This is a genomic window from Burkholderia catarinensis, from assembly GCF_001883705.2.
Lineage (GTDB): Bacteria > Pseudomonadota > Gammaproteobacteria > Burkholderiales > Burkholderiaceae > Burkholderia > Burkholderia catarinensis.
The window spans coordinates 1-114,366 of record NZ_MDEQ02000010.1; the positions used below are offsets into that span (position 1 = coordinate 1).

Below are 114,366 nucleotides of genomic sequence, written 5' to 3' on the forward strand. Positions count from 1 at the left end.
CCTTCTTCACACACGCGGCATTGCTGGATCAGGCTTTCGCCCATTGTCCAAAATTCCCCACTGCTGCCTCCCGTAGGAGTCTGGGCCGTGTCTCAGTCCCAGTGTGGCTGGTCGTCCTCTCAGACCAGCTACTGATCGTCGCCTTGGTAGGCCTTTACCCCACCAACTAGCTAATCAGCCATCGGCCAACCCTATAGCGCGAGGCCCGAAGGTCCCCCGCTTTCATCCATAGATCGTATGCGGTATTAATCCGGCTTTCGCCGGGCTATCCCCCACTACAGGACATGTTCCGATGTATTACTCACCCGTTCGCCACTCGCCACCAGGTGCAAGCACCCGTGCTGCCGTTCGACTTGCATGTGTAAGGCATGCCGCCAGCGTTCAATCTGAGCCAGGATCAAACTCTTCAGTTTAAACCTGTTACTGTTTTCGGTTCTTTCGAACCGGTCGCTCACTCAAAGCTGACAGGAATATGAATTGCTTCATAAACCTGACTTACTTTAGTGTGAGACTCTTGATACTTTCGCTATCTGATCCGAGGATCAGCTCGCTTCCATCAAGCGCCCACACTTATCGGCTGTTAATTTTTAAAGAACATTTCTGCGAGAAACTTCGTGTTTCCCAGCAGCGCTGCGTTTTCAGCAGCAGAGAAGCGAGATTATGAACCGTGTTTCGCAGCTCGTCAACAACTTTTTACACGACATCGTTGCGACTGCGGGGTCCATCTTCCTTTGCCAGTAGCGCGCTCCAGACTGCAGCACACCGCCAGCTCCGCTTCCCCTTCCGCGCCGCGTTTCCGTTAGCGCGAAAGAGGCGTGATTGTAGGCAGCGTCCTCGATCCGCGCAAGGGGTTTGAAGCAACTTTTTTACAAAAGCAGCAATTCGGCCGTCCGGCCATGCTTGGGCACGAGACCGCTTATGGTGCAAAGAACGGACTAGAATGTGAGGTTCTTCGCCTCTTTCTATATACGTGGTTAATATGCGCCAGCGAATCGCCAAACGCCCCCCCCCCGATGCCGACAAACTGGTCGGCCTGTCGCTTGCGCTCTTCGCCTCGGGCAGCCGCACCGAGGATCGCTTCTGGGAAGCGAAGCTCGATGCGCTGCTCGCCAAGATAGTCCGCAACGGCAACCAGACCACGCTCGACGCAGCGCTCGACCACCTTCAGCAGAATCATCCCGATGCCTATGGCGCGCTCGCCGACATGGCCGAGACGCACAGCGAGTCGATGGTGATCGAGCACGACGGCCAGCCGTACGATGCGCTGCTGGTCGCGATCCCGGTGCTCGCATGGACGCGCTACATGATTCCGTCGGGCCCGCTCAAGGGTGACGTTGCAGACGCGCTGCGAGCGCACCTGCAGGCCCATGTCCTTGCGAACGGCACACTCGTCGGGCTCGCGCCGTTCCTCTACAGCATCGACCAGTTGCCGCGACACCACGTCGAGACCTACCGGCTTGCCCAGCAACTCGCGCATGCGGCAATCAGCCAGCACACGCCCAAGCTCAGCTTCGGCGACCTGCCCGAAACCTCGCCGATCCTGGCCGACCCGCGCTTCCTGCTCGCCGTCGTCGCGGCGCCCGTCGGCGCGGCGCTGTTCCGCTGGCAGGAGGAAGAAAACGGCAGCCGGATCGAACGCGGCCAGTGCCTCGAACAATGGACAGCCCAGGGCGGCCCGAACCTGTCGATCGCACTGCCCGGATGCGAGTTCGAATGCCTGCTTCCGGACGCGTACTACTCGGCCTGCCGGGATGCGGACGAGCGCATTCGTCCACACACGGTACGAACGGCCATTCGTTATCTTTTCGACACACTTGGTGCGGCACCGCAAGAGCTGCGCGCGGTGGTCGCAGGCTTCGGCGAACGCCGTATCGACGAATATCGTGTCGGCTTCACGCGGCGTGCCAGCAACGACGTGATCTACGGCGTCGTGTGGCCGCTTTACGGCCGTGAAAACGGCGACGTGTCGATCGACAGCGCGACGCTCGAAGGCGAAGCACCGATCGATGGGCCGCTCGAGGAAATCGTGAGCCTGCTGAAGGAATGCGGTGTAACCGACGTCCGACGGCACGCGGGCCGCTTCGAACCCGAATACTGCGACGACTGCGGCGTGCCGCTCTACACAGATCCGCTCGGAGAAATCGTCCATGCGGAAATGCCGGAAGACGCGTCACCCGCGCAGCCGCACTTCCACTGATCCGCCCCGCAGGCCCGAACGGCCTGCCCGTCAGAAGCCGCTCCCGGTTCACGCCGGAGCGGCTTTTTTCTTGTCCGATATTCCGCCGCCCGAAATTTCAGACTTCTCCTAAGCCTTTCAGCCAAGCAGACATCGTGTAAGGTCTTTGTCATTATCAGACCCAAGGCATGCCCGACGGCAGATCAATGACTCACATTACGGAGGTTGAATATGCGGTTCCTAGTGCTCAATTCAGACGCCGAGCGGCGTGACGGACTGAAAGCCCTGTTGCGGCAGATCGACCGTCACGCCAGCATCAACGACGCGCCCGACGGTTTCCAGGCGCGCCGGCTGCTGCGCACCCAGCGTTTTGACCTCGTCGCGATCGACTGGCTGGACGTCGGACGGCTCAGCGAGCTTCAGGCGCTCTGCAGCGCGTGCTCGCCGACACCCGCCGCCGTCCTGGTCGACGAAGCGTCGCCGGAAGCCGTCCAGCGCTTCTTCAACTATGGTGTGGTCGGTGTGATCCCGCATTCCACGCGGCCGCACCTGATCGTGCGTGCGCTCGAGATCGTACTGCTGGGCGGACACTACATCCCGCCGATCGCCCTCAGCCTGCTGCCCTCCACGGCTGCAGCGCGCCACGATACCCATTTCCAGACGCTCGCCGGATCGCTTCCCCGTCGCCCGCCAAGCGGCCTCCTGTCGCCGCGGCAAGCGCAGATCATGCGCTTCGTCCACATGGGCAGCACGAACAAGATGATCGCCCGTACGCTCGGCATCAGCGAGGGCACCGTGAAGATCCACCTCGCCAGCATCTTCCAGCAGCTTGGCGCCGCGAACCGCGCCGCCGCGGTCGCAATCTACAACGGCTGGCTATCTCCCCACCTCGAGGTGCTGCTGGCGAACCGCAGTCGCGCAAACAAGCCGGCCATCGGCGAACACGGCCCGGTTCCGCTACGGACACAACGGAACGACCGTCCGTACCCGTTACCGGCCGCGAATACCGGTACGCAGGACCTGCCGCTCGCCGCCGAGCCGCCGGCACGGTTCCGGCGCGGACGCTAGGCAAACAGTCTCGATATTGCGACGGTCGGCATGTGCGGATTCCCACCTTTGATGCTCAACGAGTAATATGAACGCATGGGTTTTCTTTTCACACCGCTTCCGCTCTGGGTTGGCATCGGTGGCTGGATCGCCGCCGCGGCCCTGATCGCGCTCGCGATCTGGAATCGCCCCTTCGTGCGCCTGCAGGACGCCACGCTCCAGCACGTGTGGCTCGCGCTCGTCACCGCGATCGCAGTCCTCTGGGCCTCGAATGCGTGGCTCGAAGATGGCATCGTCATGCATCTGCTTGGCGCAACGCTGCTCGTCACGCTATTCGACTGGACACTCGCATTGATCGCGATGGGTGCCGTTACGGCGATTGCCGCGATCATCTTCGACGCGCCGTGGCAGGGCATCGGCCTGACCTACCTGATCTACGGCGCGCTGCCTGTCGCCGTGTCGGCATTGTTGCAGCGCGCTGCGCTCGCATGGCTGCCGCATAACCTCGCGTCGTTCATCACCGGCCAGGGATTCCTGTCGCCGGCCATCGCGATCGTCGCGGTCGCCGGTGCCGCGGCCGGTGTTCAACTCGCGCTCGCGGATGGCGTGCCCATCGTGATTCCGGCCGGCTATCTGCTGAACACTGCACTGCTCGCGCTCGGCGAAGCGTGGTTCACCGGCATGGCGACGGCACTCATCGCCGTCTATCGCCCCGCGTGGGTCACGACATTCGACGTCCGGCGCTACCGCCTCGGCGGCCCGCGCGCCTGAATTCCCTTCCGATCAGCGCACCGTCAACACGTACCGGCGGCACCTTCCGCGGCGCGGGAGAATGCGACATCTACTGCCGTACAACTTTTTTACGCTAAGATTGAACTCCTGTTCTTCATCGGGCATCTATACGTGCCCGATGTCTCCTTCGCTCCTCACCAATAACCAGATGGACAGCTCACCTGCGTCGCTCCGGATTTTCCGGGCGCTCGGCAAGCTGGCAGCCTGTATCGCGGGCCTGTCGCTTGCGCTTCCGACACCGGCATTCGCCGACCTGCTCGACCAGCGCTCCGAACTGATCAACAAATTCGTCAACGAAATGCATGCCGATCCGCTCGCAGCCGATTGTGCAGCGCACGGCAGCTTCATCGCCAGCACGTCGTCGGCCTTCGACCGCGTCGACTTCGCGCCGAACGCATTCGACAGCGGCAACGCGACGATCACGCCGTGGAACGACTCGTTCGACCAGGGCAAGCAGCGCGTGAAGGTCGACAACATCGTCACTGTCGACGGACTCGGCGTGCACAGCGACGGCAGCGACCCGACGCCGCTGAAATTCCGATGCGGCTATGTCGGCCAGCAAATGCTCGCGTTCAGCTGGAACGACCCCGTTCCTCCGCTGAAACCGCGCGTCGAGCGCTCCACGTCTTCGACGAAGAAGTTCAAGGGCAAGTCACACCGAGGCAAGGTCAAGGCGAAGGCATCGGGCCGCACCGGCAAGAAGGCCGTCTCCACGAAAAAATCGAGCAGCCAGAAGAAAGCCGTGAAGAAGAAAACCGCGAAGCAGTCCTGATACGACGGAGCGGCAACGATATAAGCAAAAAAGGCCGGGGCATCTCACGATGCCCCGGCCTTTTTTATACGGCGACGACTCGCTTACGCGAACGTGTCGACGTGCACCAGGATCGCAGCCAGCATCGCCGCGCCGAGCGCCGCGCTGCGCTCACCGTTCCAGCCGACACGCTCGTCGGGCAGGTTCGCGTTGTCCTTGAACGGCATCTCGAGCGTCAGCGACAGGCAGCCGAACTGGTGGCCGATGTACTTCGACGCGAGCTTGAGCGCGTCCTCCTTGTACTTGCTCGCCGCATAGCCATGCTCGGTCTGGAAGTCGGGGCTCGCGACCTTGAATGCATCGATGAACGCAGTCTGCTCCTTGCCCTGCTGCTCGGTAAAGCTCGGCAGCATCTCCGAACCGGCGACGAACACGTACGGCAGATCCTCGTCTCCATGAATATCGAAGAACATGTCGCAGCCGATCGCGTGGATCGCGTCGCGCACGGCCAGCACCTCGGGGCTGCGCTCGGCATCGGGCGCCATCCACTCGCGGTTCAGGTTCGCGCCTGCCGCATTGGTGCGCAGGTTGCCGTGCACGCTGCCGTCCGGGTTCATGTTCGGGACGATGTGGAACGTCACGCGATCGTAGAGCTTGCGCGCAACCGGATCGCCGGCCCAGTCGCCCCATCCGGCCAGCCGCTTGACGAGGCCTTCGACGAACCACTCGGCCATCGTCTCGCCGGGATGCTGGCGAGCGATGATCCACACCTTCTTCTTCGGCGCATCGTCAGTTTCCGGCGTACCGAGCGTCAGCAGCGACATCGGGCGGCCTTCGACCGTGCGGCCGAGCTCGACGACGCTCGCCTGCGGCAATTGCTGGACCGCGCCGAGAAACGCCGCGTGACGCTCTTCCGAGTACGGTTCGAAATACGCGTAGTAGATGCTGTCGAACTCCGGCGTGTGGTCGATGGTCATCGTCTTGCCGTCGAACGTCGTCGGCACGCGGAACCAGTCGACCCGGTCGTAGCTCGCCACCGCGCAGTAGTTGCGCCAGCCCGACGGATACGCGCATTCGGCCGCGTTCTCGAACGTCATCACGCAACGCTCGCCGCGCACGCCCGTGACGCGGTAGTAAAACCATTGCGCGAATTCCGAACGGCTGTCGCCGCGCACGCGCAGCCGAATCGCTTCGGGACTGTCGCACGACACGACGTCGATTGCGCCTGCGTCGAAATTGCTGGTGATCGAAAGGGTCATCTGTCTCTCCTGTGTCGACCGGAGTTAGTGCTTTAGCACTTACTCCGGTCCCATGCAAAGCAGTCGACCGTTGTTAGCGCTTCAGCACTTACTCCGGTCCCATGCAAAGCAGTCGACCGTTGTTAGCGCTTCAGCACTTACTCCGGTCCCATGCAAAGCGGGCGACCGGAGCAGGCGGTTTACCGCCTGCCCAGCCTCATGCATGCGCCGGCCGTCTCATGAACGACCGGCATCATGGTCACTCGCCGATTCGCCGGCGATATACGTAAGTCGAATCGTTCGATGCAGCCGCGTCGAACGCATAGCCTTCCGTCGCGAAATCCTTCAGCGCCTCCGGCTCGGTAATACGGTTCTCGACGATAAAGCGCGCCATCAAGCCGCGCGCGCGCTTCGCATGGAAGCTGATGATCTTGTAGCGGCCGCCCTTCCAGTCCTCGAACACCGGCGTGACGACGGGCGCGGCCAGCAGTTTCGGCTTGACCGACTTGAAGTATTCGGTCGACGCGCAGTTGACCAGCACGCGCGCCGCGCCGCTGCGCGTCTCGAGCTGTTCGTTCAACGCCCGCGTGATGCGGTCGCCCCAGAACGCGTACAGATCCTTGCCGCGCGCGTTCGCGAAGCGCGTGCCCATCTCGAGCCGATACGGCTGCAGCAGGTCGAGCGGACGCAGCAGCCCGTACAGGCCCGACAGCACGCGCACGTGCTGCTGCGCATAGTCGAGATCGGTGGACGACAGCGATTTCGCGTCGAATCCTTCGTATACGTCGCCGTTGAACGCGAGCACGGCCTGCTTCGCATTGGCGGGCGTAAAGGTCGGCGACCAATCCGCGTAGCGCTGGAAGTTCAGGCGCGCGAGCGGATCGGAGATATCCATCAGCGTCGCGATGTCCTGCGGCGAAAGCTTGCGCAGGCCGTCGATCAGCTCCGACGCGTCGTCGACGAATGCAGGCTTCGTGTAAGACTGGACGTGCGCGGGCGTATCGTAGTCGAGGGATTTTGCGGGAGAGAGAACGATTATCATAGAGGCTCGCTGGCACGCCGTGCCTTGCGGTCAGACGAAAACCACCGATTGTAACGAATGACCCGCTCTCTCGCCCCGCACGCCGCACACCGCGTCGTACTCGATTCGAACGTCTGGATCGATATCCTCGTATTCGACGACCCCGCTACGCGCCCGATCCGGGCCGCGCTGGAACGCGGCACGCTTGCCGCCGTGATCGACGGCCGCTGCCTGACCGAACTCGAGTACGTGCTCGATTATCCCCAGTTCCAGGCGCGCGCGATCGACAAGGCCGCCGCGCTCGCGATCGTCGCCCGCCTGGCAAGCCTCGTCGAGCCGCCGCCCGTCGACGCCGGCGCGCCGCCGCTGCCGAAGTGCAAGGACCGCGACGACCAGAAATTTCTCGAACTCGCGCGCGCCGCGCAGGCCGAGTGGCTCGTCTCCAAAGACCGCGCGCTGCTGAAGCTCGCGAAGCGCACCGCACGCGACTTCGGCTTCCGGATCGCGCAACCCGCACCGTTTGTCGACGCCTGCGCGCTCGACGCCGCGCCGGCCGCCAGTGCCACGCCGGCCTGACACACGCGGCACTATCCGATTTCGACCGTATCGATGAACGCTCCTTCAGACATGCCAACGACTCCCGCTTTCCCCTCGCGCCTGCCGAACGTCGGCACGACGATCTTCACGGTCATGAGCGCGCTTGCCGCCCAAAAAGGCGCCGTGAACCTCGGCCAGGGTTTCCCGGATTTCGATTGCGATCCACGGATCGTCGATGCGGTCGCGACCGCGATGCGCAACGGGCACAACCAGTATCCGCCGATGGCCGGTGTCGCGCCGCTGCGTGACGCGATCGCCGACAAGATCGCGCAGGTCTACGGCCGGCGTTACGATCCGGCCACCGAAATCACCGTAACGGCCGGCGCGACGCAGGCGCTGCTGACTGCGATCCTGTGTGCGGTGCATCCGGGCGACGAAGTGATCGTCGTCGAACCGACCTACGACAGCTACCTGCCGTCGATCGAACTCGCGGGCGGCAAGCCCGTGTTCGTCACGCTGGAGGCGCCGGACTACGCGATCCCGTTCGACCGTCTCGCGGCCGCGATCACGCCGAAAACGCGCATGATCCTGATCAACACGCCGCATAACCCGACGGGTACCGTGTGGCGCGAGGCGGACATGCGCAAGCTCGAGGAAATCGTGCGCGGCACCAACGTGCTGATCCTGTCCGATGAAGTGTACGAGCACATGGTCTACGACGGCGCCCGGCACGAGAGCGTCGCGCGCTACCCGGAATTGGCCGGGCGCAGTTTCATCGTGTCGAGCTTCGGAAAGACCTACCATGTGACGGGCTGGAAGATCGGCTATGTCGCGGCGCCTGCCGCGCTGACCGCGGAGTTCCGCAAGGTCCACCAGTTCAACGTATTCACGGTGAACACGCCGATGCAGATCGGGCTGGCCGACTACCTGCGCGACCCGGCGCCGTACCTGACGCTCGCCGGCTTCTACCAGAAGAAGCGCGACTTCTTCCGGGCCGGCCTCGAACGCACGCGCTTCAAGCTGCTGCCGTGCCCGGGCACGTACTTCCAGTGCGTCGACTATTCGGCGATCAGCGACCTGCCCGAAGCGGAATTCTCGAAGTGGCTCACGTCGGAGATCGGCGTGGCGGCGATTCCAGTGTCGGCGTTCTATCACGAGCCGCACGAATCGGGCGTCGTGCGCTTCTGCTTCGCGAAACAGGAAAGCACGCTCGCGTCCGCACTCGAACGGCTCGCGCGCCTGTAAGTCCGGCACGGGCGGCCAGACGCTGCCCGCGCCGTGCCCGGGTCGCGCTTACGAACGCGCGGTGCCCGTCGCCTCGACATAGGCCTTGCGATCGGCCGCCACGCGCTGCGCGGCCGGCCGCTCGCCGATCAGCTTCGCGTGCGCCTTCCAGTCGATGCCTGCGTCGAGCAGGAAATCGCGGCCGAAGATGGCCTTCGTCGCCATCCCGATCACCGGCAGATGGACCGATGCGGCGATGTCCGCGAGGCTGAACGACTCGCCGAGCACGTACGGCGAAAACTGCGTCATCTGCTTGAACGCATCGATCGCGCGCGGCAGGCGCTTCTCGACGTGCGCCTTCGTCCCGTCGCTGACCTTGCCGCCGAAAAACGCCTCCGTATAGACCTCGCGCGCCATCCATTCGAGATACAGCTCGAGCGTCTCGACCAGTTCGCGCACCTTCGCAGCCGCGAACGGACCCGCCGGGAAAATGGCCTTTTCGGGATAACGCGCTGCCAGATACTCGATGATCACCTGCGACTCGAACAGCGCACCCTCTTCGGTCTTCAGGAACGGAATCTTGCCGAGCGGCGAATCCGCGAGCAGTGCCGGATCGCCGATCGGCAAGCTGCATGTCGCTTCCTCGAACGGGATGTCATGTTCGAGCAGGACGAACTTCACCTTGTTGTAGTAGTTGGACAACGGAATACCGCACAGCTGTAGCATCGGAGTCTCCTTCCTTGCTGGAGCGCGGCCGCAGCGACGCCGGCCGCATCAGGATTCGTCGCGCTGAAAAGCACGTTCGTGCTAGTCTAAAGCAGTTTCGTGTCCGTCACGACAACAATGCATCCGCTGCGGCAGCGCCCTCACGGGTATGCGCACGAGCCCGCGCAACGCGCGGCGCCGCAGCCTCGCCATTCGATGGAGACACACTCGCATGAGTGCTGAACTGCTGGCCTCGCGTCCGCCCGAGAGCGAATCGACGCTCGTCCTCACGCTGTCCAATCCCGGCGCGCGCAATGCGCTGCATCCCGACATGTATGCGGCCGGCGTCGAAGCGCTCGCCACCGCCGAGCGTGATCCCGCGATTCGCGCGGTCGTGCTTACGGGGGCCGATCGTTTCTTTTGCGCAGGCGGCAACCTGAACCGGCTGCTCGACAACCGCTCGAAGGATCCGTCCTACCAGGCCGACAGCATCGATCAGCTCGGCGCGTGGATCACGGCGATCCGCGCATCGACCAAACCCGTGATCGCGGCGGTTGAAGGTGCGGCGGCCGGCGCGGGCTTCTCGCTCGCGCTCGCGTGCGACCTGATCGTCGCCGCACACGACGCGAAGTTCGTGATGTCGTACGCGCGCGTCGGCCTCACGCCCGACGGCGGCGGCTCGTGGTTCCTCGCCCGCGCGCTGCCGCGTGCGATCGCGGCCGAGATCCTGTTCGAAGGCAAGCCGATCGCAGCCGAACGTCTGCATGCGCTCGGCGTCGTCAATCGGCTCGCCGCGCCCGGCGCGGCGCTCGCCGACGCGCTGACCTGGACCGACGCACTCGCCGGCATCTCGCCGAACGCACTCACGCGCATCAAGTCGCTGCTCGACGACGCGACGATGCAGCCTCTCGAATCGCATCTCGGCACCGAGCGCGATCATTTCGTCGCATCGCTGCATCATGCGGACGGGCTCGAAGGCATCACCGCATTTCTCGAGAAACGCCAGCCCCGCTACAAACGCTGATCCGCCATGTCCTCTTTCGAATTGCCGCGACGCATCTGCTAGGAAACCCCACGCGCAACGTCGGCGACGATCCCCCGCGCGCCTGCCCATACGCATCGGCAGGCGCGTTTCCGTCGCCAGCAGCCCGCGTCGATCCATGCTCTAATGACCGCCTGTCGCGGCGCTGCCGGCGCCGTTTTCGCGCATGCAACAAAGGAGTTGACGATGATCGACGTCTATAGCTGGGCGACCCCGAACGGCCACAAGGTGCACATCATGCTCGAGGAAACGGGCCTCGCCTATCGTGCACATCCGGTCGATATCGGCGCGGGCGACCAGTTCAAGCCCGAATTCCTGACGATCAGCCCGAACAACAAGATCCCCGCGATCGTCGATCCGGACGGCCCCGGCGGCAAGCCGATCTCGCTGTTCGAATCGGGCGCGATCCTGATCTACCTCGCGGAGAAGACCGGCAAGTTCCTGTCGACCGATCCGGCCGCACGCTATGCGACGCTCGAGTGGTTGATGTTCCAGATGGGCGGTGTCGGCCCGATGCTCGGGCAGGCACACCATTTCCGCCTGTATGCGCCGGAGAAGATCGAGTACGCGGTCAACCGGTACACGAACGAGGCGAAGCGCCTGTACAACGTGATGGAAAAGCGCCTCGGCAAATCCGAATATCTCGCGGGCGACGCGTACTCGATCGCGGACATCGCGACGTTCCCGTGGACGCGCTCATGGGAGAACCAGGGCATCGTGCTCGACGCATTGCCGAACGTGAAGCGCTGGCACGAGGCGATCGCCGCGCGACCGGCCGTGCAACGCGGCGTCGAAGTGCTCGCATCGATGCGCAAGGCGCTGCAGGACGACAAGGCACGCGAGGTGCTGTTCGGCGCAACGCAATACGCGAAGCACTGACGCGCATGTGACGGGCGGAGCGGCATCCGTGCATGCCGCCCCGCGCTTCAGAAGTAATGCTGCGTGATGAATTCCGCCGCGCAGACAAGCAGCGGCGCGTCGGGACGCTCGACCTGCATCGATACCGACCACGTCACCTGCACACCGCCCTGCGCGGCCTCGACGGTTTCCTTCACCGCAAACAGCGCGCGCACGCGCGCACCGACCGGCACTGGCTTCAGAAACCGCACGCGGTTCAGTCCGTAGTTCACGCCCATCTTCTGCTCGAAGCGCATCGCGTCGGTCATCAACGCAGGAATCAGCGACAGCGTCAGGAACCCGTGCGCGATCGGACCGCCGAACGGCGACTCGCGCCGCGCGCGTTCGGGATCGACGTGAATCCATTGATGATCGCCGGTCGCGTCGGCAAAGCCGTCGACGCGATGCTGGTCGATCGCGACCCAACCGCTCGCGATCGGCTCCTCGCCGACACGTGCCTGCAGCGCCTGTGCCGATGCGATCAGCGGCAACGTGCCGTCGGTCACGCGTTCATGCCTCCCGGATGGCGCAGCCCGAAGATCACCTTGGTGTGCACGGTAATCACCGTCTCGCCGCCGCCGTTCACACCGACCCACTCCGTCGACACGATGCCGCGATCGGGCTTGCTCTCCGAAACACGCTTGTCGTGGACCTTCTGGTACATCGTGATCGTGTCGCCGGCGCGCACCGGCTTGAGCCAGCGGATCGAGTCGATGCCCGGCGAGCCCATGCTGGTCGAGTCCGGCCCGAGCTTTTGTATCAGCAGGCTCATGAACACCGAACACGTATGCCAGCCGCTCGCGACGAGCCCGCCGAAAGGCGACGCTTTCCCGGCTTCTTCGTCGAGGTGGAACGGCTGCGGATCATAGCGTTTCGCGAACGCCTTGATGTCGTCGGGCTCGAACGTGTAGCGGCCCACTTCGGTGGTGCTGCCGACCACCAGGTCTTCGTAACTGATGCCCACTATGCGTCTCCTTGTCTGGCGCGCTCGCGCGTCGCCGTCATGCCGCTTCGGCCTGCGCGAAATCGGGCAGCGCCGCGATACGGGCGAGATGATGATCGGTGTCGCCGAGCGTCGTCTCGATGATCGATAGCCGCTTGAACAGGTGCGCGGCGGCAACCTCGTTCGTCACGCCCATGCCGCCGTGCAGCTGGACGGCCTGCTGGCCGACGAATCGAGCGGCCGCGCCGACGCGCGCCTTGGCAGCCGACACGGCCTTGCGTCGCGCATCGGCGTCGCCGCTCGCGTAGCGCACCGCGGCCAGGTAGGTCAGCGAACGCGCCTGCTCCGCATGAATCAGCATGTCGACCATCCGGTGCTGCAGCGCCTGAAAACGCGCGATCGGCACGCCGAACTGCTCGCGCGTCTTCGTGTATTCGACCGTGGCACGATTCAGCTCGTCGAGCGCGCCGACCGCTTCCGCGCACAGCAGGAACGTCGCGTAATCGGCAATCTGCTCGAGGGCCGCCGCGTCGCGCGCACCTCCCGTCAACAGTCGGGCAGGTGTTTCATTGAACTCGATCGTCGCGGCACGCTGGCCGTCGATCGTCCGGTAGTCGATCACTTTCGCGTTCGTCGCATCGCGTTCGGCGACAAAGAGGCCGATGCCGCCGCCGTCGATACGCGCAGGCACGATCCACGCGTGCGCCTGTGCGCCGTGCTGTACGACCGACTTGGTGCCGGTCAGCCGGTACGCGTCGCCCTGCTCGCGCGCGTGCGTGTCGAGCTCGTACAGGTCGTAGCGCGCATGCGGTTCGTGGAACGCGACCGCCACGCGTTTCTGTCCCTGCGCGACCGCCTCCAGCAGCGCGGCATCCTCGCCTGCGCCGGAGCCGGCAATGCGCAATGCCTCGACGCCGACCGCCGTTGACCAGTACGGCTCGATCACGAGCGCGCGGCCGAGCTCCTGCATCACAACCAGCATGTCGACCGGGCCGCCGCCGAAGCCGCCCTGGGCGTCCGGCACGGGCAGTGCGGTCAAGCCGAGTTCGGCAAACGCGCTCCATTGCGTGTCCGACACGCCCGTGTCGCTGCGCACGATTGCCTGACGCGCGTCGAAGCCGTATTGCTCGCCGAGATAACGGCGCAGCGCGTCCGCGAACTGCTGCTGCTCATCGGTAAAGCTGAAATCCATGGTTGTCTCCGTTCCGTGATCACAGCCCCAGAATCATCTGCGCGATGATGTTCTTCTGGATCTCGTTCGAACCGCCGTAGATCGACGTCTTCCGGTAGTTGAAGTAGTACGCGGCGAGCGGCGCCGCATCGTCGTCGCCCGCGATGCTGTGCTCGCGCTGGCCATCGAGGAACGGTACGTCGAACGGTGCGGCGAGCGGGCCGATCGCGTCGAACATCAGCTCGGTGAGCGCTTGCTGCACTTCCGTGCCCTTGATCTTCAGCATCGACGCCTCGGGGCCCGGCCCCTTGCCGGTCGTCTCGCGGCTGACGACGCGCAGCACCGTCACCTCGAGCGCCATCAGCTCGACTTCGAGCGCCGCGACCTTCGCAGCGAACACGGGATCGGCAAGCAACGGTTTGCCGTTCTTGCGCTGGTTCGACGCCACGCGCTTCAGGAACGCGAGCTCGCGCTTCGACGCGCCGACCCGCGCGATGCCGGTGCGCTCATGGCCAAGCAGGTATTTCGCGTAGGTCCAGCCGCGGTTCTCGTCGCCGACGAGATTCTCGACCGGTACTTTCACGTCCTCCAGGAACACCTCGTTGACCTCGTGGTCCTCATCGAGCGTGACGATCGGGCGCACCGTGATGCCGGGCGTGTTCATGTCGATCAGCAGGAACGAGATGCCCTCCTGCTTCTTCGCAGCCGGATCGGTGCGCACGAGGCAGAACATCATGTCGGCGTACTGGCCGAGTGTCGTCCAGGTCTTCTGGCCATTGACGACGTAGTGGTCGCCGCGGCGCTCGGCGCGCGTACGCAACGACGCGAGATCGGATCCGGAACCCGGCTCCGAGTAGCCCTGGCACCACCAGTCCGAGCCGTCGAGAATGCGCGGCAGGTAGTGGCGTTTCTGCGCTTCGCTGCCGTATTTCATCAGCACCGGCGCGACCATCGACACACCGAACGGCAGTACCGTCGGCGCACCGATCCGCGCGCACTCTTCGTCCCAGATGTGCCGCTGCGTCGCGTTCCAGCCCGGGCCGCCGTATTCGGTCGGCCACGCAGGCGCGGACCAGCCGCGCTGGCCGAGAATCCGGTGCCAGCTCGCGAAATCCTCGCGGTCGAGCCGTTTGTGATCGAGTACTTTGGTGCGCAGTGCGTGAGGCAGGTTGGCCTCGAGCCAGGCGCGGACGTCAACGCGGAACGCGTCGTCGGCGGGGGAATAATCCAGATCCATGCGCAGTGTCTCCTGTCGACCTGAGTTAGCGCTTCAGCGCTTACTCAGGTCCCATGCTTCGCGGTCGACCAGAGTTAGTGCTTCAGCACTTACTCTGATCCCATGCTTCGCGGTCGATCAGAGTTAGCGCTTCAGCACTTACTCTGATCCCATGCTTCGCGGTCGACCAGAGTTGGCGCTTCAGCGCTTACTCAGGTCCCATGCAAGGCTTGCCGCGACCGTCCGGCCCGGCAAGGACCCACTGCGTATGTCATTGCAGCGGTTCTTTCAGCGCGGCAGGAATCGGCAACGGCATCACGTCGATGCCTTCTTCGGCCAAGGATTGCGCATCTTCCGGCGTCGTGACGCCACGAATGCTGCGTGCCGGCGCCTCGTTGTAATGGATGCGCCGCGCTTCCTCGGCGAAGCGCTCGCCCACGTTCTCGGTTTTCTCCAGCACCTCGCGCAGCGTGCGCATCACCTGCGCCTGCAGCGCACGCGGATCGACCGGCTGTGCCTGCGTCGCGCCCGACAGGTTCAGGCGCGGCGCCGACGGCAGACGGTTGACCTCGGTCACCCCGCACACCGGACATTCGACCAGCTTGCGGGACAACTGCGCTTCGAATTCATCGGCTGAAGCGAACCAGCCTTCGAACCGATGACCGTGCGGGCACTGTAAATCGAGGACCTTCATACTGAATCAGGGCGTGTGACGAGTGTAGCGCAAAAAAGCGCTTTGTGAACGATCGTGCTAAATTTCGATCGTGCGATGCGGAAGTGCTGCGTCATCAGATTGTAACGCGGCGCCCCACCCGCCGCTGACGCCGCGCTCAGGGCGTCAGGACCGGCCCGAGCGGCCACGTGCCGGACAGTACCTTGTCGAGCCACATCGTGCCGATGATCGTCTTCACGTCGGAAATCTGGCCCGTGCGCACCCATTCCTGCAGATCGGCCTGCGTCGCGGTAAAGGTTTCGAGGAATTCGCCTTCGTCGAGCTTGCGCTCGCCGGCCGTCAGCCCGCGCGCAAGGTACAGGTCGATGAATTCGGTCGAATAGGAAATGATCGGGTGAATCCGGGCCAGGAACACGTATTCGCGTGCCGTATAACCCGTTTCCTCGCGCAGTTCGCGCACCGCACACGCGAGCGCACCTTCGTTCGGATCGAGCTTGCCGGCCGGGAATTCGGCCATCACCTTGCCGATCGGGTAGCGAAACTGGCTTTCCATCAGCACGCGGCCGTCGTCGAACAGCGGGATCACCATCACCGCGCCCGGATGCTGGACGTATTCGCGCGTCGCCTTTTTGCCGTCCGGCAATCGGACGGTATCGCGCTTGAGCTTGAGGAACGCGCCGTCGAAGATCGCCTCGCTTTCGAGGCAGGTTTCGGTCAGTGCAGCGTCGTGATTGGGTAGTTCGGCCATCGGCGGCTCCTGGATGAGCACGACGGACGGCCGGAGCCGTCAGCGTCGTTTGACGAGATACTGGAACGTGAAGCCGGGAAACGCGAGCACGATGAAAAGACTGAATGTGATCGCGTAAAACTGCCAGCCCTGTTCGAAGCGGTTGCCGGCGCGCGACTCGAGCCAGAAGCCGAGCGCGCCGACCACGAAGTACAGCACGACCAGCTCGCCGATCCGCACCCACGCACTCTTCTTCGCCGCACCGAACGGCACGACGGCGAAGAGGCGTTGGTTCAGGAACGGCAGGTTGGCGCATACGAGCGCCAACAGCACGATAAACCAGCCGGCTGCCGACATTACAGCGGCAGCGTGTGACGGATCGCCTGCAGGCAGGCCGTCAGCAGCGGGCTCGGGATCAGGCCGAGCACGACGACCGCAAGGCCGTTCAGCACGAGGATCGTGCGCTTGCAGAAATCGCCCGAGATCGGCGTCGAATCCTGCGGTGCATCGAAATACATCAGCTTCACGATGCGCAGGTAGTAGAACGCGCCGAACAGCGACGTGATCACGGCCAGCACGGCCAGCCACGTCAGGCCCGCGTTGACGGTCGCCTCGAGCACGGCGAGCTTCGCATAGAAGCCGACGGTCGGCGGGATGCCTGCCAGCGAGAACATCATGACCATCATCACGAACGCGAACACCGGGCTGCGCTTGTTGAGGCCCTTGAAGTCGTCGATCGTTTCGGCTTCGAAATCGCGGCGCGCCAGCAGCATCACCACGCCGAACGAGCCGAGCGTCGTGATCAGGTAGACGATCGCGTAGAACATCGCCGAGCTGTATGCGTTCGCCGGTGCCGCCGCGTCGCCCTTGACAATGCCAGCGAGCAGGCCGAGCAGCACGAAGCCCATGTTCGAGATCGCCGAGTACGCGAGCATCCGCTTGATGTTGCGCTGGACGATACCCGTGATGTTGCCGACGATCAGCGACAGCGCGGCGAGGATCACGAGTGCGGTCTGCCAGTTCTGCGCGAGCGGCAGCAGCCCCATCACCAGGAAGCGCAGGCCCCACGCGAACGCGGCAACCTTCGGGCCGCCGCCGACGAACAGCGTCATCGCGGTCGGTGCGCCCTGGTAGACGTCCGGCACCCACATGTGGAACGGCACGGCGCCGAGCTTGAACGCGATACCGGCGACGATGAAGATCACGCCGAACATCAGCACGGCTGCATCGGTGTTGCCGCCGACCGCCTTGTACACCTCGCCCAGTTCGAGCGAGCCGGTCGCACCGTAAAGCATCGAGATGCCGTACAGCACGAAGCCCGACGCAAGCGCGCCCAGCACGTAGTACTTCATCGCGGCTTCGCTCGACTGCGCAGCGTCGCGGCGCAGCGCGATGACCGCGTACAGCGACAGCGACATCAGTTCGAGACCGAGGTACAGCGTCAGGAAGTTGTTGCCCGACACCATGACCAGCTGGCCAAGCAGCGAGAACATGCCGAGCAGGAATACGTCGCCGCGGAACATGTCGCGATCTTCGAGGTACTTGCGCGAATAAACGAGCGAGACCGCGAAACCGAACGACACGACAGCCTTCATCATGCTCGCGAACGAGTCGACGACGACCATCTTCGAGAAGAAGTAGTACTGCTGCGGGTCAAGCGCCTGCACGGCGAACCACACGCCGGCGACGACCGACGATACGACCGCGATCAGGTAGGTCAGGCGGCGGCCGGATGCACCGGCAAAGGTGTCGTTCAACCACGCGACGACGATGGCGGCCATCACCAGCGCGTCAGGCAACAGGACATTCATAGGAGCGTTCATGAGCTTGATTTCCTCCGCTCGCGATTACTGGGCCAGCGGCAGCTTGGACTGCGCGACATGGGAGAGGAGGTTTTCCACGGAAACGTGCATCACGTCGGTGAAAGGCTTCGGATACAGGCCCATCAGCATCGTGAACGCGGCAAGCACGGCCAGCATCACGAATTCGCGGCGGCCGATATCCTTCAGCTTGGCGACGTGATCGTTCGCGACCGCGCCGAAGTACACGCGCTTGTACATCCACAGCGTGTACGCAGCACCGAGGATCAGCGTGAATGCCGCGCCGAACGCGATCCAGAAGTTGTACTGGACGGCTGCGAGAATCACCATGAACTCGCCGACGAAACCCGAGGTACCCGGCAGGCCGCAGTTGGCCATCGAGAACAGCATCGCGAATGCCGCGAACTTCGGCATCACGTTGACGACACCGCCGTAATCGGCGATCTGGCGCGAGTGCAAGCGGTCGTACAGCACGCCGATGCAGAGGAACATCGCGCCCGATACGAAGCCGTGCGAGATCATCTGGATGATCGCGCCTTCGACGCCGAGCTGGTTGAAGATGAAGAAACCGAGCGTGACGAAGCCCATGTGCGCGATCGACGAATACGCGACCAGCTTCTTCATGTCGGACTGCACCATCGCGACGAGGCCGATGTAGATCACCGCGATCAGCGACAGCGTGATCACGACGGGTGCCAGGAAGTGGCTCGCGTCAGGCGTGATCGGCAGCGAGAAGCGCAGGAAACCGTACGCGCCGAGCTTCAGCATGATCGCAGCCAGCACGACCGAGCCGCCCGTCGGCGCTTCCACGTGCGCGTCCGGCAGCCACGTGTGCACCGGCCACATCGGCACCTTCACCGCAAACGCGAGGAAGAACGCGATGAACAGCAGGATCTGTGGCGTCATCGCGATCTTCGCGTTCTGCCACGTCGCGAGGTCGAACGAGTGCGTTTCCGTGTACAGGTAGATCAGCGCGACCAGCATCAGCAGCGAGCCGGCCAGCGTGTACAGGAAGAACTTGAATGCCGCATACACGCGGTTCGGGCCACCCCACACGCCGATGATGATGTACATCGGGATCAGGGTCGCCTCGAAGAATACGTAGAACAGCAGGCCGTCGGCCGCCGAGAACACGCCGATCATGATCCCGGACAGGATCAGGAACGCCGCGAGGTACTGCGCAACGTTCTCGGTGATGACTTCCCATGCGCTGATCACGACGATCACCGTAATCAGCGCGGTCAGCACGACGAACCACATCGAGATGCCGTCGACGCCGAGGTGATACGAGATGTCGAAGCGTTCGATCCAGGTCGACTTCTCGACGAACTGCAGCGCAGCCGTGCTCGAGTCGAAGCCCGTGATCAGCGGAATCGTGACTGCGAGACCGAGCAGCGAACCGATCAGCGCGACCCAGCGGGCCGTCCCCGGATTTTTGTCGTTACCCACCGCGAGCACGAGGAGGCCGAAAACGATCGGCAGCCAGATCGCGGTACTGAGAATCGGAAAAGCGTGCATTAAGTTGTCCCCCCGCCTTATTTGCCGCCGAGCGTTACAAACAGGGTCAGGAGCCCCAGCATGCCGATGATCATGGCGAACGCGTAGTGATAGATGTAACCGGATTGGAGGAAGCGGATCACGCTGGCGAACCAGCCGATGAACCGGGCACTGCCGTTGACGAGGCCGTCGATCACCACGACGTCACCCTCCTTCCACAGGCCGCGGCCGATCGCCACCGAACCACGGGCGAACACCACTTCGTTGATCTTGTCCATGTAGTACTTGTTGTCCAGCAGCGTGTAGATCGGACCGAACGCGCGGCGGATCGACGCCGGCAGCTCCGGACGCTTCAGGTACAGGAACCAGGCGACGACGATACCGGCAAGCGCGAGCCAGACCGGCAGGCCCGACACCGAGTGCAGGCCCATGCCCACCCAGCCGTGGAACTCTTCGGCCATCTCGGCCAGCGCCGGATGGTTTTCGCCGATGAAGATCACCTTGTCGAATGCAACGCCGTGCTGGAAGAAGTCGCCGAACAGCATCGGGCCGATCGCGATCGCACCGATGATCACCGACGGGATCGCCAGCAGCACGAGCGGCACCCACACGACCCACGGGGTCTCGTGCGGTTCGTGCGCGTGGTCGTCATGACCGTGGCCGTGACCGTGGTCGTCGTGGCCGTGCGCGGCTGCCGCGCCCATCGGCGATTCCGGATGCTTCGGCTTGCGGAAGCGCTCTTCGCCGTGGAACACCAGGAAGTACATGCGGAACGAGTACAGCGCCGTGACGAACACGCTCGCGACGACCGCGAAGTAAGCGAAGCCCGAACCCGGCAGGTGCGACAGCTTCACCGCGTCGATGATCGAGTCCTTCGAGTAGAAGCCCGAGAAGAACGGCGTGCCGATCAGCGCGAGCGAACCGACCAGCGACGTGATCCACGTGATCGGCATGTACTTGCGCAGGCCGCCCATGTTGCGCATGTCCTGGTCGTGGTGCATGCCCATGATGACCGAGCCGGCGCCGAGGAACAGCAGCGCCTTGAAGAACGCGTGCGTCATCAGGTGGAACACGGCGACCGGGTAAGCGGACACGCCGAGCGCGACGGTCATGTAGCCGAGCTGCGACAGCGTCGAGTACGCGACCACGCGCTTGATGTCGTTCTGGACGATGCCGAGGAAACCCATGAAGAGCGCCGTGATCGCGCCGATCACCGTGATGAACGACAGCGCGGTGTCCGACAGCTCGAACAGCGGCGACATGCGCGTCACCATGAAGATGCCGGCCGTCACCATCGTCGCCGCGTGAATCAGCGCCGAGATCGGGGTCGGGCCTTCCATCGAGTCCGGCAGCCACACGTGCAGCGGGAACTGTGCCGACTTGCCCATCGCGCCGATGAACAGGCAGATACAGGCAACGGTCAGCAGGCCCCAGTCGGTACCCGGGAAGTGCAGGCTCGCGAGTTCCGCGCGCTTCGCGAACACTTCGCCGTAGTTCATCGAGCCGGCGAACGCGAGCAGCAGGCCGATGCCGAGCAGGAAGCCGAAGTCGCCCACGCGGTTCACGAGGAACGCCTTCATGTTCGCGTAGATCGCGCTCTCACGCGTGAAGTAGAAGCCGATCAGCAGGTACGACACCAGACCCACCGCTTCCCAGCCGAAGAACAGCTGCAGGAAGTTGTTGCTCATCACGAGCATCAGCATCGAGAACGTGAACAGCGAGATGTACGAGAAGAAGCGCTGGTAGCCGTCTTCTTCCGACATGTAGCCGATCGTGTAGATGTGCACCATCAGCGAGACGAAGGTCACGACGACCATCATCATCGCGGTCAGCGAATCGACGAGGAAGCCGATCTCGAGTTTCAGCGAGCCGACGTTCATCCATTCGTAGACGGTCGCGTTGAAGCTCGCGCCGCCCAGCACGTCGAAGAAGACTTTCGCCGACAGGAGGAACGCGATCATTACGCCGAGGATCGTGATCCGGTGTGCGCCCTTGCGCCCGACTGCGTTCCCGAACAGCCCCGCAATCAGCGAGCCGGCCAGCGGAGCGAGCGGAATCGCCAGCAGCAGGTTTTCATTGAGTGTCGTTGACATAACAGCGTAGCCTGAAATTAACCTTTGAGCTGATCGAGATCCTCGACATTGATCGTGTCGAGCTTGCGGAACAGGGTCACCAGAATCGCGAGACCGATCGCGGCTTCCGCTGCCGCGACGGTCAGCACGAAGAACACGAAGATCTGGCCGTGCACATCGCCGAGGTAGTGCGAGAACGCGACGAAGTTGGTATTCACCGCCAGCAGCATCAGTTCGATCGCCATCAGGATGATGATGATGTTGCGGCGGTTCAGGAAAATCCCGACGATCGAGATCGCGAAGAGGATCGCGCCGAGCACGAGGTAATGAGCAAGAGTCAACATGGTTTCTTTTCCTCCGCTTAGCCGTTGGTGCTCGTACCGGCTTCGCTCTGCGCCGTTTCCGGCTGCGGCTTTTCCGCTTCCATCTTCACAAGACGCACGCGGTCTTCGCGACGCACCTTGACCTGATCCGACACGCGCTGGCGCTTGCTGTCCTTGCCCTTGCGCTCGGTCAGCCCGATCGCGGCAATGATCGCGACCAGCAGCACGAGACCGGCGATTTCAAACGCGAAGATGTAGTCGGTGTAGATCACCTTGCCGATCAGTCGCGTGTTCGACCAGTTGGCCATCTCGCCCGTCGCCATCGCGTGCACCGTGTGCGTGTCGCCGTAGCCGCGCCACAGGATCAGCGCGGTCTCGATCACGATGATCGCGCCGACCACGGTCGCCATCGGCACGAAGCGCTTGAAGTCGCGACGCAGGTAGTCGATGTTGATGTCCAGCATCATCACGACGAACAGGAACAGCACCATCACGGCGCCCACGTAGACCAGCACCAGCAGGATCGCGAGGAACTCCGCTTCCAGCAGCATCCAGATCGCGGCGGCGTTGAAGAACGCCAGCACAAGGAAAAGCGCAGACGCCACCGGGTTGCGCGAAGTGATCACCTTCAGCCCTGATACCACCAGGAGCAGCGCGAAGATGTAGAACAGTACGGTCGTGAATTCCATGATTACCGGTTCATCGTTAGGCCATAGTCAGGCGCGGCTTGCGGGACGCTCTCGCGTGCCGCACCCGTCGCGGCGGCTCGGCCCGTTCATGCCGGGCCGGCACTGCAAACACAATCAACGATACGGCGCGTCGGCAGCCTTCGCCGCAGCGATGTCCTTCTCGTAGCGATCGCCCACCGCGAGCAGCATTTCCTTCGTGAAATACAGGTCGCCGCGTTTTTCGCCGTGGTACTCGAGAATCTGCGTCTCGACGATCGAATCGACCGGGCAGCTCTCTTCGCAGAAACCGCAGAAGATGCACTTCGTCAGGTCGATGTCGTAGCGCGTCGTGCGGCGCGTGTTGTCCGCGCGCGTTTCCGATTCGATCGTGATAGCCATCGCGGGGCACACGGCCTCGCAGAGCTTGCACGCGATGCAGCGCTCTTCGCCGTTCTCGTAGCGGCGCAGCGCGTGCAGCCCGCGAAAGCGCGGCGAGATCGGCGTCTTCTCTTCCGGGAACTGCACGGTGACCTTGCGCTTGAACGTGTAACGACCGGTCAGCGCGAGCCCCTTCAGCAGCTCGGTCAGGAAGAACGTCTTAAAGAAGTGTTGGATTGCGGTCATGATTTCGTCCGATCTTTACTTCACCCAGATGTTGAGCGGCGACATCATCCAGAAGCCGACCACGATCACCCAGATCACCGTGACGGGCAGGAACACCTTCCAGCCCAGGCGCATGATCTGGTCGTAACGGTAACGCGGGAACGTCGCGCGGACCCAGATGAACACCGACAGCAGTGCAAAGACCTTCAGCACCAGCCAGAAGATGCCCGGAATGAACGACAGGAACTCGAACGGTGCATCCCAGCCGCCGAGGAACAGCGTCGCAGCCAGCGCCGAGATCACGATCATGTTGATGTACTCGGCCAGGAAGAACAGCGCGAACGCCATGCCCGAGTAATCGATCATGTGACCGGCGACGATCTCCGACTCCCCTTCCACCACGTCGAACGGGTGACGGTTCGTTTCGGCGATGCCCGAGATGAAGTAGACGACGAATGCCGGCAGGAGCGGCAGCCAGTTCCACGACAGGAAGTTCACGCCGTGGCCCGCGAAGAAGCCATGCTGCTGCGAATTGACGATTTCCGACATGTTCAGGCTGCCGGCCGTCATCAGCACCAGCACCAGCGCGAAGCCCATCGAGATTTCGTACGACACCATCTGCGCCGCGGCGCGCATCGCGCCGAGGAACGCGTACTTCGAGTTCGACGCCCAGCCCGCGAGAATCACCGCGTACACACCGATCGACGAGATCGCCATCGCGTACAGCAGGCCTGCGTTGATGTTCGCGAGCACGGCCTGGGCCTGGAACGGGATCACGGCCCACACGGCGAACGCCGGCACGACGGTCATGACCGGTGCGATCAGGTACAGCCAGCGGCTGGCGGCGCTCGGCTGAATGACTTCCTTCAGCAGCAGCTTCAGCACGTCGGCGATCGGCTGCAGCAAGCCGCCGGGGCCGACGCGGTTCGGACCGAGACGCACGTGCATCCAGCCGATCAGCTTGCGTTCCCACAGAATCAGGTACGCGACGCACAGCAGGATGACAACGGAGACGACGAGGATGCGCACGACTGCCCACACCGTCGGCCACGCGAAGCCGAGAAGCTGGGTTCCGCCCGCGTTGATCGTATCGAACAAGCTCATTTACGCCTTCTCCACCACCAGTTCACCGGACAGGCTGCCGAGCGCTGCGCCGGCAGGCGTGGCCGCCGACACGCGAACGACCGTCTCCGCAAGATTCGCGTCGCGCATGGCCGGCAACTGCACCGCGCGCTCGCCCTGGCGCACGCGCACGGCGTCGCCCTCCTTCAAGCCCAGCTTGTCGAACAGCGCGGCCGGCAGGGCCGCGGCATTCGCCGCCTTCGCTGCGACCGTCAGGTGCAGCGCACCCGCGCGGCGCACGAGCGCGTCGGCGTGATAGATCGGCACATCGGCCAGGCGCTCGAAACCGCCGTTCGCGGCATTCGCCGCGATGCGCACCGGAGCGACCGACGTCCGGTTCGACAGACGGCTCGCGACACCTGCGTCGCCGAGCGCCGCGAGACGCACTTCTTCCGCCGTCTCGTATTCGAAGTTCGGCAGGCCGAGCAGGCTGCCGAGTACGCGCAGCACCTTCCACGCCGGACGCGTTTCGCCGAGCGGGCGCACGACGCCGTTGAAGCTCTGCACGGTGCCTTCCGCATTGACGAACGTGCCGGACGTTTCCGTGAACGGTGCAACCGGCAGCAGCACGTCGGCATAGTCGAGGCCGTGCTTGAACGGCGACATCACGACGACCATTTCCGCCTGGTTCAGCGCGGCAAGCGCCTGCGCCGGATCAGCCGTGTCGAATTCCGGTTCGACGTTCAGCAGCACGTAGCCCTTGCGCGGCTGCGCGAACGCTTCGCGTGCATTCAGGCCGCCTTCGCCCGGCAGCGCGCCGACGACGTGCGCGCCGACCGTGTTCGCCGCTTCCGTCAGGAAGCCGAACGTGGCGCCGGTGTTGTCGGCGATCCACTGGGCGACGGCGTGCAGCTTCGCGAATTCCGGATGGCGGACCGCGACGTTGCCGAGCAGCACCGCGCGGCGTTCGCCGTTCGCGAGCGACTGGGCGACGGCCTGTGCGGCCGGCGATGCCGTGACGCCCGCGAGCGTGTCGGGCAGCGCAACACCGCGCAGTTGCGCGACGGCCGCGGCGATGCCGGCCAGTTCGTCGAGCCATGCCGACGGCGCGGCGACGATGCGCTGCGCGGTCGGAATCAGTGCGTCGTCACCGGTCGCGTGCAGGAAATGCAGCTTTGCGCCGTTCTTCGCGGCCTGACGCAGGCGGGCGGCGAACAGCGGGTGGTCGCGGCGCAGGAACGAACCGACGACGAACGCGGCGTCCACGTTCGACAGGTCGGCGATCGGCATGCCGAGCCACGGCGCGCCCTGGACCGGCGCCGAGAAATCCTGCTGACGCAAACGGAAATCGACGTTCGGCGTCTTCAGTTCGTTGGCGAGCTGCTTCACGAGGAACAGCTCTTCAGCGGTGCTGTGCGCGCTCGCGAGCATCGCCAGCGCGCTCGCGCCGTGATCCGCGGCGATGCCCTTCAGGCCCTTCGCGACATATTCGAGCGCGGTCTGCCAGTCGGATTCGATCCACTGACCGCCCTGCTTCAGCATCGGCTTCGTCAGGCGCTCTTCGCTGTTGAGGCCTTCATACGAGAAGCGGTCCTTGTCCGAGATCCAGCATTCGTTGATCGCTTCGTTCTCGAACGGCAGCATGCGCATCACGCGGTTGTTCTTCACCTGCACGACGAGGTTCGCGCCGACGGAATCGTGCGGGCTCACCGACTTGCGGCGCGACAGTTCCCACGTACGGGCGCTGTATCGGAACGGCTTGCTGGTCAGCGCGCCGACCGGGCACAGATCGATCATGTTGCCCGACATCTCGGAGTCGACCGTCTTGCCGACGAACGTCGTGATTTCCGAGTGCTCGCCGCGGCCCAGCATGCCGAACTCCATCACGCCGGCGATTTCCTGGCCGAAGCGGACGCAGCGCGTGCAGTGGATGCAGCGCGACATTTCTTCCATCGAGATCAGCGGGCCCACGTTCTTGTGGAACACCACGCGCTTTTCTTCCGAGTAGCGCGACGACGACTTGCCGTAGCCGACCGCCAGATCCTGCAGCTGGCATTCGCCGCCCTGATCGCAGATCGGGCAATCGAGCGGGTGATTGATGAGGAGGAATTCCATCACCGACTGCTGGGCCTTCACGGCCTTGTCGGACTGCGTGTGGACGATCATGCCGGCCGACACGGGAGTCGCGCAGGCAGGCACGGCCTTCGGCATCTTCTCGACTTCGACGAGACACATCCGGCAGTTGGCCGCAACCGACAGCTTCTTGTGATAGCAGAAGTGAGGAATGTACGTATCCGCCTTGTGCGCAGCCTGGATCACCATGCTGCCTTCGGGCACCTCGACCTTCTTGCCGTCTATTTCAAGTTCAACCATGATGGTGAATGGTCCTTAACCTATTTCCGCCCGTTCGCGCCTTCGCCCGACCGTGCGCTCAAATTCCGCAACCGGGTTCGCTTCAGGCTGCCGCCGCGTGCGCATGGCCGCCGACCATGCAGTGCTTGTGCTCGACGTGGTACGCGAATTCGTCCCAGTAGTGCTTGAGCATCCCGCGTACCGGCATCGCCGCCGCATCGCCGAGCGCACAGATCGTGCGGCCCATGATGTTCTCGGCGACCGAGTTCAGCAGGTCCAGATCTTCCTGGCGGCCTTCGCCGTGCTCGATACGGTTCACGACGCGATACAGCCAGCCGGTGCCTTCACGACACGGCGTGCACTGACCGCACGATTCCTCGTAGTAGAAGTACGACAGGCGCAGCAGCGCGCGCACCATGCAGCGCGTCTCGTCCATCACGATCACCGCGCCGGAACCGAGCATCGAGCCCGCCTTCGCGATCGCGTCGTAATCGAGATCCGTCTGCATCATGATGTCGCCCGGGATCACCGGTGCCGACGAACCGCCCGGAATCACGGCCTTGATCTTCTTGCCGCCGCGCATCCCGCCGGCGAGCTCCATCAGCGTCGCGAACGGCGTGCCGAGCGGCACTTCGTAGTTGCCCGGACGCTCGACGTCGCCCGATACCGAGAAAATCTTCGTGCCGCCGTTGTTCGGCTTGCCGATCTCGAGGTAATTCTGCGGCCCGATGGACAGCAGGAACGGCACCGCGGCGAACGTTTCGGTGTTGTTGATCGTGGTCGGCTTGCCGTACACGCCGAAGCTCGCCGGGAACGGCGGCTTGAAGCGCGGCTGGCCCTTCTTGCCCTCGAGCGACTCGAGCAGTGCCGTTTCCTCGCCGCAGATGTACGCGCCGTAGCCATGGTGCGCGTGCAGCTGGAACGAGAATTCCGAGCCCATGATGTGGTCGCCGAGGAACCCCGCGGCGCGCGCTTCGTCGAGTGCAGCCTCGAAGCGTCGATACACTTCGAAGATTTCGCCGTGGATGTAGTTGTAGCCGACGGTGATGCCCATCGCGTAGGCGCCGATGGCCATGCCTTCGATCAGCGCGTGCGGGTTCCAGCGCAGGATGTCGCGATCCTTGAACGTGCCCGGCTCGCCTTCGTCCGAGTTGCAGACGAGGTACTTCTGCCCCGGAAACTGGCGCGGCATGAAGCTCCACTTCAGGCCGGTCGGGAAGCCCGCACCGCCACGGCCACGCAGGCCCGACGCCTTCACGTCGGCGATCACCTGCTCGGGCGGAATCTTTTCTTCGAGAATGCGGCGCAGCTGCTTGTAGCCGCCGCGCGCAACGTAGTCTTCGAGATGCCAGTTCTCGCCGTTCAGACCAGCGAGGATCAGCGGTTTGATGTGACGGTCGTGGAGGGACGTCATTTCGAGAGTTCCTCAAGCAGCTGGTCGATCTTCTCGCGGCTCATGAAGCTGCACATTCTGTGATTGTTCACCAGCAGCACCGGCGCATCGCCGCACGAGCCCATGCATTCGCCTTCCTTCAGCGTGAACTTGCCGTCGGGCGTGGTCTCGCCGAAGCCGATGCCCAGCTTCTGTTTCAGGTAGTCGGCAGTCGCTTCAGCGCCGCCGTCCGGGCCAAGCTGGCACGGCAGGTTCGTGCAGAGCGTGATCTTGTGCTTGCCGACCGGGTTGAGCTCGTACATCGTGTAGAACGTCGCGACTTCCTGCACGGCAACGGCCGGCATGCCGAGATAGTCCGCAACGAACTGCATCAGTTCGGGCGACAGCCAGCCGTGCTCTTCCTGAGCAACGGCCAACGCCGACATCACGGCGGACTGTTTCTGATCGGCGGGATACTTCGTCAACGCTCGATCGATTTCCTTCAGGCCTTCAGCTGAGATCATTTTCAGACACGACTCTTTCAATTCCTACCGAACGAACCACCTGCCGCACACTGGGGTGCATGGACGGCAGACCTGGCGCTCACTCTGTTGACAGCTTGCGAAGCCGCGCCGGTTCAGCGCGCATCGCATGTGACTTACTGCTCGCCGCCCGCTCGCACGGGCGGCGCAACCATTAGCGGTCGATCTCGCCGAACACGATGTCCTGCGTACCGATGATCGTGACGGCGTCGGCGATCATGTGACCGCGCGCCATTTCGTCCAGCGACGCCAGGTGAGCGAAACCCGGTGCGCGAATCTTGAGGCGATATGGCTTGTTGGCACCGTCCGACACGAGGTAGATGCCGAATTCACCCTTCGGATGCTCGACCGCTGCGTACGCTTCGCCTTCCGGCACATGGAAACCTTCGGTGAAGAGCTTGAAGTGGTGAATCAAGTCTTCCATGTTGGTCTTCATGCCGACGCGCGACGGCGGCGCAACCTTGTGATTGTCCGTCATCACCGGGCCCGGATTCTTGCGGAGCCACTCAATACACTGTTTCGCGATGCGGATCGACTGGCGCATTTCTTCGACGCGCACCAGATAGCGGTCGTAGCAATCGCCGTTCACGCCGACCGGCACGTCGAAATCCATGCGATCGTACACTTCGTACGGCTGCTTCTTGCGCAAGTCCCACGCAATGCCCGAGCCGCGCAGCATCGGGCCCGTCATGCCCATCTGCAGCGCACGCTCGGGGCTGACCACACCGATCCCGACCAGACGCTGCTTCCAGATCCGGTTGTCGGTCAGCAGCGTTTCGTATTCGTCGACGCACTTCGGGAAGCGCGTGAAGAAATCGTCGATGAAGTCGAGCACCGAGCCGCTGCGCGCTTCGTTCATCTTCGCGAGCGCCTTCTCGTTGCGAATCTTCGACGCCTTGTATTGCGGCATTACGTCAGGCAGATCGCGGTAGACGCCGCCCGGACGGTAGTACGCCGCGTGCATCCGGGCGCCGGACACCGCTTCGTACACGTCCATCAGGTCTTCGCGTTCGCGGAATGCGTACAGGAACACGGCCATCGCGCCAACGTCGAGTGCGTGCGCGCCGATCCACATCAGGTGGTTCAGCACGCGCGTGACTTCGTCGAACAGCACGCGGATGTACTGCGCGCGCTCCGGCACTTCGATGCCGAGCAGCTTTTCGATCGCGAGCACATAGCCGTGCTCGTTGACCATCATCGACACATAGTCGAGACGGTCCATGTAGGGCACGGACTGGATGAAGGTCTTGGATTCCGCGAGCTTTTCGGTCGCGCGGTGCAGCAGGCCGATGTGCGGATCGGCACGCTGGATGACTTCGCCGTCGAGCTCGAGCACGAGGCGCAGCACGCCGTGCGCTGCCGGGTGCTGCGGGCCGAAGTTGAGCGTGTAGTTCTTGATTTCTGCCATGACGCCCCCTTAATGTTTCAGACCGCCATAGCGATCCTCGCGGATCACGCGCGGCGTGATTTCGCGCGGCTCGATCGTCACCGGCTGGTACACGACCCGCTTCTCTTCCGGGTCGTAACGCATTTCGACGTAGCCCGACACCGGGAAGTCCTTGCGGAACGGGTGGCCGATGAAGCCGTAGTCGGTGAGGATGCGGCGCAGGTCGGGGTGGCCTTCGAACACGATACCGTACAGGTCGAACGCTTCGCGCTCGTACCAGTTCGCGGAGGTCCAGATGTCGACCAGCGATGCCACGATCGGCAGGTCGTCGTCCGGCGCGAATGCGCGCAGGCGCAGGCGCCAGTTGTTCGTGACCGACAGCAGGTGCGACACGGCCGCGAAGCGCGGGCCGTCGTAGGCGCCGTCGCCGAAGGTCTGGTAGTCGACGCCGCAGAGGTCGATCAGTTGCTCGAATCGGAGCTTCGGATCGTCGCGCAGCATCGTTGCGACTTCGAGGTAATCGCTCGCTTTCACGACGAGCGTCAGCTCACCGATCGCTTCGGTAAGGCTCACCACGCGCGCGCCGAGCGCGGCTTCGAGGTTTGCCTTGAGGGTCTCGATTTTGCTTGCCATATTGAGGGGACGCTCGGGGCTTTATTGACGGGCGATGGTATTGGTGCGGCGGATCTTCGCCTGAAGCTGGATCACGCCGTAGACCAGCGCCTCGGCCGTGGGCGGACAGCCCGGCACGTAGACGTCGACCGGCACGATCCGGTCGCAGCCGCGGACCACCGAGTACGAGTAGTGGTAGTAGCCGCCGCCGTTCGCGCACGACCCCATCGAGATCACCCAGCGCGGCTCGGCCATCTGGTCGTACACGCGGCGCAGGGCGGGTGCCATCTTGTTGCAGAGCGTGCCGGCGACGATCATCACGTCCGACTGACGCGGGCTCGGGCGGAACACGACGCCGAACCGGTCCAGATCGTAACGGGCCGCGCCCGCATGCATCATCTCGACGGCGCAACACGCGAGCCCGAACGTCATCGGCCACAACGAGCCGGTACGCGTCCAGTTGATCAGCTTGTCAGCCGTCGTGGTGACAAACCCTTCCTTCAAGACCCCTTCGATACTCATTTGCTTTCCACTCCAGACGAGCGACCGAGCGTGGCCGCCCATGCAAACCGGCGATTAACCCATCACTCCCAGTCGAGGCCACCTTTCTTCCAGATATAGGCAAAGCCCAACAGGAATTCGAGCAGAAAAATCATCATTGCGATGAAACCCGGCCAGCCGATGTCCCGGAGCGCGACGCCCCACGGGAACAGGAATGCGGTTTCGAGATCGAAGATGATGAACAGGATGGCGACGAGGTAATACCGGACGTCGAATTTCATCCGGGCGTCTTCAAAGGCTTCGAAGCCGCACTCGTACGGTGCGTTCTTCTCGACGTCCGGCTTATTGGGACCAAGGAGCTTGCCGATGCTGACCAGCGCTATACCTAAACCAGTGCCCACGAGAAGGAACAACAAGACGGGGTAATAGGCTGCGAGGTTCAAGGCAATCCTCTATCGGTTGGTTCTGAGCGTCCGGAGAATACCACTTCCGGCGGAAGGAATCATTTCGGAGTGCATGCGATCGCAAGACAACCGCAAGCACACCCCAGAAATGAAAAATGCCAGCCACTAGAAGCGGCTGGCATTGAGTAACTTTGGTGCCGACGGCGAGACTCGAACTCGCACAGCTTTCGCCACTACCCCCTCAAGATAGCGTGTCTACCAATTTCACCACGTCGGCACTGCATGCAACTCGGGTGTACTGCTTGCTTCCCGCGAATCGCTTCAAGACTTAAATTCTAACCCGGCTTTCAGAATTGTTCAACGCACAACGGCAAAAAAATTAACTTTTTATTTCGGGACATCCTGGCCCGGCGCGCTTGCAGCCGAACCCGCGGCAGCGGACGCCGCGACAGCCGGTGCCGACGCTGCAGGCGCCGATGCCGGGGCGGTCGCCGCCGCGCCGAGCACGCCTGCCGACGGTGTCGACTTGTACGACCCCAGGTACGTCAGCGTCAGCGTCGCGACAAAAAAGATCGTCGCGAGAACACCCGTCGTGCGCGACAGGAAGTTCGCCGAGCCCGTCGCACCGAACAGGCTGCCCGACGCGCCGCTGCCGAATGCAGCGCCCATGTCGGCACCCTTGCCGTGCTGCAGCAGCACGAGACCAATCACACCGAGTGCAGACAGCACCTGCACCACAATAATCAGCGTCTTGAATAACAGCATCACACCCACCCGATTGGATCGGGCGACCGGACCGACCGGCCGCCGTCATGGTTCAATTCGATCTCGGACCGCTCAACGCGCGGCCCGGCAGATCGCCAGGAAATCTTCCGCCTTCAGCGACGCACCGCCGATCAGGCCGCCATCGATATCCGGCTGCGCGAACAGCTCTTCCGCGTTGTCCGGCTTCACGCTGCCGCCGTACAGCACGGACACGTCCGCCGCACCCTTTGCCGCGAGACGTGCGCGCAGGAACGCGTGCACGTCCTGCGCCTGCGCCGACGTCGCGCTCTTGCCCGTGCCGATCGCCCACACCGGCTCGTACGCGACGACGATGCGCGCGGCCTCGTCGGCCGTCAACACGGCCAGCACCGCATCGAGTTGCGCGCCGACGACCTGCTCGGTCGCACCCGACTCGCGCTCGTCGAGCGTCTCGCCGACGCACACGACGGGCGTGAGGCCGGCCGCGAGCGCGCGCTGCGTCTTCGCCGCGACCACCTCGTTGCGCTCGCCGTGATACGCGCGACGCTCCGAGTGGCCGACGATCGCATAGCGTGCGCCGAACTCCGCGACCATCGCGGCCGCCACTTCGCCGGTGAACGCGCCCTGTTCGTGCGCCGACACGTCCTGCGCACCCCAGGCGACACGGCCGCCGTCGAGTTGCGCCCGGACCTGCGCGAGATACGGGAACGGCACGCACACGCCGACCGACGTTTCGGCCGCCACCGCGCCCGCGCCCTGCACCACTTCGTTCAGCAACGCCTGGTTGCCGGCCAGCCGGCCGTGCATCTTCCAGTTGCCGATCACCCGCTTAGTTCTCTGTTTCGACATCGTGTCCGTCTCGTCTCACTGCCTTGTCATTAAACGCACCGGAAACCGGCCGTCAGGTTTGATCTGGCGAAGCAAACCCGCGATTTTACTGCGCACGGCTCGACCCGGTCAAACCGCGCATGTCAAGCCCGGCCGCACGGGCCGTCAGGCGTTCGTACCCCAATCGAGCACGATCTTGCCGGTGTGTTCGCTGCTTTCCATCAGCGCATGCGCCTGCGCGGCTCCCGCGGCCGGCAGCACGCGATAGATCACCGGCTTGATGCGGCCATCTGCGATCAGCGGCCACACGCGCGCCTTCAGTTGTGCGGCGATGCGCGCCTTGAACTCGATCGGGCGCGGCCGCAGCGTCGAACCCGTCACCGTCAGCCGGCGACGCAGGATCTCGCCCAGGTTGACGTCGGCCTTCGCGCCGCCGAGCAGCGCGATCAGCACGAGACGGCCGCCGTCCGCGAGCGCGGACAACTCGCGCGGCACGTACGAACCCGCCACCATGTCGAGGATCACGTCGACGCCGCGATCGTGCGTCAGCGACTTCACGACCTCGACGAAGTCTTCGGTCTTGTAGTTGATCGCGCGTTCGGCGCCGAGCGCTTCGCACGCACGGCACTTGTCGGCAGTGCCGGCCGTCGCGAACACGCGAAAGCCGAGCGCATGCGCGATCTGGATCGCCGTCACGCCGATACCGCTCGAGCCGCCCTGCACGAGCAGCGTCTCCTGCTCGCCACCCTCGCCCGCACCGAGCTGCGCACGATCGAACACGTTGCTCCAGACGGTGAAAAACGTTTCGGGCAGCGACGCGGCCTCGATATCGGTGAGCCCGCCGGGCACCGGCAAGCATTGAGGCAGCGGTGCGACCGCATACTCGGCATAGCCGCCGCCCGCGAGCAGCGCGCACACGCGATCGCCCAGCTTCAGGCCGAACGGGTTCATTGCGGCATCGGACAGGTCGCCGCCGACGATCTCGCCCGCGACTTCGAGACCCGGCAGATCCGACGCGCCCGGCGGCGGCGCATAGGCGCCCTTGCGCTGGAACACGTCGGGCCGGTTCACACCGGAGGCCGTCACCTTGATCAGCACCTCGCCGCGCTTCGGTTCGGGGCGCGAACGCTCCGCGAGCTTCAGCACGTCAGGGGCGCCGAATTCGGTGATTTCGATGACTTTCATGGTGATGGACACTCCAGGATCGGAATCGGATGGCGCACCCGTACGCACGGCACGGGCGCATGGCCGGCGCTGCTGCGCCGCACAACGATGCTACAGAAAAAACGGCCGGCGCGCTTTCGCGCTGCCGGCCGTTGGTCCGCCTGCCCGCTTACTGCTGCGGCGGCGTGTCCGACTGCGACGCCGCCGCTGCTTCATTCAGCAGCGCCTTTGCCGACAGACGCACGCGACCCTTCTCGTCCGTCTGGATCACCTTGACCTTGACCTGCTGACCTTCCTTCAGGTAGTCGTTGATGTCCTTCACGCGCTCGTTGACGATTTCCGAGATGTGCAGCAGGCCGTCCTTGCCCGGGAGCAGGTTCACGATCGCGCCGAAATCGAGCAGCTTCAGCACCGTGCCTTCGTACACCTGACCGACTTCGATCTCGGCCGTGATGTTCTCGATGCGCTTCTTCGCTTCGGCCATGCCGTCGCTGTTCGTGCTCGCGATCGTCACGACGCCGTCGTCCGAAATGTCGATGGTCGTGCCCGTTTCTTCCGTCAGCGCGCGGATCACCGAACCGCCCTTGCCGATCACGTCGCGGATCTTTTCCGGGTTGATCTTGATCGTGATCATGCGCGGTGCGAATTCCGACAGCTGGGTGTTCGCGCCCGACACTGCCGACGTCATCTTGCCGAGGATGTGCATGCGGCCTTCCTTCGCCTGAGCGAGCGCGACCTGCATGATTTCCTTCGTGATGCCCTGGATCTTGATGTCCATCTGCAGCGCCGTCACGCCTTGCTCCGTGCCGGCCACCTTGAAGTCCATGTCGCCGAGGTGATCTTCGTCGCCGAGGATGTCGGTCAGCACCGCGAACTTGTTGCCTTCGAGGATCAGGCCCATCGCGATGCCCGCGACGTGCGCCTTCATCGGCACGCCGGCGTCCATCAGCGCGAGGCAGCCGCCGCACACCGATGCCATCGACGACGAACCGTTCGATTCGGTGATTTCCGACACGACGCGGATCGAGTAGCCGAATTCGTCGGCGCTCGGCAGGCACTTGACCAGCGCACGCTTCGCGAGGCGGCCGTGGCCGATTTCGCGGCGCTTCGGCGAGCCGACGCGGCCCGTTTCGCCGGTCGCGAACGGGGGCATGTTGTAGTGGAGCATGAAGCGCTCGCGGTACTCGCCTTCGAGCGCGTCGATGATCTGCTCGTCACCCTTCGTGCCAAGCGTCGCGACGACCATCGCCTGCGTCTCGCCGCGCGTGAACAGCGCCGAGCCGTGGGTGCGCGGCAGCACGCCGGTGCGGATTTCGATCGGGCGCACGGTGCGCGTGTCGCGGCCGTCGATACGCGGTTCGCCGTTCAGGATCTGCGAACGGACGATCTTTGCCTCGATGTCGAACAGCACGTTGCCGACGGTAGCCTTGTCGGCCGCAACCGTACCGGCCGCCTTCGCGTCTTCCTCGAGCTTCGCCGAAGTCGCCGAGTAGACTTCCTTCAGCTTCGTCGAGCGGGCTTGCTTGTCGCGGAGCTGGTAAGCGGCGAGCAGGTCGTTCTGCGCCAGCTCGGTCACGCGCGCAATCAGCGGCTCGTTCTTCGGCGCCGGCTGCCAGTCCCACTCGGGCTTGCCGCCTTCGCGCACCAGTTCGTGGATCGCGTCGATCGCCGTCTGCATCTGCTCGTGACCGAACACCACGGCGCCCAGCATCACTTCTTCCGTCAGCTGGTCGGCTTCCGATTCGACCATCAGCACTGCGCGTTCCGTACCCGCGACGACGAGGTCGAGGCTCGATGCCTTGATCTGGTCACGCGTCGGGTTCAGCACGTAGGCGTTGTCGATGTACGCGACGCGCGCGGCACCGACCGGGCCGTTGAACGGCAGGCCCGACACGGCGAGCGCAGCCGATGCGCCGATCAGCGCGGGGATATCCGCCGGGATTTCCGGGTTCACGGACAGCACATGGATCACGACCTGGACTTCGTTGTAGAAGCCTTCCGGGAACAGCGGGCGCAGCGGACGGTCGATCAGGCGCGACGTCAGCGTCTCGTGCTCCGACGGACGACCTTCGCGACGGAAGAAGCCACCCGGGATCTTGCCGGCCGAGTAGGTCTTCTCGAGGTAATCGACGGTCAGCGGGAAGAAATCCTGACCCGGCTTCGCCGACTTCGCGCCGACGACGGTTGCCAGCACGACGGTATCTTCGACGTCGACGATCACGGCGCCGCTTGCCTGGCGAGCGACTTCACCGGTTTCGAGGCGCACCTTGTGCTGGCCCCACTGGAATTCCTTGACGACCTTGTTGAACATGGACATGGTTGCTCCTTTGAATTCATGCATTTCATTCGCCGCGCCGGCCATCCCGCGCGGCGGCGTCCCGACCGAATCACCCGGAGCAAGGTGTGTTTTTTATGCCATTCCAGCGCGGCGCTCGTGCAGCGACGCGCTGGAATGACACAAATCCCGACCCCGGCATCAGCCGTTGCGGCAGCCCCGCACAAACGTGCCGGACAGCCTGCGATGCGTGTGACGCTACGCACCGCGCAAAAACAAAATGCCTGTATCAGCGGACTGACACAGGCATCTTGCTGGCGACTATCGCCTCGATTACTTACGCAGACCCAGCTTCTCGATCAGCGCGCGGTAACGGTCGGCATCCTTGCCCTTGAGGTAGTCGAGCAGCTTGCGGCGGCGGCTCACCATGCGCAGCAGGCCGCGGCGGCTGTGGTGATCCTTCGCGTGGGTCTTGAAGTGACCCGTCAGTTCGACGATACGTGCGGTCAGCAGTGCGACCTGGACTTCGGGCGACCCCGTGTCGTTGGTAGCGCGGGCGAACTGAGCAACGACTTCCGACTTCTTGATATCTGCAACAGACATTTGATTTCCTTTCTAACTGAACAGGCGGACACGGAAGAATGGCCGTGCCGTGACTTACAACCGGCGGGCATTGTAGCACAACTCCGCGCCGTTCTTACCGCCCCCTGTCACGGGCGCGTCATCGAGCATGTCGACGGCATTTCCGTGCGCTGCGCCGGCGCCGCGAGCACCGTCCGGAAGCCGTAGCCCGACCCCTCGTTGTCGAAACGCACGCCACGCGTGCCGACCTTGTCCATCTCCATCACGTAAAGGGGCTGGATCAACTGATGATCCTGCGCGCGCATCCGCGACGCGTGGAAACCGTCGTCGAACGACAAGCCCTCGAGCGCGCGCGCGACCGCGACGGGGTCGGCCGAACCCGCGCGGTTCATCGCGGCGGCCAGCATCTCGACCATCAGGCTCATCCGCCGCACCGGATAGTCGTCCTGCGCGGCTGGAAAACGGGTCCGGAACGCACGATAGAACGCGTCGGATTTCGCGCCGCCCGCGTTCGGGTGCCAGTCCGCCACGGCCACGACCCGCCCGACACCGGCGTCGCCGAGTGCCGCCGGCGCGCCGAGGCTGTTGCCGTAGAACGTATAGAACTTCGCATTCAACCCCTGCTCGCGCGCCGCCTTCACGAGCAGCGTGAGATCGTTGCCCCAGTTACCGGTCACGACGGCATCCGCGCCGCTCGCGCGGATCTTCGCGAGGTACGGCGAGAAATCCTTGATCCGGCCGATCGGGTGGAATTCGTCGCCGGCGATCGTCACGTCCGGGCGCCGCGCCGCCAGCGCCTGCCGCGCGAGCGTGCTGACGTCGTGACCGAAGCTGTAGTCCTGGTTCAGCAGATAGACCTTGCGCAGCGCGCGGTCGCGCGCCATCACGTCCGCGAGCGCGGCCATCCGCATCCCGGCGTGCGCGTCGAAGCGGAAATGCCAGAAACTGCAGCGCGCGCCGGTCAGCGCCGGATCGTCGGCCGAATAATTGAGGAACACCATCCGGTTGTCCGGATCGCGTGCGTTCAGCTTGTCGAGCGCCGCGACGAGTGCGGCCGCGACGGCCGAGCTGTTGCCCTGCGCGACGAAACCGATATGCCGGCCCGCGGCCGCGCGCAACTGCACGAGCGCCTCCTCCGGGCTGCCCTTGCTGTCGAGCACGACGAGCTCGAGCGGATGCGCGCCATCGCGCAGCTTCACGCCGCCCGCCGCGTTGACCTGCTCGACGCCGAAGCGCAGGTTGCGCTCGACCGCCGCGCCCGCGTTCGCGAACGGGCCCGACATCCCTTCGATCAGCGCGATCCGCACCGGCTCGCCCCCGGCAAATGCGGACGACACCAGCATCCACCCCGCGCTCAACGCGAGCGCGCACCGCTTCCACCCCTGCATCGGCTACCTGCCCTTCAATCTGCCCGAGAAGCGCGGATCATAGGCCGGCGCCCCCGCCGCCCGCAAGCGCGGCGGCGCCGGCGATCCGTACCGATTTTTTCCGTGCGATGCACCGGCGCGCGCCGTCCGTGATACAACAGGACGTGTTTCCGTGTTCTGGAGGATCCCCATGCGCATTCGCATTCCCGCGCGCCTGCCGGTGCTGTTCGCCAGCGCCGCCGCGCTGCTAGCCGGTTGCGCGCAACCGTGGCAGCAATACCAGGCCGGTCAGGACGAGTCGGCGATCGTCGCGCGCATGGGCCCGCCGCGCGAGATCTACGACCTGCCCGGCGGCGGCAAGCGCCTGATGTGGCCGACCCAGCCGATGGGCGAGGTCACTGTCGCGGCCGACGTCGACGCGACCCACAAGATCGTCAACGTGCGCCAGGTGCTGCAGCCGAGCGAGTTCTATCGCGCGGAGATCGGCAAGTGGACGAAGACCGATGTGCTCGTCAACTTCGGACGCCCCGTCGAGACGTCCTACTTCCCGCTGATGAAGCGCGAGGTGTGGACGTACCGGTATCTCGAGGACAACGTCTGGTACATGATGTACAGCTTCTATTTCGATCCGCAGGGCATCCTGCGCATCACGCAGAAAACGCCGGACCCGCTGCACGATCCCGACCGCCGCAACCTGTTCTGATCGATTGCGCATCGACGCGCAATTTTCACAATGGCCATTCACGAATTATTGCGTGAATGGCCATTTCCTTTTTCCGCCATCTTATTAATTCAACAAATGCGACGGAAATCTTTTCCGGTCGATGACAACCCGATGGCAATACGCTGAAATCCCCGTCATGTGGGCCTTGCGGGGAAACAGGCATGTGCAATGCATGTCATGCATAGGGTTGGTGCATCCGATGCACTACGCCAAGCCAATTTGAAACAATTTGTTTCAACACACCCGAAGCGCTAGGGCATACCCCTAATATCAGTCGAAATTCAACCTTTCAATTTAGAAAGAATGCCATTACGTCATTTCGGCCGATATTTATTTGCCTTTGTAACAAAGGAGTCCTCATGAATCGCCCCAAGAGCATGCTGGTAGCCAACATTGCCTGGGCCCGCGAAACGCGCGAACATGCGCCCGGCTTCTTCGACGCGCTCGCGCGCGGCCAGAACCCGCGCGTGCTGTGGATCGGCTGCGCCGACAGCCGCGTGCCGGCCGAAACCATCACGCACTGCGCGCCCGGCGAACTGTTCGTCCATCGCAACATCGCGAACCTGTTCCACCCCGACGACGACAATTCCGCCAGCGTGCTCGAGTACGCGGTGCGCGTGCTGCAGGTCGACCACGTGATCGTGTGCGGGCACTACGGTTGCGGCGGCGTGCGCGCGTCGCTGCTGCCGCCGCCGGCCGACCTGCCGCACGTCGCGCGCCGCATCGCGCCGCTCTGCGCGCTCGCGCGGCGCCATCGCGACACGCTCGACGGGCTCGACGACACGGCTGCCGCCGACCGCCTCGCCGAACTGAACGTACTCGAACAAGTACGACTGCTGCGCGCGTCCCCGATCGTACAGGGCCGGGAACAGCCACCGCTCGTGCACGGCTGGATCTTTTCACTCACCGACGGCCGCCTGCAGGAGCTCGATTCCGGCTACGCGACGCCGCCTGCCGATGTCGAGCCCGCGCAGGCCACGACGGCCGCCGCGCTCGGCTGACCCGCCCCCCTTCAAGCCAATGAAATCGCCCCAACCATGAAACTCAACGAGCGCCTGTCCACCCTGCCGCGCGACATCGTCGCCGGCGTCGTCGTTTTCCTCGTCGCGTTGCCGCTGTGTCTCGGCATCGCCAATGCGTCCGGCGTCGAGCCGTTCGCCGGGCTCGTGTCCGGCATCGTCGGCGGCATCGTCGTCGCGCTGCTGAGCGGCTCGTCGCTGTCCGTCAGCGGGCCGGCCGCCGGCCTCGTCGTGATCGTCGTCGAAGGGATCGCGCAACTCGGCAGCTTCTCCGCGTTCCTGCTCGCGGTGCTGCTGTCCGGCGTGCTGCAGTTCGGGCTCGGCATGCTGCGCGCCGGCCGCTTCGCCGCCTACGTGCCGTCGCCCGTCATCAAGGGCATGCTCGCCGCGATCGGCCTGCTGCTGATCGTGAAGCAGATTCCGTTCGCGTTCGGCCTCGGCGGCTCGGCCGCGCAATCGTTTGCGAACTGGCCGAGCCTGCCGGTCGCGTGGGCCGCCACGGCCATCGCGCTCGCATCGCTCGCGCTGCTGATCGCTTGGGACGCGCCTGCGCTGCGGCGCCTCACGCTGGTGCGCGCGGTGCCCGCGCCGCTCGCGGTCGTCGTGCTGGGCATCGGCGCGACGCTGGTGCTGGGCTTCGTCGCGCCGTCGGTTGCGCCAGGCGCCGCCCATCGCGTGACGCTGCCCGAACTCGGGTCGTTCACGGCCTTCGCGGCGTCGCTCAAGCATGCGGAACTCGGACCGAACTTCGCCCAGCTCGTCAATCCGGACGTGTGGCGCGTCGCGATCACGCTCGCGGTCGTCGCGAGCCTCGAGACGCTGCTGAGCCTCGAAGCGGTCGAGCAGATCGACCCGAAGCGCCGGCCGACCCAGCCCGACCGCGAACTGAAGGCCCAGGGCGTCGGCAATCTCGTCGCGGGCGCGGTCGGCGGCCTGCCGATCACGTCGGTGATCGTGCGCAGCTCGGTCAACGTCAATGCAGGCGCGCAAAGCCGGTTGTCGGCCATCGTCCACGGGATGCTGCTGCTCGCGAGCGTGTTCGCGCTCACCGGGCTGATCAACCTGATCCCGCTCGCAAGCCTTGCCGCGATCCTGATCCACACCGGCATCAAGCTCGCGAAACCGGCGCTGTTCCGTTCGGTGATGAAGCAGGGGCCGGCCGCGTTCGTGCCGTTCGCCGCGACGATCGTCGGCGTGCTCGCGGTCGACCTGCTGTTCGGCATCGCGCTCGGCCTCGCCTGCAGCGTGCTGGCGGTCGCCGTCGCGAACCTGAAGAGTCCCGTCACGCTCGCGCAGCACGACGACCACTTCCTGCTGTCGTTCCGCAAGGACGTGTCGTTTCTCGGCAAGGTGCAGGTCAAGCACCACCTGCGACACATTCCGGATCGGGCGGCGGTGATCATCGACGCGACGCGCGCCGACTACATCGATCACGACGTGCTCGAACTGCTCGACGCGTTCGTCGCCGAAGCGCCGCGGCGCGGGATCGCGGTCGAGTTCCGCCGGCGCAGCCCGGCGCCGCGCCCGGCCGCGCGCCGCTGGCTGTTCCGCGCGCCGGCAGCCGAATGAACGGTGCATGAAAAACGCCCCGGCGGCGCAGGGCCGCACGGGGCGTTTCGGTAATGTGCGGCGCGCGGCGCTTACGAGCGCTGCGGGTTGAGCTTGTCGTCCTTCGAATGCAGCTTGTTCAGCGCGGAAATGTACGCCTTCGCGGACGCCGCGACGATGTCCGGATCAGTGCCGACGCCATTGACGATCCGCCCGCTCTTCGACAGCCGGACGGTCACTTCGCCCTGCGCCTGCGTCCCGGTCGTGATTGCGTTCACCGAGTACAGCAGCAGCTCGGAACCGCTGCCGACTTCGCTCTCGATCGCGTTGAACGTCGCATCGACCGGACCGTTGCCGTGTGCGTCGCCGGTCACTTCCTTGCCTTCGACCGCGAACACCACCTTCGCCTGCGGCTGCTCGCCCGTTTCCGAGTGCTGCGACAGCGACACGAACTTGAAGTGCTCCTGCTCGTGCGCGAACGCCGATTCCTCGGACACGATCGCGATGATGTCTTCGTCAAAGATTTCGGACTTGCGGTCGGCCAGATCCTTGAAGCGCATGAACGCGGCGTTCAGTTCGGCTTCGCTGTCGAGCGACACGCCGAGTTCCTGCAGGCGCTGCTTGAACGCGTTGCGGCCCGACAACTTGCCGAGCACGATCTTGTTCGCGCTCCAGCCCACGTCTTCCGCGCGCATGATCTCGTAAGTGTCGCGCGCCTTCAGCACGCCGTCCTGGTGGATGCCCGACGCGTGCGCAAACGCGTTCGCGCCGACCACAGCCTTGTTCGGCTGCACGACGAAACCGGTGATCTGCGATACGAGTTTCGACGTCGGCACGATCTGCGACGTGTCGATGCCGACGTCGAGACCGAAATAGTCCTTGCGCGTCTTCACGGCCATCACGATTTCCTCAAGCGACGTGTTGCCGGCGCGCTCGCCGAGACCGTTGATCGTGCACTCGACCTGACGCGCGCCGCCGATCTTCACGCCGGCGAGCGAGTTCGCGACGGCCATCCCGAGGTCGTTATGGCAGTGCACCGAGAAGATTGCCTTGTCCGAGTTCGGAATGCGTTCGCGCAGCGTCTTCACGAGGTTGCCGTAGAGCTCCGGCACGCCATAGCCGACCGTGTCGGCGATGTTGATCGTCGTCGCGCCTTCGGCGATCACGGCTTCCAGCACGCGGCAGAGGAAATCCAGGTCCGAGCGGCTGCCGTCTTCGGGCGAGAATTCGACGTTGTCGGTGAACTTGCGCGCGAAGCGCACCGCGAGGCGCGCCTGCTCGAACACCTGGTCGGGCGTCATCCGCAGCTTCTTCTCCATGTGCAGCGGCGACGTCGCGATGAACGTGTGGATCCGGAAACTGTCGGCCGGCTTCAGCGCGTCGGCCGCGCGCTGGATGTCCTTGTCGTTGGCCCGCGCCAGCGAGCAGATCGTGCTGTCCTTCACGAGACCGGCGATCGTGTGGATCGCGTCGAAATCACCGTTCGAGCTGGCTGCGAAGCCGGCCTCGATCACGTCGACCTTCATCCGCTCGAGATGCTTCGCGATGCGGATTTTCTCTTCCTTCGTCATCGACGCGCCGGGCGATTGTTCGCCGTCACGCAACGTCGTATCGAAAATGATCAGCTTGTCTGTCATGGGGGGCTCCAGGGCTCTTTATACGGAAGTCAAACGTAACGAGATCGCGCCACCGCTGGCGACGCTCAACAACAGACGAGGCTTGACGGAGGGCGGGAACGGTCAGCGCGGCAGGCGCGCCAAAGCTAGCGCGCGTAGCGGCGCACCGGCTAGAAGGAGGGAGAGGCGGGGAAATGCAGTCATGCCAAAGACTATAGCGGCATTCCGTTGGGCGCGCAATCGGACGGCACCCCGGGACGGCACCCCGGAATTCCGATGGTCCGGCTTGAAACAGGGGCACATGAAAACGGCGGCCCCGAGGCCGCCGTTTCCGGGACAATCGCGCGTCAGTGATCGCGCTGCGACGAGCGCGCCGGGTTCGCGCGCCCGCGGATGGCCATGTAGGCCCAGAACACGTAACCGGACAGCCCGTACAGCACGAACAGGCAGAACAGCATCAGCGGCGGATCGGACGACACGAGCACGAACGCGACGACGACGAGCAGGATCGCCGCGAACGGCACGCGATGCCGCACGTCGAGCGCCTTGCCGCTGTAGAACGGCGCGTTCGACACCATCGTCACGCCCGCGTAGATCGTCAGCACGAACGCGACCCACGGCAGCCAGCCGAGCTTCATCGGCACGCGGTTGTCGGTCGCGAGCCACACGAAGCCCGCGATCAGCGCGGCGGCGGCCGGGCTCGGCAGCCCCTGGAAGAAACGCTTGTCGACGACGCCGATGTTCGTATTGAAGCGCGCGAGGCGCAGCGCGGCGCCCGAGCAGTAGACGAACGCGGCGAGCCAGCCCCAGCGGCCGAGATCCTTCAGCACCCATTCGTACATCACGAGCGCGGGCGCGACGCCGAACGACACCATGTCCGACAGGCTGTCGAACTGCTCGCCGAACGCGCTCTGCGTATGCGTCATGCGCGCGACGCGTCCGTCCATCCCGTCGAGCACCATCGCGACGAAAATCGCGATCGCGGCGATCTCGAAACGCACGTTCATCGCCTGCACGACCGCGAAGAAGCCGCAGAACAGCGCGGCGGTCGTGAACGCGTTCGGCAGCAGGTAGATGCCGCGCGTCTTCAGGAACCGCTGGCGTGAGGCGCGGCGGCTCTCGATGGGCACCGGATCGGGTGCCATCCCCTTGTTGCGGCGGAACGGGCGTGGCGTCTGGCTGGAGCCGTTACGCGACCGGCGCGGTTTGAATGCGGCCATCGTGCGTACCGCCGCTTACTGTTCGAGCTCGGCGAGGATCGTCGACGACGCGTAGACCTTCTCGCCGATCGACACCTTCGCGCGGCTGCCGAGCGGCAGGTACACGTCGACGCGCGAACCGAAGCGGATGAAACCGTAGCGCTGGCCGCGCGACAGCGGCTCGCCGGCGCGCACGTAGCAGAGAATCCGGCGTGCGACGAGGCCGGCGATCTGCACGGCGGTGACGGTCTTGCCGCTCGCCGTCTGGATCACGACCGCATTGCGTTCGTTCTCGGTCGACGCCTTGTCGATCGCCGCGTTCAGGAACGCGCCCGGGAAATACTCGACCTTGGTGATCGCGCCATCGACCGGCGAACGCTGCGAGTGGACGTTGAAGACATTCATGAACACGCTGATCTTCAGCGCTTCGCGATTCGCGTACGGGTCCTGTGCGGTCTCGACCGCGACGATGCGGCCGTCCGCCGGGCACAGCACCGCGTTCGGCTGCGCCGGGATCGGGCGCTGCGGGTCGCGGAAGAACTGGACGACAAAGACGAGCAGCAGCCAGAACGGCCACGCGAAGCCGAAGCCCCCGACGGCGTGGATCAACAGCGCGATGACGACTGCAATCGCGATGAACGGCCAGCCTTCGCGCGCGATGATCGGATGAGGATAGTTCATGGATTCGTTCTGTGTTCGGTGAATTGCAAAGCCCGTAGCATAGCAAAAGCCGCCCGGGGCACTGCTGCCTTCGGACGGCTTTTTGATACCGACCCTCCACTCGAAGGGCCGGAACAGCACGCGGAGCTTAGTTCTTCGTCTGGTCGACGAGCTTGTTCTTCGCGATCCACGGCATCATCGCACGCAGCTTCGCGCCGACCTGCTCGATCTGGTGCTCGGCCGTCAGGCGGCGGCGCGACTGCAGCGTCGGTGCGCCTGCCTTGTTCTCGAGAATGAAGCTCTTTGCGTACTCGCCCGTCTGGATGTCGGTCAGGCACTGCTTCATCGCCTTCTTCGTCTCTTCCGTGACGACGCGCGGGCCCGTCACGTACTCGCCGTACTCGGCGTTGTTCGAGATCGAGTAGTTCATGTTCGCGATGCCGCCTTCGTAGATCAGGTCGACGATCAGCTTCAGTTCGTGCAGGCACTCGAAGTACGCCATTTCCGGCGCGTAGCCTGCTTCGACCAGCGTCTCGAAGCCGGCCTTGATCAGCTCGACGGTACCGCCGCACAGCACGGCCTGCTCGCCGAACAGGTCGGTTTCGGTCTCTTCACGGAAGTTCGTCTCGATGATGCCCGCACGGCCACCGCCGTTCGCTGCCGCGTACGACAGCGCGATGTCGCGTGCCGCGCCCGACTTGTTCTGCGCAACCGCGATCAGGTGCGGCACGCCGCCACCTTGCGAGTACGTGCCGCGCACGGTGTGGCCCGGTGCCTTCGGTGCGATCATGATCACATCGAGGTCGGCGCGCGGGATCACCTGGCCGTAATGGACGTTGAAGCCGTGCGCGAAGGCGAGCGCTGCGCCCTGCTTGATGTTCGCGTGCACTTCCTTCGCGTACACGTCGGCGATCTGCTCGTCCGGCAGCAGCATCATCACGACGTCAGCACCCTTCACCGCTTCCGCGACTTCCTTGACCGACAGGCCGGCGTTTTCGGCCTTGCTCCACGACGCGCCATCCTTGCGCAGGCCGACCGTCACGTTCACGCCGCTTTCCTTCAGGTTCAGCGCGTGTGCATGGCCTTGCGAGCCGTAGCCGATGATCGTGACTTGCTTGCCCTTGATGAGGGAGAGGTCGGCGTCTTTGTCGTAGAAAACGTTCATGATGGTTCCTTCGCTAATTCAAAAAATTCAACAATTCGTTCGGATGGAGTACTGCGGGCCGGGACATGACGGCGCACCCGGCGTGCCTTTGGGCATCACACCTTCAGGATGCGCTCGCCGCGCCCGATGCCGGAGCTGCCGGTACGCACGGTCTCGAGGATCGCGCTCGCGTCCAGCCCCTGGATGAACGCGTCGAGCTTGTCGCTCGCGCCCGTCAATTCGATCGTGTAGGTCTTTTCGGTCACGTCGATGATGCGGCCGCGGAAAATGTCCGACATCCGCTTCATTTCTTCGCGCTCCTTGCCCACTGCACGTACCTTGATCAGCATCAGCTCGCGTTCGATGTGTGCACCGTCGGTCAGGTCCACCACTTTCACCACCTCGATCAGGCGGTTCAGATGCTTCGTGATCTGTTCGATCACGTCGTCGGAGCCAATGGAAACGATGGTGAGCCGCGACAGCGATTGGTCTTCGGTCGGCGCCACCGTCAAGGTTTCGATGTTGTAGCCGCGTGCGGAAAACAGACCGACCACGCGCGACAGCGCGCCCGGTTCGTTCTCCAGCAGGACGGAAATGATGTGTCTCATGTTCGCTTCTTCCAGAATGTGTCCGTGTCGATTCACTCGCGCCGCGCGCCGCCGCGTGCCGCACCGCCCTTCGTGAAGGCGGCCGCATCGGACTCAAGCGCGCGTCGCGCCGTTACAGATCTTCCGATCCGAGCAGCATCTCGGTGATGCCCTTGCCGGCCTGTACCATCGGCCAGACGTTTTCGGTCGGATCGGTCTGGAAGTCGAGAAACACGGTGCGGTCCTTCAGGCGCAGCGCTTCCTTCAGCGCCGGCTCCACATCCGAAGTCTTTTCGATCCGCATGCCGACATGGCCATACGCTTCGGCAAGCTTCACGAAATCGGGCAGCGCATCCATGTACGAATGCGAATAGCGCTTGCTGTATTCGATCTGCTGCCACTGGCGGACCATGCCGAGGTAGCGGTTGTTCAGCGAAATGATCTTCACGGGCGTGTCGTACTGCAGGCAGGTCGACAGTTCCTGGATGCACATCTGGATCGAGCCTTCGCCCGTGATGCACAGCACGTCGTCGTCCGGGTGCGCCATCTTGACGCCCATCGCTGCCGGCAGGCCGAAGCCCATCGTGCCGAGGCCGCCGGAGTTGATCCAGCGACGCGGCTTGTTGAAACGGTAGAACTGCGCCGCCCACATCTGGTGCTGGCCGACGTCCGAGCACACGAACGCATTGCCGTCCGTCAGCTCCCACGCCTTCTCGACCACGTACTGCGGCTTGATGATCTCGCTTTCGCGGTCGAACTTCAGGCAGTCCTTCGAGCGCCAGCCCTCGATGTCCTTCCACCATTGCGCGAGCGCCTCGGTGTCGGGGCCATGCTCGGCCGTCTGCAGTTGCTCGATCAGCTCCTTCAGCACTTCCTTCACGTCGCCGACGATCGGGATATCGACCTTCACGCGCTTCGAGATCGACGACGGGTCGATGTCGATGTGGATGATCTTGCGCGGACGCGACGCGAAGTGCGCCGGGTCGCCGATCACGCGGTCGTCGAAGCGGGCACCGATCGCGATCAGCACGTCGCAGTGCTGCATCGCCATGTTCGCTTCGTAGGTGCCGTGCATGCCGAGCATGCCGAGGAATTTCTTGTCCGACGCGCGATAGCCGCCGAGGCCCATCAGCGTGTTCGTCACCGGGTAGCCGAGCAGGTCCGCGAACTGGTTCAGTTCACGCGACGCGTCGGCGAGGATGATGCCGCCACCGGTGTAGATATAAGGACGCTTCGCCGTCAGCAGCAGCGACACGGCCTTGCGGATCTGGCCCGAATGGCCCTTCGTGACGGGGTTGTACGAACGCAGCGACACGCTCTTGACGGGCTCGTACTGGCACGGCGTCTTCGAGATGTCCTTCGGGATGTCGATCAGCACCGGGCCCGGACGGCCGGTGCGGGCAATATAGAACGCCTTCTTGACGGTTTCCGCGAGGTCGCGCACGTCCTTCACGAGGAAGTTGTGCTTCACGCACGGACGCGTGATGCCGACGGTGTCGCACTCCTGGAAGGCATCCTGGCCGATCGCAGCCGTCGGCACCTGGCCGCTGATCACGACCATCGGGATCGAATCCATGTACGCCGTAGCGATGCCGGTCACCGCGTTGGTGACACCGGGGCCCGACGTCACGAGGCAGACGCCGACATTGCCGGTGGAACGCGCATACGCATCGGCTGCGTGCACGGCCGCCTGTTCGTGGCGCACCAGCACGTGCTGAATCTTGTCTTGCTTGTAAAGCTCGTCGTAGATGTAGAGAACCGAGCCGCCGGGGTAGCCCCAGATGAATTCGACGTTTTCGTCGGCCAGTGCCTTCATGAGCACGGTGCCGCCGATGGAGTCGCTATCGGGAGGGGAAAGGGGTTCCGACGTGGAGAATTCCGCGCTGGGCATGTTCATTTTGACCTTTCGAATTTTCGGCAAAAAATTGATCGGGTGCTCTCTGCCGGGCTTGTGGCTCGGGTTCAAGCGGCGCGTCCAGTTTGAAGGGCGGGCTTCTTGGGCCAGCCTCAAATGAGACCATCACTTCATGTTGCGAATCGCTGACGATAGCGGGTCGCGAATGGGTCGTCAAGCAAAATATCCCGCAGCGCATCATGCGCGCCGCCCGGCACCCCGCCACCGCGGCTCGCGCGCAACGTGCGACGGCCAACCCGGTCCCAAGTGGCACGAAAATTTGATAGCATCCGCGGGTTTTACGAAATTTTTCGACCTTTCACACGCCGCAGCCCGCAGCGCATACCTTTACGGAATGGCATCAGACAAGGAACTCGCCGACTTTCTGGCGGGCGTCGAAAGGCGCGCGTTCAAGCAGGCTGCATACGCCGTGCGCGACGACGATGCGTCGCTCGACATCGTGCAGGACGCGATGATCAAGCTTGCGGAGAAGTACGGCGACCGGCCCGCGGCCGAGCTGCCGCTGCTTTTTCAGCGGATCCTGCAGAATACGATCCACGACTGGTTCCGCCGGCAGAAAGTCCGCAACACCTGGGTTACGCTCTTCTCGTCGCTGAACAATACCGACGACGACGACTTCGACCCCCTCGAAACGCTCGAATCCGCGGACGACAACGCGGGCGTCGAGAGCAGCGAGCACCGCCTCGAAAGAGAGCAGGTTCTGGCCCTGATCGACGAAGAAATCCAGAAACTTCCGGCGCGTCAACGGGAAGCGTTCCTGATGCGTTATTGGGAGGATATGGATGTCGCCGAGACTGCCGCCGCAATGGGGTGCTCCGAGGGCAGTGTCAAGACGCACTGCTCACGAGCCACCCATACCCTGGCACACGCGCTCAAGGCCAAAGGAATCACGCTATGAGCTCCACTCCCGCAAACCGAGAACACGAATTCGCGCTGAAGGTGCGCCGCGCGCTGGACGAGCGCGCGGCCGCACTGCCTGACGCGACCACCGACCGTCTGGCCGTCGCCCGCCGGGCCGCGCTCGCGCGCAAGAAGCCCGAAGCCGCGACCGCGCCGGTGTTCGTGCCGGCCTTCGCCGGCGCGGCCGGTGCATACGGCATGGCGCCCGCGAGCCCCCCGCAGGCCGGCCCGTCGTTCGCGCGCCGCCTGCTGCGTGCGTGGCCGCTCGCGTTGCTGCTCGCGGGGCTCGTCGGCATCGCCTACTGGGAAGACATGCAGCGCACCGCCGAACTCGCCGATATCGACGCGGCGATGCTCAGCGACGACCTGCCGCTCAACGCGTATCTCGATCACGGGTTCAACGCGTATCTTTCGCGCGCTCACTAACAGACAATAACGAGGGGATCGCACGGGTGAGTCAGAAGCGCGGCCTGGCCGTTTTTTTCGGATGCGTGATCGCGATCGCCGTTTCCTACGTCGCCACGTATTCCCGATTCCACCCGCCTCCCGCGACGACCGTCGCCGCGGCCAGCAGCCCTGCCGCGCCCGCATCGGCCGCGACCGGGACGACCACCGAACTCCCGCCGCTGCCACTGCCGCTGCCGGCCGCTACCGGCCCGCTGTCGTGGGCGCGCCTCACGCCGGCGCAGCACGCGGCACTCGCGCCGTTCGCCGACCAGTGGGACGGCTTCAGCGACGCCCGCAAGCGAAAATGGCTGAAGATCGCATCGCGTTTCGCGAAATTGACGCCGGATGACCAAAAGCGCCTGCAGGACCGGATGACCGAATGGGCGAAGATGACGCCCGAGCAGCGCCGCGTCGCGCGCGAGAACTACCAGAGCGCGAAGGAGCTGTCCGCGCAGGCGCGCGAGCGCGCGTGGAAGGCTTACCAGCAACTCCCCGAGGAGCAGAAGGAACGTCTCGCGGCCGCCGAGCGCCGCCGCCGGCCTAGCGTCGTCAGCGCGCCGCCGACCGTCGCCGACCGTGACGTCCGCCGCCTCGTCAATTCGCACGAACACCCGGCAAGCGGCGCGGCCACCGCACCGGCACCCGCATCGGCCGGCGCCGCCGCGCTGCCGGCGCCCGCGTCGTCGACGGCCGGCACCGCGTCCGCGCCGGCCGCCGTGGCGCCGGTGTCGCCCGCCGACGCGCCTTCGCTGTTCAAGGGCTCCTGAGCGGCGTGGCGAACGCCCGCGCACCCGACACCCCGGCCGCCGCGCCGTCCGTGCGGCGGCGCGTTGCCGCGCTGCTCTACGAAGGCGTGCTGCTGTTCGGCGTCGTGTTCTTCGCCGGGCTCGCGTTCAGCCTCGCGACGCAGCAACGCAACGGCCTCGTCCATCACAACCTGCTCGCCGCGTGGATCGCGCTCGTCGTCGGCGCGTACTTCGTCTGGTTCTGGACGCACGGCGGCCAGACGCTGCCGATGAAGACCTGGCGGCTGCGGCTCGAATCGTCGAGCGGCCGGCCGCTGAGCGCCGGCCACGCGCTCGTCCGCTATGCGCTCGGCTGGCTGTGGTTCCTGCCGCCGCTCGCATTGCACCCGCTCCTCGGCCTGTCGGTACCCGTCACGCTCGCGCTCACCGCCGCGTGGATCGCCGCGTGGGCCGGCGCCGCCCGGCTGCATGCCGGCCGCCAGTTCCCGCACGACCGGATCGCACGCACGCGCGTCGTCGCCATACCGCGCTGACGCGCCGCATTCGCCAGACGAAAACAGCTCGCCCGAGCTTCTCCCCCGCCATCTGACGCACTGCCGGACAGCCGCCGACCGTTCAGTTCGGCAGATTACACAACGCCCTTTCATTTACTGCTAAACACCCTGCAGCGGTCGTAATAAGAACGTCTCGTGACTGTCACGGCACAGTCACGCCCGCATGGCGGAATGCCGGTAATGTCAACCGGCGCGAGTCATGCATGGGTCAGAAAACGTCTGCGACCTCCCTGTTCCGTCACCCCCTCGGCGCCCGCACCGCCACAGCCTTCCTGTCCGGTTCGGCCGTAACCGACGGCCTGGCGTCGCAAGAGCCGCCTGCCGGGCACGTCACGCAGCACGATGACCCCGACCCGTCCACCCACCGCTACCGCACCATCTGGCTGTCCGACATCCACCTCGGCTCCAGCGGCTGCCAGGCGCCGTACCTGCTCGACTTCCTGCGCCACAACGATTCGGAATACCTGTACCTCGTCGGCGACATCATCGACGGCTGGCAGCTGAAGAAAGGCTGGTACTGGCCGCAGGCGCACAACGACGTCGTGCAGAAGATCCTGCGCAAGGCACGCAAGGGCACGCAGGTCGTCTACATCCCCGGCAACCACGACGAGGGCGCGCGGCAGTTCTGCGATCTCGCGTTCGGCGACATCCAGGTGCGCGGCGAGGCATTCCACACGACGCTCGCGGGCAAACGTTTGTGGATCGTGCACGGGGACCTGTTCGACGGCGTGATCCAGCACGCGAAATGGCTCGCGTACCTCGGCGACACGCTCTACACGCTGATCCTCGTGCTGAACCGCTGGTTCAACCGGATCCGCAGCCGGCTCGGCTTCCAGTACTGGTCGCTGTCGCAGTACCTGAAGCACCAGGTCAAGAACGCGGTCAACTTCATCTCGCAGTTCGAGACCGTGATGACCGACGAGGCGCGCCGCCGCGGCTGCGACGGCGTCGTGTGCGGCCACATCCACAAGGCGGAGATCCGCGACATCGACGGCGTGCTGTACTGCAACGACGGCGACTGGGTCGAAAGCCTGTCCGCGCTCGTCGAAACGATGGAAGGCGAACTGAAGATCGTCTACTGGACGGTGATGCGCACCGCGCCGTCGGAGACCACGTCGCGCAAGGCCAAGGCCACTGCCTGACACAACCCTACTTACAGGACAAAGCCGCGATGAAGATCATGATCGTCACCGACGCGTGGGAACCGCAGGTCAACGGCGTCGTGCGCACGCTGAAGAGCACGTCGCGCGAACTCGTCGCGCTCGGCCACCGCGTCGAACTGCTGACGCCGCTGGAATTCCGCACGGTACCTTGCCCGACCTACCCCGAGATCCGCCTGTCGATCCTGCCGTACCGCAAGCTGCGCGCGCGGATCGACGCATTCGCGCCCGACGCGCTGCACATCGCGACCGAAGGCCCGCTCGGCCTCGCCGCGCGACGCTACGCGCGCTCGCGCAAGCTGCCGTACACGACCGCGTATCACACGCGCTTTCCGGAATACGTGCAGGCGCGCTTCGGCATCCCGCTGGCCGCGACCTACCGCTTCCTGCACTGGTTCCACGGCCCGTCGCTCGCGGTGATGGCGCCGACGCCGGTCGTCAAGCAGGACCTCGAGAAATTCGGCTTCACGAACGTCGTGCTGTGGACCCGCGGCGTCGATCTCGACGTGTTCCGGCCGATGGAATCGAAGGTGCTCAATACCGCGCGGCCGATCTTCCTGTACGTGGGCCGCGTCGCGATCGAGAAGAACGTCGAAGCATTCCTGCGCCTCGACCTGCCCGGTTCGAAGTGGGTCGCGGGCGAAGGCCCCGCGCTCGCGGAGCTGAAGTCGCGCTATCCGGAAGCGAACTATCTCGGCGTGCTGTCACAGGCCGAGCTCGCGAAGGTGTATGCTGCGGCCGACGTGTTCGTGTTCCCGAGTCGCACCGACACGTTCGGCCTCGTGCTGCTCGAGGCGCTCGCCTGCGGCACGCCGGTTGCCGCGTATCCCGTCACGGGCCCGATCGACGTGCTCGGCGAAGGCGATGCCGGCGCGATGCACGAGGACCTGCAGGAAGCCTGCCTCGAGGCGCTGAAAATCGAACGCGAGACTGCGCGCGCCTGGGCGGAACGCTTCTCGTGGCGCGCGGCGTCCGAGCAGTTCGCGTCGCATCTGAAGCCGCTGCCGAAGACCGCGTACTCGCCAGCCGAAGGTGCCGCCGTTTGAAACGAGACCTGAACGACAAGACCCTGCCCCCCGCCGCGCCGCAGCAACGGCACCGCCCGTTCGACGAGGACGAGCCGCACGCCGAAGCGGACGTGCACGCGCACGAACCGCTCGGCCCCGACGATCAACTGACGCCGCTGCCGCCGAACCCGTACAAGCGCCACCGCGGCATCACGCGCGCATGGTACGCACTCAAGCATTCGCTGAACGGCTTTCGCGTCGCGATCCGCGAGGAGAGCGCGTTTCGCCAGGAGCTCACGCTCGCCGCGCTGATGCTTCCTATCGGCGCCTTCGCGCCGGTGCCGGCCGCGTCGCGCGCGCTGCTGATCGGCTCGGTGCTGCTCGTGCTGATCGTCGAGCTGCTGAACTCGAGCGTCGAGGCCGCGATCGACCGCATCTCGCTCGAGCGCCACGAACTCTCCAAGCGCGCGAAGGACCTCGGCAGCGCGGCCGTGACGGTCGCGCTGTTCGCATGCGTGACGACGTGGGGCTTCGTGCTCGGCCCGGTCGTCGCACGCTGGCTCGGCTTCTAGACGGCAGCCCGGCGGACGCCTTTCACGCGGCCCGCGTGCGGCGCTGCACCATGCGCCGCGCGGGACCGCGATCACGAAATGCCCCGATGTCGCGAAACCGCGGTTTATAATCGTCCGCTAGACATAGAACAGCAACCCGCGCCGGACGAATCACGCAGCATCGATTGCAGCGCCCGCCAGTCCGGCACACACAGGGCCGGACGACATGGAAGCGAAACCTCCCCGCCGCACCCGCGAACGGATTCTCGAGTTGTCGTTGAAACTCTTCAACGAGATCGGCGAGCCGAACGTCACGACCACGACGATCGCCGAGGAAATGGAAATCAGTCCAGGCAACCTGTACTACCATTTCCGCAACAAGGACGACATCATCAACAGCATCTTCGCGCAGTTCGAGCAGCAGATCGAACGGCGGCTGCGCTTCCCCGAAGATCATCGTCCGACGATCGACGAAACCTGGTCGTACCTCCAGTACATGGCCGATTTCATGTGGACCTACCGGTTCCTGTATCGCGACCTCAACGACCTGCTCGCCCGCAACCGCACGCTCGAGACGCACTTCAAGCAGATCATCAGCCACAAGGTGCGCTTCGCGCGCGACATGTGCGAACTGCTCGCGTCCGACGCCGAACTGGTCGCGACGCCCGCCGAGATCGAAGTCATCGCGACCAACATGGCCGTCATTTCGACCTACTGGCTGTCGTATCAGTACGTGATGCATCCGCGCAAGTACAACGACCAGGATGCGATCCGCGAGGAATTGCACCAGGTCAGCATGCACGTGATCTCCGTGATGGCGCCGTACCTGCGCGGCCGTTCGCGCCAGTTGTTCGACGATCTGGTCTCCGGCAAGCTGCCCAAGCGCCAGTTCACCGACTACCTGCCGCCGCGCGACGGTTCGCCGCGCCCCGCCGGCAGCCCGGTCGCCAGTGGGCAAGCCCCCGCCAAGGACGCCAAGCAATGAAGGCGGTCTGCGTTTACTGCGGCTCGTCGTCCGGCGTGCGGCCCGTCTATGCCGACGCCGCGCGCGCATTCGGCCGCGCGCTCGTCGCCGCGGGCCTCACGCTCGTCTACGGCGGCGGCCGGGTCGGCCTGATGGGCGTGATCGCCGACGAAGTGATGGCGGCCGGCGGCCGTGCGGTCGGCGTGATCCCCGAACTGCTGGTCGACAAGGAAGTCGGCCATACGGGGCTGTCGGAACTGCACGTCGTGCCCGACATGCACCACCGCAAGAAAATGATGTCCGACCTCGCGGACGCGTTCGTCGCGATGCCCGGCGGCGCCGGCACGCTCGAGGAACTCTTCGAGGTCTACACGTGGGCGCAGCTCGGCTATCACCGCAAGCCCGTCGCGATCTACAACATCGATTCGTTCTACGATCCGCTGATCGCGCTGCTGCGCCATACGGTCGACGAGGGCTTCATGCGCCCGGCCTATTTCGACGCGCTGTGCGTCGAATCGGAACCCGTCGAACTGCTCGAGCAGTTGCGTCGCTACCAGCCGCCCGCCCGCGACAAGTGGGCGCCCGACGCGGCGAAGTAACCCTCGACGGAACCCGCACGCCATGACTGCACCGTCCAGCCGCAAGGCCGTCCTCATCACCGGCGCGAGCCGTGGCATCGGCCGCGCGAGCGCCGTGCTCGCGGCCGAACGCGGCTGGGACGTCGGCATCAACTACGCGCGTGATGCGGCAGCGGCCGAATTCACCGCGCAGGCCGTCCGCGATGCGGGCGGCCGTGCGTGCATCGTCGCGGGCGACGTCGCGAACGAGGCCGACGTCGTCGCGATGTTCGACACCGTCACTGCCGCATTCGGACGCCTCGACGCGCTCGTCAACAACGCAGGCATCGTCGCGCCGTCGATGCCGCTCGCCGACATGCCGGCCGACCGGCTGCGGCGGATGTTCGACACCAACGTGCTCGGCGCGTACCTGTGTGCGCGCGAAGCCGCGCGCCGGCTGTCCACCGACCGTGGCGGCCGCGGCGGCGCGATCGTCAACGTGTCGTCGATCGCGTCCCGGCTCGGCTCGCCGAACGAATACGTCGACTACGCGGGCTCGAAAGGCGCGGTCGACTCGCTGACGATCGGTCTTGCGAAGGAACTCGGCCCGCAGGGCGTGCGCGTCAACGCGGTGCGCCCCGGCCTGATCGAGACCGAAATCCACGCGAGCGGCGGCCAGCCGGGCCGTGCGGCCCGCCTCGGCGCACAGACGCCGCTCGGCCGCGCGGGGGAAGCGCGGGAGATCGCCGAGGCGATCGTCTGGCTGCTCGGCGACGCGGCGTCTTACACGACCGGCGCCCTGCTCGACGTCGGCGGCGGCCGGTAATCCCGCACTGCGGCGCATCAAAAAATCGCGCCAGAGACGAGCGTCGTCACGGCACCACAAATCTCCACAATTCCGTGGCAAAATTCGGTAAACGTCCGTAAGAATTCCGTGATCTACTAGCGGACATTCAGACAGGTGTCATAAACACCCGTCCTTTGCCCCCTGATGTGGCCCTTATCGGTCCTGCCCAAGTCGCCGGACCCGCTCGACTCGACCCGAGATCCTTTCCATGCCCGGAACCGCAGCGCCCAGCCGGCGACGCACGTCTGTGCCCGCGCCGGCCCAGCACACCCGCTCGACCGCCGACCTCACCGCGACGCCCGACGCCGCCGGCACGCCTGTCGCGGCCTCGACCGCTGCAACCCGCACCGCTCGCGAACGCTCGCTCCTGCTCGGCTGGCGCGCGTGGTTGTTCGTCGCCGCGCTGGTCTGCGCGTATACGCTGCCGGGCGTGCTCGGCCACGATCCGTGGAAGCAGGACGAAACCTACACGTTCGGCATCATCCAGCACATGCTCGAGACCGGCGACTTCGTCGTGCCGACCAATGCCGGCCTGCCGTTCATGGAAAAGCCGCCGCTTTACGCGTGGGTCGCGACCGGCCTCGCATGGCTGCTGCAGCGCGTGATGCCGCTGCATGACGCGGCACGGCTCGCAAGCGCGCTGTTCGCCGCGCTCGCGTTCGGCTTCATCGCGCGCGCGGCGCGCGTCGCCAGCCGCGCGGACACCTGGTTCGACCTGCGCGTGATCGGTCCCGTCGTGCTGAGCGCGGGCACGCTCGTCGTCATCAAGCACATGCACGACATGATGACGGACGTCGCGCTGTTCGCCGGCACGGCGATGGGCTTCTGCGGGCTGCTCGAACTCGTGATGCAGCACGTCACGCGCGCGCAGCAGATGCGGCACGGGCTGCCGGTCCGGTCGTCGGGCCGCTGGGCCGCGCCGATCTTCGGTGCGGGCGTCGGCATCGCGCTGATGACGAAGGGGCTGTTCGTGCCGCTCGTGTTCGCGGCCACGCTCGTCGGCACACTGGTGCTCTACCCGGCCTGCCGCACCCGCTCGTTCGCGCGCTCGCTCGGCGTCGCCGCGCTCGTGTTCGCGCCGTTCGCGTTGATCTGGCCGACCGCGCTGTTCCTGCGCTCCGAGACGCTGTTCATGACGTGGTTCTGGAATAACAACGTCGGCCGCTTCTTCGGTTTCTCCGTCCCCGAACTGGGTGCGGAAAACGACAAGCCCTTCTTCATCCTCCGCGCGTTCCTGCTCGTCGGCTTCCCGGTCGCGCCGCTTGCGATCGTCGCGCTCGCGCGCGGTGCATGGCGCGACTGGCGCACGCCGCGCATCGCGCTGCCCGTGCTGTTCGCCGGCGTCGGGCTCGTGGTGCTGCAAGTGTCCGCGACGTCGCGCCAGCTCTACATCCTGCCGTTCTTCGCGCCGCTCGCGCTGGTCGCCGCGCAGGCGATCGAACGCCTGCCGCGCCAACTGCATCTCGCGTGGGATTACCTGAGCCGTATCCTGTTCGGCACGGCCGCCGCGCTCGCATGGGCGATCTGGGCGGTGATGGCCAACCCGGCCACATCGCGCGCGGATCTCGCGCTACTCGGCCGCTGGCTGCCGCTCGACTGGACGATGCCGATCCGGCCCGCGCTCGTGATCGGTGCGCTCGCGCTGACGGCCGGCTGGCTGGCGCTGCTGCCGAAGCTGCGCACGACGGGCCTCTGGCGCGGCGCGCTGTCGTGGGGCGCAGGCGCACTCGTCGCCTGGGGGCTCATCTATACGCTGCTGCTGCCGTGGCTCGACATCGCGAAGAGCTACCGCTCGGTGTTCGACGACCTGAACGCGCATCTCGCGCTCGAATGGAACGACGGCGACTGCATGGCGAGCCTGCACGGGCTCGGCGAATCGGAAGCGCCGATGCTGTACTACTTCTCCGGCATCCAGCACACGCCGATCAACGACGCGAAGACGACGCGCTGCACGTGGATGATCGTCCAGGGCGTGCGGGCCGTCGATCCGGCGCCCGGCAGCGAATGGAAACTGTTCTGGACGGGCGCGCGCCCGGGCGACAACGAAGAACTGCTGCGCGTCTACGTGCGCACGCCCGAACAGCATCTGCAGTGATGCAGGACGGCGCGCCGCGCCGTCCTGCCTGTCTTCATGTCCGGCGAAGGTTGAGAACCGCCGCCTGAGCGGTGCGCAAGCTCCACGGGATGCGCGCCGCCGGCCGGTTTCCCCCGCCGCCGCGGCACCCGCGCGAATCCGCGGGCTCGCCCCCTCCCCCGCGTCACGCCACTGCCCGGATCGTCAGAACGATGAACCGGGCTCGCGAAGAAACCCGGCCTCCTCATCGGTCGATGCACGGCCGAGAATCGCGTTCCGGTGCGGGAAGCGGCCGAAGCGTTCGACAATGGCCGCGTGCAGCAGCGCAAAGCGGTGATAGCTCTCGCACCCTGCCTCGTCGTGAATGCCCGCGCACAGGCGCACGGCCTCGCGCTGGCTTTCGACCGACTCGTCGTGCTCGAACGGCAGATACGCGAACGCGCGGTGATGCCCGCTCGGCAACTGCGCGTCCCAGCCGGCCGCGACGACGCGGCGCGCGAGCACAAGCGCCTTCGGATCGGCGGCAAACGCGCGCGGCGTACCGCGATGGATGTTGCGCGAGAACTGGTCGAGCACGACGATCAACGCAAGCGCGCCCGACGGAGAACCGACCCAGTGATCGCATGCGCCGTCGCACGCGGCGTCGAGCAATGCGCCGTAACGCGTGCGCAGCACGTCGTCGAACGCCGCGCCGCCGTTGAACCAGATCTTGCGCGCCTGCCCGAACTCCGCCGAGCCCGGCTCGCCGAACCAGAAATCCAGAATCTCCCGCGCGTGCGGATCCAGTGCCGCCGCGCCTGGCACCCCGGTGTCGATCGTCATGCAAACTCCAGTACGAGGCGCCGTGTGCGCGCGCTCTTCTTTTCCAGTTTCGCCACCCGCAGCCCGCCGATTTCGGACGTGTTGCGCACATGCGTGCCGCCGCACGGCTGCAGGTCGACCTGTTCGATGCGCAGCAGCCGCACGCGGCCGAGGCCCATCGGCGGCTTCACGCTCATCGTGCGCACGAGTTCGGGCCGCTCGGCCATCTCGTCGTCGGTGATCCATTCGGTCGTGACCGGATGCGCGCCGACAACCAGGCCGGCGAGGCGCCGCTCGACGTCGTCGCGGTCGATCGCTTCGGACGTCGCGAAATCGAGCCGCACGTAGTCGGCCGTCACGCTGCAGCCGTCGACCGCATACGGCAGCACCGCGCACATCAGGTGCGCGGCCGTATGCAGGCGCATGTGCCGGTAGCGGCGCAGCCAGTCGATCTTCGCGACCACGCGCGTGCCGGGCGCGAGCGTCGCGACGCGCGCCTCCTGCCCCGGTGCGGGCACATGCACGGCGTCGTCGGGCGTCGCGCCGTCGAACTTGGCCTTGCGCGTATCGGCGATCGCGATCGTGCTGCCGTCGGGCAGCGTCAGCGTGCCGGTGTCGCCGGCCTGGCCGCCGCCGAGCGGATAGAACACGGTGCGGTCGAGCCGGATGCCGTCGTCGCCGACGGCCTGCACGACCGCATCGCATTGCGTGAGGTACGCGTCTTCGCGAAACAGCGCTTGTGTCGTCATCGGGCAAGCCTCGTAATCGATGGGGGAAACGGCCAGTGTCGCGCCGCGCGGCGCGCGCGCCCAGACGCAGATCGTCCCGTTCGCGGGCAGCGGCGTACCGGTCGGTCAACCGGGCCGGTTACGCATCCAGTCGGCCGTATCGTAGAACGAATGCATGAGCCGCTCGCGCAGCGGCTCGGGCAGCCCGATGTCGTCCATCGCCCACGCCATGCAGCGCAGCCACTGGTCGCGCTCGACCGACGCGATCGGGAACGGCAGGTGCCGCGCGCGCAGCCGCGGATGGCCGAACCGGTCGATGTAGTGGTCGGGGCCGCCGAGCCAGCCGCACAGGAACCAGAACAGCTTGTCGCGCGAACCGTCCAGCAACGCCGGGTGCAGCGCGCGAATCTGCGCGAACTCCGGCTCGAGGTCCATCAGGTCGTAGAAGCGGTCCACCATTTCGCGCACGCGGGCTTCGCCGCCCACGAGCTCGAACGCCGTCGGCTGCGACGGCGCATCGTCATTCACATCGGTCATACGGATAGTCGGAAAACAGGATCTTCGGGGCCGCCGGCGACGCTCATGCGTCGCGCAGCGACTGCAGCGCGGGGCGCCGCAACACATTATGCAGGCTCAGCCAGCCGGCCGCACCGGCGCACACGATGCCGGCCGCGATGCCGGCCGGCACGAGCCACGGATCGACGGCGAGCTGGAAATCGAACACGCGCGACGCGAGCACCCAGCCGACCGCGATCGCGCCCGCCGACGCCAGCGCGCCGGCCAGCGCGCCGACCACGACGAATTCCGCGCGCTGCACCGCGTTGACCTGCGCGCGCGACGCGCCGAGCGCGCGCAGCAGCGCGGCCTCGCGCACCCGCTCGTCGCGCGAGCCGGCGAGCGCCGTGTACAGCACGAGCACGCCGGCCGCGAGCGTGAACACGAACAGGAACTGCACCGCGCCGACCACCTGCAGCATCATCCGCTGCAACTGCGCGAGGATCGGCGCGACGTCGATCGCGGTCAGGTTCGGGTAGCGCGCGATCAGCGGATCGAGCAGTGCGGCGTCCGATGCCGGCAAATGGAAGCTCGTCAGGTAGACGGCCGGGAAATCCTTCAGCACCGGCGGCGGCATCAGCACGAAGAAGTTGACGCGGAACGAGCCCCAGTCGAGCTTGCGCACGCTCGTGATCGGCGCGTCGACCGTCAGCCCCGTCACGTCGAAGCGCAGCGTGTCGCCCGGCTTCACGTTCAGCGTCTTCGCGAGGCCGGCCTCGATCGAGATCTGCGGCGTGGCCGCGGTGCCGAACCAGTCGCCTTCGACGATCCGGTTGTCGGACGGCAGCTCGGTCGTATAAGACAGGTTGAACTCGCGGTCGACGAGCCGGCGCGCCTCGTCGGACGGGTAGGCATCCGGATTCACCGGCTTGCCGTTGATCGCGACGAGCCGGCCGCGCACCATCGGCTCGGGCGCCGCATCGCGCACGCCGTGCGCGGCCAGATAGGCCGCGACGTCGTCGCGCTGGTCGGGCTGGATGTCGATCAGGAACTGGTTCGGCGCATCGGGCGGCGTCGACTGCTGCCAGCCCGCGACGAGGTCGTTGCGCGTGATCGCGATCAGCAGCAGGCACATCAGGCCGAGCGCGAGCGCTGTAATCTGCAGCGCGCTCGCCGTGCCGCGCCGGTGCAGCGACGCGAGCGCGTAGCGCCAGCCGACGCCCGCGGCCACGCGTGCGTTGCGCACCGCGCGTGCCGCCGCAAACAACACGAGCCGCGCGATCAGCGCGAAACCGACCAGCGCACCGGCGAAGCCACCCGCGACGATCAGGCCGAGTTTCAGGTTGCCGGCGGCCACGATCAGCAGCCCCGCGAACAGCACGACGCCGACCGCATACGCGGCCCACGCGGTGCGCGACGCATCGCCCCACTCGCGCCGCAGCACCCGCACCGGCGGCACGCGCGTGAGCGGCACGAGCGGCGGCAGCGCGAAGCCGAGCAGCAACACGAGTGCGGCGCCCACGCCGATCAGCGCCGGCCATAGCGTGGGCGGCGGCAGCACGACGTCGATCAGGCCGCCGAGCGCGGCCAGCAACGCCCAGTGGCCGCCATAGCCGAGCACCGCGCCCACGGCGCCGGACACGATCCCGAGGCCGGCGAATTCGAGCGCGAACAGCGCGCCGAGCGTGCGGCGGCTCACGCCGAGGCAGCGCATCGTCGCGCAGCCGTCGAGATGGCGCCGCATGTAGCGCTGCGCGGCCATCGCGATCGCGACCGCCGCGAGCAGCGCGGTCAGCAGCGCGACGAGCGTCAGGAAATGGCGCGCGCGATCCAGCGTCTGCCGCACCTGCGGCTGGCCTTCCTGCAACGACTCGAGCCCGACGCCGCGCAGTTTGCCGCCGTCGACGCGCTCGTGCGCAAAGGCTTCGAAGCGCTCGACGGCCTGCTGGTCGCCGGCGACCAGCAGCCGGTACGTCACCCGGCTGCCGTAGCCCGTGAGCCCCGTCGCGGCGAGTTCGTCCGCGCGCATCATCAGCCGTGGCGAAAAATTGACGAACGAAAAACCGCGATCGAGTTCGCGGGAGATCGACGCGGCAACCGTGAACGTGCGCAGCCCGACACGCACCGTATCGCCCGCCTTCAGGTGCAGCGCGTCGAGCAGCGCGGGATCGGCCCACACGGTGCCGGGCGCGGGAATGGCGGCCGCCTTCTGCGCGGCGGCGGCGCCCGCCGGCAGGATCTCGACCGCGCCGCGCAGCGGATACCCGGGCGACACGGCCTTCACGGCCGCGAGGCGCGAAGGCGCCGCGTCGGCCGCCTGCCCGGACGCGGCGGACGCGATCATGCTCGGGAAAATGGCGGTCGTCGCGGTACGCAGGCCGAGCGCGCGGGCCTGCCGGTCGAACGACGGATCGACAGGGTGATCCGCGCGCACGACGAAATCGGCGCCGAGCATCTGGCGCGCGTCGCGCTCGAGCCCCTGGCGCAGCCGGTCGGCGAGAAAGCCGACACTCGTCAGCGCCGCGACCGCGAGCACCAGCGCGAGGACGAGCAGCGTCAACTCGCCCGCGCGCCAGTCGCGCGCGGTCATCCTTGCGGCCTGGCGGATCAGGTCGCGCAGGCCGAAGCGGCCGGCATGCGCGGGCATGTCATGGCCGGGTTGCCCGGCCGGCGGCTGCGCCGCGTGTTGCGGCCCCTTCAATCGTGCTTCCCCCCGATCGAGTTGAGCCGCGACACCATGTGGTTCGCCATCCCGCGAAACCCGCCCGACACGCCGCGCCACAGGCGCGGGAGCGCCCATGCCGAAGCCGCGATGAAGGCGGCGAGCAGCACGAGGAACGCAAGCGGAACGAAGAACGCGAGCACGAGCCCGCCGACCACGAGGCCATCCTCGGTCGACGACGCGACCCAGTTCGAAATCGGTTCGGGAGACAGGTTGATCAGCGCGCGCGTGCCGGCCTTTGCCACGTGCGCGGCGCCGGCAAGCGAGCCGCCGGCGAGCCCCGCGACCGCCAGCATGGTCGGATCGGCATGGCCGAGCGCGCCGGCGGCGAGCACGGCGCCGGCCGGGATGCGGATGAAGGTATGCACGGCATCCCACAGCGAGTCGAACGCGGGGATCTTGTCGGCAAGGAATTCGGTGACGGCGAGCACGGCGGCGGCGCCGATGACCCACGGCGACATCAGGACGGCAAGCGTGTCGGGCAGATGGAGCCAGCCGAACCGCGCCAGCACGCCGGCGATCAGTACCGTCAGGTACAGGCGCAGCCCGCTCGCCCACGCGAGCCCCGCGCCGAGCGAAATGGCTTCGATCATGGCCCTCTCCTTGCACTTTCCGTGCGCTTTGCCGATTGATCGGATCGGGTCGGACAGATCGGCCGCGCGGCGCGTGGCAACCGGCGCCGCGTGCCGCGAGAGGCACAACGGCATTCAGGCCCGAATGCGTTCCATTATAGACAGGCTATCCGGGCGGCCGGGCAATTCCGCAGTGCGGCCCCCCGCACGCGCCCGGGGGCCGGCGTCAGGCGGCCGACGACAGCTTGAGGCCGATCAGCCCCGCGACGATCAGCGCAGCGCTCGCGACGCGCGCGACGGTGAGCGCCTCGCCCATCATCACGATGCCGAACACGAACGCGCCGACCGCGCCGATGCCCGTCCACACCGCGTACGCGGTGCCGAGCGGCAACTGGCGCATCGCGACCGCGAGCAGCCCGAAGCTGGCGAGCGCCGTCACGATCGTAAACACCGACGGACCGAGTCTCGTGAAGCCGTCCGACGATTTCATGCCGGCCGCCCAGGCCACTTCCAGCAAACCGGCGATCAACAACAATACCCACGCCATCTCGACGTACTCCGTATCGGATGGGGCCGTCCCCGTTGAAGCGAATGACCCGGGGTCGTCCCCGGGCGGCGCCGAGTATAACAAGATGCTTACGGACGCGCGGCGCACGGCCGGGGCCGATCCGGGGCTCGATCGGCCGGGCCCGATCAGTTCGACACGCGCTTCGGCGCGACGCCGCCGACGCAGCGGTCGTCGCGGTACAGCGCCCATTCCTCGCACGTGCGGCCGTCCTTGAACACGCACATCCCGACCTGCCCGCTCGACAGGTTGCGGATCATATGGCGGCCGCCGAGCTTCTCGCAGTTGACCGACGCGGGATTGGCCAGCGCCACCTGGGCGGGCGGTTGTTGCCCCGGCGGCAGCGGTTGGGCGAACGCGCCGGGCGCAGCAAGCGCCAGCGCACAGATAACGACCGGACGGACAGACATTGCACGCTCCTCGTTTTCGTTCGCGGAACGGTCAGGATAACGGGGAATGTTCGGCCGGTGTGCAACGCCGGCACCGGCCGCGAGACTGTCGCGCCGGCGCAACCCTGCGGGCGCGGCGCCGTGCCCACACGTGCCGTCGCCGGGCGCTGCCCGTCACGCGGCGCCGACGAGCCGGTAGCCGACACCCGTCTCGGTGACGATGTACTCGGGCTGCGCCGGGTCGAACTCGAGCTTCTGGCGCAGGTGCGCCATGTAGATGCGCAGGTAGTGATGGCTCTCGACGTGCGACGGCCCCCACACGTCGCGCAGCAGCTGACGGTGCGTGAGCACGCGCCCCGCGTGCCGCACGAGCGTCGCGAGCAGCCGGTATTCGAGCGGCGTCAGGTGCACGATCTCGTTGTCGCGCCACACCTGGCGCAGTGCGAGATCGACGGTCACGGTGCCGAAGCTCACCTTCGGCGACTCGTTCGCGCCGCCCTGGTTGCGGCGGCGCAGCTGTGCGCGGATCCGCGCGCGCAGCTCGGACACGCCGAACGGCTTGGTCAGGTAATCGTCGGCGCCCGCGTCGAGCGCCGCGACCTTCTCTTCCTCCTGCGTGCGTGCGGACAGCACGATCACCGGCACCTCGGACCAGCCGCGCAGCTCGCGGATCACGTCGAGGCCGTCGGTGTCGGGCAGGCCGAGGTCGACGATCACGAGATCGGGCTTGCGCGTCGCCGCGTCGATCAGCCCCTGCTTGCCTGTCTCGGCCTCGTACACCGCGATGTCCTCCTCTTCGAGCGCGGCGCGCACGAAACGGCGAATCTGCTTTTCGTCCTCGATCAGGACGACGGTCAGGCTGGGTTCACTCATGGTCTGGCAATGACTCGGATGGGGACGATGCGCCCGGCACGTCGGATTCGTCGTCGGGCACGGCGGGCGGGGCCGGCGGCGTCTCGACCGGCAGCGTGAACCAGAAGCGCGCGCCCGTCACGCGGCCGTCGGGCGCGGTGCGGTTGAGCGCACCGATTTTACCGCCGTGCGCCTCGACGATCGCGCGGCAGATCGCGAGGCCGAGCCCGATGCCCGGCGTCGCCGATTCCTTCTCGCCGCGCGTGAACTTGTCGAAGATCCGCGTTTCCATGCCGGCCGGCAGGCCCGGGCCGAAATCGTCGACGTGCACGCGTACGAACGGCAGCCCGTCGTCGGTCACGCGCTCCGCGCCGATGTCGAGCGACGTGTCGGGCGGCGTGTACTTCGCCGCGTTCTCGAACAGGTTGGCAAACAGGCGCTCCATCAGCACCGCGTCCATCTGCAGCAGCGGCAGGTCGGCCGGCAGCGCGACACGTGCGTGATGGCGCGCGAGCACGCGCTTGCACGCGGCGAGCGCGGCGCCGACGGTCTCCTCGAGCAGCGACCACTGGCGCTTGAGCTGCAGGCTGCCGGCCTGCAGCCGCGCCATGTCGAGCAGGTTCGTGACGATGCCCGTCATCCGCAGCGCCTCGTCGTGGATCGCGTCGACGAGCTCGCCCTCGCGCTGCGCGACGCGTTCGGCCGCCGCGGCGTCGCCGCCCTGCGCGGCCGCGCGCCCGCTCGCGAGCATCGACGAGAAGCCGACGATCGTCGTGAGCGGCGTGCGCAGGTCGTGCGAGATCGCCGACAGCAGCGAGTTGCGCAGCCGCTCGGACTCCATGTTGACGAGCGCGTCGCGCGCGATCTCGACGTAGTGCACGCGCTCGAGCGCGAGCGCGATCTGCGCGGCGAACGCGTCGAGCATCCGCTGCTGCTCGGGCACCTCGAGTTCGTGCGGCTCGCGCGACGCGACCGCGAGCACGCCGCGCGTGCGCATCGGCGCCTTCAGCGGCAGGTACAGCGCAGCCGTCGCAGGCAACGTATCGGTGCCGCGACCGGCCGGCTTCTGCTGGTCGTACACCCACTGGCCGACGTCGCTGTCGAGATCGGCGCCCGTCAGCGTGACGGCCGCATCGGGCTCCTCGATCTTCTGCCGCACCTTGTCGGCGCTGTCGGGCAGCAGGAACGCGACGCGCGCGCGGAACACCTCGCCCACGTGACGGCTGCCGATCTCGACGATCTGCTCGGTCGTCAGCGCCGCGCCGAGCTCGCGCGCCATCGCGTAGATCGCGCCGGTGCGGCGCTCGCGGCGCTGCGCGATGCTCGCCTGGCGCGTCAGCGTCGACGTCAGGTGGCTGATCACGAGGGACGTCAGCAGCATCCCGAAGAAGGTCAGCAGGTATTGCGTGTCGCTGACCGAGAACGACATGCGTGGCGGCACGAAGAAGAAATCGAATGCGGCCACCGACAGGAACGACTGCAGCACGCCCGGGCCGCGCCCGAGCCGCACGGCCGAGAACACCACGCCGAGCAGGTACAGCATCACGAGGTTCGTGAGGTCGAGCCGCTCGGACACGAGGCTTGCGACGATCGTGATCGCCGCGCAGATCGCGGCCGCGTACGCGTAGTGCCGCGGCGGCGAACGGTGCGTGCCGAACCGCGCGAACGCATCGCGCCAGTCGCGGGCGCGCGGGTCGAGCGGCGCGGCGCGCGCCTCGTCGCTCGCGGATGCGCGGATCAGCATCAGGTCGACGTCGCCCGCGCGTTCGGCGAGCTTTTCGCCGAACGGCCGCGCGAAGCGGCGCACGAGCCCGGCCTTTTGCGAGCCGCCGGCGACGACCTTCGACACGTTGCGCACCGTCGCATAGCCGATCAGCGCGGCAACCGCATCGGCGCCGGCGAGCGTGGCCGTCTCCGCGCCGAGCTCGGCCGCGAGCTTCAGCGCGTCGAGCGTGCGCTGCCGCTGCGCGTCGGGCAGCCGCTGCAGGCGCGGCGTCTCCACATACACGGCGATCCAGTCGGCCTTCAGGCTCGCGGCGAGCCGCGCGGCCGCGCGCACGAGCGTCGGCGCTTCGGCGCCGGGCCCGACGCACACGAGCAGCCGCTCGCGCGCCTGCCAGATGCGCTGGATCGAACGATCGGCGCGGTATTCGCGCATCTGCGCGTCGACGCGATCGGCCGTGCGCCGCAGCGCCAGTTCGCGCAGCGCGATCAGGTTGCCCTTGCGGAAGAAGTTACGCACCGCGCGCTCGGCCTGTTGCGCGAGATAGACCTTGCCGTCGCGCATCCGCTCGAGCAGCTCCTCGGCCGGCAGGTCGACGAGCGTCACTTCGTCGGCCGCGTCGAACACGCGGTCGGGCACGGTCTCCCACACGCGGATGCCGGTGATCGCGCCGACCACGTCGTTCAGGCTTTCGAGGTGCTGGACGTTGACGGTCGTATATACGTCGATGCCCGCGTCGAGCAGTTCGTAGACGTCCTGCCAGCGCTTCAGGTGGCGCGCGCCCTGCACGTTCGAGTGCGCGAGTTCGTCGACGAGGATCAGTTGCGGCTGGCGGGCGAGCGCGCCGTCGAGATCGAATTCGGCGAGCGTGCGGCCGCGATAGTCGATGCGCGCGAGCGGCAGCACGTCGAGGCCGTCGAGCAGCGCGGCGGTTTCGCCGCGGCCGTGGGTCTCGACGATGCCGACGACGACGTCGACGCCTTCCTGCCGGCGCTGGCGCGCGGCCTGCAGCATCGCATAGGTCTTGCCGACGCCGGCCGATGCGCCGAAGAAGATCTTGAGCTGGCCGCGCCGCTGCTTTTCTTCGTCTCGCTGCAGCTTGTCGAGGAGTTGGTCTGGATCGGGACGGTTCATGCGTCGGGAAGGCGGAGCGCCCGGATGCGCGCGAGTACCAGCATTGTTGTTCCAAATCGCCGCAAAAGGCAAAGACGGCGCATGCGCCGTCGGGAAAAAACGCGCCCGGCACGGATCGGGCCGCGCCGGACGCCGGTTGCCGCGCGCGATGGATTAATGCGCGGCCTGCGCCGCGTCGAGCGCGAGGTTCAGCTTCAGCACGTTCACGCGCGGCTCGCCGAGCACGCCGAACTGGCGGCCCTTCGTGTTCGCGGCGACGAGTTGCGCGACCGCGTCGGGCGCCAGGTTGCGCACCTTCGCGACGCGCTCGACCTGGTACGCGGCGGCGGCCGGCGTGATCTCCGGATCGAGGCCGCTCGCCGACGCCGTCACGAGATCGACCGGCACGGGCTTCGACATGTCGGTGCCCGCGTCGCGCAGCGCGGCGATGCGCCCCTTCACCTGGTCGGCGAGCGACGGGTTCAGCGGGCCGAGGTTCGAGCCGCCGGAGCCGGTCGCGTTGTACGGCATCGGCGCCGTGGCCGACAGCCGGCCCCAGAAGTACTTCGGCGCATCGAACTGCTGGCCGATCAGCGCGGAGCCGACCGCCTTGCCGCCCTGCTCGATCAGGCTGCCGTTCGCCTGCGACGGGAACACGGCCTGGCCGAACACGGTCATCACGGCCGGGTAAGCGAGCCCCGTCACCACGGTAAGCACGACAAAGAGCACGACGAGCGGACGAATCAACGTTTTCATGATGTTTCCTTCAAAGGCGGCCGGCTCAGGCCCAGCCGAGTGCCGCGAGCGTCATGTCGATCAGCTTGATGAACGGGAACGGCAGCAGCACGCCGCCGAGGCCGTAGACCAGCAGGTTGCGGCGCAACAGCGATGCGGCGCCGAGCGGCCGGTACGTGACGCCCTTCAGCGCAAGCGGGATCAGCGCGACGATGATCAGCGCATTGAAGATCACCGCCGACAGGATCGCGGAGGCCGGCGACGTCAGATGCATGATGTCGAGCACGCGCAACTGCGGGTAGGTCGTCACGAACGCGGCCGGGATGATCGCGAAGTACTTCGCGATGTCGTTCGCGATCGAGAACGTCGTCAGCGAGCCGCGCGTCATCAGCATCTGCTTGCCGATCTCGACGATCTCGATCAGCTTCGTCGGGTTCGAGTCGAGGTCGACCATGTTGCCGGCTTCCTTCGCGGCCTGCGTACCCGTGTTCATCGCCACCGCCACGTCGGCCTGCGCGAGCGCCGGCGCGTCGTTCGTGCCGTCGCCCGTCATCGCGACGAGCCGCCCCGCCGCCTGGTGCTCGCGGATCGTCGCGAGCTTGGTTTCCGGCGTCGCTTCCGCGAGGAAATCGTCGACCCCCGCTTCCGCCGCGATCGCCGCGGCCGTCAGCCGGTTGTCGCCCGTCACCATCACGGTCTTGATGCCCATCTTGCGCAGTTCCGCGAAGCGCTCCTTGATGCCGCCCTTCACGATGTCCTTCAGCTCGATCACGCCGAGCACGCGCGCCGCACCTTCACGCAGGTCGGCCACGACGAGCGGCGTGCTGCCGCGGCGTGCAACCTCGTCGACCGCGCGACGCACTTCCTCCGGGAAGCGGCTGCCGTGCGTCTCGACATAGCGACGGATCGCGTCGGCCGCGCCCTTGCGGATCTCGCGGCCGGGGAGATCGACGCCGCTCATCCGCGTCTGCGCGGAAAAGCCGAGGAACGTCGCGTGCAGCTGTGCCATGTCGCGCTGGCGAATGTTGAAGCGCTCCTTCGCGAGCACGACGATGCTGCGCCCTTCCGGCGTTTCGTCGGCGAGCGACGACAGTTGCGCGGCATCGGCCAGCGCTTCCTCGGTCACGCCCGGCGCGGGCACGAACGTCGACGCCTGGCGGTTGCCGAGCGTGATCGTGCCGGTCTTGTCGAGCAGCAGCACGTCGACGTCGCCGGCCGCTTCCACCGCGCGGCCCGACGTCGCGATCACGTTCGCCTGCATCATCCGGCTCATCCCCGCCACGCCGATCGCGGACAGCAGGCCGCCGATCGTCGTCGGGATCAGGCACACGAGCAGCGCGACAAGCGCGGTGATCGTCACCACGTGGCCGGCCTTCATCGCTTCCACCGAGAACATCGAGAACGGCAGCAGCGTCGCGGTCGCGAGCAGCATCACGATGGTCAGCGCGACCAGCAGGATCGTCAGCGCGATCTCGTTCGGCGTCTTCTTGCGCTTCGCGCCTTCGACCATCGCGATCATCCGGTCGAGGAACGCTTCGCCCGGGTTCGCGGTGACCCTGACGACGATCCAGTCGGACAGCACGCGCGTGCCGCCCGTCACCGACGAGAAGTCGCCGCCCGATTCACGGATCACCGGTGCGGATTCGCCAGTGATTGCCGATTCATCGACCGACGCGACGCCGTCAACGACTTCGCCGTCGGCCGGGATCACGTCGCCGGTCTCGACCAGCACGACGTCACCCTTGCGCAGCTCGGTCGCGGTCGTGATGCGGATCGGCGACTTCGGATGCGGCTCGTTGAGCTTCTTCGCCATCACGTCTTTCTTCGCGCTGCGCAGCGACGCGGCCTGCGCCTTCGAACGCCCTTCGGCGAGCGCTTCGGCGAAGTTCGCGAACAGCACCGTGAACCACAGCCACAGCGCGATCGCGAGGATGAAGCCCGCGGGCGCCTCGGCCTGGCCGGCGAGCGCCGCGATCCACAGGATCGTGGTCAGGATGCTGCCGACGTACACGCAGAACATCACCGGGTTGCGGAACTGCGTGCGCGGCGTGAGTTTCTTGAACGAGTCCACGATCGCCGGGCGCAGCAGCGCCGGATCGAACATGGACCGTGTTGCGGAATGTTGAGTCATTGCGATCTCTTCAATCTCTTCAGTCTTTTCAATGTGTCGCCATGCGGGCGCGCATTACGCGCCCAGCCACATCATCAGGTGCTCGACGCCGGGGCCGAGCGCAAGCGCCGGCACGTAGGTCAGCGCACCCACCAGCAGCACGGTGCCGAGCAGCAGCACGACGAACAGCGGACCGTGCGTCGGCAGCGTGCCGCTCGTCACGGCGATGCGTTTCTTCGCGGCAAGCGAGCCGGCGATCGCCAGCACCGGCACGATCGTGCCGAAGCGGCCGAACCACATCGCGATCGCGGTCATCCAGTTGTAGAACGGCGTGCCGACCGTCAGGCCCGCGAACGCGCTGCCGTTGTTGTTCGCGGCCGAGCTGAACGCGTACAGGATTTCCGAGAAGCCGTGCGGGCCCGGGTTCGCGATGCCGGCCTTGCCCGCATCGGCGAGCACGGCGATCGACGTGCCGACCAGCACCAGCAGCGGCGTGAGCAGCACGACGATCGACACCATCTTCATCTCGTACGACTCGATCTTCTTGCCGACGTACTCCGGCGTGCGGCCGATCATCAGGCCGGCGACGAACACCGCGAGCAGCGCGAACACGAGCATCCCGTAGAGGCCCGAGCCGACCCCGCCGTAGACCACCTCGCCGAGCTGCATCAGCAGCATCGGCACGAGGCCGCCGAGCGGCGTCAGCGAATCGTGCATGGTGTCGACCGCGCCGCACGACGCGGCCGTCGTCGCAACCGTGAAGATGCCGGTCTGCGCGATGCCGAAGCGCGTTTCCTTGCCTTCCATGTTGCCGCCCGGCTGCAGCGCGCCCGTCGACTGGTCGACGTGCAGCGCGGCGAGCGTCGGGTTGCCGCCCTGCTCGGCGCTCACCTCGACGCCGACCGCGACCGCGAACGCAACCGTCATCGCCGCGAGCACCGCGATGCCCTGCCGGCGGTCGCCGATCACGCGGCCGAACACGAGACACAGTGCGGCCGGGATGATCAGGATCGCGAAGATCTGGATGAAGTTCGCGAACGGCGTCGGGTTCTCGTACGGGTGCGCGGAGTTCGCGTTGAAGAAGCCGCCGCCGTTGGTGCCGAGCATCTTGATCGCTTCCTGCGACGCGACCGGGCCCATCGCGAGCGTCTGCTTCGTGAGCGGGGTCGGCACCGTGACCGGGTTGCCCTTGTCGTCCTTCACCGGGTTGCCCTGCGCGTCGAGCTTCGGCGCGGCATAGGTGCTCGCTTGCAGCACCGGCACGTCCTCGTACGCCTTCATGTTCTGGATCACGCCCTGGCTCATCAGCAGCGCGGCGATGATCGCGGACATCGGCACGAGCACGTACATCGTCACGCGCGTGAGGTCGACCCAGAAGTTGCCGATCGTCTGCGCGGTATGACGTGCGAAGCCGCGGATCAGCGCGATCACGACGACGATGCCGGTTGCCGCCGACAGGAAGTTCTGCACGGTCAGGCCGAGCATCTGCGTCAGGTAGCTGACGGTCTGCTCGGGCGTGTAGTCCTGCCAGTTCGTGTTGGTGACGAAGCTGACGGCCGTGTTGAATGCGCCGTCGACCGTCATCGCGCCGAATTGCTGCGGGTTGCCGGGCAGGAAGCCCTGCAGGCGCAGCAGGCCATACAGGAACAGCGCGCCGAGCGCGTTGAACGCGATCGTCGCGATCGCGTACTGCTTCCAGTTCATCTCGCTGCCGACGTCGACGCCGGCGACGCGGTACAGCGCGCGCTCGAGCGGCCCGAACACGCGCACGACGCGCGAGCTGCCGTCCATCACCGCCGACAGGTAGCGCGCGACCGGAACGGCCACGGCCAGCAGCACGACGATGAACAGCAGCGATTGCAACAGGTTGTTCGCGTTCATTCGATGTCCTCCGCGCGCAGCAGCGCAAAGACGAGATACGCGAACAGCAGGGCCGTCGATGCGCCCGCCAACCAAAGCATCCAGGTCATGCTCGTCCCCCGCGACCGTATTGCACGAGCTTGTCGCAACCGGCAACCAAACCGAGGAGCAGCGCGGTGAAGAGCACCAGAGCGCCGATGAAAACCCCATCCATTTTTGTGTTCTCCGTCGTCGAAATCAGACGACTAGAACCTTATGGGAACGCACGTAAAGGACGGGTCAAAGGTATCGGGGCGGATATAAAAAACGTGTAAACGCAGGGGCGGGAGCAAACCGGGGGCGGGACGGGCGGCGTTGCGCCGCCGCCCGCAAGGGCGCGGGCCGGCATAGCGCCGGCACGAAGGGACGGGTCAGGGAACGAGGATCGTCGAGCCGGTGGTCTTGCGCGCTTCGAGATCTTCATGCGCGCGGCCGACTTCCGCGAGCGGATAGCGCTGGTTGATGCTCGTCTTCACCTTGCCCGACACGAGCACGGCGAACAGCTCGGCGGCCGCGGCTTCGAGATCGGCGCGCTTCGCGATGTACGAGAACAGCGTCGGCCGCGTGAAGAACAGCGAGCCGCGCGACGAGAACTCCTTCGAGTCGATCAGCGGCAGCGGGCCCGACGCATTGCCGAAGCTGACGAAATAGCCGAGCGGCGCGAGGCTGTCGAGCGAGCCGATGTAGGTATCCTTGCCGATCGAATCGTAGACGACCGGCACGCCCGCGCCGTTCGTGATTTCCTTCACGCGCTGCGTGAAGTTCTCGCGCGTGTAGACGATCGGGTGGTCGCAGCCGTGCGCCTTCGCGAGCACGGCTTTCTCGTCGGAGCCGACCGTCCCGATCACGGTCGCGCCGAGCGCCTTTGCCCACTGGCACACGAGCAGGCCGACGCCGCCGGCGGCCGCATGGATCAGGATCGTGTCGCCGGCCTTCACCGGGTACGTGCGGCGCAGCAGGTAGTGCGCGGTCAGGCCCTGCAGCATCGCCGACGCCGCGTCGTCGTAGCTGATGCCGTCCGGCAGCTTCACGAGACGCTCGGCGGGCATCACGCGCTCCTGCGCATAGGCGCCGGGCGGCTGCCCGACATACGCGACGCGATCGCCTGCCTTCAGCGCGGTCACGCCTTCGCCGACGGCCGTCACCTCGCCCGCCGCCTCCATCCCGAGACCGCCGGGCAGCGGCTGCGGATAAAGGCCCGTGCGGAAATACACGTCGATGTAGTTGAGCCCGACCGCGTGCTGCTTCACGCGCACCTCTCCGGCTTTCGGTTCGCCGACCTCGACATCGACCCACTTCATCACGTCCGGGCCGCCCGGCTGGTCGTATCGGATTGCTTTCGGCATCGTTTCGCTCCTCGTTTCTGATCGGTCAGGTGAAAATCCGGGTCGCCGATGCGCGAGCCGGCCGATTCATGCAGGAACCGGGCGGCCGGTGCGCGTCGCGACGCACGATTCTCGCGCGTCGCCGCCAACCGTGCATGGCCCTGCCGCGAACAGGGGCAATCGGGCCGCGCAATCGCCTAGCAAACGTCCTGCATGTTTCGCGCCAGATCGTCGAGCAGCATCCGCGCGGTCGCGACGTTGGTCGCGACCGGCACGTCATGCACGTCGCACGCGCGCACGAGCGCGGTGATGTCGGGGTCGTGCGGCTGCGCGGTCATCGGGTCGCGCAGGAACACGACGACGTCGACGCGGCCGTCGGCCAGTTCCGCGCCGATCTGCAAATCGCCGCCGAGCGGCCCCGACAGCTTGCGCTCGACCTCGAGCCCGTGCGCGGCCGCGATACGGCCGCCCGTCGTGCCGGTGGCGACCAGCCGGCATTGCGCGAGCGTCGCGCGGTATTGGCCCGCGAGCGCGACGATCTCGTCTTTCTTCGCGTCGTGCGCAATCAATGCGATGCGGGGTTGGCTCATCTCCAGTCTCCTTCGTTTTCGGTTGTTGTCGTGAAACGCGGCGTGCGCGTCAGAACGTGCCCGGATACGCACCGCCGTCGAGCAACCAGTTCTGCCCGGTGATGTAGCCGGCATGCACGCTGCACAGGAACGCGCACGCCGCGCCGAATTCTTCGCGCGTGCCGAGCCGGCCGGCCGGGATGTCCCTGGTGCGCCGCGCGCGCATCTCGTCGACCGTCACGCCCTGCGCCTTCGCCGACGCGGCGAGCGTCGTCGCGATCCGGTCGGTGTCGAACAGCCCCGGCAGCAGGTTGTTGATCGTCACGCCCTGGCCCGCGACCTTGCGCGACAGCCCGGCAACGAAGCCCGTCAGCCCCGAGCGTGCGCCGTTCGACAGCGCGAGTACGTCGATCGGCGCCTTCACGGCCGAGCTCGTGATGTTGACGATCCGGCCGAAGCCGCGCGCGATCATCCCGTCGACGGTCGCGCGGATCAGCTCGATCGGCGTCAGCATGTTCGACTCGAGCGCGCGGATCCAGTCGTCGTGCGAGAAGTCGCGGAAGTCGCCGGGCGGCGGGCCGCCGGCATTCGTCACGAGAATGTCCGGCTGCGGGCACGCGGCGAGCGCGGCCGCGCGACCGTCCGGCGTCGTGATGTCGCAGGCGACCGCCGTGACCGACACGTTCGCCCCGGCGCGGATCTCTTCCGCGGTTTCCTCCAGCGTGTCGCGCGTGCGCGCGACGATCACGAGGTTCACGCCCTCGGCGGCCAGCGCTTGCGCGCAGCCGCGCCCGAGGCCCTTGCTTGCCGCGCACACGAGCGCGGTCTTTCCTGCGATGCCGAGATCCATCGTCGACTCCTTGGTAGCGACGCGCGCCGGCACGGCCCCGTCGCGCCGGTGGGCGGGCGAACGGGCGTACGCGGCGCGCGGATTGTCGTGAGACGTCGATAATATCCGGATCATGCGGCGCGCCTTGGTAAAATTGCGGCCATAAGCGGCGGACGGCTTGTGCCCGCCGCCGCCCCGATCCCCTTTTGCCGCCAAGGCGCCTCCGCCATGAAACAGGACAGCCGTTTCCCGAATCTCTTCATCACCGATCACCCGCTGATCCAGCACAAGCTCACGCACATGCGCGACAAGGACACGTCGACGCGCACGTTCCGCGAACTGCTGCGCGAAATCACGCTGCTGATGGGCTATGAGATCACCCGCAACCTGCCGATCACGACCAAGCGGGTCGAAACCCCGCTGGTCGAGGTCGACGCGCCGGTGATCGCGGGCAAGAAACTGGCGATCGTGCCGGTGCTGCGCGCGGGCATCGGGATGTCGGACGGCCTGCTCGACCTGGTCCCGTCCGCGCGCGTCGGCCATATCGGCGTGTACCGCGCCGAGGACCACCGCCCGGTCGAATACCTGGTGCGCCTTCCGGATCTCGAGGATCGCATCTTCATCCTGTGCGACCCGATGGTCGCGACCGGCTACTCGGCCGTGCACGCGGTCGACGTGCTCAAGCGCCGCAACGTGCCGGCCGCGAACATCACGTTCGTCGCGCTGGTCGCCGCGCCCGAGGGCGTGCAGGTGTTCCAGGACGCGCACCCGGACGTGAGGCTGTTCGTCGCGTCGCTCGACTCGCACCTGAACGAGCACGCGTACATCGTGCCGGGCCTCGGCGACGCGGGCGACCGCCTGTTCGGCACCAAGAACTGACGCGCCTGCGCGGCCGCGCGGCGCGCGGCCCGGTCCGCGGCGGCCTGCCCGGCCGTTCGGCCATGCGCGGCGGCCCCGAACCGACGGTCGCCGCGTGATAAAATCCCGATCCACTCGACACGCGCGGCCCCGCGGCTTCATGCCCGCCGAAACGGCCGCCGATTCAACGACACATTGGCACAATCGCCCGCGCAGCGCGCCCGGGCACGGAGAAAGGTATGGCTGGTCATTCGAAATGGGCCAACATCAAGCATAAGAAGGCAGCGGCCGACGCGAAGCGCGGCAAGATCTGGACCCGCCTGATCAAGGAAATCCAGGTCGCGGCGCGCCTCGGCGGCGGCGACGTCAACTCGAACCCGCGCCTGCGTCTCGCGGTCGACAAGGCGGCCGACGCGAACATGCCGAAGGACAACGTCAAGCGCGCGATCGATCGCGGCGTCGGCGGCGCGGACGGCGCGAACTACGAGGAAATCCGTTACGAAGGCTACGGCATCAGCGGCGCGGCGATCATCGTCGACACGCTGACCGACAACCGCACCCGCACGGTCGCGGAAGTCCGCCACGCGTTCTCGAAGTTCGGCGGCAACATGGGCACCGACGGCTCGGTCGCGTTCATGTTCGATCACGTCGGCCAGTTCCTGTTCGCGCCCGGCACGTCGGAAGACGCGCTGATGGAAGCCGCGCTCGAAGCCGGCGCGAACGACGTGAACACGAACGACGACGGCTCGATCGAAGTGCTGTGCGACTGGCAGGCATTCTCGGCGGTGAAGGACGCGCTCGAAGCCGCCGGCTTCAAGGCCGAACTCGCCGAAGTGACGATGAAGCCGCAGAACGAAGTCGAATTCACCGGCGACGACGCGGCGAAGATGCAGAAGCTCCTGGACGCGCTCGAGAACCTCGACGACGTGCAGGACGTGTATACGAACGCCGTCATCGTCGAGGAATGAAATGCCGGCCGCCGTGCTCCTGTCGCGGCGGCGGCCCGACCGATTCCGCGGCCGGCGCGCCTGAGTGCGCCGGCCGCCCTGTTTTCTAGTCTGCGGGGAATCCCATGAAACTACTCGTCGTCGGTTCCGGCGGCCGCGAACATGCGCTGGCTTGGAAGCTCGCGCAGTCGCCGCGGGTCCAGATGGTCTACGTCGCGCCCGGCAATGGCGGCACGGCGCAGGACGAGCGCCTGAAGAACGTCGACATCACGTCGCTCGACGAACTCGCCGATTTCGCGGAACGCGAAGGCGTCGCGTTCACGCTCGTCGGGCCGGAAGCACCGCTCGCGGCCGGCATCGTCAACCTGTTCCGCGCGCGCGGCCTGAAGGTATTCGGCCCGACCCGCGAAGCCGCGCAGCTCGAAAGCTCGAAGGATTTCGCGAAGGCGTTCATGAAGCGCCACGGCATCCCGACCGCCGACTACGACACCTTCTCCGATGCCGCCGCCGCACACGCGTACATCGACGCGAAGGGCGCGCCGATCGTCGTGAAGGCCGACGGCCTCGCGGCCGGCAAGGGCGTCGTCGTCGCGATGACGCTCGAGGAAGCGCATGCGGCCGTCGACATGATGCTGTCGGGCAACAAGCTCGGCGATGCCGGCGCGCGCGTCGTGATCGAGGAATTCCTCGACGGCGAGGAAGCGAGCTTCATCGTGATGGTCGACGGCAAGCACGCGCTCGCGCTGGCTTCCAGCCAGGACCACAAGCGCCTGCTCGACGAAGACCGCGGCCCGAACACCGGCGGCATGGGCGCGTATTCGCCCGCGCCGATCGTCACGCCGCAGATGCACGCACGCGTGATGCGCGAAATCATCATGCCGACCGTGCGCGGGATGGAGAAGGACGGCATCCGCTTCACGGGCTTCCTGTACGCGGGCCTGATGATCGACAAGGAAGGCAATCCGCGCACGCTCGAGTTCAACTGCCGGATGGGCGACCCGGAAACGCAGCCGATCATGGCGCGCCTGAAGAGCGATTTCTCGAAGGTCGTCGAGCAGGCGATCGCAGGCACGCTCGACACGGTCGAGCTCGACTGGGACCGCCGCACCGCGCTTGGCGTCGTGCTGGCCGCGCACGGCTATCCGGACGCGCCGCGCAAGGGCGACCGCATCAACGGGATCCCGGCCGAGACCGAGCAGGCGGTCACGTTCCATGCGGGCACGACGCTCGCGGATGCCGACAAGCTCGTGACGTCCGGCGGCCGCGTGCTGTGCGTGGTCGGCCTCGCCGATTCGGTGCGCGAGGCGCAGCAGCATGCGTACGACACGATCAACCAGATCAATTTCGAAGGCATGCAGTACCGCCGCGACATCGGCTTTCGCGCGCTCAACCGCAAGAGCGCGTGACGTTGCAACCGCCGCCCCGCCGTCGCGCGGCAGCGGTTCCTCTGCCGGGGTTCGATAGAATGCCCGGCAGATGCTTTTTTTACGGCCCCCGCTTCGGGCGGGGGCACCCAGTCCAGACATGACCGATTCAACCTACGACGTGGCGCGCGTTCGCACGTACCTCCAGGGCCTCCAGGCACGCATCGCCGACGCGCTCGGCGCGCTCGACGGCACGCCGCTCGCGACCGATACGTGGCAGCGCGGGCCGGCCGAACGCCTGCGCGGCGGCGGCTGCACGCGGATTCTCGAAGGCGGCCGCGTGTTCGAACGCGCGGGAATCGGCTTTTCCGACGTCGCGGGCGACGCGCTGCCGCCGTCGGCAAGCGCGGCGCGCCCGCAGCTCGCGGGCCGCGGCTTCGAGGCGCTCGGCGTGTCGCTCGTGCTGCACCCGCGCAATCCGTACTGCCCGACCGTGCACATGAACGTGCGGATGCTGATCGCGACGAAACCGGGCGAGGAGCCCGTGTTCTGGTTCGGCGGCGGCATGGATCTGACACCGGTTTACGGTTTCGAGGACGACGCACGGCATTTCCATCAGACCTGCAAGGATGCGCTCGACCCGTTCGGCGCCGAGCTCTACCCGCGCTTCAAGGCGTGGTGCGACGAGTATTTCTTCCTGAAGCACCGCAACGAGATGCGCGGCATCGGCGGGATCTTCTTCGACGATTTCTCCGAGCCCGGTTTCGAACGCTCGTTTGACATGATGCAAAGCGTCGGCGACGCGTTCCTGCAGGCCTACCTGCCGATCGTCGAGCGCCGCGCCGATTTGCCGTACGGCGAGCGCGAACGCGACTTCCAGGCGTACCGCCGCGGCCGCTACGTCGAATTCAACCTCGTATTCGACCGTGGCACGCTGTTCGGCCTGCAAAGCGGCGGCCGGACCGAGTCGATCCTGATGTCGATGCCGCCGGTCGCGAACTGGCGTTATAACTGGCAACCCGAGCCGGGAACGCCTGAAGCGCGCCTGTACAGCGACTTCATCGTGCCGCGCGACTGGGTCTGAGCCCGCTCGCCCCGCTGCCCCAAGGAAAGGACGCGTTTCTGGACACCACCGCCCGCCCCGCCCCGCTGCCGCGTCGTATCGGCTTGCTGGGCGGCACTTTCGACCCGATCCACGACGGCCATCTCGCGCTCGCGCGCCGGTTCGCCGAGCTGCTCGGCCTGACCGAACTCGTACTGCTGCCCGCCGGGCAACCGTACCAGAAACGCGACGTGTCGGCCGCCGAGCATCGGCTCGCGATGACGCGCGCGGCCGCCGGCTCGCTGTCCGTGCCGGGCGTGACCGTGACCGTCGCCACCGACGAGATCGAGCACACCGGCCCGACCTACACGGTCGAGACGCTGGCGCGCTGGCGCGAGCGGATCGGCCCGGACGCGTCGTTGTCGCTGCTGATCGGCGCCGACCAGCTCGTGCGTCTCGACACGTGGCGCGACTGGCGCAAGCTGTTCGACTACGCGCACATCTGCGCGTCGACGCGCCCGGGCGTCGAGCTCGACGCGGCGCCGCCGGACGTCGCGCGGGAAATCGCCGCGCGGCAGGCCGGCGCCGACGTGCTGAAGGCCACGCCGGCCGGCCACCTGCTGGTCGATACGACCCTCGCATTCGACATCGCCGCGACCGACATCCGCGCGCACCTGCGCGAATGCATCGCGCGCCATGCGCAAATGCCCGATGCGTCGGCCGAACATGTGCCGGCCGCCGTATGGGCCTATATTCTTCAACATCGCCTCTACCACACCTGATTCCATGGATATTCGCAAACTGCAGCGCGTGATCGTCGACGCCCTCGAAGACGTCAAGGCGCAAGACATCAAGGTGTTCAACACCAGCCACCTGACCGAACTGTTCGACCGCGTGGTCGTCGCATCGGGCACCTCCAACCGCCAGACCAAGGCCCTCGCGTCGAACGTGCGCGACAAGGTCAAGGAAGCCGGCGGCGACATCGTCAGCTCCGAGGGCGAAGACACCGGCGAATGGGTGCTCGTCGACTGCGGCGACGCGGTCGTGCACATCCTGCAGCCGGCCCTGCGCCAGTACTACAACCTCGAGGAAATCTGGGGCGACAAGCCCGTTCGGATGAAGCTCGGCGGCGGCAAGGGGAACGGCTTCGCCACGGCCAGCGAAGACGACGAAGACGAGGAAGCAGCGCCCGCACGCCCGGCGCGCAAAACGGCCGCCCGCCGCCGCTAAGTCGTCACGCATCTCCCGATGAAGCTTTTCATCCTCGCGGTCGGCCACAAGATGCCGGGCTGGATCGCATCCGGCTTCGACGAATACACGAAGCGGATGCCGCCCGAGCTGCGCATCGAGTTGCGCGAGATCAAGCCCGAACTGCGTTCGGGCGGCCGCAGCGCCGAAAGCGTGATGGCGGCCGAGCGGCAGAAGATCGAGGCCGCGCTGCCGAAAGGCGCGCGCCTCGTCGTGCTCGATGAGCGCGGCCGCGACTGGACCACGATGCAGCTCGCGCAGGCGCTGCCCGGCTGGCAGCAGGACGGCCGCGACGTCGCGTTCGTGATCGGCGGCGCCGATGGGCTCGATCCGGAACTGAAAGCGCGCGCCGACGTGCTGCTGCGCATCTCGAGCATGACGCTGCCGCACGGGATGGTGCGCGTGCTGCTCGCCGAACAGCTTTACCGGGCGTGGAGCATCACGCAGAATCACCCCTATCATCGCGCATGACGCGTCGTCCTCGAGACGCGCGCCGCGCGCGCTCACCGAGATAACGACACCATGCCGTCCAGCACGTCCCCCGCGCTTTTCCCGACTCTTTACCTCGCTTCGCAAAGCCCGCGCCGCCAGGAGCTGCTGCAGCAGATCGGCGTACGCTTCGAGCTGCTGCTGCCGCGCCCCGACGAGGACGCCGAGGCGCTCGAGGCCGAACTGCCCGGCGAAGCCGCCGATGCGTACGTGCGGCGCGTGACCGTCGCGAAGGCCGAAGCCGCGCGTGCGCGCCTCGTCGCGAGCGGCAAGCCGGCCGCGCCGGTGCTGGTCGCCGATACGACCGTCACGATCGACGGCGCGATCCTCGGCAAGCCGGCCGACGCCGCCGACGCGCTCGCGATGCTGACGCGCCTCGCCGGCCGCGAACACGAGGTCATGACCGCCGTCGCCGTGATCGATGCCGGCGGCGAACTGCTGCCGCCCGCGCTGTCGCGCTCGTCGGTGCGCTTCGCGGCCGCGTCGCGCGACACGTACGCGCGCTACGTCGAAACGGGCGAGCCGTTCGGCAAGGCCGGCGCGTACGCGATCCAGGGGCGCGCGGCCGAATTCATCGAGCGAATCGACGGTTCCCATTCAGGTATCATGGGTCTGCCCCTTTTTGAGACTGCCGCGCTATTGCGCGCCGCGCGCCTCGCCTTCTGAATCCCACCATGAACGAAGAAATCCTGATCAACCTCACGCCGCAGGAAACGCGGGTCGCACTCGTCCAGCAAGGCGCGGTGCAGGAGCTTCACGTCGAGCGCACGCTGTCGCGCGGGCGGGTCGGCAACATCTATCTCGGCAAGGTCGTGCGCGTGCTGCCCGGCATGCAGTCGGCGTTCATCGACATCGGCCTCGAGCGCGCGGCGTTCCTGCATGTTGCCGACATCTGGCAGCCGCGCCTCGCGGGCGAGCCGCAGTCGAACGCGCCGCACCAGCCGATCGAGAAGACCGTCTTCGAAGGCCAGACGCTGATGGTCCAGGTGATCAAGGATCCGATCGGCACGAAGGGCGCGCGGCTGTCGACACAGGTCAGCATCGCGGGCCGCACGCTCGTCTACCTGCCGCAGGAGCCGCATATCGGCATCTCGCAGAAGATCGAGAGCGAGGCCGAGCGCGAGGCCGTGCGCGCGCGCCTGACGGCCGTGATCCCGCCGGACGAGAAAGGCGGCTACATCGTGCGCACGATCGCCGAGGATGCGACCTCCGACGAGCTGGCCGGCGACGTCACGTACCTGCGCAAGACCTGGGCGACGATCGTCGCGCAAGCGCAGCGGCTGCCGGCAACCAGCCTGCTGTACCAGGATCTCGATCTCGCGCAGCGCGTGCTGCGCGATTTCGCGAACGACGACACGACGCGCATCCAGGTCGATTCGCGCGAGACTTACCAGCGCCTCTCGGAATTCGCGTCCGAGTTCACGCCTGCCGTGAGCCCGAAGCTGCACCACTATACGGGCGAGCGGCCGCTGTTCGACCTGTACAACATCGAGACGGAGATCCAGCGCGCGCTGTCGCGCCGCGTCGACCTGAAGTCGGGCGGTTACCTGATGATCGACCAGACCGAGGCGATGACGACGATCGACGTGAACACGGGCGGCTACGTCGGTGCGCGCAACTTCGACGACACGATCTTCAAGACCAACCTCGAGGCCGCGCATACGATCGCGCGGCAGCTGCGGCTGCGCAACCTCGGCGGGATCATCATCATCGACTTCATCGACATGGAGAACGCCGAGCATCGCGACGCGGTGCTGTCGGAGTTGAAGAAGGCGCTGTCGCGCGATCGCACGCGCGTGACGGTCAACGGCTTCTCGCAGCTCGGGCTCGTCGAGATGACGCGCAAGCGCACGCGCGAATCGCTCGCGCACGTGCTGTGCGAGCCGTGCCCGACCTGCCAGGGCAAGGGCCAGGTGAAGACGTCGCGCACCGTGTGCTACGACGTCCTGCGCGAGATCCTGCGCGAATCGCGGCAGTTCAACCCGCGCGAATTCCGCGTGATCGCCGCGCAGCAGGTGATCGACCTGTTCCTCGACGAGGAATCGCAGCATCTCGCGATGCTGATCGACTTCATCGGCAAGCCGGTGTCGCTGCAGGTCGAGTCGAACCTGAGCCAGGAGCAGTACGATATCGTGCTGATGTAACGTTCCGCCCATCCGCCGCCGGCATCGCCGCGCGGCGCTTCGATGCGGCGCCCGGGCCGCCGGCGCATGCCGCGCCAGCGCCCGGCGCCGCCCTTTCACTTTCCCTTTTCGCATTCACCACACACCATGAGCCAAGGCCACAACCGCCGCCAGCGCAAGAAACTCCACATCGGCGAATTCCAGGAACTCGCGTTCAACGCGACCGCGCATTACCGCAACGAAATGACCGACCTCGAGCGCGGCGAGCTGATCGACGCATTCATCGACTTCGTCGAAGCGAACGGGCTGCTGACCGTCGCGTCCGCGGACGAAGGTATCGGCGCCTACGTGATCTCCGGCGCGCCGCGCGGCACGACGACCGATGCCGATCGCGAGATCGTGCGCGGCTGGCTGGCCGCACGGCCGGAACTGGCCGACGTCAAGGTCAGCGAATTCACCGACGCGTGGTACCCGGACGCCTGATTTTCCGGTTTCACCCCGCTTGGGGCAGCGCCCGTGCCTGCCCGCCATGACGGCGGGCCAGGCCGGCGCCGCCCGCGGCGCCTGCGCGCGCCCCTCTCCCTCCGCCCCCCCTTCCCCGTCGCCCGACACCTGCACCACCGGCACCGACCCACACGATTCGCGCCGCGTCGACCGTGATTACCCCGATTCCGCGAGTGAATCGGATGCTTACTTCAATTTAACGTTGATTAAAAGACGTCTCGCGCCGGCGGGCCTACTCTGATTGCCAGGAATCCGATGTTTCCGGCGCGATCGGCAAGCAGGACGAAAGAATGAAAACCGCTCGCCCGGCAGGTGTTCCGGATTCCAGCACGGGCTAAAACGCGACACGGCGACAGGTCAATCAGGGAGACACCAACGATGCGCCGCCCGCTTCCCCACCGCAGCGACGACACATCGGCGCACGCGAAGGCTGCCTGACCCAACGTTTCAAACGATACGAGGACGACATGAATACGCCTACTACCCATCAAGCAGGACTCCGAATGATCATGATCGCGGCGGGTGTCGCAGCGCTGATGTCGCTGTCCGCGTGCGGCGGCTCCGGCTCGCTGAGCCAGGGCACCGGCGGCACCGGATCGGGTTCGGGCGACACGACGGCCACGACCGGCGGCACGGGCAACGGCAGCGGCAGCGGGTCAGGCAGCGGCTCGACCGTCGGCGGCACGGGAAGCGGCACCGGCGGCACCTCGGGCACCGGCACGTCGGCCAATGCGCTCGGCCAGACGATCGGTTCGTCGAGCAACGTCGTGACGGCCGCGGGCGGCGCCGTGTCGGGCGTCGGCACGGTGATCGCGGGCCAGTCGCTGCCCGGCACGAACGCGGCGACCACGCAGGGGCTCGGCACCGTCGTGCAGGACGCCGGCGCGGCCGTCACGACGCTCGGCACCGGGCTCGGGTCGGGGCTCGGCCAGCTCGGCGCATCGTCGAATCCGGTCGGCACGACGGTCGCGAGCACGGGGGGCGTGGTCACGAACCTCGGCAACGCGGTCGCCGCGACGGGCGGCGTCGTGTCGAGTCTCGGCGCCGGCGGATCGGCGCTGGCGCCGCTCGCGCCCGTCACGTCGCCCGTCGGCGGCGCGATCACGACGCTCGGCAATACGATCGCGGGCGGCGGCGCAACGCTCGGCACGCAGTTGTCGACCGGACCCGTCGCGCAGGTCACGGGCGCCGCCAGCTCGGCGATCACGCCGATCACGACAACGGTCGGGTCGGTCACGCAGACCGTCGCGTCGAGCACGCCGCTCGGCGCGCCGCTGACGAACCTCGTGACGACGGTCGGCAACGGCATCGCGGGCGCAGGTGCGACGATCGCGAAAACCGGCGGCAATCCGGTGACGACCGGCGTCGGCAACGTCGTGACGGCGACCGGCAACACGGTGGCCACCGCCGGCACCGCACTGCTCGGCGGCGGTGGCGCCACGACGAGTCCGCTCGCGCCGGTCACGGGGCTCCTGTCGACGGGTGCACTCGGCAGCGCGACCGGCGGCAGCAACCCGGCAGGCGCGCTCACGTCGGCGGTCGGCACCGTGACGGGAGCCGTGTCGGGCGCGGCCGGCGGCTCGCCGGTCGCGGGGCTGACCGGCGGCAGCGGCACCGGCGCGCTCTCGAAGACGGGCGGCGTGCTCGCGCCCGTAACCACGACGCTCGGCGCGCTGGTCAAATAAGCGGCAGGCAGGCGCGGCGCCCGCATCGTCGCCGACGATCGGGCGCCACAGCCGCAGCCGCAGCCGCAGCCACAGCCACAGCCGCAGCCGCAGCCGCAGCCACAGCCACAGCCACAGCCACAACCTCAGCCTCAGCCTCAGCCGGAATCGAATCTCGCCCGCTCCGCCTTCGATCCCTTCTTTTCCCCCACGGTCTGCCTCCAACAGGCCAACGAAATCGGTCCTGAAAGCCAGACACGTTAAACTCTCACCTCGCGTGGTGCGCCGCCCGCACCCGCCATCCATCGCCAGCCGCGTGCCCTCGGGCCGCCCCCGACCCATGGAGTGAGTGTCAATGAGCGGCGGACACCCGTTTACCGCATCCCTCAAGTCGTTTCCGTCCTCGACGGTCTTCCTGATTCTCGCCGCCGCGCTGCTGTCCGGCTGCGGGTTGCTGCCGACCCAGAATCCGCCCGCGCCGATCAGCGAGGCGCTTGTCGAGCCTGTCGAGGAAACCGCCGGCGAGCCGCTGACGATGCCGCCCGTGCCCGCGCCGACTCACCCGGAGGAACCGGAAGCGCCGAAGAAGCCGCACCGTGAAGTCACGCGGCCGAAGCCCGTGCAGCGCCCCGAATCGCCGACACCGCCGCCGCCTCCGCCCGCGCCGCTCGTCGCGACGCGCCCGCTCGACCGTACCCAGATCCATGCGCTGCTCGACAGCGAAGTCGCGCGCCGCAACGGCAAGGTGATCGGCCGCGCGGTCGACATGGTGGCCGACGCGAGCGGCAAGCCGCGCGAGATGATCGTCAACCTTCAGGGCTTCATGGGCGTCGGCGACCGCAAGGTCATCTTCCCGTGGAACGTGTTCCGCTTCACGCCGGGCGGCAAACAGGAGCCGATCGTGCTCGACGTGCCGTCGGGCGACCTGCCGCCGGCCGCGCGGCCAAAGGCCGTGCCGCTGTCGGGCTCGGCCGCGGCGTCGCCCGCCACGCGGCTGCCGATGCTCGACAGCGATGTCGAGCGCCCGAACGGCACGAAGATCGGCCGCATCGTCGACGTGCTGATCGACCGCGCCGCGCAGCCGCAGGCTGTCGTGCTCGACCTCGGCGGCCTCGTCAATACCGACCGCCGTTCGATCGCCGCGAGCTGGGGCGCGCTGCGCTTCGTCACGCGCGACAAGGCGCTGCACCCGCAGCTCGACCTGAACGACGCACAGATCAAGGCGTCGCCGCCCTACGCGGCCGACAAGCCGATCGTCGCGGTTTACCCGCCCGCTGCCCCGGCACCGGCTTCGTCTGCGAGTGCGACCCGATGACGATCAAGCATTCCGTCAGCGTACGTAGTCTGCGGTCACTCGACTGGCTCAACTTCTTCGTTGCAAACGTTCAAACCGGGTTCGGTCCGTTCATCGCGTCCTACCTCGCATCGCACAAGTGGACGCAGGGCGAGATCGGCATGGTGCTGTCGATCGGCACGATCAGTGCGATGGTCAGCCAGGTGCCGGGCGGCGCGGCCGTCGATGCGCTGAAGAACAAGAAAGGCGCGGCCGCGTGGGCGATCGCGGCCATCATCCTGTCCGCGGTGCTGCTCGCGTCGAGCCCGACGATCGTGCCGGTGATCGCCGCCGAGGTGTTCCACGGTTTCGCCAGCTGCATGCTCGTGCCGGCGATGGCCGCGATCTCGTTCTCGCTCGTCGGCCGAGCCGACCTTGGCGACCGGCTCGGCCGCAACGCGCGCTGGGCGTCGATCGGCAGCGCGGTCGCGGCGGGCCTGATGGGGCTCACCGGCGAGTACTTCTCAGCGCGTGCGGTGTTCTGGCTGACCGCCGTGCTGGCGGTGCCCGCGCTGTTCGCGCTCGCGATGATCCAGCCGACACACGAGGTGATCCCGCAGTCGTCGAAGCCCGACGACCACGACGAAGCCGGCGAACGCGAAACGCTGCTTGAGCTGCTGCGCGACCGCCGGATGCTGATCTTCGCGGCATGCGTCGTGCTGTTCCACCTGTCGAACGCGGCGATGCTGAACCTCGCCGCCGGCGAAGTCACGGCCGGGATGGGCGAGAACGTGCAGCTCGTGATCGCCGCGTGCATCATCGTGCCGCAGGCGATCGTCGCGATGCTGTCGCCGTGGGTCGGCCGCTCCGCGCAACGCTGGGGGCGCCGGCCGCTCCTGCTGCTCGGCTTCTCCGCGCTGCCGGTGCGCGCGCTGTTGTTCGCCGGCGTGAGCAGCCCGTACCTGCTCGTGCCCGTGCAGATGCTCGACGGCATCAGCGCGGCCGTGTTCGGCGTGATGCTGCCGCTGATCGCGGCCGACGTCGCGGGCGGCAAGGGCCGCTACAACCTGTGCATCGGGCTGTTCGGGCTCGCGGCCGGGATCGGCGCGACGCTCAGCACGGCCGCGGCCGGCTACGTCGCCGATCACTTCGGCAACACCGTCAGCTTCTTCGGGCTCGCGGGCGCGGGCGCGCTCGCGGTGCTGCTGGTCTGGCTCCTGATGCCCGAAACGCGCGTCGAGAACGGCGATGCGGCGGCCGACGAGCCGGCAGCCGCATCGCCCGAACAGGCGCACTGAAGGCGGCGCGCCGCCGTTACCCGCTTCTTGGCCGATTCACGATGGATACGATCAGGACACTCAACGAAGCCCGCCAGCAGATCCAGCAGTCGATCTTCGATCTGTTCAAGGGGCTGTCATTCAGCGAACGGCTCGCGCAGGGCGCGCTGATGGCGCTCCAGGCCGTCTGCAGCGCCTGCCTCGCGTATGCGATCGGCCGCGCGATGCACACCGAGCAGGCCGTGTGGGCGGCGATCACAGCGATCGCCGTCACGCAGCACAACTATTCGGACACGATGTCGCTGTCGCGCGACCAGTTCATCGGCGCGATGGTCGGCGGCGTGCTCGGCTTCGCCGGCGCGGCGCTCGGCGGCGACCGCCTCGTCGCGTACGCGATTACCGTCGCGGTCGTGATCGTCTGTTGCTGGTGCCTGAATGTCGGCAGCGCGGCGCGGCTCGGCGGCGTAACCGCAACGATCGTGCTGCTGTTTCCGGGCAATGGCCCGCTGTGGGACGTTCCGCTGATGCGGCTCGGCGAGGTGACGCTCGGCACCGTGTGTGCGCTCGGCGTGTGCTGGGGGATGTCGCGGATCGAGCGGCTCTGGTTCCGCCGCGCGGCGGCAAAGTGACGCGGCGCCGGGCAACGCGCCCGGCAGCCGGATGAACGATCGGAAAGAACCGTTACGGACCGACCCGCAGCACGATGCCCGAACCGATCTGCACGAGCAGATAGTCGCCGCCGACGCCGACCCACTGATAGCCGCGCGGCGGCGCACTCAGACGATAGCCGCGCCAGTCCTCGACCACGTACTGGCGATCGCGGAATTCGCCGGGCAGCCGGTCGCCCTTGTGCCACTCGCGACGCGGCTGGTCGGCCCAGCGCGGCGGCACGTCGTCCTCGCGGCGCATCTGGCCGGGCGGCATGTGCTTCGGACCGTGGCCGCGCTGCATGCCGTGATTGCCGTGGTCACCGTGATTGTCATCGTTGCCGTGATCCTGCGCCATCGCGGCCGGCGCGGTGAAACCCGCCGCGATCAGCGCAGCCAGTATCATCCCGTGCATCTTCTTCATTGTCCTTCCCTCCGTGTTGTCACGTCGAACGAAACCACCCGGACTCGCTAAGGAAGACTAGCACACGGCATCGCGCAACCGCATGACCGCATGACCGCGCGTCACGCCGCCTGCTGCTGGTACTGGATCCGGTGCAGGTGCGCGTAGAGGCCGCCGTGGCGCAGCAATTCGTCGTGGCTGCCCTCTTCGACGATCTTGCCGGCCTCGAGCACGAGAATGCGGTCCGCGCGCTCGATCGTCGACAGCCGGTGCGCGATCACGAGCGTCGTGCGGCCTTCCATCAGCCTTTCGAGCGCGGCCTGCACGTGGCGCTCCGATTCCGAATCGAGGGCCGACGTTGCTTCGTCGAGGATCAGGATCGGCGCGTCCTTGTAGATCGCGCGCGCGATCGCAAGCCGCTGACGCTGTCCGCCGGACAGCCGCATCCCGTTGCCGCCGACGAGCGTATCGAGCCCGTCGGGCATCGCAGCAACGGCATCGGCGAGGTTCGCGGCCTCGAGCGCAGCCTGCACGCGCGCGCGGTCGGGCGTCTGCCCGTACGCGACGTTCGCGGCGATCGTGTCGTTGAACAGCACGACGTCCTGGCTGACCATCGCCATCTGGCCGCGCAGCGCGTGGAGGTCATAGTCGGCAACTCGCACGCCGTCGACCAGGATCGCGCCATCCGTCGGGTCGAAGAAGCGCGGCAGCAGGTTCACGAGCGTCGTCTTGCCGCTGCCGGACGGCCCCGCGAGCGCGATCATCTCGCCCGGCGCGACCTTGAACGAGATGCGGTCGAGCGTCGGCCGCTCGGCCGCGCCGTAGTCGAACGACACGTTGCGGAACTCGATCTCGCCACGCGCATGCGTCAGCGGCCGGTCGCCGCCCTGCGGCTCGGCCGGCTCGTCGATCAGCCCGAAGATCAGCTCGGCGGCCGTCATCCCGCGCTGCAGCGGCTGGTTGACGTCGATCAGGTGTTTGAGCGGCGAGATCACCAGCAGCATCGACGTGACGAACGCGACGAAGCCGCCGACCGTCGTCTGGTCGTTCGTCGACTGCACGACCGCGATCGTGATCACGACCGCGAGCGCGATCGACGCGAGGAACTGCGTGAGCGGCTGCGCGAGGCCACCCGAGATCGTCATGCGCATCGCATAGCCGCGCAGGCGCTTGCTCATCGCGGAGAAGCGGTCCATCTCGTACGCCTCGCCGTTGTGCACCTTGACGACCTTGTAGCCGCCGACCGTCTCCTCGACGATGTACGACAGCTCGTTGGTCAGCGTCTGGTGCTCGCGGTTCAGGCGGCGCAGGCGGCGGTTGATCTTGCTGACGAGCCAGCCGATGCCGGGCAGGATCACCGCAACGATCAGCGTGAGCCGCCAGTTCAGGTAGAACAGGTAGCCGAGCAGGAACATCACCGTCAGCGAATCGCGCACGAGCGTGACCATCACGCCCGTCAGCACCGACAGGATCTGGTTGACCTCGAATACGATCGCGTTGATCACCGTGCTCGCGGTTTCGCGCTGGAAGAACGACGCGCCCGTGTGGAGCATCCGCTGGAACATCTCGAGCCGCAGTTGCAGCAGGATGCGGTTCGATACGTAGTTGAGCAGGTAATTCGATGCGTACTGCGATACGCCGCGCACCAGCGCGAGACCGATCACCGCGATCGGCACGTACCATTTCGCGCGGTCGCTGCCGTGCACGCCGAAGCCGTGGTCGAGGAGCGGCTTGAGCAGCGCCGGAATACCGGCTTCGGTGGCCGCGACGACGCCCATCGTCATCACGGCGAGCACCACGATGCCGATAAGCGGCCGGATGTACGGCCACAGGCGCTTGAGGACCGTGACCGGCGAAGTGCCGGTGCCGTCCATCGGTTTGCGAAGAGTGTTCTGGGTTTCCAAGGCAATCCTTCTTGAGCCGCGATGCGGCGCCCGGCGCGTGGCCGCCCGGGATTTCGCCCCTGTCGGGCGGGTGCCGAAAAGGGCTCAACATTATAGCCGCACCGCCCCGGCCGGCACGGTCGTGGCCGATGCGGCCGGCGGCCGGGCCGCGGGTATACTGCCGCTCACCGATTTCTCCGCCTTTCCGACGATTTCATGGCTGAACCCTCCCTCGGCGTCGCCCTCATCGCCCTCAACGCGTCCGCTCGGCTCGCGCAGTGCCTCGATGCGCTGTCGTTCGCCGACGATGTTGTCGTCATCGACGGCGGCAGCACCGACGATACCGTCGCGATCGCGCAGGCGCACGGCGCGCGCGTGATCGTCGAGCGCGACTGGCCGGGCTTCGGCCCGCAGAAGAACCGCGCGCTCGACGCGCTCGGCACCGACTGGATCCTGTCGCTCGATACCGACGAGGTCGTCAGCCCGGAGCTCGCGCGGTCGATCCGCGAGGCGATCCGCGCGCCGGCCGCCCAGGTCTATGCGCTCGACCGGCTGTCGAGCTTCTGCGGCCAGTGGATCCATCACAGCGGCTGGTATCCGGACTGGGTGCCGCGCCTGTTCCGGCGCGGCACCGCGCGCTTCTCGGACGATCTCGTGCACGAGCGCCTCGTGTTCGATACCGCCGCGCAGCGCCTGCCCGGCAAGCTGATGCACTATTCGTACGAAGACTTCGAAACCGTCGTGCGCAAGCTCGACGCGTATTCGACGGCCGGCGCGCGCCAGCGCCGCGCAGCCGGTCAGCGCGGCGGCTTCGGCAAGGCGCTCGCGCGCGGCGCATGGGCGTTCGTGCGCACCTACGTGCTGCGGCGCGGGTTCCTCGACGGCCGCGCGGGCTTCATGATCGCCGTGTTCAACGCGGAAACCGTGTATTACCGCTTCCTGAAGCTCGGCCACGCACCGGCGCGCTGAGCGCCCGCCCCGCGCACCGCCGGCGCGCGACCGGCCCGGCGGTACAATGCCGAGTTGCCCGCGCCGTGCGTGCCTGCCCGAGAGGCGGTGCCGTGCGCCGCCCGCCACGACGACCACCGAATCCGACCGCCATGTTCTCCATCATCATTCCGACCTGGAACAACCTGCCGTACCTCAAGCTCGTCGTCGACAGCCTGCGCCGCCACTCCGCGTATGACCACCAGATCATCGTGCACGTGAACGACGGCTCGGACGGCACGCTCGACTGGGTACGCGGCGAAGGTATCGAACATACCGCGTCGCCGACCAACATCGGCATCTGCCATGCGGTGAACTGGGCCGCCGCGCGCGCGACGCGCGACTACGTCGTCTACATGAACGACGACATGTTCTGCTGCCCCGGCTGGGACGCGGCGCTCGTGCGCCGCATCGAACAGATGCCGACCGACCTCTTCATGCTGTCGGGCACGATGGTCGAGCCGGTCGACACGCGCAACCCGTGCGTCGTCGTCAGCAACTTCGGCCGCGACGCCGAGCATTTCGACGCGGCGGGCCTCGTCGACGCAACCCCGCGGCTCGCGCGCGCGGACTGGCTCGGCTCGACCTGGCCGCCGACGCTCGTGCACCGCGACTGGTGGAACCGGATCGGCGGCTACAGCAGCGAGCTGTCGCCCGGGATGAGCAGCGACAACGACTTCTCGATGAAATTGTGGGACGCCGGTTGCCGGATCTTCATCGGCGTCGGCGACAGCCTCGTCTATCACTTCCAGCAGAAAAGCACGGGCAAGATCGTCAAGAACGACGGCCGCCGCCAGTTCCTGAATAAATGGGGCATGACCCAGGCGACGTTCGACCGCTATTACCTGCACCGCGGCGAGCCGGTCGGCACGCGCATCGCGCTCGAGACGCCGGCCGTCGAAGGGCGCCTGAAGCGCGCGCTGCTGCGTTCGCGGATCAAGCGCGCATTCAGCTGATCGGGCCCCGAAAACGGCCCGGAAACACCACCTGCTTCGCGTATACTGCGCCGTTCGTCCCGGCTCTCCCGCCGGGCCGCGCGGTGCGCAGCACAACGCCAGCAAGCCGCATTCGTCCATTCGACAGGTTCCGATGCTTTCGTTTTCCGCTCCCGCCACGCGGCGCCTGACCGCCGCCCGCGCATTCGCCGTCGCCGCGCTCTGCATGGTGCCCGTCTCGACCGCACTGACCAACGTGTTCTGCGGGCTGTTCGCCGCCTCGCTCGTGATCTCGCCCGAATTCTGGCGCGACCTGCGCTCGTTCGTCACCGATCCGGCTTCGCTCGCGGCGCTGCTGATCCTGGCCGCACTGGCCGCCAGCGTCACGTATACGGTCGCGCCGCACAACAAGGCGTGGAACTGGGTCGCCAAGTACGACAAGCTGCTGCTGCTGCCGTTCGCGGTGCTTGCGTTCCGTCATTCGAACTGGGCGCCGATCGTGCGGCGCTGCTGGTTCGGCACGCTGTGCGTGATCCTGCTGCTGTCGACGACCAACTATCTCGGATTGACGTCGATCGGGCCCGCGCACGCGACCGAGCTGCCGCTGTCGCGCGCGTGGGTGTTCAAGAACCACATCGCCGCCGGCATGTTCGGCGCGCTGCTGTTCTACCAGGCGGCCGATCTCGCGCTGGCGGCCCGCACGGCGCTGTCGCGTGCCGCGTATGCGGGCGTCGCCGCATGGTCGCTCGTCAACGTGTTCGTGATGCTGCAGGGACGCACGGGGCAGGTCATCGCGCTGCTGCTGATCCTCGTGGTCGCCGTGCGTTTCATTCTGCTGCTGCGCCGGCAGTCGGCGCTGCGCGCGGGGCTTGCCGCCGGCATGCTCGTGCTGGCCGGCGTCGCGCTCGTGGTCGCCGCGTGCACGGTTCACAACGGCCGGCTCACGAAGGTCGTGACGGAAGTGCAGCAATACCGGCAGAGCGATGCCGCCACATCGACCGGACTGCGCCTCGAGTGGTACAAGAAGGGGCTCGAACTGTATCGCCAGCGCCCCGTGATCGGCTACGGCGCGGGCGGCCTCGAATCCGAATTCGAGAAGCTCGCGGCCGGCAAGACGGCGGCCGAAGGCCAGCTCACGTCGAACCCGCACAATGAATACCTGCTGATGGCCGTGCAGCTCGGCACGCTCGGCCTGCTGCTGTTCCTCAACCTGATCGTGCAGATCGCGCGCGGGAGCCGCATGCTCGATCCGCGCTCGCGGCAATTGCTGCTCGCGTGGCTCGCGATCTTCGCGATCGGCAGTCTCGCGAATTCGCTGCTGCTCGATTTCGCCGAAGGACACCTGATCGTGCTGCTGGCCGGCATCCTGCTCGGTTGCGGCGAGCGCAGCGAGTCGCTGCCGCGCGAGACGTCGGCGATCCGGCGCAGCGCGTAACGCACGACGGCATACGCTCCGCTGCCGGCCGGCGTCGGCCGCGGCGGAGGCACCGGGCGTCAAAGCAAGCGAGCCGCGGCTCGTCGCGAAACAAGCCCCGGCGAACGAAGTAACGCGCGCGCGACCCGCGCGTCAGTCGGATCCGGTGCGATGCAGTCGCGACGTATCGACGGCCACTTCGGCCGGGCCCGGCGGATTCAGCCCGAGCATCTCGGCCGCCGCGGCTTTCACGCGCTGCGCGCCGAGATTGACGAGGCAGTCGCTGCGGCTGTCGACGTGGCGCTCGCAGCCCTCGTGCCGGCACGGCACGCAATCGCCCTCCCCCTGCAGCAGCCACACGTTCCCGTGCCGCCCCGAGCCGCGCAGCGGCCACGGATTCTCGGTCGCGGGCCAGTGCTGCGGCCACGGCCCCCAGCGCACGGGGTCGGACGGGCCGAACAGCGCGATCGTGTCGGTGCCCGTCGCGGCCGCGACGTGCGTCGCGCCGGTATCGGGCCCGATAAAGAGCCGCGCGCGCCGCACGAGCTCGGCGCTCTCGCCGAACGTGAGGCGGCCGACCAGGTTCAGCACGTCGCCGCCCGCTTCGGCCGCGACCTGCTCCGCATACTCGCGCTCGTTGTCGGCCGGACCGCCCGACAGCGCGACCGCGAAGCCGTGCTCGCGCAGCCAGCCGATCATCTCGACCCAGCCGTCGAGCCGCCATTGCTTGTAACGGAACATCGGATACGGATGCAGGACGACCAGCGGCTTGCCGTCACGGAGCGCCGGCGACTCGGCGAGCCACGCGTCGAAGCGCGCGCGCCGCGCGGGATCGTCGCCGATGCCCGGCGCGACGACCTCGGACACCGGTTCGATGCCGATCACGGGTGCGAGCGCGAGCGTGCTGACGACCGTATGCGCGGATTCATGATGATTGATCGCGATCCCGTTCAGCATCCTCCGCGCGAGCCACGTGACACGCCCGGGATCGACGAGACCGACCCGCTTGCGGCCCGCGAACCAGCTATAGAAACGCGGCCGGTCGGAGCTCAGCGCCGCGCACGCAAGATCGTAGCGGCGCCACATCGACAGCGCGTCGCGCAGCCGCTCGCGGAATCCCGCACGCTGCGCGACGACGATCACGCGCCGCACGTCCGGATTGTGCTCGAGCACGCCCTCGGTGCCGCGAAACACCAGCATGTCGATCTGCGCATCCGGCCAGCGGGCTTTCAGCGAACGCACGAGCGGCGTCGTCAGCAACACGTCGCCGATACGGCGCGGTGCGGCAACGAGGATGGTTCTGGGCGGGCGGGCGGAAGAAAACAGGGCCACGGCGATTGATCTGGCTGGCTGAACAAGGCTGGCAATGTACAGGATTTTGCGGCAGCCGGCGCGGCATGGCGCACCGGCTGCCGCCGCGCTGATGCGGCCCCGCCAGCGGCCCCCGGTGCGGCAGGCGCCCGCGCGCCGGTGCTCGCACCGTACGCGGCGCCCCCGGTGCTACGACGCGATCGTCATGACCGAGGGCGTCGCAGCGGCCGCCGGCCGCGCACGTCCCGCGCCGGCCGCCGGCCCGTCGCGATGGCCGGCCTGCGGCAGCAGATGTCGCACCGCCCGCTCGACCTCGTCGACGCCGATCGTATCGACGGTTGCGCCGGCACGCAGGATCACGTGCGGTACGCCGAGCGGATGCCAGCGCAGGTATTTCTCGGGACGGTCCTCGAACAGCGCGGCGACGGGCACGCCGAGCGCCGACGCGAGATGCACCGGCGCGCTGTCGGCCGAGACGACCACGTCGAGCAGGCTCGCGGCGGCCACCAGTTCGGCGACCGACGACGGCGCGACAGACCGCGCGCTCACGTCGCGCCACGCATCGTCCTCGGCGGCATCGCGGACGGCCGGGTCGCGGAACACGATCACGTCGGCGAACGGTGCAAGCCGCTCGCCGAGGTCGCGCCAGCGGTCGGCAGGCCAGCGGCGCTCGACCGCCTTGTTCGACACGAACAACCCGACGCGCGGCTTCGTGCGCTCTCCGAGCAGGCGATACCACGCATCCTGCAGCGTGCGGTCGGGATGAACCGACAGCTCGAGGCGATCGAGATCGGCGCGGCCGAGTTCGGGCACGAGCCGGAAACCCGACAGCGCCTCGTGGCACATCGGCCGCTGCGCGACATGCTCGGGCTTGCGATCGTCGAATTCGGTCTCGGCATCATGCCAGCGGCAATCTTTCGCGCCGAGCTGGCGCGCGAACTGCATGCTGCTGCGATGCATGCCGCCGTTCGGCACGACCACGAGATCGAACCGCAGGCGACGCAGGCGGCGCACGAGCCGCAGCCGGTCGAACACCGCGCGCATCCGCCCGGGACGGTCGTTGCGTTCGCATTGGCGGCTGTACACGTACGTGTGGACCGCCTGCACGTCCGGGTTGCCGGCCAGCGCGGCCGCGTTGTAGCGGTTCGCGACCACATGCAGTTCCGCGCCAGGCCAGCGCTCCTTCAGCGCACGGAGAAACGCGGTCGTGCACAGCATGTCGCCCAGAAAATCAATCCGGATCACGAGGATCCGCTGCGTCGGGTTCCCATTGGCCATGGTCATGTGGTGACTGTCAGTTTTTCTCGTCGCGACGGGCCGTTCCACGGCACCCTGCTCCGGGACGGCCTGGTCGCGTGTTACCGCTCGCCATACGGATCCGCCCCCTTTATGCGCGCGATACCGGCGCCGCGCGCCGGATGAACCGCGGCCGGTGCCGCGTTCGTGCCGCTAGCGCCGGATTGTATAGCGTCCGGATGGCCGGCCCAAGCCCCGGTTACCCGGACACGTGAAAACGGCCCGCCGCACCGCACGCATGGCGATGCGACGGGCCGCGTATCGCGACAGCCGCCGGGCTGAACGCGGTCAGTACGTGATTTCGACGATGCTGCCGCCGAACGCCTCGCGCAATTCCGCGAGCAGCATGTCGCTCGGCTTCACGCGCCACGCGTCGCCGAGACGCATTTCGCCCTGGGCCCGCGCGTTGCTGTAGTGGATCTGGACCGCGAGCCCGTTCGGCAGCGGCGCCTGCGGGCGGCGGCCGCCATCGCGCCCGCCGCCGCGCGGCGCGGGTGCCTCGACCGCACGCGCGGCCGCCGGCTCGTCTTTCGACACGTGCGGCTCGAGCACGCGGCGCAGCGACGCCGCGTCGGCGTTGCCGTTCATCGTCAGCCGCACGGCCTGCGCATAGCGGCTGCGCGCGCGCTCGAGATCCATCACCGTATCGGCCGTGAAGCGGAGGCCGCCCGTGAAAGCGTCGTTGCGCGCCTGCCCCTGCACGATCAACAGCTCGTCTTCCTTGAACAGCGCCTTGTTCGCCTCGAACTGTTCGTTGAAGATCGTGATCTCGCACTGGCCCGAACCGTCGTCGAGCAGCGCGATCAGCATCTTGCCGCGCTGGGTCATCTGCGTGCGCAGCGACGCGATGATGCCCGCCACGAGCTTGTCGCGCCCCTCCTTCAGGTCGCCGACCTTTTGCCGCACGAAGCGGCGCACCTCGTCGCGATATGCGTCGAACAGGTGGCCGGACAGGTAGAAGCCGAGCGCGCCCTTTTCTTCCTGCAGGCGGCGCTTGTCGTCCCACGCGGGCTCATCGACGAGCGAATGCGCATGCGGCGACTCGGCGCCCATGTCGAACAGGCCGGCCTGCATCGCGTTCGCCTCGGCCTGATCGGCCGCTTCCATCGCGAGCGGCACCGACGCGAGCAGCTGCGCACGGTTCGCGTTCAGCGAATCGAACGCGCCGGCGCGGATCAGCGCCTCGACCGTGCGGCGGTTGACGACGCGCCGGTCGATCCGCTCGCAGAAGTCGAACAGGTCGGTGAACGCCTTTTCCTCGCGGGCGCGCAGGATTTCCTCGATCGCGTTCTGGCCGCTGCCCTTCACTGCGCCGAGGCCGTAGCGGATCGTGCGCGAGCGCTTGCCGTCGGCTTCGGCGACGGGCTCGAACCGGTAATGCGACTGGTTGATGTCGGGCGGCAGCACGGCGAGGTTGTTCACGACGCAGTCGTCGAACAGGATCTTCACCTTGTCGGTGTCGTCCATCGCGAGCGTCATGTTGGCCGCCATGAATTCGGCCGGATGGTGCGCCTTCAGCCACGCGGTGTAATACGCGAGCAGAGCATAGGCGGCCGCGTGCGACTTGTTGAAGCCGTAGCCCGCGAACTTCTCCATCAGGTCGAAGATCTCGTCGGATTTCTCGCGCGTGAGGCCGTTCTTCGCCGCACCCTCGGCGAAGATCTCGCGGTGCTGGGCCATCTCTTCGGGCTTCTTCTTGCCCATCGCGCGACGCAGCAAGTCCGCGCCGCCGAGCGAGTAGCCGCCGATGATCTGCGCCATCTGCATCACCTGCTCCTGATAGACCATGATGCCGTAGGTCTCTTTCAGGACGGGTTCGACGCGCGGATCCGGATAGTCGACCTTCTCGCGGCCGTGCTTGCGCGCGCAGAAGCTCGGGATCAGGTCCATCGGGCCCGGACGGTACAACGACACGAGCGCGATGATGTCCTCGAAGCGGTCGGGCTGCGCATCCTTCAGCATGCCCTGCATCCCGCGGCTTTCCAGCTGGAACACCGCGACCGTGTTGGCCTTCTTCAGGATCTGGAACGATGCCGGATCGTCGAGCGGCACCTGCGCGAGCGACCAGTCGGCCTTCGACGGATCGAGGCGACGGATGTAGCGCTCGGCCCAGTCGAGGATCGTCAGCGTCGTGAGGCCCAGAAAGTCGAACTTCACGAGGCCGACGGCTTCGACGTCGTCCTTGTCGTACTGGCTCACGACGCCGCCGTCTTCGCCCTGCGTGTACAGCGGGCAGAAATCGGTCAGCTTGCCGGGCGCGATCAGCACGCCGCCCGCGTGCATCCCGACGTTACGCGTGAGGCCCTCGACGCGCTGCGCGAGATCGAGCAGCTGGTGAACTTCATCCTCGTGGTCGTAGCGCTCCTGCAGCTGCGGCTCTTCCTTCATCGCGTCGGCGATCGTCACGTGCTTGCCCGGCTTGAACGGGATCAGCTTCGCGATGCCATCGGTGAACATGTAGCCGAGATCGAGCACGCGGCCGATGTCGCGCACGGCCGCCTTGGCGGCCATCGTGCCGAAGGTGGCGATCTGCGATACGGCGTCCGCGCCGTACTTCTCCTTCACGTACTGGATCACGCGGTCGCGGCCGTGCTGGCAGAAGTCGATGTCGAAGTCGGGCATCGACACGCGTTCCGGATTCAGGAAGCGCTCGAACAGCAGGTTGTAGCGCAGCGGGTCGAGGTCGGTAATGCCGAGCGCGTACGCGACCAGCGAACCGGCGCCCGAGCCGCGGCCCGGGCCGACCGGCACGCCGTTGTTCTTCGCCCAGTTGATGAAGTCCGCAACGATCAGGAAGTAGCCGGGAAAGCCCATCTTCGTGATGGTCCCGCACTCGAATTCGAGGCGCTTGTAGTACGTTTCGCGCTGCGCGTCGCGTTCGGCTTCGACCGGATACAACTGCACGAGCCGGGTCTCGAGCCCTTCCTTCGACAGCTGGACCAGGTAGTCGTCGAGCGACATGCCGTCCGGCGTCGGGAACAGCGGCAGTTTCGGCTTGCCGAGCTCGAGCTTCAGGTTGCAGCGCTTCGCGATCTCGACCGTGTTCGCGACCGCGGACGGCAGGTCGGCGAACAGCGCGGCCATGTCGTCCTGCGTGCGGAAATACTGGTCGGTCGTGAAGCGCTTCTGGCGCCGCGGGTTCGCGAGGATGTCGCCTTCCGAAATGCACACGCGCGCCTCGTGCGCGGTGAAATCGTCGTCGGTCATGAACTGCGTCGGGTGCGTCGCGACGACCGGCAGCTTCAGCGACGCGGCCAGCGTCGCGGCCTGCTGGATGTACGTCTCGGCGCCCGGCTGGCCGTAACGCTGCAGCTCGATGTAGAAACCGCCCGGAAACACCTTCGCCCAGCGCTCGGCGTGACGACGCGCGGCGTCCTCGTTGCCGGCCGCGAGCGCAAGCCCGATATCGCCCTGCTGCGCGCCCGACAGCGCGAGCAGCCCCTGCGAGAGCTCGCCGTCGAGCCAGCTCGCGTCGAGTTCCGCGCGGCCGCGATACTGGTTCGTGAGCCACGCCTTCGACAGCAGCTCGCAGAGATTCAGGTAGCCGACCTTGTCCTTCACGAGCAGCAGCAGCCGCGACGGCTTGTCGCGATCGTCCGGATTGGCAATCCAGACGTCGCAGCCGGCGATCGGCTTGATGCCCTTGCCGCGGGCTTCCTGGTAGAAACGGACGAGGCCGAATGCGTTGCCGAGATCGGTGAGCGCGAGCGCGCCCTGACCGTCCGCGGCCGCCGCCTTGACGATGTCGTCGAGACGCACGATGCCGTCGGCAATCGAGAATTCGGAGTGAACGCGAAGATGGACGAAGCGGGGATCTGACATGGGCGCTATTGTAGCCGCCCCGCCGCGCAGGCTGCCCAAAAAATCCCCGCGCCGGCCGTTTGGCCGATGCGCGCGACGACGCGTCGCGCCGCCGGCCAAACGGCCGGGTGCCGGTACGCGCGCGGTTTGCGGGATAATACGGTTTTTCGAATCAACGCCCCGGCTTCGCACCCTTTTTTGCGGGCCGCCGTGCGGCCGTTTCCCGTCGGACCATCATGACCATCGTCAACCTCGCCGCCTACCACTTCGTGTCGCTCGACGCGACCGAGCAATGGCGCCCGCTCGTCACCGCCCGCTGCAACGAACTCGGCCTGCGCGGCACGATCCTGCTCGCGCCGGAAGGCATCAACCTGTTCGTCGCCGGCACGCGCGAAGCTGCCGACGCGTTCATCGCGTACATCCGCCACGATCCGCTGTTCGAAGGCAAGTTCGCGACGCTGCAGTTCAAGGAAAGCCTGTCCGATTCGCAGCCGTTCCGCCGCATGCTCGTGCGCCTGAAGCGCGAGATCATCACGATGAAGAAGCCCGCGATCAAGCCGGAACTCGGCCGCGCGCCGTTCGTCGACGCACGTACGCTGAAGGCGTGGCTCGACCGCGGCCACGACGACACGGGCCGCCCGGTCGTGATGCTCGACACGCGCAACGCGTTCGAGGTCGACGTCGGCACGTTCGACGACGCGCTCGACTACCGGATCGACAAGTTCAGCGAATTCCCGGAAGTGATCGACGCGAACCGCGCCGACCTCGAAGGCAAGACGGTGGTTTCGTTCTGCACGGGCGGCATCCGCTGCGAGAAGGCCGCGATCCACATGAAGGAAATCGGCATCGATAACGTGTACCAGCTCGAAGGCGGGATCCTGAAGTACTTCGAGGAAGTCGGCGGCGCGCACTATCACGGCGATTGCTTCGTATTCGACTACCGCACCGCGCTGAACCCGCAACTCCAGCCCACCGAGAACGTCACGTGCTTCGCGTGCCGCGCGGTCGTCACGCCGGAAGCGCAACAGTCGCCGAGCTACGTGCCCGGCAAGTCGTGCCCGGCCTGCACGCAGGCAGCCAGCGCCGCGTAAGCGCGCGCCCCGCGCCCCGATGAACGGCTATCGCGGCCGCTTCGCGCCGTCGCCCACCGGGCCGCTGCACTTCGGCTCGCTGGTCGGCGCGCTCGCGAGCTGGCTCGACGCGCGCGCGCACGGCGGCACGTGGCTCGTGCGCATCGAGGATCTCGACGGTCCGCGCACGGTGCCCGGCGCGGCCGACGACATCCTCGCGACGCTCGCGCATTTCGGCATGACGCCCGACGAGCCGCCCGTCTGGCAAAGCACGCGCGATGCGGCCTACACGGCGGCGCTCGAGCGGCTCGTCGCGGCGGGGTTCGTCTATCCGTGCGGCTGCACGCGCAAGGAAATCGCCGACTCGCTGCGCGCCGAGCACGAGCGCCACACGACGCTCGCGTATCCGGGCACCTGCCGCACCGGCCTGCACGGCAAGCCCGCGCGAGCCTGGCGGCTGCGCGTGCCGGACGGCGACGACGCGATCGTCGCGTTCGACGACCGCTGGCAGCACACGCAATCGCAGAACCTCGCGACCGAAGTCGGCGATTTCGTGCTGAAGCGCGCGGACGGCCAATGGGCCTATCAGCTCGCGGTCGTCGTCGACGATGCCGATACGCACATCACGCACGTCGTGCGCGGTGCCGACCTGCTCGATTCGACCGCGCGCCAGATCCATCTGCAGCACTGCCTCGGCGTGCCGACGCCGCGATATCTGCACGTGCCCGTCGTCGTCGATGCAAACGGCGAAAAGCTCAGCAAGCAGACGGGCGCGATCGCGCTCGAACGCGACGATCCGCTGCCGGCACTGCAGGCTGCCGCAGCGCATCTGGGCCTCGCGCCCGACGGCGCGCCAGCGGGCACGACGCTGGATGCGTTCTACGCGGCCGCGACGGCTGCGTGGGCGCAGCGCTTCGGGCCGCTGGCCGGCTAACCAACGCGCGCAGCGAACCGACGTCGCGGCGATCGGCTGCCGGCGAGTGCCGGTTGCATCGCTCGCCGGCGCCCCGCGCCCCTCCCCGATCCCTCGCCCAATCGCGGCCCCAATGAAAAACGGGCACATGCTCATCGCATGCACCCGTTTCTCCGGCAGCGCTCGCGCGCCGCACCCGCCACCGTCCGCCGAGCTTACGCCAACGGCTTGCGCGGCATCCCGAACCCGCCGAGCAGCGCGGCGACCTGACGCTTCGGCCCTTTCTTCTCGGGCTGCTGCGCGGGCTGCGCGTCGTCCGACTGCTTCGCCTCTGCCGACGGCTCATACGGCTTCAGGAAGAAATCGTCGACCGGCGCTTCGTGGCGACGGTGATGACCGCCGCGCTCGGAACCGGCCGACCGGCGCCCCGACGCACCGCGATGTTCGTCGCGATCGCGCCGGCCGCCCCGCTCGCCACCGCGCTCGCTGGTGCGATCGCCGCTACGTTCGCCGCTACGGTCACCGCCGCGCTCGCCGCCACGCTCGTCGTGACGAGGGCGCGCCGGCTTGTCGATCGCGAGCGTCTGCACTTCGAGCGGGCTCTTGATCAGCTTCTCGATATCGGCGAGCTGCTTGCGCTCGTTCGGGCTGCACAGCGACAGCGCATCGCCGGTCGCGCCCGCGCGGCCCGTACGGCCGATCCGGTGCACGTAGTCTTCCGCGCTGAACGGCAGGTCGAAGTTGATCACGGCCGGCAGCTCGGCGATGTCGAGGCCGCGCGCGGCCACGTCGGTCGCGACGAGCGCCTCGATTTCGCCGCGCTTGAATGCGTCGAGCGCCTGCATCCGTTCGAGCTGCGTCTTGTCGCCGTGGATCGCCGACGCGACCACGCCGTCGCGCTCGAGGTTGCGCGCGAGCCGGCTCGCGCCGATCTTGCTGTTGCAGAACACGAGCACCTGCTTGAGCCCGCGACCGCGCAGCAACTGCACGACGGCCGCCTGCTTGTCGCCTTCGGCGACGTCGTAGACGATCTGCGTGACGTTCGCGTTCGTCGAGTTGCTGCGCGCGACCTCGATCGTCTGCGGGTTGCGCAGGTAGGTCGACGCGAGCTTCTTGATTTCCCCCGAGAAGGTGGCCGAGAACAGCAGCGTCTGGCGTTCCTTCGGCAGCAGGTTCAGGATGCGCTGCAGATCGGGCAGGAAGCCCATGTCGAGCATCCGGTCGGCTTCGTCGAGCACGAGGATCTGCACCTGGCCGAGATTCGCCGTCTTCTGCTGCACGTGGTCGAGCAGGCGGCCCGGCGTCGCGATCAGGATCTCGACGCCGCGGCGCAGCTCGGCCATCTGCGGGTTCATGTCGACGCCGCCGAACACCACCGCGCTGCGCAGCGGCGTGTGCTTCGCATACGCGTGCACGTTCGCGGCGACCTGGTCGGCGAGTTCGCGGGTCGGCGTGAGGATCAGCGCACGCACGGGGTGGCGCGCCGGTGACGCGCTCGTGTTGGCCTGCGCCAGCAGGCGCTGGATGATCGGCAGCGAGAAGCTCGCGGTCTTGCCGGTACCCGTTTGCGCGGCGCCCATGACGTCGCGGCCGGCGAGCACGACCGGAATGGCCTGCGCCTGGATCGGCGTCGGGGTCGTATAGCCCTGCTCCGCAATGGCTTTCAGGATATCGGCGGCAAGGCCGAATTGATCGAAGGTTGCGTCGACGGGCTTGGCGACAGAATCGGACATGGTGGCGTTTTCGCTCAAAAGGCGCGGCGGGGACATCGTGCGTCAGGCCAGCCGGGCCTGCGCTCATCACAATTCGGAAGTAGGCGGAGCCGCGGCGCGCCGCGCGGCGCCGCTCTGGCGCTTGGGACCGGTTCAATTCGAACACCGGGCGCGAGGCCGTGCGGACTCCGTTCGGCGCGAATGCCGGCGGAAAGGGGCGTATTGTAGCACTGCGCGGCCATCTGTCCGTGACAACGCCGCGAACGGCCGCAACGGCGATCCGCGCGGCGAGCCCGCACCGGCCCGCGCGGCCGACGGTTGGCCTGATCGGGCTATCCCGATCGGCCGGCGAGCAATATCAGGGGCCCGATCCCGGATCGTCTCGCCCGAACGCCCTCCATCGGCCCGCGCGCGGGCCGTCAGGCCCGGCAACCGGCCGCCGGCCGACACCGGCGCACGATCCGCGCTCGTGCCTGGCGCTCAGCCCTGCTTCTTTTTCTTCTCGACCTGTACGCAGTCGCCAAGCAGCGGCGGCGACTTCTGGTCGGCGATCTCATCGCGCAGCGTCGCTTCCTTGCCCTTCGTCCACCACGTATAACGGCCGGCCTGGTAGCGCGCGCCCGACGCCGACACGGTATCGACGAACAGCATCAGCCGCCCGTTGACCGGCACGAGCGCGAAGCTCTGGCCGTTGCCCGCGAGCCAGTACGACACGCGCACGGGCTGCTTCTGGTTCGCGCACTGGTAGACGGCCTGCTGGCGCGCATCGGCGTCGATCTCTTCGACGGTCAATTGCGCGGCATGCGCGACGGAAACGGCGGTGCCGGCGAGCGCGAGCGCGGCGAGGGTTCGGCGAATCATGCAGGTCCTCTCACGAGACGGGTGGTAACGCGCCCTCCCGGGGCGCGCACTTATTGTTGGTGCTCGGTGGTGATCGTGCTGGTTGTCGCGATCAGGGATCGATGACCTCGGCGCAGGCGTCGGTCGGCGCGGCCGCGACATGGCCGACGAGCGGCACGATCTTGAGCCCGGCGGAGGCCACCCGGCACGGCGCGGCGGCGAGGCCGCAACCCGCGAGGTTCACGGCAAGCGCCAGCGCGGCGCCCAGCTTTCCGATACGCAGCCACATCGGTGCCATCGTTCTCTCCTGGCGACGTCAGCGGGTCGACACGGGCCGGACGGCCGCGGCGGCGCGCTTCGCGCGTTCGCGGGCTTCGTCGACGGTCGCGCCGGTCGCCAGTGCGACGCCCATGCGCCGCTTCGCAAAACTTTCCGGTTTGCCGAACAGGCGCAGGTCGGCGCCCGGCACGGCAAGCGCGTCGCGCACGCCTTCGAACGCGATCGCGCGCTCGTCGAGCCCGCCGTAGATCACGGCCGACGCAGCCGGCGTGCCGAGCGCCGGATCGACCGGCAGCCCGAGAATCGCACGCGCGTGCAGCTCGAATTCCGACTGGCGCTGCGACGCGAGCGTGACGAGGCCCGTATCGTGCGGCCGCGGGCTCACCTCGGAGAACCACACGTCGTCGCCGCGCACGAACAGCTCGACGCCGAACATCCCGCGCCCGCCGAGCGCCTCGGTCACCTTGTGCGCGATCTCGCGCGACTTCTCGAGCGCCGCCGCGCTCATCGGCTGCGGCTGCCACGATTCGACGTAGTCGCCCGCGACCTGCACGTGGCCGACCGGCTCGCAGAAGTAGGTGCGCGTGCCGAGCGTCGCCGGGTCGATCGCGCGCACGGTCAGTTGCGTGATCTCGTATTCGAAATCGATGAAGCCCTCGACGATCACGCGGCCGTGGTTCACGCGCCCGCCCGCCATCGCGTAGTCCCACGCCGGCTTCACGTCGGCTTCGGTCTTCACGACCGACTGCCCCTTGCCCGACGACGACATCACGGGCTTCACGACGCACGGCATGCCGATCTTCTCGACGGCCGCGCTGAAGGCCTCGAACGAATCCGCGAACGCATACGGCGACGTCGGCAGGCCGAGCTCCTCGGCCGCGAGCCGGCGGATCCCCTCGCGGTTCATCGTGAGCTGCGTCGCGCGCGCGGTCGGGATCACCTCGGCGAGGCCGGCCGCCTCGATCGCCGCGAGCGCGTCGGTCGCGATCGCCTCGATCTCGGGCACGATCAGGTGCGGACGCTCGGTCTCGACGATCGTCCGCAGCGCGGCCGCGTCCGTCATGTCGATCACGTGCGCGCGATGTGCGACCTGGTGGCCCGGCGCGTCCGGATAGCGGTCGACCGCGACGACTTCGACGCCGAGCCGCTGCAACGCGATAATGACTTCCTTGCCGAGCTCGCCGGCGCCGAGCAGCATGACGCGCGTGGCCGAGGGTGAGAGCGGCGTACCGAGCCGCTGACCGATCTGCATGTGATTTCCCGCTTCTGGTGGAGGACGAAAACGGCTTCGATGTTAACACGCGTCACGGTGCCGGTCCGGCGCGTTTCGCCGCGTCGATCCCGGCCTCGCGCGGCTCGCCGGCGGGCCGCGAACGTTTTCACGCGCGAAGTGTCGGCTCGCCTGCCGCGGGGCGGGTGCGTTACTCTTACGCCTTGATCAGAATCCGATGAGGAACGAGGCTCATGTCCCACCTGTCCGCAGCCGCACGCGCACGCACCGGCCTGCTTCGCCCGTTGCGCGCGACGCTCTGCGCGTTGACGCTTGCCACGCTTCTCGCCGCCTGCGCGATGCCGACCCATCCCGATTCCGCCGCCCCCGCGCCCGACCCGTACAACCCGGCCGCCGTCCAGCTGCTCGACGACACGAGCTGGGAACTCACCAGCTGGCTGAACGCCGACGGCACGCAACGCGCGATCCCGCACGGCGACAACGGCGAGCCGATCAAGCTCGCGCTGTCGACCGAGTCGGGCATCCGGCGCGCCAGCGGGTTCTCGGGCTGCAACCGCTACATGGGCACCTACGCGATCAAGAACGGCCTGCTGAGCTTCGGCCCGCTGGCCGGCACGCGGATGGCCTGCCCGAATACGCTCGGCGGCCAGCTCGAACACGCGTACCTCGACGCGCTCGCCCACGTCGAAAAGACCGGCGTGCAGATGCGCGCGCCTCAGCAATTGCAGATCGTGACCAACGCCGGCGCAACGCTGACCTTCACGCACCGGAGCCCTTGATGCAACGGCGCGCGCGAAGGCCGACCGACCGCCTTCGCGTGGCGCGCCACGCGCGTGTGCACGGCACACGCGTCGCGCGGCGTGAATCGAAATCACGCCGCGTTAGAGTCTTGTTCGCCGGCCGGTTAAACTCGGCGGGTCGCGCCCCGCGCGCCCCTCCCCACTCCTGTTTCAAAGCATGCACACGGTAGTCTTCGGCTGGTTCGGCATCTCCGCCGTCTGGTTCCTCCTTCTCTTCTGGCGTCTCGTGCAGGCAATGCTGCCCGGCGGCGGCGGGCTCGCCGGCCGCGGTTCGATCCGCCTGTGGCTCGGTTTCGCCGCGGTATTCGTTGCAAGCTGCACGCTGACGAGCCCGCTGTCGGGCCCCGACACGAACGCGCTCGGCCATGCATTCTCGGCAGGCTTCGCCCACGTGCTCGGCCCGATCGGCACGCCGGTCGCGATGGTCGTGCTGTTTTTCGCCGGGCTGCCCTGGCTGACCGGCATCGGCTGGCGGCAGTTCGCCGCGTGGGTCGACACGTCGTTCGGCGTCAAGCTGTCGCGCGACGGCGACGACGACGACGCGCGCGGCATCGCCGACCTGCCGCGCAGCGCGCTGCATCGCGACGACGACATCGTCCAGCCGACCACCGCGCATACCGTCAACTCGATGGCGCCGCGCCAGAACGGCCGATATTCGCGCCCGACGCTGTGGAAACCCGACCCGCAGGCGCGGCCGAAGCCGCGCAGCAAGACGCCCCCGAAGACGCCCCCGCGTCCGCACACGGAACCCGTCGCGCCGTCGGGCTGGCTGAAGCCGACCGCGACCGTGCCCCAGCGCGTGCCGGCGCCGCCCGCGCCGATCCCGACCAGTGCGATGCCGCCCCCCACGACCGGCAGCACCGCCAGCCTCGCGCGCGCAGCGGCGAACGCGCAAGTGTCGCGCCCGGATCCGGCCCCGCTTCCTGTCGGATTCGAACCCGTCCGCCCGCGTCCGACTGCCGCGCGACCGGTCACCGCTGCGTTGAAGCAAACCGCTCCGCGCGCCACGGTCACGCCGCGGCCGGTCGGCACGCAGCCGCCCCACCCGCCCGGCCGACCGGTCGCAGGAGCAGGCGCGGCCGGCCTGACGCCTGACGCGGCGCAACGCCGCCCGTCGCAGCAAACGCCGGCGCGCGCACCGCTCTATGCATGGACGGAAAAGCCCGCCGCACCGATCACGCCGGCACCGAGCGTTCACGATACGCTGCGTTCGATCGAAGCCAGCACCGCGCAATGGGCGACGCTGGGCGGTTCGCAGCCGGCCGACGCAGCGCCCGCGGCGGCCGTGGCCGGTGTTGCGGTGGCAGCAGGCAGCATTGCAGCGCCGGCATCGGCGGCCGTGTCGAACGGGATCGTCTCCGCGCTCCACGGCATCGCGTCCCATGACGCCGGTGTTCCGGTCGAACACGATGCCGCACCCGCGTACGACAACAGCGCACCGATCGTGCTCGACGCATTCATGCCGGCAGAGCCCGGTATTCACACTCCCGTTGCCGATTGGGGGGGCCCGGCGTTCGACGACGCCCCGCCGCACGCACGGTCGAATTCCGGCATCGCCGACAGCGCGTTTTCGCGTCACGCCGACGACGAGATCCGGCACGTCGCCGATGCGCCCGCCGCGCCGGCATCCGGGATCACGTCCGCACAATCGTTCGACACGCCCATCGACCTCGCGCCGTGGGAAGACCTCGCCAGCCAGCCGGTTCCCGCGTTCGACGTATCGGCCGCGAACCCGATCGCCGAATCGCCGGCTGACGCGACGGAATCGGAGCCGGCCAACGCCGCCTCCGCGCAACCGGAAGCCGAAGCGGTTCATGACATCGCCGCAAGCCAACCCCTTGCGCGCATCGATACCGACGACAAGTACGGCGCACAACCGGCTCCTGCAATCGATCGTGCTGCATCGGCCAGCGTGCCGCAGGGCAGCGCCGATGCGCACGCCGACGTAAAACCCGCCGGAGGCATCGCTCCGTTCGCGGCCCTGCCCGCTTCGTCGATCGCCGGAACGTCGGCGCGCGCAATTTCCGAGGCCATGCCGCTTGCGACAACGCCGGTACCGGCCGCATCGGGTACCGCCCCGGTAGCCGCCACGCCTGACGCAGCGGAGCGTGCAGCGCCGCTGCCGGCAATCGCTCAGGGCGCCACGCTCGCGACGGATTGGGCGCGGACGCCGTCGATTCCGTCGACGGTGCAACCTGCAACGACTCATACGGCCGCTTCCCCGGAATTGCCGGAATCGTCGGCCGCTCAACCGTTTGCCGCCGCGCCGACGGCTTCTGCCGCCACGACGTGGCCGCTCGCCGGCACCGCCCACGGTTCGACTGCACCGGTGCCGGCACCTGCATCCGCACCGAGCGTTGCGCCCGCCGCGGCGCCGGCAACAACCGGCGCTTCTAGCCCGGCCGCCGGTTCGGCTGCGCAAGCGCCCGCAACGCCCGTCACCGCGACGCCCGTGAATTTCACGTTCGTCCCGATCGCTGCACAGCCTTCCGCGCCCGCATCGACGCTTCCGGCCAACACGGCAACCGCGTCGGCCGGTACGACATTCGGCGCATCCGGCGCGGTCGCCCCGCAGCCGGCAGCAAGCCTGCCCGTGCCGCCAGCCGCTACCGTCGCGACGATAGCGTCCTCCGGCGCAGTCGCCCCGATGACCACGGCCCCGGCGGCCCCGGCTTACCCGGTCGCAGGCTCGCCTGCCGTCTCGATCGGATCGCCGGCGTCCATCGGCGCAGCAACCGCGATGCAGGCTCCGTCGATCGCTGCCGCGTCCGCCATCACCGCAACCACGACGTTCGAAACTTCACCCGCCCCCGCCGCATTGCTGGCGAGCTGGTCCGTGTCGAATGGGCCCGCGACGCCGGCGGCCGCATCGGCCGCGGCACCGCAGCCGGGAGCAATCGTCCCCGGCGCGAGTCTGCTCGCGCCGACGATTCCCGTTGCCCCGCAGGCCGACGCAACCGCCGCCGCGGCAATCGAGCCGGCCGTGCCGGCCGCAGCCGACTCACCGGCCCCCGACACCCCGGCGCGCGCGCCGCGCCCGAACGCGTTCGAATTCCACGCGCCCGCGTCGTTCAACGTCGAACTGCCGACGCTCGACCTGCTCGAGCCCGCGTCCGACGACGTCGAACCGATCACCGAGGAACACCTGGCGCAGACGGCGCAGGTGATCGAACAGCGGCTGCAGGAATTCAAGGTGCCGGTGACGGTCGTCGGCGCATCGGCCGGCCCCGTGATCACGCGCTTCGAGATCGAACCCGCGCTCGGCGTGCGCGGCAGCCAGATCGTCGGGCTGATGAAGGACCTGTCGCGCGGCCTCGGCCTCACGTCGGTCCGCGTCGTCGAGACGATTCCCGGCAAGACCTGCATGGGCCTCGAGCTGCCGAACGCGAAGCGCCAGATGATCCGCCTGTCGGAAATTCTCGCGTCGCGCGAGTACCAGCATTCGCCGTCGCAGTTGACGATCGCGATGGGCAAGGACATCACGGGCCACCCGGTCGTCACCGATCTCGCGAAGGCGCCGCACATGCTCGTCGCCGGCACGACGGGCTCGGGCAAGTCGGTCGCGATCAACGCGATGATCCTGTCGCTGCTGTACAAGGCGACGCCGGAAGACGTGCGGCTCATCATGATCGACCCGAAGATGCTGGAGCTGTCGGTCTACGAAGGCATCCCGCACCTGCTCGCACCGGTCGTCACCGACATGAAGCTCGCGGCGAACGCGCTGAACTGGTGCGTCGGCGAAATGGAGAAGCGCTACCGGCTGATGTCGGCCGTCGGCGTGCGCAACCTCGCGGGCTTCAACCAGAAGATCCGCGACGCGGAAGCGAAGGAAAAGAAGATCGGCAACCCGTTCTCGCTGACGCCCGAGGATCCCGAGCCGCTGTCGAAGCTGCCGCTGATCGTCGTCGTGATCGACGAGCTGGCCGATCTGATGATGGTCGCCGGCAAGAAGATCGAAGAGCTGATCGCGCGCCTCGCGCAGAAGGCGCGCGCGGCCGGCATCCACCTAATCCTGGCCACCCAGCGTCCGTCCGTCGACGTGATCACGGGTCTGATCAAGGCGAACATCCCGACGCGCGTCGCGTTCCAGGTGTCGTCGAAGATCGACTCGCGCACGATCCTCGACCAGATGGGCGCCGAATCGCTGCTCGGGATGGGCGACATGCTGTTCCTGCCGCCGGGCACGGGCTATCCCCAGCGCGTGCACGGCGCGTTCGTCGCCGACGAGGAAGTGCACCGGATCGTCGAGTACCTGAAGCAGTTCGGCGAGCCGCAGTACGAGGAAGGGATTCTCGACGGCCCGGCCGCCGACGGCGCGACGCAGGACCTGTTCGGCGAAGCGCCGGACGCGGAAGCCGATCCGCTGTACGACGAAGCCGTCGCGTTCGTCGTGCGCACGCGGCGCGCGTCGATCTCGTCGGTGCAGCGGCAGTTGCGCATCGGCTACAACCGTGCCGCGCGCCTCGTCGAGCAGATGGAGGCGGCCGGGCTCGTGTCTGCGATGGGCATCAACGGCAGCCGCGAGGTGCTCGTGCCGGCCGCGGCCGACTGAGCGCGGCGGCCGGTCGGCCGCCATCGACCGATACCGGCGCACCGGGAAACCGGCCGCCCCGGAAAACAAAGGGCGCTGCATCATCGGCAGCGCCCTTTGTCGTTTACTGCACCGGCACCAGCTTGAAGTCGACCGGCTTGCCGACCGCGACCTTCTGCGGATTCGGGCCGAGCTGCCCCGTTTCGACATCGCGGCTGAACACGTAGAACGTATCGCTGTCCTGGTTGCCGACGATCAGCCATTTGCCGGTCGGATCGATCAGGAACTCGCGCGGCGTCTTGCCGAGGCTCGACTGGCGGCCGACATGCTTCAGCCGGCCGTCGGCCTGGTTCACCGCATAGATCACGAGGTCGTTCACGTCGCCGCGGTTGCTCACGTACAGGAAGCGACCGTCCGGCGACAGGTGGATCGCGCCGCCGCCGACCTTGCCCTTGAAGCCCGGCGCCGTCATCGGCAGCGTCTCGACCGGCGTCAGCTTGCCGTCACGGTAGCCGAACACCTCGACCGACGCGTTGAGCTCGCTCGTCACGTACGCGAACCGGCCGTCGGCGCCGAACACCATGTGACGCGGGCCCGAGCCGGCCTTCACCGGCGTGTAGCGCGTGTCGGTCGGGCTGATCAGCCCGCGGCTGCCGTCCACCGTGTAGCGGTAGCCGTAGACCTTGTCCGCGCCGAGATCCTGCACGAACAGGTAATGGCCGTCCGGCGAAAACACCGTCGAGTGCACGTGCGCGCCGTCCTGGCGGCCCTTCACGGGCCCCTTGCCTTCGTGGTGCACGGTCAGCGCGGCCCGGCCAACTGCTCCGTCGTCGCGCAGCGGAAACACCGCGAAGCTGCCGCCCGGATCCGACGCGACCGAGTAGTTGGCCGTCACGAGGTACTTGCCGTCCGGCGACAGTGCGAGATAGCAAGGATCGTTCCCTTCCGACGACACGCGATCGATGAAGGTCAGCGCGCCCGTCTTCGCGTCGAAGCGGAATGCGCTGACGCCGCCGCGCTGTGTCGCCGGCCCGTTGTCGCCGGGCAGTTCGTTGACCGCGTAGACGGTGCGACCGTCGCGGCTCGGCAACAGGTACGACGGATTCTCGGTCTTCGCCGACGACACGGGCGCGACGCTGCCGGTTTTGGTATCGAAGCGGTAAACATAGATGCCGTCGCTGCCGCCGCCCGTATAGGTGCCGACGAGCAGGTTGTAGACGCCGTCGGCCGGTACGGGCGATTGCTGCGCAAATGCATGGGTCGCGGACAGTGAGAGCACGATCGCGAAACCTTTCATCCAGTGAGCGAGCCTAAGCGGGAACCCTCGTGTCGAAGCGCGTGCGTCATGCTCGCGTAAACGGATGGGCATTGAATCCTCCTTGCATCGATTCGCTTCAAGTGTTGAGATAGGACGAAACGCCGGCCGTTCACGCGCTCCGCCGCCCGGCCGAGTATACGGGGCACGGCGTCAGGGCGTGAAGCCCGGCCGCCGTCGTCCGCATTGTGAACTCGAAACCAAGGATCGCCTGCCCATGCCCGCCCT

At 67.0% G+C, this 114,366-nt stretch carries 106 protein-coding genes, 1 tRNA gene and 1 rRNA gene (1 of these 108 only partly in view); 44 read left to right on the forward strand and 64 right to left on the reverse strand.

Annotated features, from left to right (window positions below; genetic code table 11):
- Positions 1–413 (reverse strand): 16S ribosomal RNA (locus tag BFF94_RS17345); the annotation flags it as partial.
- A gap of 566 nt (positions 414–979) precedes the next feature.
- Between BFF94_RS17345 and BFF94_RS17350 the strand changes: the two genes are divergently transcribed.
- The 4 genes from BFF94_RS17350 to BFF94_RS17365 all read left to right on the forward strand — a co-directional run bounded on the left by BFF94_RS17350 (position 980) and on the right by BFF94_RS17365 (position 4,787).
- Positions 980–2,197: a DUF2863 family protein gene (locus BFF94_RS17350; RefSeq protein ID WP_219139586.1), complete on the forward strand. Its 1,218-nt coding sequence runs from the start codon at positions 980–982 to the stop codon at positions 2,195–2,197.
- Positions 2,198–2,407: 210 nt separating this feature from the next.
- Complete coding sequence (locus tag BFF94_RS17355; RefSeq protein ID WP_128844701.1) at positions 2,408–3,244, forward strand: response regulator transcription factor; 837 nt, start codon at positions 2,408–2,410, stop codon at positions 3,242–3,244.
- Between the two features lie 75 nt (positions 3,245–3,319).
- Positions 3,320–3,994, forward strand: a complete 675-nt coding sequence (locus tag BFF94_RS17360; RefSeq protein ID WP_128844703.1) for an energy-coupling factor ABC transporter permease — start codon at positions 3,320–3,322, stop codon at positions 3,992–3,994.
- Between the two features lie 139 nt (positions 3,995–4,133).
- Positions 4,134–4,787, forward strand: coding sequence for a BspC domain-containing protein (locus tag BFF94_RS17365; RefSeq protein WP_128844768.1), 654 nt, complete (start codon positions 4,134–4,136; stop codon positions 4,785–4,787).
- 83 nt (positions 4,788–4,870) lie between these two features.
- Here the strand turns inward: BFF94_RS17365 and BFF94_RS17370 are convergent, their stop codons facing one another.
- Both BFF94_RS17370 and yaaA read right to left on the reverse strand, forming a co-directional pair.
- Positions 4,871–6,025, reverse strand: coding sequence for a M14 family metallopeptidase (locus tag BFF94_RS17370; protein WP_128844706.1), 1,155 nt, complete (start codon positions 6,023–6,025; stop codon positions 4,871–4,873).
- Between the two features lie 238 nt (positions 6,026–6,263).
- The gene (gene yaaA / locus BFF94_RS17375) at positions 6,264–7,046 is read right to left on the reverse strand and encodes a peroxide stress protein YaaA (protein ID WP_128844708.1); all 783 of its coding nucleotides are present in this window, start codon (positions 7,044–7,046) and stop codon (positions 6,264–6,266) included.
- Positions 7,047–7,103: 57 nt separating this feature from the next.
- On the opposite strand from yaaA, the gene BFF94_RS17380 reads away from it, so the two are divergent.
- Entirely contained in the window at positions 7,104–7,601 is a 498-nt protein-coding gene (locus tag BFF94_RS17380; protein WP_128844710.1) for a putative toxin-antitoxin system toxin component, PIN family, read from the forward strand.
- 33 nt (positions 7,602–7,634) lie between these two features.
- A complete protein-coding gene (locus BFF94_RS17385) occupies positions 7,635–8,807 on the forward strand; it encodes a pyridoxal phosphate-dependent aminotransferase (protein WP_128844712.1) in 1,173 nt (390 codons plus the stop codon).
- A gap of 48 nt (positions 8,808–8,855) precedes the next feature.
- Here the strand turns inward: BFF94_RS17385 and BFF94_RS17390 are convergent, their stop codons facing one another.
- A complete protein-coding gene (locus BFF94_RS17390) occupies positions 8,856–9,512 on the reverse strand; it encodes a glutathione S-transferase family protein (RefSeq protein ID WP_128844714.1) in 657 nt (218 codons plus the stop codon).
- Between the two features lie 211 nt (positions 9,513–9,723).
- Between BFF94_RS17390 and BFF94_RS17395 the strand changes: the two genes are divergently transcribed.
- Together BFF94_RS17395 and BFF94_RS17400 are read left to right on the forward strand one after the other, a co-directional pair.
- Positions 9,724–10,515, forward strand: coding sequence for an oxepin-CoA hydrolase, alternative type (locus BFF94_RS17395; RefSeq protein WP_128844716.1), 792 nt, complete (start codon positions 9,724–9,726; stop codon positions 10,513–10,515).
- 204 nt (positions 10,516–10,719) lie between these two features.
- Positions 10,720–11,412 (forward strand): glutathione binding-like protein, encoded by a 693-nt coding sequence (locus BFF94_RS17400; protein ID WP_128844719.1) that lies wholly within the window; start codon positions 10,720–10,722, stop codon positions 11,410–11,412.
- Between the two features lie 47 nt (positions 11,413–11,459).
- Here the strand turns inward: BFF94_RS17400 and BFF94_RS17405 are convergent, their stop codons facing one another.
- The 28 genes from BFF94_RS17405 to BFF94_RS17540 all read right to left on the reverse strand — a co-directional run bounded on the left by BFF94_RS17405 (position 11,460) and on the right by BFF94_RS17540 (position 38,356).
- Entirely contained in the window at positions 11,460–11,936 is a 477-nt protein-coding gene (locus BFF94_RS17405; RefSeq protein ID WP_128844721.1) for a MaoC family dehydratase, read from the reverse strand.
- Positions 11,933–12,394 carry a MaoC family dehydratase gene (locus BFF94_RS17410; RefSeq protein WP_128844723.1) on the reverse strand — a complete coding sequence of 154 codons (462 nt, stop codon included), beginning with the start codon at positions 12,392–12,394 and terminating at the stop codon, positions 11,933–11,935. The genes BFF94_RS17405 and BFF94_RS17410 overlap by 4 nt, the downstream gene beginning before the upstream one ends.
- Before the next feature lie 37 nt (positions 12,395–12,431).
- Positions 12,432–13,565 carry an acyl-CoA dehydrogenase family protein gene (locus tag BFF94_RS17415; protein ID WP_128844725.1) on the reverse strand — a complete coding sequence of 378 codons (1,134 nt, stop codon included), beginning with the start codon at positions 13,563–13,565 and terminating at the stop codon, positions 12,432–12,434.
- 19 nt (positions 13,566–13,584) lie between these two features.
- Positions 13,585–14,781 (reverse strand): acyl-CoA dehydrogenase family protein, encoded by a 1,197-nt coding sequence (locus tag BFF94_RS17420; protein WP_128844727.1) that lies wholly within the window; start codon positions 14,779–14,781, stop codon positions 13,585–13,587.
- A 250-nt stretch (positions 14,782–15,031) separates the two neighbouring features.
- The gene (locus BFF94_RS17425) at positions 15,032–15,454 is read right to left on the reverse strand and encodes a DUF1178 family protein (RefSeq protein WP_128844729.1); all 423 of its coding nucleotides are present in this window, start codon (positions 15,452–15,454) and stop codon (positions 15,032–15,034) included.
- 136 nt (positions 15,455–15,590) lie between these two features.
- A complete protein-coding gene (locus tag BFF94_RS17430; RefSeq protein ID WP_128844731.1) occupies positions 15,591–16,181 on the reverse strand; it encodes an NUDIX domain-containing protein in 591 nt (196 codons plus the stop codon).
- Positions 16,182–16,220: 39 nt separating this feature from the next.
- Positions 16,221–16,517 (reverse strand): DUF2818 family protein, encoded by a 297-nt coding sequence (locus tag BFF94_RS17435; RefSeq protein WP_128844733.1) that lies wholly within the window; start codon positions 16,515–16,517, stop codon positions 16,221–16,223.
- The gene (gene nuoN, locus BFF94_RS17440) at positions 16,517–17,971 is read right to left on the reverse strand and encodes an NADH-quinone oxidoreductase subunit NuoN (protein ID WP_201260417.1); all 1,455 of its coding nucleotides are present in this window, start codon (positions 17,969–17,971) and stop codon (positions 16,517–16,519) included. Before nuoN ends, BFF94_RS17435 begins: the two co-directional genes overlap by 1 nt.
- Before the next feature lie 36 nt (positions 17,972–18,007).
- Entirely contained in the window at positions 18,008–19,498 is a 1,491-nt protein-coding gene (locus BFF94_RS17445) for an NADH-quinone oxidoreductase subunit M (RefSeq protein WP_128844738.1), read from the reverse strand.
- 17 nt (positions 19,499–19,515) lie between these two features.
- On the reverse strand, positions 19,516–21,570 hold the full coding sequence (gene nuoL / locus BFF94_RS17450; RefSeq protein WP_128844741.1) for an NADH-quinone oxidoreductase subunit L: 2,055 nt from the start codon (positions 21,568–21,570) through the stop codon (positions 19,516–19,518).
- A gap of 17 nt (positions 21,571–21,587) precedes the next feature.
- Positions 21,588–21,893, reverse strand: a complete 306-nt coding sequence (gene nuoK, locus BFF94_RS17455; RefSeq protein ID WP_114177577.1) for an NADH-quinone oxidoreductase subunit NuoK — start codon at positions 21,891–21,893, stop codon at positions 21,588–21,590.
- 17 nt (positions 21,894–21,910) lie between these two features.
- Positions 21,911–22,561 carry an NADH-quinone oxidoreductase subunit J gene (locus BFF94_RS17460; RefSeq protein WP_128844743.1) on the reverse strand — a complete coding sequence of 217 codons (651 nt, stop codon included), beginning with the start codon at positions 22,559–22,561 and terminating at the stop codon, positions 21,911–21,913.
- A gap of 114 nt (positions 22,562–22,675) precedes the next feature.
- A complete protein-coding gene (gene nuoI / locus BFF94_RS17465; RefSeq protein WP_014896508.1) occupies positions 22,676–23,164 on the reverse strand; it encodes an NADH-quinone oxidoreductase subunit NuoI in 489 nt (162 codons plus the stop codon).
- A gap of 15 nt (positions 23,165–23,179) precedes the next feature.
- Positions 23,180–24,247, reverse strand: a complete 1,068-nt coding sequence (gene nuoH, locus BFF94_RS17470; RefSeq protein ID WP_048249363.1) for an NADH-quinone oxidoreductase subunit NuoH — start codon at positions 24,245–24,247, stop codon at positions 23,180–23,182.
- Complete coding sequence (gene nuoG, locus BFF94_RS17475; RefSeq protein ID WP_219139587.1) at positions 24,248–26,578, reverse strand: NADH-quinone oxidoreductase subunit NuoG; 2,331 nt, start codon at positions 26,576–26,578, stop codon at positions 24,248–24,250.
- A gap of 82 nt (positions 26,579–26,660) precedes the next feature.
- The gene (nuoF, locus tag BFF94_RS17480) at positions 26,661–27,971 is read right to left on the reverse strand and encodes an NADH-quinone oxidoreductase subunit NuoF (RefSeq protein ID WP_128844749.1); all 1,311 of its coding nucleotides are present in this window, start codon (positions 27,969–27,971) and stop codon (positions 26,661–26,663) included.
- Positions 27,968–28,453 carry an NADH-quinone oxidoreductase subunit NuoE gene (gene nuoE / locus BFF94_RS17485; RefSeq protein ID WP_006750460.1) on the reverse strand — a complete coding sequence of 162 codons (486 nt, stop codon included), beginning with the start codon at positions 28,451–28,453 and terminating at the stop codon, positions 27,968–27,970. The genes nuoF and nuoE overlap by 4 nt, the downstream gene beginning before the upstream one ends.
- Before the next feature lie 172 nt (positions 28,454–28,625).
- Positions 28,626–29,879: an NADH-quinone oxidoreductase subunit D gene (locus tag BFF94_RS17490; RefSeq protein WP_128844751.1), complete on the reverse strand. Its 1,254-nt coding sequence runs from the start codon at positions 29,877–29,879 to the stop codon at positions 28,626–28,628.
- A gap of 9 nt (positions 29,880–29,888) precedes the next feature.
- Positions 29,889–30,491 carry an NADH-quinone oxidoreductase subunit C gene (locus BFF94_RS17495; protein WP_031401912.1) on the reverse strand — a complete coding sequence of 201 codons (603 nt, stop codon included), beginning with the start codon at positions 30,489–30,491 and terminating at the stop codon, positions 29,889–29,891.
- A gap of 21 nt (positions 30,492–30,512) precedes the next feature.
- Positions 30,513–30,992 carry a NuoB/complex I 20 kDa subunit family protein gene (locus BFF94_RS17500; RefSeq protein WP_006398799.1) on the reverse strand — a complete coding sequence of 160 codons (480 nt, stop codon included), beginning with the start codon at positions 30,990–30,992 and terminating at the stop codon, positions 30,513–30,515.
- A 62-nt stretch (positions 30,993–31,054) separates the two neighbouring features.
- Complete coding sequence (locus BFF94_RS17505) at positions 31,055–31,414, reverse strand: NADH-quinone oxidoreductase subunit A (RefSeq protein WP_006398798.1); 360 nt, start codon at positions 31,412–31,414, stop codon at positions 31,055–31,057.
- 153 nt (positions 31,415–31,567) lie between these two features.
- Positions 31,568–31,652: transfer RNA gene (locus BFF94_RS17510), tRNA-Leu, on the reverse strand.
- Between the two features lie 110 nt (positions 31,653–31,762).
- Positions 31,763–32,140 (reverse strand): preprotein translocase subunit SecG, encoded by a 378-nt coding sequence (gene secG, locus BFF94_RS17515; RefSeq protein WP_128844754.1) that lies wholly within the window; start codon positions 32,138–32,140, stop codon positions 31,763–31,765.
- Between the two features lie 72 nt (positions 32,141–32,212).
- Positions 32,213–32,968: a triose-phosphate isomerase gene (gene tpiA / locus BFF94_RS17520; protein ID WP_128844756.1), complete on the reverse strand. Its 756-nt coding sequence runs from the start codon at positions 32,966–32,968 to the stop codon at positions 32,213–32,215.
- A 144-nt stretch (positions 32,969–33,112) separates the two neighbouring features.
- A complete protein-coding gene (locus BFF94_RS17525; RefSeq protein WP_128844758.1) occupies positions 33,113–34,132 on the reverse strand; it encodes an NAD(P)H-quinone oxidoreductase in 1,020 nt (339 codons plus the stop codon).
- A gap of 148 nt (positions 34,133–34,280) precedes the next feature.
- Complete coding sequence (pnp, locus tag BFF94_RS17530; protein ID WP_128844761.1) at positions 34,281–36,428, reverse strand: polyribonucleotide nucleotidyltransferase; 2,148 nt, start codon at positions 36,426–36,428, stop codon at positions 34,281–34,283.
- A 291-nt stretch (positions 36,429–36,719) separates the two neighbouring features.
- The gene (gene rpsO / locus BFF94_RS17535) at positions 36,720–36,989 is read right to left on the reverse strand and encodes a 30S ribosomal protein S15 (protein ID WP_043188860.1); all 270 of its coding nucleotides are present in this window, start codon (positions 36,987–36,989) and stop codon (positions 36,720–36,722) included.
- 107 nt (positions 36,990–37,096) lie between these two features.
- Positions 37,097–38,356, reverse strand: coding sequence for a branched-chain amino acid ABC transporter substrate-binding protein (locus BFF94_RS17540; RefSeq protein WP_128844763.1), 1,260 nt, complete (start codon positions 38,354–38,356; stop codon positions 37,097–37,099).
- Between the two features lie 169 nt (positions 38,357–38,525).
- Here BFF94_RS17540 and BFF94_RS17545 point away from each other — a divergent pair, with 169 nt between their 5' ends.
- From BFF94_RS17545 to BFF94_RS17555, 3 genes are all read left to right on the forward strand, one after another.
- A complete protein-coding gene (locus BFF94_RS17545; protein WP_128844766.1) occupies positions 38,526–39,038 on the forward strand; it encodes a hypothetical protein in 513 nt (170 codons plus the stop codon).
- 380 nt (positions 39,039–39,418) lie between these two features.
- A complete protein-coding gene (locus BFF94_RS17550; RefSeq protein WP_219139588.1) occupies positions 39,419–40,060 on the forward strand; it encodes a carbonic anhydrase in 642 nt (213 codons plus the stop codon).
- A 36-nt stretch (positions 40,061–40,096) separates the two neighbouring features.
- Positions 40,097–41,647 (forward strand): SulP family inorganic anion transporter, encoded by a 1,551-nt coding sequence (locus BFF94_RS17555; RefSeq protein ID WP_219139589.1) that lies wholly within the window; start codon positions 40,097–40,099, stop codon positions 41,645–41,647.
- 71 nt (positions 41,648–41,718) lie between these two features.
- On the opposite strand, the gene BFF94_RS17560 is transcribed toward BFF94_RS17555, so the two are convergent.
- From BFF94_RS17560 to BFF94_RS17585, 6 genes are all read right to left on the reverse strand, one after another.
- Positions 41,719–43,263, reverse strand: a complete 1,545-nt coding sequence (locus BFF94_RS17560; protein ID WP_128844248.1) for a 2-isopropylmalate synthase — start codon at positions 43,261–43,263, stop codon at positions 41,719–41,721.
- Between the two features lie 326 nt (positions 43,264–43,589).
- Positions 43,590–44,462, reverse strand: a complete 873-nt coding sequence (gene pssA / locus BFF94_RS17565; protein WP_111016497.1) for a CDP-diacylglycerol--serine O-phosphatidyltransferase — start codon at positions 44,460–44,462, stop codon at positions 43,590–43,592.
- Positions 44,463–44,477: 15 nt separating this feature from the next.
- Complete coding sequence (locus tag BFF94_RS17570) at positions 44,478–45,122, reverse strand: phosphatidylserine decarboxylase (protein WP_128844251.1); 645 nt, start codon at positions 45,120–45,122, stop codon at positions 44,478–44,480.
- A 127-nt stretch (positions 45,123–45,249) separates the two neighbouring features.
- Positions 45,250–46,266, reverse strand: coding sequence for a ketol-acid reductoisomerase (gene ilvC, locus BFF94_RS17575; protein ID WP_034190794.1), 1,017 nt, complete (start codon positions 46,264–46,266; stop codon positions 45,250–45,252).
- Positions 46,267–46,361: 95 nt separating this feature from the next.
- Positions 46,362–46,853, reverse strand: a complete 492-nt coding sequence (gene ilvN / locus BFF94_RS17580; protein ID WP_006750445.1) for an acetolactate synthase small subunit — start codon at positions 46,851–46,853, stop codon at positions 46,362–46,364.
- A 112-nt stretch (positions 46,854–46,965) separates the two neighbouring features.
- Entirely contained in the window at positions 46,966–48,729 is a 1,764-nt protein-coding gene (locus tag BFF94_RS17585; RefSeq protein ID WP_059233593.1) for an acetolactate synthase 3 catalytic subunit, read from the reverse strand.
- A gap of 352 nt (positions 48,730–49,081) precedes the next feature.
- Here BFF94_RS17585 and BFF94_RS17590 point away from each other — a divergent pair, with 352 nt between their 5' ends.
- The 11 genes from BFF94_RS17590 to BFF94_RS17640 all read left to right on the forward strand — a co-directional run bounded on the left by BFF94_RS17590 (position 49,082) and on the right by BFF94_RS17640 (position 58,575).
- The gene (locus BFF94_RS17590) at positions 49,082–49,645 is read left to right on the forward strand and encodes an RNA polymerase sigma factor (protein ID WP_128844254.1); all 564 of its coding nucleotides are present in this window, start codon (positions 49,082–49,084) and stop codon (positions 49,643–49,645) included.
- Positions 49,642–50,073, forward strand: coding sequence for a DUF3619 family protein (locus BFF94_RS17595; protein ID WP_219139590.1), 432 nt, complete (start codon positions 49,642–49,644; stop codon positions 50,071–50,073). The genes BFF94_RS17590 and BFF94_RS17595 overlap by 4 nt, the downstream gene beginning before the upstream one ends.
- A gap of 26 nt (positions 50,074–50,099) precedes the next feature.
- A complete protein-coding gene (locus tag BFF94_RS17600) occupies positions 50,100–50,861 on the forward strand; it encodes a DUF3106 domain-containing protein (RefSeq protein ID WP_219139591.1) in 762 nt (253 codons plus the stop codon).
- Between the two features lie 5 nt (positions 50,862–50,866).
- A complete protein-coding gene (locus BFF94_RS17605; protein WP_128843541.1) occupies positions 50,867–51,373 on the forward strand; it encodes an RDD family protein in 507 nt (168 codons plus the stop codon).
- A gap of 224 nt (positions 51,374–51,597) precedes the next feature.
- Entirely contained in the window at positions 51,598–52,536 is a 939-nt protein-coding gene (locus BFF94_RS17610) for a UDP-2,3-diacylglucosamine diphosphatase (RefSeq protein WP_128843540.1), read from the forward strand.
- A 29-nt stretch (positions 52,537–52,565) separates the two neighbouring features.
- The gene (locus tag BFF94_RS17615; RefSeq protein ID WP_128843539.1) at positions 52,566–53,600 is read left to right on the forward strand and encodes a glycosyltransferase family 4 protein; all 1,035 of its coding nucleotides are present in this window, start codon (positions 52,566–52,568) and stop codon (positions 53,598–53,600) included.
- Positions 53,597–54,133: a diacylglycerol kinase gene (locus BFF94_RS17620; RefSeq protein ID WP_128843538.1), complete on the forward strand. Its 537-nt coding sequence runs from the start codon at positions 53,597–53,599 to the stop codon at positions 54,131–54,133. Before BFF94_RS17615 ends, BFF94_RS17620 begins: the two co-directional genes overlap by 4 nt.
- A 205-nt stretch (positions 54,134–54,338) precedes the next feature.
- Positions 54,339–55,097: a TetR/AcrR family transcriptional regulator gene (locus tag BFF94_RS17625; protein ID WP_128843537.1), complete on the forward strand. Its 759-nt coding sequence runs from the start codon at positions 54,339–54,341 to the stop codon at positions 55,095–55,097.
- The gene (locus tag BFF94_RS17630) at positions 55,094–55,675 is read left to right on the forward strand and encodes an LOG family protein (protein ID WP_219139592.1); all 582 of its coding nucleotides are present in this window, start codon (positions 55,094–55,096) and stop codon (positions 55,673–55,675) included. The genes BFF94_RS17625 and BFF94_RS17630 overlap by 4 nt, the downstream gene beginning before the upstream one ends.
- Positions 55,676–55,697: 22 nt before the next feature.
- Complete coding sequence (locus BFF94_RS17635) at positions 55,698–56,459, forward strand: SDR family oxidoreductase (protein WP_128843536.1); 762 nt, start codon at positions 55,698–55,700, stop codon at positions 56,457–56,459.
- A gap of 229 nt (positions 56,460–56,688) precedes the next feature.
- Complete coding sequence (locus tag BFF94_RS17640; RefSeq protein WP_219139593.1) at positions 56,689–58,575, forward strand: ArnT family glycosyltransferase; 1,887 nt, start codon at positions 56,689–56,691, stop codon at positions 58,573–58,575.
- Positions 58,576–58,758: 183 nt separating this feature from the next.
- Here BFF94_RS17640 and BFF94_RS17645 read toward each other — a convergent pair whose 3' ends face one another.
- The 16 genes from BFF94_RS17645 to BFF94_RS17720 form a co-directional block, all read right to left on the reverse strand.
- On the reverse strand, positions 58,759–59,376 hold the full coding sequence (locus tag BFF94_RS17645) for a DUF924 family protein (RefSeq protein ID WP_128843535.1): 618 nt from the start codon (positions 59,374–59,376) through the stop codon (positions 58,759–58,761).
- Complete coding sequence (locus BFF94_RS17650; protein ID WP_128843534.1) at positions 59,373–60,104, reverse strand: alanyl-tRNA editing protein; 732 nt, start codon at positions 60,102–60,104, stop codon at positions 59,373–59,375. Before BFF94_RS17650 ends, BFF94_RS17645 begins: the two co-directional genes overlap by 4 nt.
- A 105-nt stretch (positions 60,105–60,209) precedes the next feature.
- Positions 60,210–60,620 carry a group II truncated hemoglobin gene (locus tag BFF94_RS17655; RefSeq protein ID WP_219139594.1) on the reverse strand — a complete coding sequence of 137 codons (411 nt, stop codon included), beginning with the start codon at positions 60,618–60,620 and terminating at the stop codon, positions 60,210–60,212.
- Positions 60,621–60,663: 43 nt separating this feature from the next.
- A complete protein-coding gene (locus tag BFF94_RS17660; protein ID WP_219139648.1) occupies positions 60,664–63,225 on the reverse strand; it encodes an ABC transporter permease in 2,562 nt (853 codons plus the stop codon).
- Positions 63,226–63,275: 50 nt separating this feature from the next.
- Complete coding sequence (locus BFF94_RS17665; protein ID WP_128843884.1) at positions 63,276–63,893, reverse strand: DUF4126 domain-containing protein; 618 nt, start codon at positions 63,891–63,893, stop codon at positions 63,276–63,278.
- A gap of 205 nt (positions 63,894–64,098) precedes the next feature.
- Positions 64,099–64,419: a quaternary ammonium compound efflux SMR transporter SugE gene (gene sugE, locus BFF94_RS17670; protein ID WP_069747437.1), complete on the reverse strand. Its 321-nt coding sequence runs from the start codon at positions 64,417–64,419 to the stop codon at positions 64,099–64,101.
- 146 nt (positions 64,420–64,565) lie between these two features.
- A complete protein-coding gene (locus tag BFF94_RS17675; RefSeq protein ID WP_128843885.1) occupies positions 64,566–64,847 on the reverse strand; it encodes a DUF333 domain-containing protein in 282 nt (93 codons plus the stop codon).
- Between the two features lie 153 nt (positions 64,848–65,000).
- Positions 65,001–65,699 (reverse strand): two-component system response regulator KdpE, encoded by a 699-nt coding sequence (gene kdpE / locus BFF94_RS17680; protein ID WP_128843886.1) that lies wholly within the window; start codon positions 65,697–65,699, stop codon positions 65,001–65,003.
- Positions 65,692–68,535 carry a DUF4118 domain-containing protein gene (locus BFF94_RS17685; RefSeq protein WP_219139595.1) on the reverse strand — a complete coding sequence of 948 codons (2,844 nt, stop codon included), beginning with the start codon at positions 68,533–68,535 and terminating at the stop codon, positions 65,692–65,694. The genes kdpE and BFF94_RS17685 overlap by 8 nt, the downstream gene beginning before the upstream one ends.
- Positions 68,536–68,688: 153 nt before the next feature.
- Positions 68,689–69,270: a potassium-transporting ATPase subunit KdpC gene (kdpC, locus tag BFF94_RS17690; RefSeq protein WP_128843887.1), complete on the reverse strand. Its 582-nt coding sequence runs from the start codon at positions 69,268–69,270 to the stop codon at positions 68,689–68,691.
- A 25-nt stretch (positions 69,271–69,295) separates the two neighbouring features.
- The gene (gene kdpB, locus BFF94_RS17695) at positions 69,296–71,380 is read right to left on the reverse strand and encodes a potassium-transporting ATPase subunit KdpB (RefSeq protein ID WP_219139596.1); all 2,085 of its coding nucleotides are present in this window, start codon (positions 71,378–71,380) and stop codon (positions 69,296–69,298) included.
- Positions 71,381–71,434: 54 nt separating this feature from the next.
- The gene (gene kdpA, locus BFF94_RS17700; RefSeq protein WP_219139597.1) at positions 71,435–73,240 is read right to left on the reverse strand and encodes a potassium-transporting ATPase subunit KdpA; all 1,806 of its coding nucleotides are present in this window, start codon (positions 73,238–73,240) and stop codon (positions 71,435–71,437) included.
- Complete coding sequence (gene kdpF, locus BFF94_RS17705) at positions 73,237–73,329, reverse strand: K(+)-transporting ATPase subunit F (protein ID WP_006752209.1); 93 nt, start codon at positions 73,327–73,329, stop codon at positions 73,237–73,239. Before kdpF ends, kdpA begins: the two co-directional genes overlap by 4 nt.
- Before the next feature lie 300 nt (positions 73,330–73,629).
- Positions 73,630–74,604, reverse strand: a complete 975-nt coding sequence (locus BFF94_RS17710) for a quinone oxidoreductase family protein (protein ID WP_128845523.1) — start codon at positions 74,602–74,604, stop codon at positions 73,630–73,632.
- 176 nt (positions 74,605–74,780) lie between these two features.
- Complete coding sequence (locus tag BFF94_RS17715; protein WP_128845525.1) at positions 74,781–75,173, reverse strand: methylglyoxal synthase; 393 nt, start codon at positions 75,171–75,173, stop codon at positions 74,781–74,783.
- A gap of 49 nt (positions 75,174–75,222) precedes the next feature.
- On the reverse strand, positions 75,223–76,002 hold the full coding sequence (locus BFF94_RS17720; RefSeq protein WP_128845527.1) for an SDR family oxidoreductase: 780 nt from the start codon (positions 76,000–76,002) through the stop codon (positions 75,223–75,225).
- Positions 76,003–76,209: 207 nt separating this feature from the next.
- On the opposite strand from BFF94_RS17720, the gene upp reads away from it, so the two are divergent.
- From upp to BFF94_RS17790, 14 genes are all read left to right on the forward strand, one after another.
- Positions 76,210–76,860: a uracil phosphoribosyltransferase gene (upp, locus tag BFF94_RS17725; protein WP_128845529.1), complete on the forward strand. Its 651-nt coding sequence runs from the start codon at positions 76,210–76,212 to the stop codon at positions 76,858–76,860.
- Positions 76,861–77,078: 218 nt separating this feature from the next.
- Entirely contained in the window at positions 77,079–77,807 is a 729-nt protein-coding gene (locus BFF94_RS17730) for a YebC/PmpR family DNA-binding transcriptional regulator (protein WP_006478227.1), read from the forward strand.
- Between the two features lie 104 nt (positions 77,808–77,911).
- Positions 77,912–79,192, forward strand: coding sequence for a phosphoribosylamine--glycine ligase (gene purD / locus BFF94_RS17735; protein ID WP_128844631.1), 1,281 nt, complete (start codon positions 77,912–77,914; stop codon positions 79,190–79,192).
- Between the two features lie 118 nt (positions 79,193–79,310).
- Entirely contained in the window at positions 79,311–80,234 is a 924-nt protein-coding gene (hemF, locus tag BFF94_RS17740; protein ID WP_219139598.1) for an oxygen-dependent coproporphyrinogen oxidase, read from the forward strand.
- Between the two features lie 14 nt (positions 80,235–80,248).
- Positions 80,249–80,974, forward strand: a complete 726-nt coding sequence (locus BFF94_RS17745; protein WP_246637363.1) for a nicotinate-nucleotide adenylyltransferase — start codon at positions 80,249–80,251, stop codon at positions 80,972–80,974.
- A gap of 4 nt (positions 80,975–80,978) precedes the next feature.
- On the forward strand, positions 80,979–81,422 hold the full coding sequence (gene rsfS / locus BFF94_RS17750; protein ID WP_128844639.1) for a ribosome silencing factor: 444 nt from the start codon (positions 80,979–80,981) through the stop codon (positions 81,420–81,422).
- Positions 81,423–81,440: 18 nt separating this feature from the next.
- A complete protein-coding gene (gene rlmH / locus BFF94_RS17755) occupies positions 81,441–81,911 on the forward strand; it encodes a 23S rRNA (pseudouridine(1915)-N(3))-methyltransferase RlmH (RefSeq protein WP_128844641.1) in 471 nt (156 codons plus the stop codon).
- Positions 81,912–81,962: 51 nt separating this feature from the next.
- Positions 81,963–82,595 (forward strand): Maf family protein, encoded by a 633-nt coding sequence (locus BFF94_RS17760; RefSeq protein WP_219139599.1) that lies wholly within the window; start codon positions 81,963–81,965, stop codon positions 82,593–82,595.
- Between the two features lie 8 nt (positions 82,596–82,603).
- Positions 82,604–84,073 carry a ribonuclease G gene (gene rng / locus BFF94_RS17765; RefSeq protein ID WP_219139600.1) on the forward strand — a complete coding sequence of 490 codons (1,470 nt, stop codon included), beginning with the start codon at positions 82,604–82,606 and terminating at the stop codon, positions 84,071–84,073.
- 126 nt (positions 84,074–84,199) lie between these two features.
- The gene (locus BFF94_RS17770) at positions 84,200–84,535 is read left to right on the forward strand and encodes a YggL 50S ribosome-binding family protein (RefSeq protein WP_128844644.1); all 336 of its coding nucleotides are present in this window, start codon (positions 84,200–84,202) and stop codon (positions 84,533–84,535) included.
- Between the two features lie 488 nt (positions 84,536–85,023).
- Positions 85,024–86,241, forward strand: coding sequence for a collagen-like triple helix repeat-containing protein (locus tag BFF94_RS17775; protein ID WP_219139601.1), 1,218 nt, complete (start codon positions 85,024–85,026; stop codon positions 86,239–86,241).
- Between the two features lie 334 nt (positions 86,242–86,575).
- On the forward strand, positions 86,576–87,535 hold the full coding sequence (locus BFF94_RS17780; protein ID WP_219139602.1) for a PRC-barrel domain-containing protein: 960 nt from the start codon (positions 86,576–86,578) through the stop codon (positions 87,533–87,535).
- Complete coding sequence (locus BFF94_RS17785; RefSeq protein ID WP_128845566.1) at positions 87,532–88,791, forward strand: MFS transporter; 1,260 nt, start codon at positions 87,532–87,534, stop codon at positions 88,789–88,791. The genes BFF94_RS17780 and BFF94_RS17785 overlap by 4 nt, the downstream gene beginning before the upstream one ends.
- A gap of 41 nt (positions 88,792–88,832) precedes the next feature.
- On the forward strand, positions 88,833–89,399 hold the full coding sequence (locus BFF94_RS17790) for an FUSC family protein (protein ID WP_128845563.1): 567 nt from the start codon (positions 88,833–88,835) through the stop codon (positions 89,397–89,399).
- A 52-nt stretch (positions 89,400–89,451) separates the two neighbouring features.
- On the opposite strand, the gene BFF94_RS17795 is transcribed toward BFF94_RS17790, so the two are convergent.
- Positions 89,452–89,841: an RcnB family protein gene (locus BFF94_RS17795; protein ID WP_128845560.1), complete on the reverse strand. Its 390-nt coding sequence runs from the start codon at positions 89,839–89,841 to the stop codon at positions 89,452–89,454.
- A 101-nt stretch (positions 89,842–89,942) separates the two neighbouring features.
- The gene (gene msbA / locus BFF94_RS17800; protein WP_246637364.1) at positions 89,943–91,694 is read right to left on the reverse strand and encodes a lipid A export permease/ATP-binding protein MsbA; all 1,752 of its coding nucleotides are present in this window, start codon (positions 91,692–91,694) and stop codon (positions 89,943–89,945) included.
- 225 nt (positions 91,695–91,919) lie between these two features.
- On the opposite strand from msbA, the gene BFF94_RS17805 reads away from it, so the two are divergent.
- The 3 genes from BFF94_RS17805 (at position 91,920) to BFF94_RS17815 (ending at position 95,060) form a co-directional block, all read left to right on the forward strand.
- Positions 91,920–92,672: a glycosyltransferase family 2 protein gene (locus tag BFF94_RS17805; protein WP_128845554.1), complete on the forward strand. Its 753-nt coding sequence runs from the start codon at positions 91,920–91,922 to the stop codon at positions 92,670–92,672.
- A gap of 131 nt (positions 92,673–92,803) precedes the next feature.
- Positions 92,804–93,646, forward strand: a complete 843-nt coding sequence (locus tag BFF94_RS17810; RefSeq protein WP_128847791.1) for a glycosyltransferase family 2 protein — start codon at positions 92,804–92,806, stop codon at positions 93,644–93,646.
- Between the two features lie 133 nt (positions 93,647–93,779).
- The gene (locus BFF94_RS17815) at positions 93,780–95,060 is read left to right on the forward strand and encodes an O-antigen ligase family protein (protein WP_128847793.1); all 1,281 of its coding nucleotides are present in this window, start codon (positions 93,780–93,782) and stop codon (positions 95,058–95,060) included.
- A gap of 132 nt (positions 95,061–95,192) precedes the next feature.
- Here BFF94_RS17815 and BFF94_RS17820 read toward each other — a convergent pair whose 3' ends face one another.
- From BFF94_RS17820 to dnaE, 3 genes are all read right to left on the reverse strand, one after another.
- A complete protein-coding gene (locus BFF94_RS17820) occupies positions 95,193–96,371 on the reverse strand; it encodes a glycosyltransferase family 9 protein (RefSeq protein WP_219139603.1) in 1,179 nt (392 codons plus the stop codon).
- Positions 96,372–96,539: 168 nt separating this feature from the next.
- Positions 96,540–97,628 (reverse strand): glycosyltransferase family 9 protein, encoded by a 1,089-nt coding sequence (locus BFF94_RS17825; protein ID WP_219139650.1) that lies wholly within the window; start codon positions 97,626–97,628, stop codon positions 96,540–96,542.
- Positions 97,629–97,934: 306 nt separating this feature from the next.
- Complete coding sequence (gene dnaE, locus BFF94_RS17830) at positions 97,935–101,468, reverse strand: DNA polymerase III subunit alpha (protein ID WP_219139604.1); 3,534 nt, start codon at positions 101,466–101,468, stop codon at positions 97,935–97,937.
- Positions 101,469–101,683: 215 nt separating this feature from the next.
- Between dnaE and BFF94_RS17835 the strand changes: the two genes are divergently transcribed.
- Together BFF94_RS17835 and gluQRS are read left to right on the forward strand one after the other, a co-directional pair.
- Positions 101,684–102,538, forward strand: coding sequence for a sulfurtransferase (locus BFF94_RS17835; protein ID WP_128843326.1), 855 nt, complete (start codon positions 101,684–101,686; stop codon positions 102,536–102,538).
- Positions 102,539–102,557: 19 nt separating this feature from the next.
- Positions 102,558–103,451: a tRNA glutamyl-Q(34) synthetase GluQRS gene (gene gluQRS / locus BFF94_RS17840; RefSeq protein ID WP_219139605.1), complete on the forward strand. Its 894-nt coding sequence runs from the start codon at positions 102,558–102,560 to the stop codon at positions 103,449–103,451.
- A gap of 194 nt (positions 103,452–103,645) precedes the next feature.
- Here the strand turns inward: gluQRS and BFF94_RS17845 are convergent, their stop codons facing one another.
- From BFF94_RS17845 to purT, 4 genes are all read right to left on the reverse strand, one after another.
- Positions 103,646–105,163: a DEAD/DEAH box helicase gene (locus BFF94_RS17845; RefSeq protein WP_219139606.1), complete on the reverse strand. Its 1,518-nt coding sequence runs from the start codon at positions 105,161–105,163 to the stop codon at positions 103,646–103,648.
- Positions 105,164–105,622: 459 nt separating this feature from the next.
- Complete coding sequence (locus BFF94_RS17850; protein ID WP_128843328.1) at positions 105,623–106,003, reverse strand: MliC family protein; 381 nt, start codon at positions 106,001–106,003, stop codon at positions 105,623–105,625.
- A gap of 91 nt (positions 106,004–106,094) precedes the next feature.
- Complete coding sequence (locus BFF94_RS17855) at positions 106,095–106,280, reverse strand: DUF6726 family protein (RefSeq protein ID WP_128843329.1); 186 nt, start codon at positions 106,278–106,280, stop codon at positions 106,095–106,097.
- Between the two features lie 18 nt (positions 106,281–106,298).
- Positions 106,299–107,513, reverse strand: a complete 1,215-nt coding sequence (purT, locus tag BFF94_RS17860) for a formate-dependent phosphoribosylglycinamide formyltransferase (RefSeq protein ID WP_128843330.1) — start codon at positions 107,511–107,513, stop codon at positions 106,299–106,301.
- 212 nt (positions 107,514–107,725) lie between these two features.
- Here purT and BFF94_RS17865 point away from each other — a divergent pair, with 212 nt between their 5' ends.
- Together BFF94_RS17865 and BFF94_RS37940 are read left to right on the forward strand one after the other, a co-directional pair.
- Entirely contained in the window at positions 107,726–108,271 is a 546-nt protein-coding gene (locus tag BFF94_RS17865) for an META domain-containing protein (protein WP_128843331.1), read from the forward strand.
- A gap of 178 nt (positions 108,272–108,449) precedes the next feature.
- Complete coding sequence (locus tag BFF94_RS37940) at positions 108,450–112,844, forward strand: DNA translocase FtsK (protein WP_281426158.1); 4,395 nt, start codon at positions 108,450–108,452, stop codon at positions 112,842–112,844.
- 103 nt (positions 112,845–112,947) lie between these two features.
- On the opposite strand, the gene BFF94_RS17875 is transcribed toward BFF94_RS37940, so the two are convergent.
- Complete coding sequence (locus tag BFF94_RS17875; protein ID WP_128843542.1) at positions 112,948–114,192, reverse strand: lactonase family protein; 1,245 nt, start codon at positions 114,190–114,192, stop codon at positions 112,948–112,950.
- Positions 114,193–114,355: 163 nt separating this feature from the next.
- Here BFF94_RS17875 and BFF94_RS17880 point away from each other — a divergent pair, with 163 nt between their 5' ends.
- A protein-coding gene (locus tag BFF94_RS17880) for a glycoside hydrolase family 15 protein (RefSeq protein WP_219139607.1) crosses the window boundary here: on the forward strand, positions 114,356–114,366 show its 5' portion. The gene runs 1,819 nt beyond the window's last position; 11 of the gene's 1,830 nt are visible here — the first part of the coding sequence; its start codon is at positions 114,356–114,358; its stop codon lies off the right edge, out of view.

Coding starts and splice junctions, on each gene's coding strand:
- ilvN (WP_006750445.1), bottom strand. CDS start 46,853: ATGAGACACATCATTTCCGTCCTGCTGGAGAACGAACCGGGCGCGCTG.
- BFF94_RS17850 (WP_128843328.1), bottom strand. CDS start 106,003: ATGATTCGCCGAACCCTCGCCGCGCTCGCGCTCGCCGGCACCGCCGTT.
- BFF94_RS17790 (WP_128845563.1), top strand. CDS start 88,833: ATGGATACGATCAGGACACTCAACGAAGCCCGCCAGCAGATCCAGCAG.
- BFF94_RS17590 (WP_128844254.1), top strand. CDS start 49,082: ATGGCATCAGACAAGGAACTCGCCGACTTTCTGGCGGGCGTCGAAAGG.
- BFF94_RS17570 (WP_128844251.1), bottom strand. CDS start 45,122: ATGAACTATCCTCATCCGATCATCGCGCGCGAAGGCTGGCCGTTCATC.
- kdpA (WP_219139597.1), bottom strand. CDS start 73,240: ATGAACGCGAACAACCTGTTGCAATCGCTGCTGTTCATCGTCGTGCTG.
- BFF94_RS17730 (WP_006478227.1), top strand. CDS start 77,079: ATGGCTGGTCATTCGAAATGGGCCAACATCAAGCATAAGAAGGCAGCG.
- BFF94_RS17835 (WP_128843326.1), top strand. CDS start 101,684: ATGACCATCGTCAACCTCGCCGCCTACCACTTCGTGTCGCTCGACGCG.
- BFF94_RS17500 (WP_006398799.1), bottom strand. CDS start 30,992: ATGAGTATCGAAGGGGTCTTGAAGGAAGGGTTTGTCACCACGACGGCT.
- BFF94_RS17445 (WP_128844738.1), bottom strand. CDS start 19,498: ATGCACGCTTTTCCGATTCTCAGTACCGCGATCTGGCTGCCGATCGTT.
- BFF94_RS17635 (WP_128843536.1), top strand. CDS start 55,698: ATGACTGCACCGTCCAGCCGCAAGGCCGTCCTCATCACCGGCGCGAGC.
- msbA (WP_246637364.1), bottom strand. CDS start 91,694: ATGGACGGCACCGGCACTTCGCCGGTCACGGTCCTCAAGCGCCTGTGG.
- kdpE (WP_128843886.1), bottom strand. CDS start 65,699: ATGAGTGAACCCAGCCTGACCGTCGTCCTGATCGAGGACGAAAAGCAG.
- nuoK (WP_114177577.1), bottom strand. CDS start 21,893: ATGTTGACTCTTGCTCATTACCTCGTGCTCGGCGCGATCCTCTTCGCG.
- secG (WP_128844754.1), bottom strand. CDS start 32,140: ATGCTGTTATTCAAGACGCTGATTATTGTGGTGCAGGTGCTGTCTGCA.
- kdpB (WP_219139596.1), bottom strand. CDS start 71,380: ATGACTCAACATTCCGCAACACGGTCCATGTTCGATCCGGCGCTGCTG.
- BFF94_RS17430 (WP_128844731.1), bottom strand. CDS start 16,181: ATGGCCGAACTACCCAATCACGACGCTGCACTGACCGAAACCTGCCTC.
- BFF94_RS17560 (WP_128844248.1), bottom strand. CDS start 43,263: ATGACAGACAAGCTGATCATTTTCGATACGACGTTGCGTGACGGCGAA.
- sugE (WP_069747437.1), bottom strand. CDS start 64,419: ATGGCGTGGGTATTGTTGTTGATCGCCGGTTTGCTGGAAGTGGCCTGG.
- BFF94_RS17395 (WP_128844716.1), top strand. CDS start 9,724: ATGAGTGCTGAACTGCTGGCCTCGCGTCCGCCCGAGAGCGAATCGACG.
- upp (WP_128845529.1), top strand. CDS start 76,210: ATGAAACAGGACAGCCGTTTCCCGAATCTCTTCATCACCGATCACCCG.
- tpiA (WP_128844756.1), bottom strand. CDS start 32,968: ATGTCGAAACAGAGAACTAAGCGGGTGATCGGCAACTGGAAGATGCAC.
- BFF94_RS17710 (WP_128845523.1), bottom strand. CDS start 74,604: ATGCCGAAAGCAATCCGATACGACCAGCCGGGCGGCCCGGACGTGATG.
- dnaE (WP_219139604.1), bottom strand. CDS start 101,468: ATGTCAGATCCCCGCTTCGTCCATCTTCGCGTTCACTCCGAATTCTCG.
- BFF94_RS17610 (WP_128843540.1), top strand. CDS start 51,598: ATGGGTCAGAAAACGTCTGCGACCTCCCTGTTCCGTCACCCCCTCGGC.
- nuoF (WP_128844749.1), bottom strand. CDS start 27,971: ATGACGTCCCTCCACGACCGTCACATCAAACCGCTGATCCTCGCTGGT.
- BFF94_RS17845 (WP_219139606.1), bottom strand. CDS start 105,163: ATGTCCGATTCTGTCGCCAAGCCCGTCGACGCAACCTTCGATCAATTC.
- gluQRS (WP_219139605.1), top strand. CDS start 102,558: ATGAACGGCTATCGCGGCCGCTTCGCGCCGTCGCCCACCGGGCCGCTG.
- hemF (WP_219139598.1), top strand. CDS start 79,311: ATGACCGATTCAACCTACGACGTGGCGCGCGTTCGCACGTACCTCCAG.
- BFF94_RS17495 (WP_031401912.1), bottom strand. CDS start 30,491: ATGGCAAGCAAAATCGAGACCCTCAAGGCAAACCTCGAAGCCGCGCTC.
- pnp (WP_128844761.1), bottom strand. CDS start 36,428: ATGTCCATGTTCAACAAGGTCGTCAAGGAATTCCAGTGGGGCCAGCAC.
- BFF94_RS17665 (WP_128843884.1), bottom strand. CDS start 63,893: ATGATCGAAGCCATTTCGCTCGGCGCGGGGCTCGCGTGGGCGAGCGGG.
- BFF94_RS17810 (WP_128847791.1), top strand. CDS start 92,804: ATGTTCTCCATCATCATTCCGACCTGGAACAACCTGCCGTACCTCAAG.
- rng (WP_219139600.1), top strand. CDS start 82,604: ATGAACGAAGAAATCCTGATCAACCTCACGCCGCAGGAAACGCGGGTC.
- BFF94_RS17865 (WP_128843331.1), top strand. CDS start 107,726: ATGTCCCACCTGTCCGCAGCCGCACGCGCACGCACCGGCCTGCTTCGC.
- BFF94_RS17715 (WP_128845525.1), bottom strand. CDS start 75,173: ATGAGCCAACCCCGCATCGCATTGATTGCGCACGACGCGAAGAAAGAC.
- BFF94_RS17525 (WP_128844758.1), bottom strand. CDS start 34,132: ATGAAAGTCATCGAAATCACCGAATTCGGCGCCCCTGACGTGCTGAAG.
- BFF94_RS17720 (WP_128845527.1), bottom strand. CDS start 76,002: ATGGATCTCGGCATCGCAGGAAAGACCGCGCTCGTGTGCGCGGCAAGC.
- BFF94_RS17630 (WP_219139592.1), top strand. CDS start 55,094: ATGAAGGCGGTCTGCGTTTACTGCGGCTCGTCGTCCGGCGTGCGGCCC.
- BFF94_RS17550 (WP_219139588.1), top strand. CDS start 39,419: ATGAATCGCCCCAAGAGCATGCTGGTAGCCAACATTGCCTGGGCCCGC.
- BFF94_RS37940 (WP_281426158.1), top strand. CDS start 108,450: ATGCACACGGTAGTCTTCGGCTGGTTCGGCATCTCCGCCGTCTGGTTC.
- BFF94_RS17775 (WP_219139601.1), top strand. CDS start 85,024: ATGAATACGCCTACTACCCATCAAGCAGGACTCCGAATGATCATGATC.
- BFF94_RS17370 (WP_128844706.1), bottom strand. CDS start 6,025: ATGACCCTTTCGATCACCAGCAATTTCGACGCAGGCGCAATCGACGTC.
- BFF94_RS17380 (WP_128844710.1), top strand. CDS start 7,104: ATGACCCGCTCTCTCGCCCCGCACGCCGCACACCGCGTCGTACTCGAT.
- BFF94_RS17780 (WP_219139602.1), top strand. CDS start 86,576: ATGAGCGGCGGACACCCGTTTACCGCATCCCTCAAGTCGTTTCCGTCC.
- BFF94_RS17365 (WP_128844768.1), top strand. CDS start 4,134: ATGTCTCCTTCGCTCCTCACCAATAACCAGATGGACAGCTCACCTGCG.
- BFF94_RS17825 (WP_219139650.1), bottom strand. CDS start 97,628: ATGGCCAATGGGAACCCGACGCAGCGGATCCTCGTGATCCGGATTGAT.
- ilvC (WP_034190794.1), bottom strand. CDS start 46,266: ATGAACGTTTTCTACGACAAAGACGCCGACCTCTCCCTCATCAAGGGC.
- BFF94_RS17815 (WP_128847793.1), top strand. CDS start 93,780: ATGCTTTCGTTTTCCGCTCCCGCCACGCGGCGCCTGACCGCCGCCCGC.
- nuoL (WP_128844741.1), bottom strand. CDS start 21,570: ATGTCAACGACACTCAATGAAAACCTGCTGCTGGCGATTCCGCTCGCT.
- rpsO (WP_043188860.1), bottom strand. CDS start 36,989: ATGTCTGTTGCAGATATCAAGAAGTCGGAAGTCGTTGCTCAGTTCGCC.
- BFF94_RS17795 (WP_128845560.1), bottom strand. CDS start 89,841: ATGAAGAAGATGCACGGGATGATACTGGCTGCGCTGATCGCGGCGGGT.
- BFF94_RS17875 (WP_128843542.1), bottom strand. CDS start 114,192: ATGCCCATCCGTTTACGCGAGCATGACGCACGCGCTTCGACACGAGGG.
- BFF94_RS17805 (WP_128845554.1), top strand. CDS start 91,920: ATGGCTGAACCCTCCCTCGGCGTCGCCCTCATCGCCCTCAACGCGTCC.
- BFF94_RS17390 (WP_128844714.1), bottom strand. CDS start 9,512: ATGCTACAGCTGTGCGGTATTCCGTTGTCCAACTACTACAACAAGGTG.
- BFF94_RS17645 (WP_128843535.1), bottom strand. CDS start 59,376: ATGACGATCGACACCGGGGTGCCAGGCGCGGCGGCACTGGATCCGCAC.
- BFF94_RS17760 (WP_219139599.1), top strand. CDS start 81,963: ATGCCGTCCAGCACGTCCCCCGCGCTTTTCCCGACTCTTTACCTCGCT.
- purD (WP_128844631.1), top strand. CDS start 77,912: ATGAAACTACTCGTCGTCGGTTCCGGCGGCCGCGAACATGCGCTGGCT.
- BFF94_RS17415 (WP_128844725.1), bottom strand. CDS start 13,565: ATGGATTTCAGCTTTACCGATGAGCAGCAGCAGTTCGCGGACGCGCTG.
- BFF94_RS17385 (WP_128844712.1), top strand. CDS start 7,635: ATGAACGCTCCTTCAGACATGCCAACGACTCCCGCTTTCCCCTCGCGC.
- BFF94_RS17675 (WP_128843885.1), bottom strand. CDS start 64,847: ATGTCTGTCCGTCCGGTCGTTATCTGTGCGCTGGCGCTTGCTGCGCCC.
- pssA (WP_111016497.1), bottom strand. CDS start 44,462: ATGGCCGCATTCAAACCGCGCCGGTCGCGTAACGGCTCCAGCCAGACG.
- BFF94_RS17425 (WP_128844729.1), bottom strand. CDS start 15,454: ATGAAGGTCCTCGATTTACAGTGCCCGCACGGTCATCGGTTCGAAGGC.
- BFF94_RS17540 (WP_128844763.1), bottom strand. CDS start 38,356: ATGCAGGGGTGGAAGCGGTGCGCGCTCGCGTTGAGCGCGGGGTGGATG.
- nuoG (WP_219139587.1), bottom strand. CDS start 26,578: ATGGTTGAACTTGAAATAGACGGCAAGAAGGTCGAGGTGCCCGAAGGC.
- BFF94_RS17640 (WP_219139593.1), top strand. CDS start 56,689: ATGCCCGGAACCGCAGCGCCCAGCCGGCGACGCACGTCTGTGCCCGCG.
- BFF94_RS17355 (WP_128844701.1), top strand. CDS start 2,408: ATGCGGTTCCTAGTGCTCAATTCAGACGCCGAGCGGCGTGACGGACTG.
- BFF94_RS17855 (WP_128843329.1), bottom strand. CDS start 106,280: ATGGCACCGATGTGGCTGCGTATCGGAAAGCTGGGCGCCGCGCTGGCG.
- BFF94_RS17360 (WP_128844703.1), top strand. CDS start 3,320: ATGGGTTTTCTTTTCACACCGCTTCCGCTCTGGGTTGGCATCGGTGGC.
- nuoE (WP_006750460.1), bottom strand. CDS start 28,453: ATGATCTCAGCTGAAGGCCTGAAGGAAATCGATCGAGCGTTGACGAAG.
- BFF94_RS17460 (WP_128844743.1), bottom strand. CDS start 22,561: ATGGAATTCACGACCGTACTGTTCTACATCTTCGCGCTGCTCCTGGTG.
- nuoN (WP_201260417.1), bottom strand. CDS start 17,971: ATGAATGTCCTGTTGCCTGACGCGCTGGTGATGGCCGCCATCGTCGTC.
- BFF94_RS17655 (WP_219139594.1), bottom strand. CDS start 60,620: ATGACCGATGTGAATGACGATGCGCCGTCGCAGCCGACGGCGTTCGAG.
- BFF94_RS17400 (WP_128844719.1), top strand. CDS start 10,720: ATGATCGACGTCTATAGCTGGGCGACCCCGAACGGCCACAAGGTGCAC.
- BFF94_RS17420 (WP_128844727.1), bottom strand. CDS start 14,781: ATGGATCTGGATTATTCCCCCGCCGACGACGCGTTCCGCGTTGACGTC.
- BFF94_RS17770 (WP_128844644.1), top strand. CDS start 84,200: ATGAGCCAAGGCCACAACCGCCGCCAGCGCAAGAAACTCCACATCGGC.
- BFF94_RS17660 (WP_219139648.1), bottom strand. CDS start 63,225: ATGCCCGCGCATGCCGGCCGCTTCGGCCTGCGCGACCTGATCCGCCAG.
- BFF94_RS17685 (WP_219139595.1), bottom strand. CDS start 68,535: ATGAACCGTCCCGATCCAGACCAACTCCTCGACAAGCTGCAGCGAGAC.
- BFF94_RS17595 (WP_219139590.1), top strand. CDS start 49,642: ATGAGCTCCACTCCCGCAAACCGAGAACACGAATTCGCGCTGAAGGTG.
- BFF94_RS17585 (WP_059233593.1), bottom strand. CDS start 48,729: ATGAACATGCCCAGCGCGGAATTCTCCACGTCGGAACCCCTTTCCCCT.
- rsfS (WP_128844639.1), top strand. CDS start 80,979: ATGGATATTCGCAAACTGCAGCGCGTGATCGTCGACGCCCTCGAAGAC.
- nuoI (WP_014896508.1), bottom strand. CDS start 23,164: ATGACCGCAATCCAACACTTCTTTAAGACGTTCTTCCTGACCGAGCTG.
- rlmH (WP_128844641.1), top strand. CDS start 81,441: ATGAAGCTTTTCATCCTCGCGGTCGGCCACAAGATGCCGGGCTGGATC.
- BFF94_RS17545 (WP_128844766.1), top strand. CDS start 38,526: ATGCGCATTCGCATTCCCGCGCGCCTGCCGGTGCTGTTCGCCAGCGCC.
- kdpF (WP_006752209.1), bottom strand. CDS start 73,329: ATGACCTGGATGCTTTGGTTGGCGGGCGCATCGACGGCCCTGCTGTTC.
- BFF94_RS17350 (WP_219139586.1), top strand. CDS start 980: ATGCGCCAGCGAATCGCCAAACGCCCCCCCCCCGATGCCGACAAACTG.
- BFF94_RS17435 (WP_128844733.1), bottom strand. CDS start 16,517: ATGTCGGCAGCCGGCTGGTTTATCGTGCTGTTGGCGCTCGTATGCGCC.
- purT (WP_128843330.1), bottom strand. CDS start 107,513: ATGCAGATCGGTCAGCGGCTCGGTACGCCGCTCTCACCCTCGGCCACG.
- kdpC (WP_128843887.1), bottom strand. CDS start 69,270: ATGAAAACGTTGATTCGTCCGCTCGTCGTGCTCTTTGTCGTGCTTACC.
- nuoH (WP_048249363.1), bottom strand. CDS start 24,247: ATGAGCTTGTTCGATACGATCAACGCGGGCGGAACCCAGCTTCTCGGC.
- BFF94_RS17555 (WP_219139589.1), top strand. CDS start 40,097: ATGAAACTCAACGAGCGCCTGTCCACCCTGCCGCGCGACATCGTCGCC.
- BFF94_RS17490 (WP_128844751.1), bottom strand. CDS start 29,879: ATGGCAGAAATCAAGAACTACACGCTCAACTTCGGCCCGCAGCACCCG.
- BFF94_RS17785 (WP_128845566.1), top strand. CDS start 87,532: ATGACGATCAAGCATTCCGTCAGCGTACGTAGTCTGCGGTCACTCGAC.
- BFF94_RS17615 (WP_128843539.1), top strand. CDS start 52,566: ATGAAGATCATGATCGTCACCGACGCGTGGGAACCGCAGGTCAACGGC.
- BFF94_RS17650 (WP_128843534.1), bottom strand. CDS start 60,104: ATGACGACACAAGCGCTGTTTCGCGAAGACGCGTACCTCACGCAATGC.
- yaaA (WP_128844708.1), bottom strand. CDS start 7,046: ATGATAATCGTTCTCTCTCCCGCAAAATCCCTCGACTACGATACGCCC.
- BFF94_RS17625 (WP_128843537.1), top strand. CDS start 54,339: ATGGAAGCGAAACCTCCCCGCCGCACCCGCGAACGGATTCTCGAGTTG.